Below are 114500 nucleotides of genomic sequence, written 5' to 3'. Positions count from 1 at the left end.
CGTTCGGACAGCGCCGCGAGCCGCTCGTCCTCGGGCGGCTGCGCCGCTTCCGGATCCCGCAGCGAACGCATCAGGCGAGCCGTGGTGGCCGGGTCGAGCATCGACTGCCCCGTCGCCACGGTGCGTACCGCCGAGATGAGGTCGGACCCCTTGATCTGCTTGAGGACGTACCCCGACGCCCCGGCCATGATCGCGTCGAGCAGGGCGTCCTCGTCGTCGAACGAGGTCAGCATCAGGCACGCCAGCTCCGGCATCCGCGACCGCAGCTCCCGGCACACGGCGATCCCGTCGCCGTCGGGGAGCCGTACGTCGAGGACGGCCACGTCCGGGCGCAGCGCGGGCCCCCGGGCCAGGGCCTGGTCGGCCGTGGACGCCTCCCCGACGACCCGCATGTCGGGCTCGTCGTCGATCAGGTCCCGCAGCCCTCGGCGGACGACCTCGTGATCGTCCACGAGGAAGACCCGGGTGGGTCCCTCCGCTACCGGAAGCTCGGTCATGGCGACCCCTGTGCTCGGTGGATGTTCACCCGCCCCCACAAGGATTGTCCGTCACGAAGCGCCTTCATGGGCACCCAGCTCCATCCGGACGTCGACGACCCCCTCCACGGCACGGACGGCTCGCGCCAGCAGCGGCACCAGAGAGCGGTCGGAGAGGACGCCACTCAGCGTGGCGACCCCTTCCGCCACGGTCACGTCCAGCCCGGTGAACCCTGTTCCGTCCAGTACCGAGCGCCGGATCTCCGACGCTATCTCGCCGTCCTCCCGCAGGAACACCTTGAGCAGGTCGCTCCGGCTGACGACCCCCTCCAGCACGCCGATCCCGTTGACGACGGGGAGCCTCTTCACCCTTCGGCGGGCCATGATCCGTGCGGCTTCGGCGAGAGGGACGTCGGCGTGAACGGTCACGGCGGGACTCGACATGAGGTCCCCCGCACGCACCGCGACGGCCCTCGCGGTCTCCTCGTCCCTCCCGGGGCCGGGGTCCGTGTCGCGGAACGCCTCCTTCGGCAGCAGATCCGCCTCCGAGACCACCCCCACCACCCGCCCCTCCCCCTCCAGGACGGGGAGGGCGCTCACCTTCCACTCGTCCATGAGCACCACGATCTCCTTGTAGGGAGCGTCACGGCCGATCGCCACGGCGGTGCGGGTCATCACGTCACTGACCACGAGAGGCGCGGGGCCTGCGGAATCCATGATCCCTCCTCGACGATGCCCCTTCCCAGGTTCGCGCGGACCGAGGCGAGGCGGGAGGGCCGAACGGCCCCTGCCGGGTCTCCTCCCCGTCGCGCCACCCGGGCCCCCGGGGAAGCACGGCCGGCAGAGTCCGGCCGTGCGCCCCCTTTCTCAGTGTCAGAAGAAGCCGAGCTTCTTCGGCGAGTAGCTCACCAGCAGGTTCTTCGAGTGCTGGTGGTACACGCCTTGCATGGACGCTGACCAGCGGAAACGGCCGCGATTCGACCAGGCGGCAGGCGGTTGGTCCGCGTATGGCCCGGATCTTGGTCGGAACGGAGTGGGACCCTGACCGATGGCCCGTGGCGGCGGCGAGTCGGCACACAAATGAGGGGTGGGCAGGCAGGTCTCCACGGGACATGCCTCGATCCAACGCGCCACGAGAGCCGAGAACCCGAAGTTGCTGTCCGCAGTGACCAGCTGGGTTGATCAGTCACCATGCTGCGCCACCAGATCCAGGCGAGCTCACCCGCTCACGATCTCGGCACATACGTCATGAAGGTGTCTAGGGAGTGGCGCTGACCTGCGTTGATGCAGGCGCAGCCACTCCTGACCTGCACGGATGAGTCTTTCAGCTTCTTTCGAGGTCGGTCGGCGTTACGCGTTCGATTCTCCCCACGCGCTCCCCAGGGCCGTCGATACTCCCCAGATTCTCCCCAGGGAGTGCCGTAGCGGCGGCTGTGGTGGCACGCGAGGTCGATCCGCCGGAGGCGCCGCCAAGGGCATGCTGAGTCACCTTCTGTAGTGCGGTGCCGAAGCGCCGGGAGGGTGAGCGCAAGGCGCTAACGGAGTGCGCCCGCTGGACCTCCGGCTTGTCGTCGACGCTTTTCCGATGACCCGGGAAGCCCCGTGATGTTGGTGGTCACGGGCGGTAGACCAGTTCCAGGAGGACGGCTGCGATGAGTTGCCACGCACCGGCGGCGAGCAGCCACATGCTGTCGAGGGCCAGCCCGGTGGCGCTCGTGAGAGACGCGCCGACGAAGAGCGTGAGGGAGATGCGGCGCACGCGGTGGTCGGAGGGCAGGCGTCCGTCATGTGGGCTCATGGGGCGCACTGTAGGGCCGCGGTCGGGCAGGACTGCCGATGCCCGGGAAGTCTTCACACCACCCTGATGCCCTCCGCTCCGTGGAGGCCGGTGTCAAGGAGCTGTCAGGGGAAAGAGGGCTGGCGCCAAGAACGCGCCAGGAAGGGCGGACTAGCCTGCGGGACGGGCGGAAGCTGAGCGGAGCCCGATCCGAAGGAGTCCGTCCGCATGACCACCGTGACCGCCGAGAAGGACGCCGTACCCGGCGCCGAGGAACCGCCCGATACCGGCGCGCGGCACAAGCTGACCGCCGTCACCGGGCTCGCTGCCCTGTCCCTGGACGCGATGGCGTCGGTCGCCTATGGACCCGAGGCCATCGTGCTCGTCCTCGCCGCCGCCGGCGGGTACGGGCTCGGGTTCACACTGCCGGTGACGCTCGCCATCGCGGGGCTTCTCGCGGTGCTGGTCGCCTCGTACCGTCAGGTCATCGCCGCGTTCCCGGACGGCGGCGGTTCCTACGCCGTGGCGAAGGCGCACCTGGGACGTCGTACGAGTCTCGTCGCGGCGGGCTCGCTGGTGCTCGACTACGTGTTGAACGTGGCCGTCGCCGTCACCGCCGGTGTGGCCGCGCTGACGTCCGCCTTCCCCGGCCTGTACGACAACCGGCTGGCGATCTGCCTCGGCGTCCTGGTGCTCATCACGGCCGTGAACCTGCGCGGGATCGTCGACTCGGCCCGCGCCTTTATCGTCCCGACCGCCGTCTTCGTCGGCGCGATCCTCGTCGTGATCGCCGTCGGCCTGTTCCGCGACGCCCCCGTCTCCACCGCGGCCTCCGACGGTCATATCTCGGTACTCGCCGACAACGCCACCACCGTGGGTGCCCTGCTCCTGCTCAAGGCGTTCGCCTCCGGCTGCTCCGCGCTGACCGGTGTGGAGGCGATAGCCAACGCGGTGCCGTCCTTCCGGGCGCCGGCGGCCCGCAGGGCGATGCGCGCGGAGGTGGCGCTGGGCGGGCTGCTGGGCGTGATGCTGATCGGCCTGTCGGTGCTGATCTCCCGTTTCGGGCTCCAGCCGGTGGAGGGCGTCACCGTCCTCGCCCAGCTCACCGACGCCTCCCTCGGCCACAACGGGGCCTTCTACGTCGTCCAGTTCGCGACCATGGTGCTGCTGGCGCTTTCGGCCAACACCTCCTTCGGCGGGCTGCCCGTCCTGCTGAAGCTGCTGGCCCGGGACAACTATGCGCCGCACGTCTTCGGCCTGAAGGCGGACCGGCAGGTGCACCGGCACGGCGTGGTGTGGCTGGCGGTGGTCTCGGCGGCGTTGCTGGTCTTCTCCGGAGGTGACACCAACACCCTGGTGCCGCTCTTCGCGATCGGAGTCTTCGTCGGCTTCACGATCGCCCAGACCGGCATGGTCCTGCACTGGAGGGCCACCCGGCAGTGGGGCAAAGCCCTCCTCAACGGCCTCGGCGCCGTTCTGACCGGCGTCTCCGCGGTCGTCGTCACCGCCACCAAGTTCCACGACGGGGCCTGGCTGATCGTGATCGCCTTGCCGCTGCTGGTCCTCGCCTTCGAGACCGTCCACCGCGCGTACGGGCGGATCGGCGAGCGCCTGGGCGTGGGCAGGATCCCGGAGCCGCCGCACCGCGAGCGCTCTCTGGTCCTGGTGCCCGTCTCCTCGCTCACCCGGCTCACCAGCGAGGCCCTCACCACCGCGGTCTCCCTCGGCGACGAGGTCCGCGCGGTGACCGTCTGCCATCCGGACCCCGAGGATCTGGCAGCCACCGAGGCCCTGGAGCGGGACTGGGACCTGTGGAACCCGGGCGTCCAGCTCGTCCGGCTCCCTTTCGAACGCCGCTCGCTCGGCAAGCCCATCAGCGCCTACGTCCGCGCGCTGCGCGACGACGCCCCCGGAACCCGTGTCACCGTCCTGATTCCCGAGGCCGAACCCGAGAGCCTGTGGCAGAGGCTGCTGCAGAACCAGCGCGGCGCCGTCGTCGCCCACGCCGTCCGCCGGGACACCGACGCCGTGATCTGCCGGCTGAGGTTCCGGCTCGAGGGTCGCTAGCCGGCCGGATCGTCTCCGCCGCGCCGCCGACGCGGCCACGCCGCCGGATACGGACCTCGTCGCCATGGGATTCACGACGGGCGGCACGCCAGGGGCTATGGGGGGACGTTCGATCAGCCGACGTGGACGCGGGGGCGGCGGTCGCGGTCGGACTCCGCCTCGCGGAGGATCTCTCGGGTGACCGGGGCGATCTCGCCCTGGCCGAAGAGGAAGAAGCGGAGGAAGTTGGCGAAGGGGTTGCCCTCGGTCCACTCGAAGTAGACGTGTGGACGCACACCGGTCATGTCCCGGGCGTGGAGCAGGAGGGCCGCGAGGGCGTTGGGGACGGAGGAGGACTCGACGGTGAGGACCCGGTAGCGGTCGTGGAGGACCTCGCCGCGGACTGTGAGCCCGGCCTCGAACTCGGAGGGATCGGTGACGGTGACCTCGATGAAGACGAAGTCCTCGGTACCGGGCAGGTCGTTGTCGGCGCGGATCTGGTCCTTCTTCGCCCGGTACTCCTCGGCGTCGCGGTTGTCCGGCTCGTTGGCGATGAACCGCGGGGTCCGGCTGGCGACGTCACGGATGAAGCGCTCCGCCATGTCGTCGAGCTCGACGTGCGTGACCCGCAGCTCGAAGGCGCGGCCGAGCCGGGAGAGCAGCGAGATCAGGATGATGCCGGCGATGAAGCAGGCACCGATCTTCACGCCGTCCGGGCGCTCGATGACGTTGACGACGGTGGTGTAGAGGAAGACGACCGAGATGGTGCCGAAGCCGATGGTCCAGCCGCGCTGGCCGGCCTTGCGGGCGGCGATGGTGACGGCGATGGCGGCCGAGCAGATCAGGACGAGGACGCCGGTGGCGTAGGCGCCGCCCTGGGCGTCGACGTCGGCGTCGAAGATCCACGTCACGAGGAAGGCGACCAGGGTGAAGACGATCACCATGGGGCGCACGGCGCGCGCCCAGTGCGGGGCCATGCCGTACTTGGGGAGGTAGCGCGGCATCAGGTTGAGCAGGCCGGCCATGGCGGAGGCGCCGGCGAACCACAGGATCGCGATGGTGGAGACGTCGTAGACGGTGCCGAAGGCGTTGCCCAGGTACTCGTGCGCGAGGTAGGCCAGCGCACGGCCGTTGGCCTTGCCGCCGGACTCGAACTCCTCGTGGGGGATCAGCACGGTGGTGATGAAGCTGGTGCAGATGAGGAAGACGCTCATGATGAGCGCGGCCGTGGTCAGCAGCTTCTTGGTGTCGCGGATCCGGCCTGTCGGCCGCGCCTCGGTGTCACCGGCGTCGCCCTTGACGTGTGGCATGACCGCGACGCCGGTCTCGAAGCCGGAGAGGCCGAGGGCGAGCTTGGGGAAGACGATCAGGGCGACGCCGATCATGACGAAGACGTTGCCGTGCTCCTGGGTCAGGGCGGCCGTCCAGTCGGTGACGACGTGTCCCTCGGTCAGCACCTGGTAGAGGCCGGTCACGACGACGACGGCGTTGAGGCCCAGGTAGATGGCGACGAGGGCGACGGCGACGCCGATGGCCTCCAGGAAGCCCTTGAGGAAGACCGCGCCGAGCAGCGCGATCAGGATCATTGTGATGATCACCTGCTTGTCGTGGAGGGCCGACTCCAGGTGCGGGTTCTCCACGAGGTGGGTGGAGGCGTCGGCCGCCGACAGGGTGATGGTGATCAGGAAGTCGGTGGCGGCGAAGCCGAGCAGGGTGAGGACGAAGAGCTTGCCCTTCCAGAAGGACAGCAGCCGCGACAGCATCGCGATCGAGCCCTCGCCGTGCGGGCTCTCCTCGGCCACCCGCCGGTAGACCGGCAGCGCGCCCGCCAGGGTCACGATCACGAGCACGATGGTGGCGATGGGGGAGAGGAGGCCGGCCGCGAGGGCGGCGATGCCGGGCTGGTAGCCGAGGGTGGAGAAGTAGTCGACGCCGGTCAGGCACATCACCCGCCACCAGGGCTGGCCCTTGTGTCCGGCGTCCGGGGCCGTCTCCTTGGGGCGGGACGGCTTTCCCTTGCCCATGTCGGACAGGCCCTCCAGCATCTACGCGCGCAGCTTCCCGCCGCGCGTCTCGTCTGTGGTGGCCATGGGGTGCTCCTGGAGTCTGCTCGATGAGGGGGTTTTCGGCCGCCTGCGATGCGGCCGAGCCAGCGTAAGCAGGGTGCGGGGAGGCGTAGCCGGCGTGCGCGTCAGGGAAGCGTCAAGATCCGCCGGTAGGGCGTCACCTTCCTCACATCGGGTGCAGTCTCAATTGATAGTGAGCGCGTGTGGGCCGCTGAGGAGGCCGATGATGCGTATGCCGATCCGGGACGTGGTCGCCGTGACGGCCGCGGTCCTCGCACCCTTCCTGGTGGCACTGACGTTGCTGCCGCTTCGTAGGAGCGTCACTTCCACCAACCTCGCGCTGGTACTGGTCGTCGTGGTCGTCGCCGTCTCGGCGCTGGGGAACCGGTGGGCCGGTGCGCTTGCCGCGGTCTCGGCGGTGGCCTGGTTCGACTTCTTCCACACCGAGCCATACCAGAGCTTCGACATCCGGGACCGGGCCGATGTCGAGACGGCGCTCCTGCTTCTTGTCGTCGGACTGATCATGTCCCAGCTCGCCGCCCGGGCCCGCGTGATGCGGTCGGCCGCGGGCACGGACGCGGAGCACCTGGAACGCCTCCACCGCACGATCCGCCTGATGCGATCGGGTGGATGTGCGGCGCCGGAGCTGATCGACCGGTTTCGCCGGGATCTTGTGGACGTGCTGGAGCTGCGGGAGTGCCGGTTCACCTTCGCCGTGGAGCCTGCCGGTTCTCCGCCGCCCAGGCTCCAGACGGACGGGTCGGTGCGTGTGGAGGGCTGGATCTGGGACCTGGAGCGGCAGGGGTGGCCGGACGGGGAGATCGAGCTGCCGGCTGTGGCGGCCGGCAAGGTTCGGGGCCGGTTCCTCCTGACGCCCACTCCCGGAACCGTACCGGTCCCGGTGGAGGCGCGGCTCGTCGCCGTCGACCTGGCCGGCCTCGCGGCGGTCGCGCTCGAAGGTTCGGGGCGGCTAGGCCGTGTTTTGAAAGTCGGCTCTCTTCCTCGCCTCGCATCGTGATGATCTCGGTGTGGGGCGAGGGGATCTTTCTGACGAGCAGTGGGCTGTGCTGGAGCCGCTGTTGCCGGTCGCGGTGCTGGGGCGGCCGCCGTTGGGCCGGCGGAAGCTGATCGACGGGATCCGGTGGCGGGTGCGGACCGGTGCTCCGTGGCGGGATCTTCCGTCGGAGTACGGTCCGTGGCAGACGGTCTACGGACTCTTCCGCCGCTGGCAGCGCGACGGCACCTGGCCCGAACTGCTGACCCGGCTGCAGGCCCGGGCGGATGCGGCCGGGCTGATCACGTGGGAGGTCAACGTCGACTCCACGATCTGCCGGGCCCATTAGCACGCCGCGGGTGCCCGCCGAGACGGCCAGGCCCAGAACGAACCGTCGGGCGGAACCTCTACCGAGCCCGACGACCACGGACTGGGCCGGTCCCGGGGAGGCTTCACCACCAAGATTCACCTGGCCTGCGAGCAGGGCCAGCGGCCGCTGTCTTTGCTGGTCACCGCAGGTCAGCGTGGTGATAGCCCTCAGTTCGTCGCCGTTCTGGAAGGCATCCGGGTGCCCCGCACCGGGCCCGGCCGTCCCCGTGTCCGCCCCATCCGAGTGCGGGGCGACAAGGCGTACTCCTCCCGCGCCAACCGGGCCTACCTGCGAAAGCGCGGAATCCGCTGCACGATCCCGGAGCCTGCCGACCAGGCCGCCCACCGCAAGCGACGTGGGAAGGCCGGCGGGCGGCCGCCGGTCTTCGACCGCGAGGACTACAAGGCCCGGCACGCGGTCGAGTGCGGGATCAACCGGCTCAAGCGCAACCGGGCGGTCGCCACCCGGTTCGACAAACTCGCCGTCCGCTTCGAAGCCACCGTCCTGATCGCCGCGATCGGCGAATGGATATGACGAACCTGAGCGGTCGGTTCCTGCACGAGAACGATGCAGCCTGGCTCACTGCAGGCTGGGACCGGCACCGCTGCCCTCACGGTCGCGCAGTAGCTTCCCAGGCGGCAGTGACGCACCCTTCTTCCCAGTGCCACCACTCCTTCGTCTCGCCGTGCTCCAGCAGCTCGCGGATTTTCAGCAGGTCTGCCTGCGGCGGGACATCCAAGGCCACCATCCCGAACCGCTCGATGCCTTCGCCCGTCGTGCCGAGGCGATGGAAGACCTCCAGCACGCTCTGCCGGGCGGCGGCTGAGCCGTCGTCCTTCAGCACGATGAGCCGGATGGTGCAGTTCTGCGAAGGCTGCACCGTTTCTCCGGCCCAGAGAACACCGTCATCATCCGGTTGGACCCTGATGATGTCGCCACTGGCGACTCCGCGGACGAACCAGGGAGTGTTGTCCAGCCGCACCGTGCCATCGCCGAGGTCGACAGCCCACAGGCTCTCGACACTCGCCGGCGGCCATCCGTCCTCGTCTATGTCCATGCGGAAATGGACCTTCACGTGGTCGTCACTGATGTTCGTCACCGAGCCATCATCTACTTCGCATCCACCAGACCAGACTGCGGAGCACGAAGGCGCATGCCTCCGGACCCGGCTGGCAGCCCGCGCCGATCGCCGACCGCCGTCAGGTGCCCGGCTTCTAAAACACGGCCTAGGTGTATTGACCCGCAGGGTTGTTGACGCGGGTGATGGGTGGGTGTCCGCCCAGTGCGGTGTGGCAGCGGTGGTGGTTGTAGGTGTGGAGGAAGTCTGCCAGGGCCGCTGTCCGTTCCTGGTTCGAGGTGTAGGGCCGTAGGTAGGCCCACTCGTCCAGGAGCGTCCGGTTGAAGCGTTCGACCTTGCCGTTGGTCTGCGGCCGGTAGGGCCTGATCTTCTTGTGGGTGATGCCGGCCGCGGCCAGGGCCTGGGTGAAGAGCTTGGACTTGTAGCAGGAGCCGTTGTCGGTCAGGACCCGTTCGACGGTGATGCCGTGGCCGGCGAAGAACGCGTTGGCCCGCTGCCAGAAGGCGATCGCGGTGTGCTGGCGTTCGTCGGGCAGGACCTCGCTGTAGGCCAGGCGGGAGTGGTCGTCGACGTCCGAGTGGATGTAGCTGTAACCGATCACCGGAGTGCAGCTCTTGCGCTCCGTCGTGGTGGCCTGGCGGTTGCGGTCGCCGGCCGCCCTGCCGACGGTCCGCCAACCGCCGCCGTCGGGAATGTTGCCGAGCTTCTTGATGTCGACATGGACCAGCTCGCCGGGCCGGTCGCGTTCGTAGCGGCGAATCGACTGGCCGGTGGGCCGGTCGAGCCAGGCCAGACGGTTCAGGCCGTGCCGGACCAGGATCCGGTGGACCGTCGAGGCCGGCAGCCCCAGGATCGGGCCGATCCTGGCCGGGCCGAGTTTGCGGGCCTGGCGCAGATCGCAGACTCGGGCCTCCAGGGCGGGCGGCGTCCGGTGCGGCGTCCGGTGTGGCCTGCTGGAGCGGTCGTACAGCCCTGCGTCGCCCCCAGTCCGCCAGCGGCGGACCCATTTGTGGGCAGTGGGACGGGATATGCCCATCTCAGCGGCGACGTGCGCGACGGGACGGCCCGCGAGGACGCGTTCGACCAGGATCCGCCTGCCGTGAACGGTCAGCCGGGCATTACGGTGGGACACGAAGACCTCCGTGTGCGGTGAAGCCTAGACACCTCCACCACACCGGAGGTCTTCGCCATGATCAAGACCCAGTCGGCGTTAACAACGCTCGTGATCAATACACCTAGGCGAACGTGGCGCCCCAGGTGGCCGGTCCGACGACGCCGTCCACGGTCAGGCCCCTGTCCGACTGGAATCCGCGACAGGCCGAATCGGATCCCGGTCCGTACTGGCCGTCCACGGCGAGGGAGTAGCCGTGCGCGCTGTTCATCCGGTACTGCCAGGTCGCCACGCTGGCGTGCACTGTGGCCGGGGACTGCCGGAAGCTGACGCCGGGGTAGGGGAGGGGGCCTCCGCCGGGGTTCACCTCTCCACTGAGGACGCGGGTGTACAGGTTCCCCGGGCAGCCGGTCGCGTGGTGGTCGCGGTGGCCGGTGATGGCCTGTGCGGCCCCGCCCGACGTGCGCAGCCGGGCGATCCCGTACCGAAGGGCGTCGATCAGCCCGGCCGTGACGACGTCGTAGTCGTTGCCGGTGCCGCCCGTCAGGGCGCAGACCGCGTACCAGTCGTCATTGCCCTGAGTGGTGCCCTGGGCGGCGGTGCGGACGTTCTCGCCACGCCCCTGGAAGAGGTACCCGTGGACGCAGGCGAGATGGCTGTAGGCGATGTCCGACCAGCCGTTGGAGTCCATGTGGTAGTTCTGGATGCCCCGCACCTGGGCGGCACAGTCGCGGTGATCGGTTTCCGCGACCTTGACGGCGTCGATGTGGTGGACGACCACGCCGCCCTGATCCGGGGTGATGGTGCCGCTGACGCTCGTGGGCGTTCGAGCGCCCCATTGGGCGCGGGTGACGAAGGTGGCCATCAGCGACGACCTCCACGGTTCACGGCACAGCCGACGGCCGCGTTCAACGGTTCCGGGTGGGCGGTGCGGGGTGCGCTGGCGTCGTAGACCGCGCCGGGCTCGCGAGGGTTCGTGACGATCGGCGGTGCGCCGCTTGCCGAGGGGAGAGGGGAGGCGGCGTGTGCGGTTCCGGAGCGGACGACGGGCAGGGCGAGCGCACCGCCGACCGTCGTCAGCAAGACGACACGACGGGAGATCCTTCGGGTCAACAGTCCTCCAGGTGAGGCGAGTCGGTGATGGTCGTCGGAGCGGGACCGCGGTCTCGGCGTGCGGAGGGCGCGGTGCGTGCCGCGGGTGAACATGGGGCCGTTCCGTGCCCCCGGAGCCGGTGTCACCGTCCGCCGAGAGGTACGTTCGGCGGTGGAAGGGCGTGTGGGCTCCGGGGGTGTTGGGTGGAGCGGTCGGTGGTCAGCAGCCGCCGCAGTTGTAGTAGGTCACGTCCCAGTGGTTGCCCTCGTCGGCGTAGACGTTGCCGCTGGCGGACTGCCACTGGGGAGAGCCGTCCCCGCGAACGCCGATGTACGTGAAGTTGGTCTGGACGTAGGTGGAGAGGCACTTGGCCTTGCCGAAGTCGAGCTTGTAGCCGTTCCAGTGCGAGTAGGTGCCGCTCGCGTGGCCGGTCTCGGTGCCGCCGGTGATGTTGAGGGCGCAGCCGCTGGCGCTCTTGAGGGTCTGGGCGCCCTGGGCGGTGGCGAGGTTGAGCTGCTCGAAGGACGTACAGGTGGGGTTGTTCCGATCGGAGCAGTTGCCGGACGAGGACCACGTGATCCCGGACGCGGTGAACATCGAGGTCGCGGTGGCGTGGCTGATCTTGGTGACGGCGTGGGCCTCGCCGGCGGCGGTGAGGGCGCCGAAGCCGGGGGCGAAGAGGGCGCCGAGGACGAGGGCCAGAGCGGTCAGGGCGGAGCGGAATCTCATGCTGGTTCTCCTGTGTGTAGGAAAGGGGGAACGGTCCTCCGGCGCTGGTGCCGCGGGGAGGGGGCAAGTGCCTACCGGATCCGGCAGAGAGGTGTGACCTGGTAGCGGCTGTTCCGTGGGGGCTGACGCCGGGGAGAGGGAGTGCTTGTCCGGTTCGGCCGACGTCGAGGCCCGCTCTTCGGCCGTCGGTCCGAGCGTCCGTACGGCGGCGGTTTGAGGTGGGTGGCGTCAGTTCCCGCTGTCCACGCAGAGGCGCGGAACACGTGCGCCGATGCGGGTGACGATCTCGTACGCGATGGTGCCGGCGGCCGCCGCCCAGTCCTCGGCGGTCGGCTCGCCCCGCTCCCCGGACCCGAACAGCACCGCCTCGGCGCCGGGCTCGGGCGTGTCGCCGCCGAGGTCGACCACGAACTGGTCCATGGCCACCCGCCCCGCGACCGTGCGCACCCGGCCCCCGACCAGGACGGGGCCGCGGCCCGAGGCGTGCCGGGGCACCCCGTCGGCGTAGCCCAGCGGGACCAGGCCCAGGGTGGTCTCGCCCTCGGTGACGTAGTGGTGGCCGTAGCTCACGCCGTGTCCGGCGGGCACCTGCTTGACCAGCGCGACGCTTCCCTTCAGCGACATCACCGGTCGCAGTCCCAGCTCGGCGCCGGTGCCGAGCTTAGGGCCGGGCGACAGGCCGTACAGCGCGATGCCCGGCCGGACCAGGTCGAAGTGGGCCTCGGGAAGCGTGAGGGTGGCCGGCGAGTTGGCGATGTGCCGCACCTCGGGCTCCACCCCCGCCTTCTCGGCGTGGTCCAGCATCGAACGGAAGACGTCCAGCTGAGCGGCGATGGAGGGGTGGTACGGCTCGTCGGCGCAGGCGAAGTGCGACCACAGACCGGTCACCTTCACCAGTCCCCGAGCCTGGGCGTCCAGCGCCTCGGTGACCAGCTCGGGCCAGTCGGCGGGTTGGCACCCGTTGCGTCCCAGCCCGGTGTCGGCCTTGAGCTGGATCCGCGCCCGATTGCCGGTCGCCTCCGCGGCGGCGACGACCTCTCGCAGGGCCCACATGCCGCTCACCGACATGTCGAGACCGGCCTTGATGCCTAGGCCCCAGGGGTCGCCCGGCGTCCACAGCCAGCACATGACGGGCACGTCCGTGATCCCCGCCGCGCGCAGCGCGAGCGCCTCGTGCGGGGTGGCCGTGCCCAGCCAGTCCGCGCCCGCCTTCAGAGCGGCACGGGCGCAGCGCACCGCACCGTGTCCGTAGGCGTCGGCCTTGACCACGGCCATGATCCGGACGTGGGGGGCGACGCGGGCGCGCAGCGTGCGGACGTTCGCACGCAGCGCGCCGAGGTCTATCTCGGCGCGGGCTCTGCGGGGCGGCGGCGTCTCGGGCATGGCCGGCTTTCCCTTCGGGGGACTGCACAGGGGTGCGAGGCACGTGCTGGGGAGCGGTCGGCCCGTCGGGGCGCGGCCGGAGCGCGGACGGGACGCGGGGGATCGTTTCCCGGCGGTCGCCCCCCCCGGTCAGTAAGTGCAGCCTGACTCCGGGAGGGTCCACGGAGAGGGCGGAACGAGGCCGTCGTAGAGGGCGATCAGCATCTGCTGGGGGCAGACGGAAACGCCCTGCCGGAAGATGCCGAAGTGGAGGTGGGGCCCTGTGGAGTTGCCGGTGTTGCCGGTGCGGGCGATCGGCTGGCCCGCCGTCACCCGTGCTCCGTGGCTCACGTCGCGGCTGTCGAGGTGGCAGTACTGGTAGCTGACGCCGTCGTCACCGTCGATCGCCACGCCCAGGCCGCAGGAGTCGTCAAGGCCGCCGTTGAGCCGGGCGGTGCCGCCGGTGACGGCGTAGGCGGGTGTGCCGATCTCCACGGCGATGTCGCTGGCGGGGTAGTCGTGATGGGCCCACAGGAGGCTTTCCCGGCCGTCGAAGACGTCCTCACGCGGGATGATGAAGGCGTACGTGCCCTGGGGGCCGGATCCGGGCGGTGAACCGAGCAGGTGCTGCCAGGTGGTGGCCCCCACGGTCGTGCCCCCGGTGAGCTGGTGCCGTGCCTTGTAGCCCTCCACCGCGGCGGTCGTCGTCGGTCCGAAGACGCCGTCGGTCGCCACGTCGCGGTATCCGTGCTTGCGGAGCTGGAACTGCAGGGCCCGGACGGCGTCGGCCTGCGTGGAGCCGGGAGCGACGCTGATCACGAGCTTGCTCCAGGTGGCGGGTCCGACGATCCCGTCGGCCGCGAGCCCCTGGTTCTGCTGGAACGTGATGACGGCGCTGCGCGTCTGGGCGTCGAACTCGGCGTTGGCGGTGACGACGCCGCCGTGCTGGCGGAGGAGGAACTGCAGGCTGGCGACGTTGTTCCCCGTGGCTCCCTTCTGCAGCAGCGGCCAGGCCGGCAGGGCCGCGTGGGCTGGGGCCGCGGCGAGCAGTCCGAGGAGCAGTGCCGCGACGAGGGCGGTGATCAGTGTTCGCGCCTCTCTGAGACGCGAACTCGTCGTGATGGCCGTGGCGGACGCAGGGGGCATGGACGGTCCTCTCTGTTCCTGTGGCTGCCGGCCCAGGTACCCCCCGCGGGTCGGTGCGTCCGTGAGGGGAGGGATCTCGGCGAGCGTTCGCCGTGAGGTCCGGCCGGCAGGCGTACGGTAGGAACAGGCAGGCCTGTCTTGAAATGGACGTCATGTCGATCCGTCCGGAGGCGGCTTGGACCGTTTAGCCCTTGGAGGGAACGGGGTTCCTGTATTTCTGCTGGTGGGCGAGGGGGCCGCCCACCGCCCGAGCCGTCAGTGCCAGCCAGAGGTCGACCCGGTCCTCCGCCCGGTCCTGTTGCCTCCCCGTCAGTCTGGCCACCTTCTCGATGCGGTTCTGGACGGTGTGCCGGTGCAGGCCCAGCAGGGACGAGGTCTCGGCCCAGGAGCCGTTCGTCTCGAGCCAGACCCGGAGGGTTTCGGTGAGTTCCCCGCCCGGGTCCGCGGCATCGAGCGGTGCCAGTACGGTGTCGGCGAAGGCGGCCAGGGTCGCGGGACTGCCCAGGCTCAGCAGGAGCCTGACCGACCCCGCCTCGGAGGCGCTCACGGGTCGTCCCAGCTCGGTGCTGGAGGACAGCAGGGCGATCGCCTGGCGGAGCGAGAGCGCCGCGTGCTGCGGAGCGACGGCCGGACCTATGCCCGCCGGAAGGCCCGTGGCGAAGCGGCCGAGCACCGCTGAGGTGTCCACTTCTTCCGGAACGACCATCTCGACGGTCTCACCGGTCACGCGCGCGAGCCCTCCGGGCACCGCCAGGGCGAGATCGGCGGCGAGTTCCACCGGTTCGCCGGCCGCCCGCACGGCGACGGCCCGAACCGACGCCGAGGCGACGTCGGCCGTCCGCAGCAAGGACCTCGCCTGATCCGCGGTGACGTCGGGATGGAAGAGCCTGGCGAGGAGGGCCGCGCGGCGGCGGCGCTGCGGCTCGTCGGCCAGGTGACGGCGTTCCAGCTCGACGGAGAGCAGGGACACGAGGACGCTGATCAGCAGGCGGGCCTCCGGGGAGTCCGCGTCGAGCAGGACGAGGAATCCGCGCAGGCGTGTCGTTCCGAGGGGCTGCACCACGAGCCTTCCGCAGGGCAGGTCGGCGCCGCCGCTTCCCCGGAGGCCGTGCAGGGCGACGGTCTCGATCACCGCGGCGGCGTTCGCCAGCAGCTCCTGTCCGTCGGTGCCCGCCGATCCGAGGAGCCTTCCCGAGGAATCGCACACGGCCACGCCCGAGTTGACCGCCTGGTGCCAGGACGACAGCAGACCCGTCAACCCGTCCCCGGAGGCGGCCGCGGAGGACAGCCTGCGCTGTGTGCGGAGGGTGCGTTCCAGCAAGCGCCGTTCTTCGGCCGCCCGGGCGAGGAACACCGCCTTGGTGATGGAGGCGAAGGGGACGTTCGGGGGAGCGGTGAGCAAGGGCAGCCCGGCTTGCTCGGCATGGGTGCTCAGGGCGGCTGGAACCGTCTGCAGGGGCAGGCCCGGGCCTACTCCCACGATGAGAGCGGCGGCCTTGCCGCCGCTGAGCTCTTCCACGTAGGCCGCGCAGCCGGGCTCGTCGGCGGAGAGCAACAGCCCGTTGGTCATGACCACTTCGGCGCCTTCGAGCCAGGCGGCGGGCCGCGTGTTCTCGGTCGCGTGTGCCGCCTCGACCACTCGGCCAAGACCCGTGCCGCCTGCCAGGAGGCTGAGACGAAGGGAAGGGATGGCCAATAGATCACGAACGGTGAGAGGCATGGGACGCATGGTCCATGAAGTGCCTTCGCCTGTCGACCGTTTGTCGAGGACCGCGGTCCCCGCGACCGTTCCGCGGGGAAGGGAAGGTGCGCGGCGACCGCTGCCCGTCGGGATCGGTCGTCGCGCACCACGAGGGTCAGCGCGCGGGGTGGGACAGCCTGCCCTGGCGTTGGACGCGATCGATGGCGGACACTGCGTACCAGCAGTCTCCCGACGCGTCCGCATCGTAGTGGACGGCCTGCTTGCCGCCGGGGATCACCGCCACGAGGGAGGCGTACTCCGCCTCGGGGCGGCGCCCGGGATCGCGCGGGAACCGGTACACCGCGTAACGGAACGGCACGTCCTTCCTGCCGGGCGCCCCCGCGCTGATGTGCAGGGAGGCCGTGCCGGTGTGGGCGTCCCGCCGGACCTCGACGGCCGGCCGTCGAGGAAGCGGACCCTCCTCGAGGCGGGTCGGCAGGGGGCCGAGGACCGGTCGGTGCCAGTGGGAGGTCCGCATGGCGGCGAAGTCGCCCACGCGGTCGGCGCGGACGTCCTTGGCGCTGAAGAAGAGGTCGCCGCCTATGTCGGGAAGCGTGGCGTTGAGCGTCAGGTGGCGCGTCAGCTCCTTGCCGTCCTGCCACGGAGCGGGCTGCCCCGCGGCTCCCGACTTGTAGACCGCCTGTCCGATCCACAGTTCCGTGTCCGTGCCCCGGACCGCCTCGGCCCACCACGGTGCCAGGACGGCGTAGTCGGCCACCGGCAGTCCGATGTGCCAGTACACCTGGGGCGCGACGTAGTCGAGCCACCCCCGCTCGACCCATCCGCGGGTGTCCGCGTGCAGGCCGTCGTACGACTGGAAGGCGGCGGTCCGGGAACCGCGCGGATCCGTGGTGGCGTTGCGCCAGACGCCGAAGGGGCTGATGCCGAAGAGTGCGTCCGGCCGTACGGCACGCACGGCGTCCCGCATCTCACGGACCATGAGGTCCACGTTGTGCCGGCGCCAGGCCGCCTTGTCCGCGTGGCCCGCTCCGTACGTCCGGAACGTCTCCTCGTCGGGGAAGTCGGATCCCGCGACCGGATAGGGGTAGAAGTAGTCGTCGAAGTGCACGCCGTCGATGTCGTACCGCCTGACGGCGTCGAGCATCGCCTCCTGGCAGAAGCGGCGCGCGGCCGGCACGCCGGGGTCGTAGTAGAGCTTCCCGCCGTAGGAGACGCACCATTCCGGATGGACGCGGGCCGGGTGCTCGGGAACCAGTGCGGACGGGTCGGGCTGCATGGAGACGCGGTACGGGTTGAACCAGGCGTGGAACGCGAGGCCGCGCTCGTGCGCCGTCTCGACCATGAAGCCCAGCGGGTCGTACCCGGGGTCCCTCCCCTGCGTACCGGTGAGCCACTGGGACCAGGGTTCGAGGGGCGAGGGCCAGAACGCGTCGGCTGTCGGCCGGATCTGCACGAACAAGGCGTTGAACCCCCACGCGAGGGCTTCGTCCGCCAGCCGTACGAACTCGGCGCGCTGGGTGGCGGCGTCCAGGCCCGTGCGGCTCGGCCAGTCGATGTTGACCACGGAGGCGATCCACAACCCCCGCATCTGCCGCCGGACGGGATCGACGGCGGGCACGGCGGCGTGGACCGGCGACGACGCGAGTGCGGCGGCGCAGCCGGCCGCCGCGACGGCGGTGAGGAGCGTGCGGCGGGGGAGGGCTGGGGAGGCGGGGGAACCGGCGGTGCGTTTCGGTGTCATGGCTGTCTCTCCGCGGGCGACGTGACGGGGACGGGGAACACGGCGGGGGGCCGAGGGCGGGCGGGGGCGGGAGTGGCGTCCCCGGGGGCCCGACGAGCTCGTCCCGCAGGTAACGCACGTAACTCTGGCTGCATTTCATCAAGCTATGTATCTTCTGTTTCGAAGGCGAGAGCGGGTCGTGCCGCCGTGGCCGTCTCTCCGGCATGCGCGCCCGCAGGACCCCCGCCCGTGCCGGAGCGCCTCCCGCGAGCGGGAAAGGACGAGCGACGGTCCAGGCGCCACGGCCCATGCTCGTCTTCCCGCAGTCGGCGCGGCAACGACTCGATGTCCATCACACCTGAAGGGGCCTGGACATTCTGTCGATCGTCTCCCCACCGGCCGGATCCCTACCGTGTCGCCCCAGCCGCACTCCAAGAGCGGTCCGCGCGAACGCCGTTCGACGGCGTTTTCTCCGGACCGCCTTCCCGAAATGAGTACAGCGCACCATGATTCCCATCCGGTCCACCGCCCTCGCGGCGGCCACCGTCCTCACCGTCGTCGCATCCGCGACCGCCTGCGGTCCCTCCAAGTCGGCGAAATCGAACAACTCGTCCAACAAGCCCGGCGGCGCGTACTCGGTCGCGCTGACGGAGCCGGACCACCTCCTGCCGGGTCGGACCACCAGCAGCTACTCCCTCCAGGTCCTGCAGGGGCTCTTCGACCCGCCCGCCGCCCTCGACCCGAAGGACGGCACCGTCAAGCCGCTGGCCGCCGTCTCCTGGCTCACCGAGGACAACGTCGTCTGGACCATCAAGTTCAGGTCCGGAACCACCTTCCACAACGGCGAGAAGGTCACGGCCGCCAGCTTCGCGGACGCGTGGAACGCCGCCGCCTACGGACCCAACGCCTGGGACGCGAACTACTACTTCGCCCAGATCAAGGGGTACGACGCCCTCAACCCGGCGGAAGAGGGCGCCGAGCCGTCCGCGCGAACCCTGTCCGGCCTGAAGGTGCTCGACGAGACGACCCTCCAGGTCACCTTGAAGGCGCCCTTCGGCCAGTTCCCCATGCTGCTGTCCTTCCCCGCCTTCGCCCCCCTCCCCAAGGCGGCCACGGCGAACCCGGACGCCTCCGACATCGCGCCGATCGGCAACGGCCCCTACCAGCTCGACGGCGCCTGGGAGCGCAACCAGAGGATCCGGCTGAAGAAGTTCCCCGGCTACCGCGGCTCCCGCGAGCCCATGGCCGACCGCGTCGACTTCAAGATCTACACGAGCCGGGAGACCGCCTTCACCGAACTCCAGGCCGGCAACGTCGACGTCCTCACGACCGTGCCCGCCGCCAACTCCGCGCAGGCCAAGCGCCTCTTCGGCGAGCGCTTCTCCATCCGCCCCAGCGGCACCATGGACTACCTCGGCCTGCCCGTGAAGGACCCTCGCTTCGCGGACCCCCGGCTCCGCAAGGCCCTCTCCATGGCCATCGACCGCAAGGGCATCACCCAGGCCATCTACAACGGCGTCTACAAGCCCGCCACCTCCCTCGTCGGCGACATGATCCCCGGGCACCGCCCCGACGCCTGCGGCGAGACCTGCGCCTACGACCCGGCCGCCGCCAAGAAGCTGTTCGAGGAGGCCGGAGGGTTCAAGGGCCCCCTGGAGCTGTACTTCTCCAACTCCGATCCCACCTACGAGCAGTGGATGACCTCCGTCGCCAACCAGCTCAAGGACAACCTCGGCATCCAGGACGTGAAGTTCCGCAAGATGGCCCCCGCCGACCTGTCCTCCCTGCTCAACGACGGCAAGAACAAGGGCCCCTTCCGGCAGAACTGGGTCATCGACTACCCCAGCATCCAGAACTACCTCGACGGCCTCTACTACCCCGGCAACCGATCCGGCTGGAGCAACGAGGAGTTCGACGCCCTTGTGGCCGAGGGCAACGCCCTCCAAGGCGCCGACGCCGTCTCGGCGTACCAGAAGGCCGAGGACATCGCCCTGCGCGAACTGCCGTACATACCGCTCTGGAACTGGCAGGACCAGTCCGCGTGGAGCGACAGGATCGGGAACGTCGTCATCGACCCCTACGCCGCCGGCCTGCACCTGGACCGCGTCACCGTCAACGACTGAGACCGCAACCGATCCTCCGTGGAGCACACCCCTCGCGTGCTCCGCACAGACCTTCCTCTGGGGGCCGTCCGTCGTGTGGAGATTCGTCGCCCGCCGCCTGCTGCACGCCCTGCCCGTACTCCTTGGCACCACCTTCCTCATCTACACGCTCGTCTTCGTCCTGCCGGGCGACCCCATCCAGGGGCTCGCCGGCGACAAACCCGTCCCGCCGGCCGTCCTCGCCGAGCTGCGCGCCCGCTACCACCTCGACGACCCCCTGTGGATCCAGTACACGCACTACCTCACCGGCCTGCTCACCGGCGACCTCGGAACCACCTTCACCGGCCGTCGCGTGTCGGACCTGCTGGCCGACCGGTGGGTCGTCACCCTGCAACTCGGCCTCACCGCCTGGGTGCTGGAAGTAATCCTCGGCATGGCACTCGGAGTCTGGGCGGGCCTGCGGAAGGGCAAGTGGGACGACAGCGCGGTGCTCTTCGGCACCACCCTGGTCATCTCCGTACCGGTCTTCGTCGTCGGGTACATGGCCCAGCTGGTCTTCGGCGTACAGCTCGGCTGGCTGCCGGTGGCGGGCACCGAAGAAGGATGGCCCTTCGCCTTCCTGCTGCCCGGTCTCGTCCTCGCCTCGTTCGGTCTCGCCTACGTCGCCAGGCTCACCCGCAGCTCCCTCATCGAGAACCTGCGGGCCGACTACGTCCGCACCGCCCACTCCAAAGGACTGAGCGGCCGCCGCGTCGTGGTCAGACACACCCTGCGCAACTCGCTGATCCCCGTCGTCACCTTCCTCGGCCTGGAGCTGGGGGGACTCATGGCCGGCGCGATCGTCACCGAGTACATCTTCAACCTCCCCGGCGTCGGCCAGCAGCTCTTCCAGTCCATCCAGCTCCGCGAAGGCCCCGTCGTGGTGGGCACCACCACAGCTCTCGTCCTCATCTTCCTGCTCGCGAACCTGCTCGTGGACCTCCTCTACGGGCTGCTCGATCCGAGGATCCGCCATGACTGACACCGCCAGGGCCCTGGAAGCCGCGGGCGAAGCCGCCGAGCCCCCCGCCCCGCCCGACACGGCGCGCCCGCCCTCCCAGGAACGGGCGTCCCTCGGCAAGGACGCATGGCTCGAACTGCGGGCACGGCCCACGGTGTGGGCCGCAGTCGTCACCCTCTTCCTGATGACGGCGATGGCCCTGGCCCCCGGCATCCTCACCTCACTGCTCACCGAAGGCGGAGACCACTGCGACCTGGCCGACTCCAAGCTGGGCCCCTCCGCGGGCCACCCCTTCGGATTCGACCTGCAGGGCTGCGACTACCTGGCCCAGGTCATCCGGGGTACCCGCCCCTCCCTGATCGCGGGCCTCGCCGTGACCGCGGCCTCCCTCCTGATCGCCGTCGTGCTCGGACTGCTGTGCGGCTTCTACGGAGGCTGGCTCGACGCCCTCGTCTCCCGGGTGACCGACGTCTTCTTCGGTCTGCCCTTCGTCCTCGGAGCCACCGTCATCCTGGTCGCCTTCCCCGACCACGGCCTCGGCGCCATGGTCCTGGTCCTGACGGTCCTGGGCTGGACGACCATGACGCGCATCATGCGCTCCCAGGTCATCGCCCTGGCCGACGCCGACTACGTACGTGCCGCCCGCATGCTGGGAGCGCGACCCGCCCGCCTCATGGTGCGCCACATCCTCCCCAACGCGATCACCCCGGTCATCGTGGTCGCCATGCTGAACGTCGGGGCGGTCATCTCGGGCGAAGCGACACTCGACTTCCTGGGGGTCGGACTCCAGTACCCCGAGGTCTCCTGGGGACTCCAGCTGAACGCGGCCCAGGCCTTCGTCCTCGACCACCCCCACCTCCTGTTCTTCCCCGCCCTCTTCCTGTCCGCGACCGTCCTGAGCTTCATCCTCCTCGGCGATGCCGCACGTGACGCCTTCGATCCCCGGCTGAAATGAGCGCTCATGTCCCCTGCCGCACATCCACTCCTGGAGGTCGAGGACCTCTGCGTCGAGTTCCGCACGCGACGCGGCACCATTCGGGCGGTGAACGGACTCTCCTACACCCTCCACGAAGGCGAGACCCTGGCCCTGCTCGGCGAGTCCGGATCGGGCAAGTCCGTCGCGGCACAGGCCGTCATGGGACTGCTCGACACACCGCCGGCGCACATCACCCGCGGCGCCGTCCGCCTGCGTGGCGACGACCTGCTTGCCCTGTCCCCCGAGCGCCACCGGGAGGTGCGGGGAACGCGCCTCTCCATGATCTTCCAGGACGCGCTCACCGCGCTCAACCCCGTACTGTCGGTGGGCGACCAACTGGCCGAGATGTACCGGGTGCACCAGGGCATGGGACGCAAGGCCGCCCTCGCGCGCGCCGTCGCGCTCATGGACCGCGTCCGGATCCCGGCCGCCTCCCGCCGGATCCACGACTACCCGCACCAGTTCTCGGGCGGGATGCGCCAGCGCGTCATGATCGCGATGGCGCTCGCGCTCGACCCGGAAGTCGTCATCGCGGACGAACCCACCACAGCCCTCGACGTTACCGTCCAGGCTCAGATCATGCGGCTGCTCAAACAGCTCCAGAGCGAGACCCGCATGGGCCTGCTGCTGATCACCCATGACCTCGGCGTCGTCGCCGAGGCGGCTGACCGGATCACCGTCATGTACGCCGGCCGCACGGTGGAGTCCGCATCGGCGGACGACCTCTACGCCCGTCCCGGACACCCCTACACCCGTGGCCTGCTCGACTCGGTGCCCCGCCTGGACCGCCTCGGAAAGCCCCTCGTGCCCATCACCGGCGCCCCACCCCTGCCGTCCTCGATCCCCGCGGGATGTGCCTTCCACCCCCGGTGCCCGCGCGCCGAACCGCGCTGCGGCAGCGAAGCACCACCCTTCCGAACGCTCTCGCCCGCAGGACACCGCAGTGCCTGCCACTTCGCCGAGGAGGTCCACCATGCCCCCGTCGGCTGAGACCGATCCGCCCCTCCTGCAGGCCACGGCGCTCACCCGCCACTTCCCGATCACCACGGGCGTGCTCTGGAAACACCGCACCGGGGCGGTCAGAGCGGTCGACGGCGTCGACCTGACCGTCCGCCGCGCGGAAACCCTCGGCATCGTGGGCGAGTCCGGGTGCGGCAAGTCCACCCTCGCCTCCCTCCTGATGGCCCTGGACCAGCCCACCTCGGGCACCGTGACCATCGACGGCCAAGACCCCTTCTCCCTCTCCGGACGCGAACTGCGCACGCTTCGCCGCCGTGTCCAGATGGTCCTGCAGGACCCCTACACCTCACTCGACCCGAGGATGACGGCAGGCCAGATCGTCGGGGAACCCTTCGCCATCCACCCCGACGCGGTTCCCCGGACCGACCGCGGCCGACGCGTGGCCGAGCTCCTCGAGACCGTCGGTCTGGACCCCACCCACCGGGACCGCTACCCCCACCAGTTCTCCGGGGGACAGCGCCAGCGCCTGGGAATCGCGCGGGCCCTGGCACTAGGCCCCCGACTGCTCCTGTGCGACGAACCGGTGTCCGCCCTGGACGTCTCCGTCCAGGCACAGGTCCTCAACCTGCTCCAGGACCTCCGCCGAGACCTCCGTCTCGCCTGCGTCTTCATCTCGCACGACCTCGCGGTCGTCCAGCACCTGTGCGACCGCATCGCGGTGATGTACCTGGGGAAGATCGTAGAGACCGGCACGCGCGAGCAGATCTACACGACGCCCCGCCACCCCTACACCCGTGCCCTCCTCGCCGCGGCCCCCGTACCCGACCCCAGACGGCGCGCACCCGATGACGCGCACCTCCTGGAAGGCGATCTGCCCTCCCCGGCCTCACCGCCGTCCGGGTGCCGCTTCCGGACCCGCTGCCCCCGGGCCCGCGAGCAGTGCCTGACGGAACCCGAACTGCGCACGCGCGACGGGGCCGATCATCCGACCGCCTGTCACTTCCCCATCGACACGACGACATGAAGGACGAACGCGTGACAAGCAGACGCATCCCGCGCAGACGAGCAGCGGGCCCCGTGGCCGTCGTGACGGCCCTGCTGACCGGGGCGCTCGCCATGGCCCCTGCCCAGGCACAGCCACCCTCCGGCCCGGAGGAAGCCGCCTCGGTGGGGGCCCGGCCCCGCGCCGACCTCTTCCGCACGGCCGGCGAACGGCACCACGTCCCCGAGACGGTGCTGCTCGCGGTGTCGTACCTGCAGAGCCGCTGGGACGACCACGGCGGCGCCCCGAGCGTGGACGCCGGCTACGGGCCGATGCACCTGACCGACGCCCGAGCGACGCTCGCCGGGGCATCCCACCACGCCGACGGGGACGAGGACCCCCGGGGCGACATCTCCCGCCCCTCCCTCGCGCACCGGGAGACGCCCGTCGACCCGGATCGCCTCCCCGCCGCGCTGGAGACCCTGGGGCGGGCCGCCGCGCTCACCGGACTGCCCGCGGACCGCCTCCGCACGGACCCCGGCGCGAACATCGAAGGCGGAGCGGCGCTCCTCGCCGCCCACCAGCGCTCCGCGGGCCTGCCCCTGAGCACCGACCCCGCACAGTGGTACGGGGCCGTCGCCGCATACGCGGGCGCCGCCGAAGCCGGGGCGGCGCGACGCTTCGCCGACGACGTCTTCCGCCTGATCAACACGGGGGAGTCGCGGCGCACCGACGACGGAACCGTCGTCACCCTGCCCCCGGCGCCCGTCGTGCCGGACACCCGGCAGCTGGACGGACTCGGGCTGAGACCCACGACCCCGGGCGCCGAATGCCCCCGTGAGCTGGGCTGCGACTGGACCCCCGCGCCCTACCGGATGCTCTCGGACGAGCCGGGCGACTTCGGCAACCACGACCTCTCCGACCGTCCCCACAACCAGACCATCGACTACATCGTCGTCCACGACACCGAGGCCACCTGGGACACCACCCTCAAGCTGGTCCAGGACCCCACCTACGTGTCCTGGCACTACAGCCTCCGCTCCGCGGACGGCCACGTCGCCAACCACCTGCGCGCCAAGGACGTCGGCTGGCACGCCGGCAACTGGTACGTCAACTCCAAGGCCGTCGGGCTGGAGCACGAGGGCTTCCTCGCCCAGGGCGGCCAGTGGTACACCGAGGCGATGTACCGGACGTCGGCCCGCCTGGTGCGGCACCTGGCCAGGACGTACGACATCCCCCTCGACCGGGCCCACGTCATCGGTCACGACAACGTGCCCGGCACCGTGCCCGGCACCGTCGCCGGCATGCACCAGGACCCCGGCCCCTACTGGGACTGGGACCACTACTTCGACCTCCTGGGCAAGCCGTTCAAGCCGGAGGGCGGACCCACCTCGCCGCTGGTGACCATCCACCCGGACTACGACTCGAACACGGAGCCCTACTACTGCGGTGCGACCCCGGCCGACCTCTGCCCCGTGCACGGATCGGCCTCGATCACCCTGCGCACCGAGCCCCGTGACGACGCTCCCCTGGTCATCGACGCGGGCATCCGTCCCTCACCCGGCACGTGGTCCGTCTACAACCACGCCGCCCGGGTGAGCACGGGTCAGAAGTACGTGGTGGCGGAGCGCCGCGGCGACTGGACGGCGTTGTGGTACCTCGGACAGAAGGGCTGGTTCAAGGAAGACCTCCGGCACCCCAAGACCCTGCCCGCCAGGGGCCTGGTGGCGCGGTTGCGCCCCGGACTCGACAGCGCCCCGCTCTACGGACGCGCCTACCCCGAGACCGAGGCGTACCCGGCCGAGATCCCCGTCCAGCCCCTCGTGCCGCTGCAGTACACCCTGCGCCCCGGCCAGACCTACAGCGTCGGACAGACGGTGACTGGCGAGTACTACCACTCCAAGACCTTCGAACTCACCGGCCACACCGTGGTCCGCGGCGAGCTCAGGTACCACCAGGTGCAGTTCGGCCACCGCATCATGTTCGTCAAGGCGGACGACGTGATCCTCACGGCGGCCTCCAGGATGCCGCGCGTGCCCCGCTGAGCGCGGGACCGTCCGAGGCGGCCCGGGGCTCCTGATCGGGAACCCCGGGCCGCTACCATGTGGGCCCTGTCCCGGCATCGGCGTCAGGCGGGGCCGTACCGGAGCTACAAGAGAGCGGCAGGACGACCGTGACAGGCGAGAACCGTGGGCGAAGCGACGACCCCCTCGTGCCGAGGGCGGTGCTGCACCGCTGGTCGGAGGCCCACGACTTCACCCGTGCCGTCTTCAGGGGCACCGCCTGGACCGACGGGGCCTTGCGCCTGGAGAGCGCCGAGGCCGACGAGACCTTCGTGGATCACCACGGCCACGCCACCCTGGAATGGGAGTACGCGACCTGCTCCACCGGCTGGCGGGACCTGCCGTTTCCCGCCGAGGAGCTCATCCCCTCCTGGACGGCCCTCACGCCGGCCGGCACCCGGCTGATGGTGCGGCTGCGCGTCCGTGACGCCGCGGGAGACGCCTCTCCCTGGTACGTGATGGCGCACTGGGCCTCGGACGACGCGGTGGTGCACCGCACCACCGTGCCCGGCCAGACCGGCCCGTTCGGAACGGCGGACGTCGACGTGTTCGTCGCCGCCCCCGGCAGGCCCGCCTCGGCGTACGAACTGGAGGTCCGCCTCGCACGCGCCCGGGGCGCCGTCGAGGGCCCCACCGTCCACGCCCTCCACCTCGCCGCCTCCTCCACGCCCCCCGACCACCATCAGGCGGTCAGCGGACCCGCCGGCGCCTGGGGCAAGGTCCTCGACGTCCCCCGCCGTTCCCAGGAGCTGCACACCGGTCACAGTCCCCAATGGGACGGGGGAGGCGAGGCATGGTCGGCCCCCGCCTGCACCGCGATGCTCGTCGAGTACTTCGGCCACGGCCCGCAGACCGCGGAGATGGCGTGGATCGATCCCGCCGACACCGCGCCGCAGGTCGACTTCACCGCTCGCGCGGTCTACGACTACGCCTACAAGGGATGCGGCAACTGGGCCTTCAACGCCGCCTACCCGGCCCGGTACGGACTCGGCGGAATGGTCACCAGACTGCGCTCGCTGAGCGAACTCGAACGCTTCATCTGCGCAGGCATACCGGTCGCCACGGCCCAGAGCTTCCGCATCGGCGAGCTCGCCGGCGCGGGCTACTCACCGGCCGGAAGCATCAAGATCGTCTGCGGTTTCACGCCCGACGGCGACGTGATGGTCAACGACCCCCTCTCGGCCACCGACGAAGAGGTGCGACGGGTCTACCGGCGCGGCGAGTTCGAGCGGGTGTGGCTGTCGGCTTCGGGCGGCGGGGGAGTGGTCTACCTCGTCCACCCCCACGACCTGCCCCTGCCGGCCAACGTGGCCGGCCTCGACCCCAACTGGTAAGCCGGGACACAGGACGGCCCCACCTCCACCGACAACGACGAAACGTCGTACCCCGCCCTCCGGGGCGGGACCTTTTGTTGATCGCCCGCGACCCCGGTGCCTCACTAGCGTGTACGGCATGAGAACGGCTCCGCCGCATCCGTGCGGTCCACCGGACGGGAACGCGCACACCCGGCGACCGCGGCCGGCCGGCCCGGCCCCGCGGCCCTGAGGCTCCCGCCCCGCCCCGGCCGTCGGCGCCGACCAGACACTCCCCGGACCCACCGCACCGCGGCGCGAAGCGACCGCACACCGCCGGCCCGCAGGCGCGCTCCCTCGCGCGCCGCAGTCGAACCGGCGGTGCGGCGCCAGGCCCACCTCCCGCTCCCCACCTCGCAGCACGGCCGCACCGCGTCTCGCTCCGGCCGTGCCTCTCCTCTCCTGACCCCACGGACGCCATTCGCATGGCCACAAGGCGGTGACCCCGATGCACCACCCCTCCTCCACCCAGGACACGCCCCCCGCATTCCGGGCCTGGGACTCCGATATCAGCGCTGCGGCCGTCGCCCGCCAGGACGGCACGCCGGGCTGGGTCTCGATCGTCGGCGACGAAGTGTGGTGGGACGAACCCCGCCCCCACGAGTCCGGCCGCCGATGCGTCGTGCGCGCGAAATCGGACGGCACCGTCGAGGACGTCCTCCCCCCGGGCTTCGACGCCCGCAACAGCCTCCACGAATACGGCGGCCGGTCCTGGCGACCCACCGACGCCGGCCTGGTCTTCACCCACTGGCACGACCGGCGCGTCTACCTCCACCACCCGGACGCCCAGGACGCGCCCAGGCCCCTCACCCCCGCGCGCGAAGACGTCACCTACGGCGATCTCTACGTGCCGCCGTCGCGCGACGAGGTGTGGGCCGTGCGCGAGACGCGCATCGGTGGTGCGCGCGACATCGAGCGCGCCCTCGTCTCAGTCTCGCTCAGCACCGGCACCGAGCGGACGATCTCCGCGACGCACCACTTCGTGACCTGCCCCCGGCTGTCCCCGGACGGCCGACACGTGTCCTGGATCGGATGGGACCATCCGAACATGCCGTGGGACGGCACCGAACTGTGTGTCGCACCCATGAAGGAGGACGGCACCGCCGGCGTCCATGGCGTCAGGGCGGGCGGCCCCCGGGAATCCGTCGTCCAGGCCGAGTGGAGGGACGGCGACAGCCTCTGGGCGGTCACCGATCCCGACGGCTGGTGGACCCTGCACGTCGTGCCCGCCCACGGAGGCCCCGCCCAGGCCGTCGCCGCCGTCGAGGAGGAGTTCGGCGGCGCCCTGTGGAAGCCCGGCTCCACCTGGTTCGCCCCTCTTCCCGACGGCCGGGCCGTCGCCGTCCACGGAACGGGCGCCGGACGACGGATCTCCCTCGTAGACCCCGAGGCCGGTCCCGAACGATCCGTACTCACCGATCTCGGCCTGCCCTTCACCGATTTCATCCAGAGCGTCGACGCCGACGCGGGCCGTCTGGCCACCGCCGGGGCCAGCCCGACCCTTCCCTACAGCGTCTTCACCACGGCCCTCCCCGACCCCGGCGCCACCCACGACCGCGACACGCGGATCCTCTCCTCCCGCGCGGCGCCGCCGGTCGACCCCGCCTGGCTGCCGCTTCCCACCGCCAGGTCCTTCCACCGCGACGCCGCGGCGCCGCCGGTTGACGACCCCTCGGGCGCCGGTTCGCCGGTGCACGCCCACCTCTACCCGCCCACTCATCCCTGTCACGCCGCACCGGACGGACGGCGCCCGCCGTGGGTGGTCTTCGTGCACGGCGGCCCCACCGGCGACTACCCGATGGTGCAGGACCTCGAGATCGCCTACTTCACCAGCCGCGGCATCGGCGTCGCGACGGTCGACTACGGAGGGTCGGTCGGATACGGCCGTGCCTACCGGGAGCGTCTGAACGGCGCCTGGGGACTCGTCGACGTCCAGGACTGCGTCACCGTCGCGCGGGCCCTGGTCTCCGAAGGGCTTGCCGATCCCGGCCGGCTGGCGATCCGCGGAGGAAGCGCGGGGGGATGGACCGCCCTCGCCGCCCTCACCCACACGAACGCTTTCGCCGGCGCGGTCTCCTTCTACGGCATCACCGATCCGCTCACCTGGGCGGCCACCACCCACGACTTCGAGTCCCGCTACCTGGACGGCCTGATCGGCCCCCTGCCGCAGAGCGCCACGCTCTACGAACAGCGCTCCCCGGTCCTCGCGGCGGACAGGGCCAGCGGTCCCGCCCTGCTCCTCCACGGCCTCGACGACACCATCGTGGACCCCGCCCAGTCCTCCGCCATGGCAGAGGCGCTTCGTGCCGCGGGCATCGCTTGCGAACACGTCGAGTTCCCGGGGGAACGGCACGGCTGGCGGCGTGCCGAGACGATCCGGGCGGCCCTGGAGGCCGAGATTTGCTTCTACGAGCGGATCTTCGCCCCTCCCGCTGGCCTCCCGGCGGACACAGCCGGTTCCACGGACGCGGCACCGGCCCCCGCGGAACGGTCATGACGGCCGACGGCGTGCCGCCCGGCGCGGGGAGGGCCACGCACCAGGCCCGCGCGTACCCTCCGTTGCTCCGGCGGGGCGACACCGTCGCCCTCGTCGCCCCCGCCGGACCGGTGACCGAACGCGAGACGACCCCGGCCCGGGACCTGCTGGAGGACTGGGGCCTCCGGGTACGCACCACTCCGCGGCTCCACGCCACCCACCAGGGCTACCTGGCCGGCTCCGACGACGAGCGCCTCGACGACTTCACCGAGGCCTGGCTCGATCCCGACGTACGGGCGGTCGTGTGCGTGCGGGGCGGATACGGGAGCCAGCGCATCGCGGACCGCCTCGACCACCGATGCCTCGCCGCCGCGGGACCCAAGTTCCTCGTCGGTTCCAGTGACATCACCTGCCTTCACCAGGCACTGGGGGAGAGCCTCCGCCTGGTGACCCTCCACGGTCCGATGCCCGGCTGCAGACCCCTCCACGAAGACGACGTCAGTGCCGGAAGCCTTCACGCGGCCCTCTTCGGACCGCCTCCGCGCTCGTTCGCCCTCCACGGCCCCGTCCTCGTTCCCGGACGCGCCGAGGGGATCCTCACCGGCGGGAACCTCACCATGCTGGCGTCCTCGCTGGGAACCGCCACCGCGCCCGACGCCGAAGGCCGCATCCTCCTGCTCGAGGACGTCGGCGAGGACCCCTACCGCCTGGACCGGTCGCTGACCCAGCTCGGACGCGCCGGCGTCCTGCGACGGACGGCCGGCGTCGTCCTCGGCGACTTCACCGACTGCGGCCCCCGGCACCAGGTGGAGGCCGTGATGCGGGACCGCTTGTCGGACCTCGGGGTCCCGGTGGCGGCGGGCCTGCCCGCCGGCCACGGACCGCGTCAGCTCACCGTCCCCCTGGGAGCACGCGCGGTCCTCCGGACGGACCCGCCCGTCCTCACCCTCCACCCGCACGAAAGGAACACGAAATGACGCGGGTGCTCGTCTCCGCCGACATGGAAGGCGCCACCGGCGTCACGTGCCCCGACGACGTCGAACCGGGAACCGACTCCTGGGAACGCATGCGCCCGCTCTTCACCGGCGACGTCAACGCCGCCGTCGACGGCCTCCTCGCCGGCGGCGCGACCGAAGTGCTGGTCAACGACGCCCACTACATGCAGCGCAACCTGCTCCTTGAGGCCCTGGACCCCCGCGCGCGCCTGCTCACCGGCCGACACAAGCCGCTGGGCATGATGGCGGGGATCGACCGGGCCGACGCGGTGGTCTTCCTCGGCTACCACACGGGCGCCGGAGAGCAGGGGGTGCTGTCCCACACCTACCTCGGAACCGGACTGGTTGCGTTCCGCATCGACGGCGAGCCGGCCGACGAGGGCCGCATGAACGCGCTGATCGCCGAGGAGCACGGCGTCCCCGTCGTCCTGGTGACCGGCGACGACCTCACCTGCGAGGCGGCCCGGCTCTGGGCGCCCGAGGCTCTCGTCGTGGCGGTCAAGGAATGCGTCAGCCGGTACGCCGCCATCTGCCTTCCTCCCGGCCGGAGCGCCGAGCTGCTGCGCGCACAGGCGGCCGAAGCCATCCGCCTCCTCCGCGCCCGAAGCGATCACGCGGCCACCCCGGAAGGACGCGGCACCCCCGGCCGGCCGCACCGCTTCGAGCTCGACTTCCACGCACCCCATCTGGCGGCCGCGGTCCTCGCCGTCCCCACCGTCGAGCCCCACGGCCCCCGGGGCGTCGCCTTCACAGCACCGGACGCGACCACCGCCGCCCGGACCTTCAAGGTGTGCACCTCCATCGCCGGCGCGGCGATGGAGGACCACTTCGACTGACCGCCGCCCCTCCCTCCCCGCCCGACCGATCCTCGTGGAGCAGCTTGTGACCGCCATCGGACAACCCGGTCTGCACGACGGCTACGCCACCGACGTCGCCGAACTGTGCTCGGACCTCCTGCGCATCGACACCACCAACCCCGGAGACGGATCTGGGCCCGGCGAGCGGCAAGCCGCGGAGTACGTGGCCGAAGCCCTGGAGGCGGCCGGTGTCCGTGCCACCCTGACCGAACCGCGGCCCCGCCGCACCAGCGTCCTGGCCCGGATCGACGGCGAGAACCGCGACCTGCCCCCGCTGCTCGTCCACGGACACCTCGACACCGTGCACGCCGAGCCCCGCGACTGGACGCTGCACCCCCTTTCCGGAGACCTCCACCACGGCTGCCTGTGGGGACGCGGCGCGGTCGACATGAAGGGAACCCTCGCCATGACCCTCGCCCTGGTGCGCGCCTGGGCGCGCACAGGGCAGAAACCGCGACGTGACCTGGTCCTCGCCTTCCTCGCGGACGAGGAGTCGACCGGCGAGTACGGATCCCGTCACGTCACGACCGCGCACCGGGACCACTTCGCCGGCGTCGAGGAGGCGATCAGCGAGTCCGGCGGCTTCTCGATCACGACCAGGACCACCCGCACCGGACCGGACGCACGCGTGTACCCCATCGCCGTCGGGGAGCGCGGCACCGCGTGGATGCGGCTCACTGCCCACGGCACCGCAGGACACGGCTCGGGGCCCGGACAGGACAACGCGGTGGCGGAGCTGGTCCACGCCCTCTCCCGGCTCGCCGCCCATCGCTGGCCCACCCGCCTCGTCCCCGCCGTCCACACCCTGCTCGACGCCCTTGACCAGACCCTCGGGATCCGGATCGACCGCGACCGACTTGAGGAGGAGGCGATCCGCCTCGGCGGGCTCGGCGAACTCTTCGACTGCACCATCCGCAACACCCTCAACCCTACCGTGCTGACGGCCGGCCAGAAGGTCAACGTCATCCCCTCACGCGCCCACGCCGAGGTGGACGGCAGGTTCCTGCCCGGCGAACAGAACGCCTTCGTGGAAACCGTCGACCGGCTCCTGGGCCCGAAGGTGGCACGGGAGTTCATCAACTGCGAGGAGGCCGTCGCCGCCGATCACGAAGGGCCGGCCTTCGGCGCGATGGCCGAAGCGATCCGCAGCCAAGACCCCCACGCCCACCCCGTGCCGTTCATCCAGTCCGGGGGGACCGACGCCAAGGCCTTCGCGAGGATCGGCATCAGCACCTACGGCTTCGCCCCCCTCCTGCTCGACCCCCACCTGCACTACTACGCCATGTTCCACGGAGTGGACGAGCGGGTGCCCCTGTCCGGCCTCGAATTCGGCGTCCGCGTCCTCCACCGGTTCCTCACCGCCCACTGAGCGCCATTCCGAAGGGCAGACCCCACCATGCACATCCCTCCGCACCTGTGGCCCGCCACGACCACGAGCGGCACCGACGGCCTGGAGATCGGCGGCGTTCTCCTGAGCGACATCGCCGAGGAGTTCGGCACCCCGGCCTTCGTCCTCGACGAGGACGACTTCCGCGCCCGCTGCCGATCCTGGCGCGCGGCCTTCACCGGCCACGACGTCTTCTACGCCGCCAAGGCGTTCCTCTGCCACCAGGTCGCCACCTGGCTGAAGGACGAAGGCCTGGGAATCGACGTCTGCTCCGCGGGCGAGCTGCGCACGGCGCGGCGCGCGGGGATCCCGGGATCCTCCGTGATCTTCCACGGCAACAACAAGTCGGTGGCCGAACTGGCGGAAGCCGTCGACCACGGCGTCTCCCTCGTCGTCGTCGACTCCCACGACGAGATAGCCCGGCTGTCGGACATCGCCACCCACCGGGGCACGCGCCAGCAGGTCCTCGTCCGCGTCACACCCGGCGTGGAGGCGCACACCCACGCCCACATCACCACGGGCACCGACGACCAGAAGTTCGGTTTCTCCCTGGCCACCGGAAGCGCCCACCGCGCCATCTCCCACGCCCTGGGCGCGCCCGGCCTGGAGCTCGTGGGCCTGCACAGCCACCTCGGCTCCCAAATCCTGCGTCCCGACGTCTTCGAGACGGCCGCCGACCGGCTCGTCGGCCTGATGGCCGACACCGCACGCACCCACGGCACGCTCCTACGGCGACTCGACCTGGGCGGAGGCCTGGGCATCGCCTACCTTCCCGACGACGAACCCCTCGACGTGCGGGACCTCGCCCCCACCGTCATCGATCGGGTGCGGAAAGCCTGTGCCTGGGCGGGCGTGCCGATGCCGAGACTCGCCGTGGAGCCCGGCCGGGCCATCGCGGGGCCCACGACGGTGACCCTGTACACGGTGGGCACGATCAAGCGCCAGCCCGGACTGCGGACCTGGGTCTCCGTCGACGGCGGCCTGAGCGACAACATGCGGCCCGCCCTGTACGACGCCTCCTACACGGCCGCTCTGGCGGGCCGGGCCACGGCCAGGAGCACGGACGAGCCGGTCACCGTCTGCGGACGGCACTGCGAGTCCGGCGATATCGTCGTGGACTCCGCCCGCCTGCCCTCTGATCTCGCCGTCGGCGACCTCCTCGCGGTCCCCGCCTCCGGCGCGTACCACCGCTCCATGGCGAACAACTACAACTCCCAGCCCCGCCCGCCCGTCGTCGCCGTCCGTGACGGTGCCGCACGCGTCATCGTCCGGCGGGAGACCATCGACGACGTGCTGCGCCTGGACGTTCGGTGACCCACCACCCGGAGACCCCGGAGCCGGAACCGACCCGACGCCCCGGGCCCGCGTGGCCCGGGCCCCCGGAAGAGGCCGTCGGAGGCAGGCACTTCTGTTCCACCCCTCCGGGACTGCAGGGAGCCACATCGCCGAAAGCGAGGAAGGAAGGCATGACGCACCAGAAGAAGATCGCGTCTGTACTGCGGCAGGCGACGGCCGACGGCGTGCTGGGGCCAGAGCACCCCGTCGCCGGCTTCATCGACGTCCAGGGCATCCGCGACAGCGTCACCGCGCTCCACAAGGCCTTCGCCCACGTGCCGGACGCCCTGCACGCCTTCGCGGTCAAGGCGTGTCCGCTCGTCCCGGTCCTGCGGCTGCTCGCGGACGCCGGAATGGGCTGTGAGACGGCGAGCCCGGGAGAGACCCGGCTGGCACTCGCCGCCGGGTTCGCACCCGAACGCATCGTCCTGGACTCCCCGGCCAAGACCCGCGCCGAGATCAGCGAGGCGCTCACTCTGGGGATCGCGCTGAACGCGGACAACCTCGCCGAACTCGATCGCATCGACGCCCTGCGTCCCGCCCGCTCCCGGTCCGTCGTCGGCCTCCGCGTCAACCCCCAGGTCGGCGGCGGCAGTATCGCGGCGATGAGCACGGCGACGCCGCACTCGAAGTTCGGGGTGGCCCTCGACGACCCCGGAGCCCGCGCACGGGTCCTCGACGCCTTCCTGCAGCACCCCTGGCTGACCCGCCTGCACGCCCACATCGGCTCGCAGGGGTGCTCGCTGCAGCTGATCGCCCGGGGACTCGCCACGCTGCACCAGCTCGCCGAGGAGATCGACGCGCACGTCGGCAGGCGCCAGGTCACCAGTCTGGACCTGGGCGGAGGGCTGCCGGTCAACTTCTCCGACGACACGGTCACGCCGACGTTCCAGGAGTACGTGCGGGCGCTCACCGACGCCGAACCGGCCCTGCTCGACGGCCGCTACCAGGTGGTCACGGAGTTCGGCCGGTCGCTGCTCGCGAAGAACGGCTTCACCGCGGCGGTGGTCGAGTACGTCAAACAGTCGGGCGGCCGACGGATCGCGCTTACCCACGCCGGAGCGCAGGTGGCCACCCGCACCGTGTTCATGCCCGACGCGTGGCCGGTCAGGATCACCGCGCACGGGCCGGACGGCCGGCCGAAGACGACCGCGTCCGTACCGCAGGACGTCGCCGGTCCCCTCTGCTTCGCCGGGGACATGGTGGCGCACGAGCGTCTGCTGCCGGAGCTCGCGGAGGGGGACCTGGTGGTGCTGCACGACACGGGCGCCTACTACTTCTCCGCCCCCTGGGCGTACAACAGCATCCCGAGGCCGGGGGTCCACGGGTTCCTGCACCGTGACGGAGCGGTCGAGCTGGCCACGGTGCGGACGCCGCAGACGCTGGCAGAAGTGGTGGAGGAGAGCGGCTCGTCCCACGGGCCGGCGCTCCTGACAGGGCTTGCCCCGGCCCCGCATGACGAGCACTCCGATTGCTCATGAGGGCCTGCCGGCCGGCCCGTTGGGTCAGTCCGGCCGGTAGGTCCCCACGCTCCGCTCGTGTCCCTCGGGGTCGAGGACCCGGCCGCGTCGCCCCGGTCGCCTCCGGCTCGCACACCGGGGCCTCGCCCGCGCACACCGCGTGGAAGTACCACCGTCCACCGCCCCCGGGGAAGGGAGGACGGATACGGACCGCGCCCCCATGCAGGATTGAGGGGTGGGCCGGTGGACCGTCCTCGTCGTCCTGGCGCCGTACGTGCTCGCATCCGACCGCCGAGAGCCGGGTCAGCGCGGCTGCGGTGCCCCGACGGCAGAGTTGGGAGGGAGATCCGCGGCCACGTCAGCGGGGCGGCCCGGAACCACCACGCTGTCACCGCCGACGAAGTCCCCGTGCGACGCCTCACCCTCACACTCGTAGTGGCTCCGGCCTCGCCCGGGCGTGGAAACGAGGCGTGCACGTCGTCCGGAGCCCGCGGTTCTCATTCGGGCTTCCGGGAGTCCCTCGCGGGTGAGCTCGCCCGTGTTTCCTGCAGGCTCACCAGCGGTCGCGGTGCACGACTTCAGAGACAGGCCGGCGGCGCACCGGTCCGAAGTTGCCCATCGGCCAGCCCACGGGTATGGCAGCAAAGGTGCGCATGTCCTCGGGGATGCCGAGGGCCTGCTTCCATTCTTCCTCCAGCATCAGGTGCCAGATGGTGATGTTCGCGGCGAGGCCGAGCCCTCGGGCGGCGAGCAGCAGGTTCTGGACGCCCGGGTAGACGCAGGACCCTTCCGCGAGCGCCATGAAGCGCTCCTGCGTGTCCATCATGCGCTGGGTCGCCACCGGGCCCAGGGCCTGCGCGGAAGCGAGGTAGCCCTCCTCCGTCACCCGCGGTGCGGGGAACTGGTAACAGGGGATGACCAGCACGGGAGTGTCCGCGAAGTGGTCGCGTTGGTACTCGATCGCGGCGACCATGCGACCGTAGGCGGCCGTGTCCATCCCTTCGGGAGCCAGCGCGCCCGTCGTGGCGAGATAGGCGTCCACGCAACGCTTCCACAAAGGAGCGAGACGGGCCATGACGTCCCGGTCGGTGACGACGACGTACTCGAAGCGCTGCATATTGCCACCGCTCGGTCCCCAGGTCGCGGCCTCGACCAGCCGCTCGACAAGACCCTCGGGGACCGGATCGGGCTTGATGCGGCGCATGGCACGCATGGTGGACATGATGTCGAAGAGACGGGGATCGGATTCCGCACCAGTGAGATCGATCATGATCGCGGAGTGTAGATCCCGCCCCGGCCTGGGTCGAGGGGTCTGATGCTCGGGACTCCGCCTTCTTCGTCTCGGCCGACAGAGGGCGGAGCAGCGTTCAGAGCCCATGGCCGGCCTCGTAGCTCAACGAAACAGACATGCCCTCCTTGGGCGGGTACGCCTCCCGGCCCGCTCAAACGAGTGCGAGCCTGGCTCGACACTCCGCCTCGCGAACCGTCGAGGAGGCTGGGTACGGGCTCTCGTGCCCGACGGCAGGGCTCCGGCGTCATAGGCGTGTGCGGCGTTGCGACAAGAGAACCCGCCGAAACCACGCGGGTGCGGGCGCGACGCCGGCGGCTGAGGGCAACCACAGCGGCCGAGGTCGACAGGAACACGACCGCGGCGAGGCCTGGACCGCCGTAGGTGATGAGCCGTCGGAGCGAGTCGGCTGCCGCGTATCCGGTGATGGCCTCGACGCCGGCCCACAGCAGGGCGGCAATCAAGCTGTACGGCGCGATGCGGCGGTAGGGCAGGCGGGCGGCCCCTGCAAGGTGGGGCATCAGGGTGCGTATCACAGGGACGAAACGGGCCAGGAAGACGGCTTGCCCTCCACACCGGGCCATGAGCGCATCGGTGCGATCCCATGCGGCAGCCGGGACGCGCCGTCCGAGGCGCCCGATGCGCAGGCGGCTGCCGAGGAGCCGTCCGGTGCGGTGCCCCAGGGCGTCTCCTGCCACGACCGCGCTCGCGGCGGTGACGATGACCAGGGCGAGATTCAGATCGCCGGCACGGGCCAGGGCGCCGGAGGCCAGCAGTAGGCTCAGCGTCGGGATGAACGCGCCGACGAGCAGCACGGACTCGGCCAGCACCGCTGCGGCCAGGATCACATAAGCGACCGGGCCGGGGACGTGGCCAAGGAAACCGGTCAGCGCGTTCACCGTGCTGCCGTGACCATGCTGTCCGGCGCTGCCGCGGTGTCCAGCGCTCGCGGGCAGGGCACGGCGGCGGGACGGCGGAGCTGCCAGACCTCAGCCGGGGGCAGGTTGCCCCACACGGTCCGACAGCCGACGGCATACCGGCGCTGGTAGCCGGCGAGGACCTCTTCGACCTCGCGGTGGCGATGTACCGAGGCACGCGAGGACGTCAAGGCGCGGGCGTACCGGCTGCCGCGATAAGCGAAGTAGGTGAGCGTTCCGCCGGGCTGGAGCAGTCCCATGTACCGGTCCATGATCGTCTCGACCTGGACGGGCGTGAAGTTGGTGAACGGCAGGCCGGAAACGATGACGTCGTAGGAACGGTCGGTGTCGAGCCGTTCGACGAGGGTGTGATGTACGGTGACCGGCTCGCTCCCGCCGACCAGGCGGGGATGGACCCGGACGAGGTGGTGCAGTCGGGCGGCGAAGCGGGCGTTGGCCTCGACGATGTCCAGGCGGCTACCCGCGGAAAGGCGGGGGACCAGGGTGCGGGTGACCGATCCGGTGCCCGCACCCGCCTCCAGGACGTTCAAGGGTCTTGATCCGTGCTTTTGGACGGGGTCGGTCAGCAGCCGGGCCAGGGCCTTTCCGCTGGGGGCGATGGCGCCGGTGGTGCGCAGGTCTCGGGCGGCTTCGATGAGGAACATCCAGCCCTCGGCGTTGCGCTGCGCGAGGACACGTTCGTGTGAAGTGGTCCAGTCGTCCATGTCTTCGACGCTATGGACACACACGACCTGGAGGATCCTCCCTTGTGCGACCGCCTTGCCCTACGAAAGTAGGGGGCCGGAAGAGTAGATCGTCGGTCGTGAGGAGACGGGCCGGCTGCCTACGCTTGGAGCGTGATATCAGAACAAATCCACCGATGGGTGGCGTATGGGCGCTCCGCCCTGGTGGTGCTGCTGACGCTGACGGCTGTCCAGAACGGAGCGTTGAGCGCGGGCGGAGACTACGTGGCCCTCCACAGCGCGGCGGCGCTCGCGTGCGGGCTGGCCCTGCTCCTGCCTCGGGGACCCTGGTGGCTCGCTCCGGCCCTGACGACGGCGGCCGCGAGCGTCTGGGGATGGCCCGTCCTCCCGCTGCTCCTGATCGCCCTGTTCGACCTCGCCGCCCGACGGCGCGTCCTGGCAGCCGGGGTCTGCTCGGCCGTGGCGCTCGCGGCCAATGCCGTCGTGCAGCCGACGGCATCATTGTGGACCCCACAGCAGTACGGATCGACGCTCTTTCTGGTGCTGGCCGTGCTCGGCGGCCTGTGGATGGGAAATCGACGCCGCCTGGTCCAGGCACTGCACGCCCAGGTGGAGCACCTGCGGACCGAGCGAGAACTGAGAGAACAGGCCGCGCGGATGGCGGAGCGCTCCGCCATCGCCGCGGAGATGCACGACGTGCTCGCCCACCGGCTCAGCCTGATCGCCCTGCACACCGGTGTACTGGCTACCCGGAAGGACACTCTTCCCGGCCCCGTCGTAGAACGACTCGGCCTGCTGCGCACCGCCTCCACCGAGGCTCTGACCGACCTACGCGACGTCCTGGGGGCACTCCGCACGACCGATGCCATCCTTGCCGCGGACCCGCCGGCCCCTGTCCTGCGCGACGTCGAGGAAATGATCGAGCAGGCTCGGGCGGCCGGGCAGGACATCAACACGACCGTGGAAGGGGGCCCGGAGCAGGCGCCCGCAGCGCACCGACTGGCTGTCTACCGACTGGTGCAGGAGGCACTGACTAACGCCCGCAAGCACGCCCCCGACGCACCGGTCCGCATCCGCATCACCTACAAGCCGCCGGCCACCCTGATCGAAGTGACCAACCCGCCCGGCCGCGGCCCCGGTATCCAGCAGGTTCCCTCCGGATTCGGCCTGATCGGCCTTCGTGAGAGGGTCGAAGCGCTGGGCGGGAGCCTGAGCGCCGGGCCCGGCGGCGCCGGATCCTGGCGTCTTGCCGCCCGCATCCCCCACCCTGTCCCCGACCAGAACGGCCCCCGCACGTGATTCGCGCCATGGTCGTCGACGACGACGCCCTCGTACGCCTCGGACTGACCGACCTCCTCGACAGTGACGACGGTATCGAGGTCGTCGCCCAGGCCACCGACGGGCTCCATGCCATCGAACAGGCGACTGCCCACTGCGTCGACGTCGCCCTGGTCGACGTCCGGATGCCCCGCATGGACGGCATCACCGCAACCGGACGGCTGCGCTCTCTGCCCCACCCGCCGAAAATCATCACCCTGACCACCTTCGACCTCGACGAGTACGTCTACAACGCCCTCGCTGCCGGCGCCGACGGCTTCCTCCTCAAAGACACGGACCCCGCCGAAATCCTGCGCGCTGTCCACCTCGTCGCAGCCGGCTCCGCCATGCTCCACCCCGCCGCCGCCCGACGCCTCATCGACCGCTACCACCACGCCGGTCAGCCCCAGGCAACAGCTGCTCGCGCCCGCCTCGAACGCCTCACTCCCCGCGAAGGTGATGTCCTGGTCCTCCTGGCCCGCGGCGACACGAACGCTGACATCGCCACCCGGCTCAACATGCGGGAAAGCACGGTGAAAGCACACGTCAGCCGCATCCTCTCCGCTCTGGAGGTCACCAATCGAGTCCAGGCAGCGCTTCTTGCCCGCGATGCCGACCTCACCTGATCCACACTCCTGACCGATACGCACCGCTGCGCGAGGAGGGACTGTAAATCGTTCGGGTCTGTTCCGTAGTCGGTGGTGACGGTGAGTGCTCACCTGTGATCATCGAGCGTGCATGATGCGAACGCGTTTGTGGGGACGGTGTTCTCGGGGTTGTCGGCGTTGGCCATCGAGGATGTGGTGGACGGTGGCGAGACAGTCCAGGTTTCGGCTCGGACCGGCATGTTCCCGTTCCCTGTCCGCTGTGCGGGGTGCTGATGGGAAGGGTTCACGGGTATCACGGCCGGACGGTGCGGGATGTGCCGGTCGACGGCCGGCAGGTCGTGGTCCGGGTGAGGATACGACGGCTGGTCTGTCCGGTCCGGGACTGCGGACGGCAGACCTTCCGAGAGCAGGTCCCCGGGCTCCTGGAGCGCCATCAGCGCGGTACCACACGTCTGACCGGCCAGCTCTCCGAGCTGGTCAAGGAGTTGTGCGGCCGGGCGTCCGCCCGGCTCACCCGGTCACTGGCCATGCCCGTGCCGTACGCCTCCGCCCTGCAGCTGCCGCGGCGGGTGCCCATGCCGGTGGTACGGATCCCGCGGGTGATCGGGGTCGACGACTTCGCCCTGCGACGCCGGCACAGCTACGCCACGATCATCATCAATGCCGAGACCAGCCAGCGGATCGAGGTACTGAGCCGTTTTCGTCCTGAATAGCTGCAGGTCAGCAGGGTGTGGACGGCTTGGGCGATGGTGCTGATGCGTCGGGTTGAGCATCTGGCTCGGCGGAGGATGCGCCAGGACTTCAGCTGTGCGAAGGCGCGTTCGCCGGGGGCTCTGAGCCGTGCGTGGTCGCGGTTGAACTGCTGATAGTGGGCGGGCTGTTCGCGATGGTGGTAGTAGGGGGTGCGGAAGGTGGCGCCGGCGCCCTGGTAGGCGCGGTCGGCGAGGACGAGGATCTGCCGGGTGAGGCAGGCCTGGACGATGCCGTGTGCGCGGGCCGCGGTCAGGTCGTGGGTGCGGCCGGGTGTCGCGCGCGAGAACCACAGCGGTGTGCCGTCGGGACGAGCGATGACCTGCACGTTCATCCCGTGCCGACGGTGCTTCATCGAGTAGTATGGCTCGTCCGCGCCGATCCGGTCGATCGGGATCAGCGTGCCGTCAACGATGACGTGATCGCCCTCACCGAGACCGGTGAGCGCTTCTTGGAGGCCCGGCGCCCAGCCCGCCAGCACGTCCAAGGTCTCGTCGACGTAGCGCCAAGCGGTGGCCTGGGATATCCCGAAACCTGATCCGAGCTGCGAGAACGTCTCGTTCTTCCGCAGGTGCACCAGCGTGAGCAACGCCTGCTGGAAGCAGCCGAGCTTGCGCCAGCGGGTGTTACGGGCCCGGCGCTGCTCGTGCAGCAGCCAAGCAACATGCTCGACGAGCTCATGGGGGACGTCGAGCGTGTCAGGATACGGAAACCTTCAGGGCTCCTTCGGTCGCCGGTGTGATGAGTGGAATCACCACGCCAACGACAAGGGGCCCTGCCTCGTCACCACACCCGCTGACCAGCCCATTTCACCCTCCAGCACAGGATGAAAGAGGCTCACTAAGGATCTTCAGCGTCGTCTCTCGAGGGTGAGGACGGCCTTGGTGATTGACGTGAGTCGGTTGGGGCTGATCCGGGCTTTGCGGAAGATCCGCCAGGCCTTGAGGCGGGCGAAGGCTCGCTCGACGGGGAAGCGGAGTCGGGCGTGTGCCCGGTTGACGGCTGCTTGTCTGGTGGTGAGGGGTCTTCCGAGGTGGCGTTTGAACGGCACCTGGAACGTGCCGCCGGCCCCGGCATAGGCCTTGTCGGCAAGCACGGGGATCCGCAAGCGTTCACAGACGGTGACGATACGGTGGGTGCGGGCCGCGGCGATGTCGACCGTGCGGCCGGGCAGCGCCGGCGAGTACCAGATGAGCTCGCCGGCAGGGTCAGTGACGGCCTGGATGTTCACGCCGTGCTGTCGAGTCTTGCCCGAGTAGTCCCGTTCGTGGTCGCCGACCCGGTCGCACTCGGCGATGGTGCCGTCCAGCAGAACGTACTCGGGACGCGCCCGGCGAAGGGCCCGGGTCAGGGACGGCGCCTTCGAGGCGAGGAGTTTGATCACGCTCTGTACGTAGGCGTGGGCGGTGCCCTCGCTGATCCGGAAACCCGCGGCGAGTTTCGCGTAGGTGGTGTGCTCGCGCAGGTAGACCAGGGCGATGATGACGCGCTGCGAGGGCCGCAGTTTGCGCCGGCGGTCACCCTCACGGGTGACGATCAGCATCGTGACCCACTCCACGAGCGCGTGCGGCAGGTCGAGTGCAGCAGGATAGATGACCAACGAGGCCTCCGGTCAAAGCGGTTGAGACGTCAGACCTCTCGAACCACTGCCCGAAGGCCTCGTCTGCTATCCGCCCTTGGCCGTCACCCGATCGGTGACCACTCTGAAGATCCTTAGTGAGCCGTTTTCATCCTGAATAGCTGCAGGTCAGCAGGGTGTGGACGGCTTGGACGAGGGTGCCGATGCGGCGGGTGGAGCATCGGGCCCGGCGGAGGATCCGCCAGGACTTCAGCTGTGCGAAGGCCCGTTCCCCGGGAGCTCTGAGCCGGGCGTGGTCGCGGTTGAACTGCTGGTAGTGCTCGGGCTGTTCGCGGTGGTGGTAGTACGGGGTGCGGAAGGTGGCGCCGGCGCCTTGGTAGGCACGGTCTGCGAGAACGAGGACCTGCCGGGTGAGACAGGCCTGGACGATGCCGTGAGCCCGGGCCGCGGTCAGATCGTGAGTGCGGCCCGGTGTCGCGCGGGAGAACCAGAGCGGTGTGCCGTCGGAACGGGCGATGACCTGCACGTTCATCCCATGCTTGCGATGTTTCATGGAGTAGTACGGCTCGTCGGCGGCGATGCGGTCGATGGGGATCAGGGTGCCGTCGACGATCACGTGGTCACCCTCGCCCAGGCCGGTAAGGGCCTCGTGCAAGCCCGGGGCCCACGCCGCGAGGACGTCGAGAGTCTCGCTGACGTAGCGCCAGGCTGTGGCTGTCGAGACGCCGAAGCCGGCTGCCAGGGCGGGCAGCGGCTCGTTCTTCCGCAGATGGACCAGCACGAGCAGGGCCTGCCGAAAGCAGCCCAGCTTCCGCCACCGCGAACCACGTTCACACCTTCGTGCGTAGATGAGCCAGGAAACATGCTCAACCAGCTCATGCGGGACATCGATCGTGGCACGATACGGGACCAAGCGAGGCTCCTCGGACGATGCGTGGTGCGTAGAGAACACCACCGCAACGACCAGGAGCCTCGTCTCGGCACACACCCATGCTTACCTGCCATTTCACCCCACAGAGACAGGATGAAAACGGCTCACTGACTCGTCACTCCGGCCTGAGATATGGGGTCTTGGGCCTGAAGGGCGACGGCGATGCGGGTCACGGTCATTTCGGCGGTGGCGTGGTGACGGGCCGGACGGTTGCGCGGCCGACGCTCATGTAGGTGAAGCCGTGCTTCTGGAGGAGCGGCGGGGCGAGGAGGTTGCGGCCGTCGAAGAGGAAGGGGGTCTTCATGGCCGATGCCGCTGATGCCCAGTCAACCTCCTTCAGCATGGGCCACTCCGTCACGATCATCGCGGCGTCGCAGCCGGTGACCGCTTCGATCACGGTCTCGGCGCGCTCCAGCCGGTTCCACGGGGCTTCGTCGCGCAGCCGGGCCATGGGGTCCCAGCCGGTGAGGGTGGCTCCTTCGGACACGAGCCGGGAGGCGATGATCGCGCTCGGGGCTTCCCGCATGTCGTCGGTGCCGGCCTTGAAGGTGAGGCCCAGCAGAGCGATCCGGCGTCCACGGAGACCGCCGAGTTCTTCCTTGAGCCGGGCGATGGCCCGCCTGGGCTGGAGGTCGTTGACGTCGATGACGGTGGTGAGGAGCTGGAACGGCAGGCCGCTGTTGGACGCCATCGCGCGCAGGGCGCGGGAGTCCTTGGGGAAGCAGCTTCCGCCGTAGCCGAGGCCGGCCTTGAGGAAGTGCGGGCCGAGACGGTGGTCCATCCCGATGGCGGCGGCGACCTCCTCGACGTCGGCGCCGGTCGCTTCGCACACGGCCGCGATCTCGTTGATGAACGTGATCTTCGTGGCGAGAAGGGCGTTCGACGCGAGCTTGACCATCTCGGCGGAGGCGACGCTCATAGTCTCGACCGGACCGGCGATGCCCTTGTGCAGGTCGGCGATCAGGTGGGCGGTGGTGGGGTCGGAGGCGCCGATCACGATGCGATCGGGGTTCATGAAGTCTCCGATGGCCCGTCCTTCGGCGGTGAACTCCGGGTTCGAGGCGTAGCCGACGTGATCGAGTCCTGCCGCGTCGAGCGCGGCGCGTACCTGGTCGCCGGTGCCCACGGGGACGGTCGATTTCATGACGACGGCCGTCAGGCGCGGAGCGTTCTTCAGGTCCTCGATGACGGACCAGACGCGCGAGAGGTCGGCGTCGCCGGAGGGCGTGGGCGGGGTGTCCACGCACACGAAGGCGACTTCGGCGTGCTCCAGTGCTTCCCTCGCGTCCAGGGCGAAGCTCAGCCGGCCGGCGTTGGCCTCCATCAGCTCTGCGAGGCCCGGTTCGTAGATCGGCACCTCACCCCGGCGGAGGGCGGCGACGCGTGCCGCCTGGATGTCCCGGACGACGACGGTGTGCCCCAGCTCGGCGAGGCACGCGCCGGTCACGAGGCCGATGTACCCGGCGCCGAAGACCGTGATGTTCCGCATGTTCACTTCCCGTGTCCGTGTGTCGGCTGGGGAAGAGGGCCCCAGGCGGCAGGCTGCCGAATTCCGGCAGGTTACCGACCAGGGCCCTCGCCCCTCGAACTGTGCAGGTAGACAGCCGACTTACGGGGATTCGTTTCGGTTATTCGGTTTCCTGAGGCGCTTCGGCAGGGGCGCCGGAGCGTTCGTGCACCGTACGGATGTGCTGCTGGAGGAGGCCGAGAAGGTCGGGCGTCCCGCCACAGGGGCTGCGGAGATGAGCGACTGCGCACAGCGCGGTCATCGTGACGTCGAGCAGTTCGTACTCGACGTGCTCCATGGTGTCGTGCACGCCCTTGCGCGGGTTGTGGCCGAGGGCCCCGACGAGTGCGGCGATCACCTCGCCGGCCTCTTCACCCACCTTGGCGACGCGGCCCCACAGGAGTGCTTCGGGAGCGCGGCCCTGGTTGGCCGGGGCGCTGTCGATCCACCGCGAGACGGCGATGAGCATCGCGTTGGTCTCGGCGTGCTCCGGGCTCATGAGGTCTCCGCTCGCTGGGCGACGACGATGATGTGCTGCGACATGCCCAGGATGCTGCGCTCCTCCTCGATCTGCCGCTGGACATCGAGAACGTGCTGACGACGCGCAGGGTCGGCCATGCGGTCCGCGACGTCACCCAGGAGTTTGGCCGGGCCCTCCACTGCGATGAGGGACCGCACGGTGAGCCTGGCGGCGCTGGCCTCGGCGGCGAGCTCGTCGGGGGTGTGGAAGTAGGCCGTGGTCCACAGCCGGGCTTCGCCGCTCGGGTTGCGGTACTCCCCGGTGACCATCAGGTCCGCCAGTCCCTCGGCGACTCCGGGCAGCGGCATGTTGTCCGCCGCGAGAGCCTGCCAGCCGGCGTAGAAGCGGGACACCGCGACCGCGACGGCCACGCCTCCGGGACGCAGGCAGCGGTGAGCCTCCCGCCAGGCGCGCGCCCGGTCCTCTTCGCTGGTGAGGTGGTAGAGCGGCCCGAGCAAGAGCACCGCATCGTGCTGCTCGTCCACAGGGACGTTCCGCGCATCGCCCAGGAGGACGCGGTGCAGTCCCCGGTCCTGCTGCCCGGAAGCGCGCTGGGCCTGCTCGACGTGCAGGGGCACCGGGTCGACCAGAGTCACGCGGTAACCCTCCTCGGCCAGGGGCAGGGCGTAGGCCCCGGGGCCGCCGCCGATGTCCAGGACCGTGGCCGGCGGCGGGGGCAGGTGGCGGGCGAGGATGTCGAGGGTGCGCCGGAGCTCCACCGAGCGGCGGGGGTCCTGGAGGCGTTCCTGCTCAAGGCCGAGGTTGTAGAAGCTGAGGACTTCGGGGTCGATCACCGGGACACCTCCGGAGTGGCGGGCAGGGTGGGCAGGACGGTGCCCAGACGGGCGAGGTAGGCGTCCTGGAAGGCACGGCGGCGGGCGAGGAGGGCGTCGTCCATCACGGGGCCGTGGTGCCGGTCGATGACGGAGGCGACGGCCCCGCCGACGGCGGGGGCGTGCCCCACGTAGCTGAACAGCTTGAACTGCATCACGAGGATGACCGAGCGGGACTGGGGCAGACCGGGCCCGACCAGGGTGGGGGTGAACAGCGTGATGTTGTAGCTGAGGTCGGCCAGGGTCAGGCACCGGTTGGCGAACGACCGGCGCTCCTGGAGCAGGTGGAGTTCCCGGTCGGTGACGTCGCGCAGCACGCTCCGCAGCCGCATCAGCGCGTTGCGGGAGACCGGCGAGAGCCACGTCAGGCGATCGAGCTGTTCACCGACCTGATCGGGAGGAAGGAGCGCCGGCCGGGTCCACGGAGGCGTGGGCTCCGGAGAGCCGGTGAAGGCGTGCCGCACCTGCCGGTAGGCGTGCTCGGTCGCCTGGTGCAGGGCCCGCAGGAGGTGTCGGCACTCCGGGGTGGACAGGAAGGGCCACCCGGGCAGGAGCAGCTTGAAGCCGACCGGGAGCCGGCGGGTGGCGTCACGGTGCGAGCTGATCGGAAGGAGTCGGCACCCCGCGGGCAGCGTGAAGCTCCTGAGAGCGTCGCGCACCACGTGCTGCGAGAGGTAGGCGACGGGATCGACCAGCGACCGGCGGAGCTCCACGTCGGCGATCTCCCCCAGCGGAACCGTCCGCACGGCCGCCCGGACCTCCCGGGGGTACAGGTTGAGGTGCCAGTGCATCGCCTTGTCCCACCACTGGCCGTTGTCCCGGTCGAGCGTCCGGTCATGGTTCCAGCCGATGGTGAGCTGTCCGCCGTCGAGCCCGAAAGCCCGCGCCGTCTCCGGGTCGGAGACGTGGTCGGTGTACGCCACGGCGCCCGCGAGCAGAGCGGCCAGCACCGCGTCGGGGGCGTCTTCGACGCTGGTCCGCCGGCCCTGATCGCTGGCGACCAGGAGCATGACGTCGGAGAGGGTGTGCGGCCACGCCTTGTCGATGACGGCGACCCGGTCGGCGCAGCCTTTCACGATGTACTCCGCCCGGACGTTGGGGCCGTAGTAGGCCCGGTAGTGCCCCTCGTTGGTCCGCTCGGCCGGTGCTGCTGCCAGACGCGGCGCCGGAAGGGCGGGATTCACGGGCAAGGCGAGTGCACCCGGCGGATACAGGCTGTCCGGCGTCCCGGCGACCGCGCGCTTCACCGGTCCGCTCCGGCAGGGGCGGCCAGCTCTTCGGCGGCGATCGTCCGCGCGGCTGCCGTGCCCATCATCGCGCCCTGCACGATGCCCTGGGCGATCCCCGCCGCGTCCCCGACGACGTACACCGGGAGGTCCGGCACCTGGCACCCGGCGTCGAGCGCGGGCTGTTCCCAGACGAACTCGATCTCCGGGGCGACGACGAGGACTTGTTCGGCCAGTTCGCGGACGGAGACCGCCTGGTCCGCGTGCTTGAGGATGGACCCCAGGACGCGGTCGAGTCCCGCGGTCAGGCTCGCGTGCTCTTCCGGGGTGAACAACTCGTGGACGGGGCCGGTGACCAGGTCGAGGACGGACGGCTGGTAGGGGAGGCTCGCTTCCAGCTCGGGCCAGGGCCGTGTCTGCGAGGACCGGTCCAAGAAGCTGCCCAGGGTCTGGGTGAACGGCCGACCGTCCGCGAGTTTGCGGTAAGTGCTGAGGAACGACTCCTGCGCCTGCGTGGCGTTGCCCCGGCCCTGGACCTGGCACAAGAGGCCGAAGTTCGCCGCGAGCGGTCGGCTGGAGGGGAGGCGGTCGGTCGTCTCGTGGCCGTCCAGCGTGATCACCGCCGGGCCGAAGGCGTCGTGGTAGTGCGTGAACTTCAGCCGGCCGCCGTTCGGGCCGCCGCAGAAGCAGAACGTCTTCACCTTGTGGGTGACGGCCGTGTCCCGCTGGCTGATCTTCAGGTCGGGGTGCTCGGTGCCGATCTCGGCGAGCAGACGCGCGTCCATCTCGAACCGGACCCCCACGGACAGGTCCGGCGGCGTCATCGGCACACCGAGCCGCCGCAGCAACGCCGTGGTGGCCGTCACCCCCCGGCGGCCGGTGGCGAGCACGACATGCCCGGCGTGCACCTCCTTCACCCCGTGGTGGGTCCTCACCGTGACCGTCATCCCGCCGTCGCGGTGCGGCTGGGCGTCCGTGAGCTCGCTCATGTGCAGGCACTCGGCACGCAGCCCGTCGTGACAGGTCTCGATGATCCGTTCGAGGTCCCGCTCGCCGACGACGGCGACCGGGTACTCGCGGATCGAGAGACCGAAGTCGCTGAACGAGGACACGGCCCGCTCGGACAGGCCCTCTCCGGCCAGGGCCGGCGGCTGCGGGAGACCCGAGGTGAGCCAGGCGTACGCCTCCGCGCACAGGCTCTGCGCAGTCTCCTCCCCGAAGTGGGTGATCAGCCTGCGTCCCGAGGGCAGGAGGCTGAGCTTCGCGCCGTCGCCGTAGTGGATGCTCCCGCCGAAGCCAGAGATCACGTTGCACACTCCGCCGCACCCCGTGCACCGCAGCCCGCGGTCCACCGGGCAGGGGCGTCTGCGGAAGGTCCGCCCCGCTTCGAGGAGGAGCACCCGCAGGTGGGGCGCACGCGTCTGGAGCGTCTGAGCGCAGGCGAGGCCCGCGGGCCCGGCGCCGGCTATCACGACGTCGTAGTGGAATTCCACGATGAACTCCTTCAACTCAGGGGCGTCCGCCGGTCATTTCGGCGTCGCCGTGGCAGGCTCGGTACGACAGGTGGTGGACCAGACGGGAGAGTGGAGCGAGATGGCGGCGCAACAGCCCACCTACGAGGAGTGGCTGGGCTCGATGGCGCGCAGCACGTCAGCCGCGGCGGTCGTTTTCTACGACGCCGAGTTCCGGTTGCTGCTGCTGCACGCCACCTACGAGGACTCGTGGCAGCTTCCCGGGGGGACCGTCGAGCACGGTCAGGACCCGTGGCAGGCCGCAGTCCGTGAGGTGGTCGAGGAGACCGGGCACCAGCTCGACGGCTCCCCCGGGCTTCTGGGGGTGGACTGGTACCGGCCGGACGGACTCGATCCGTACGCCCAGTTTCTCTTCCGGGGGCCGTGCATCGAACGCGAGGGCTTCAAGGTCACGCTGTCCGATGAGCACGACGCCTGGGAGCTTCGCAGCGTGGAGGAGTGGGAGCCGCTGATCGGTACGGCCCAGGCCGCTCGCCTCCGACTCGTCCGCGAAGCCCTGATCACCGGCACTGCCTTGTACCTACAGGACGGACGTCCGCCCCGTTCCTGACGAACTCGCTTCGCTCGATGTGCCGCGCTCACCCGCTCCCTCCCTTCTCCTGCTGGCGACGCTGCGTGTGAGGGGGCTCAACCTCCCCTCACGCAGAGGGCTGTGGGTAGTCAGCGCCTCCCCTGGGCCAGGCGGAACTTCGGTCCGGCCTCGGTGAGGAGCCGGTGGACGGTGCTGTACGACCAGTCCGTCACTGCGGCGATGCTGCGGATCGTGATGCCCTCCTCGTACAGCTCGCGCAGCTCGGCGGCGACCCGTGTCCGTTCGGGCCCCTTGGGCAGCGGTTCTTTGCGGGGCTTCCTCCGGCTGCCCCGGTCAGGCATCCGCGGGCGTCTTCTCGGAGGTCTGGGCGGAGATCGTGACGTGGGCGTAGTCGAGGACCTCCACGAACTCGCGGCTCTCTGGACCCTGGGACTCCTGGGAGCGGAAGTCCCGGGTGGCGGTCCAGAAGGGGCGGACGGCCGGACGCTCCATGAGGGCGCGGGCCCGCACGCCCAGCTCGTCCAGGTCGCACAGCCCCAGCTCGTAGACGGTCTGGGTGAGACTGATCTGCCGGTTGACCCGTACGTACTCGGCCATCTGCTCGGCAGACCTGTCGTCCTTGGCCCAGATCTCCTGGTGCTGGGGGTCGGTCGCGATGTCGGCGAGCAGCCGCTGGTGCAGAGCCGCGACGCCGAGCTGGAGCCGCTGCTGGTGCTGGAGCCTGGAAAGCGCGGCTTCCTCGCCGTGCCGCTCGGCGGCGCGCTGGATCGCCTCCCTGTGGTGCTTGTCGGCGAGGTCCTGGCGCTCCTGGTGCCGGCGCTCGGCACCCAGAGAGGCGAAGACGGTCGCTCCGGCGGCGAAGGCGATGGCGTGGCTGAGCTTCATGATTCGGCCTTCCGTGGGTCGGGTTGCTGGGGGGGGATCTGGTACTGGGAGAGAGCGCGGGACGGTGCCGTGGCATCGGTCGCGGGCGGGCGGCACGCGACTGCTCTTCGGCAGGCCGCGGAGATCTAGAGGGAGGCGCGGACCTGGTCCAGGACGGCTTCCTGCGGGTCGCGGACGTAGAAGGCGCGGCCGGCAGGGCCATCTCGGTCGGTCACAAGGTCGTCCCGGATGACGCCGCGCAGCGCCCGGGGGACCGCCTCGATGTCCAGGCCGTGCCGCTGGGCGAGGATGCCGGTGGGAAGCGCGTCGCCCGGCCGGTGTTTGCCCTCCCGGATGCCGTCGCGGACGGACCGGTCGAGGGCGACGTCGAACGGGTGCTGCTCTCCAGGGCCCAGGCGGTAGCGGTGGCCCCGGTAGCTGTAGGCGATCTCGCCTTCGAGGTCCAGCCGCCTCAGAGCGGACGTGAGGGACGTCTCGGTGATGCCGAGGACCGCCGAGAGATCCGCCAGCGTCGGCAGCTTCGTCCCGGCGGGAAGCGCCGTCACGTGCGCGCGGACCATAGCGAGGTGGAGCGCGTGCAGCTGGGCTTCAGGGGCCTGGTGCTCGGCCGCCGCCCGTAAGAACTCGATGGGCAGAGTCTCAGGCGGCACGAAGGGCCTCCTCGGGCCGGTGCGGCGGGACGATCGTCCCGTCCGGCAGCAGCTCGCCGGTGTCCTCGAAGAGCAGGACGCCGTTGCACAGCAGGCTCCAGCCCTGCTCCGGGTGGGGGGCCACCGGCAGGGCCGCCTCACGGTCGCTGGAGTCGGCGGCGGGACAGCGGGGGACGTGGCTACACACGACGGGGTTCCTCCAGGAGGGTCCTCGTACGCCGGACCGGCACCCGGGAGGCGGCGCGTCAATCCCATGCCGATGTACCAGGAGATCGGGGCGCGGCACGGCGCCGCGGATGGTCGGGAAGGCGGGGCAGATCAGCCGCCGGGCCCACGCAGGACGACGGCGATGACCTGCTGATGGGGGTCGACGGTGTACTGGTGGTGCTCGCGCCATCCCTGGGCGAGGGCGCGGACTTGGGCGTCGGGGAAGCCGGCCGCGCGGACGTCCGAGACGGACGTGGTCACGTGGAGGACGCCGTCCGGGCGCAGCCACCGGCGGATGTCGGTCATCAGGCGCGGGACGTCCATGAGGTGGAGGGAGTGTCGGCAGGACACGATGTCGGCGCTCCCGGGGCGGAGACTGGCCGGGATCGCGCCGGCGGTGAAGTCGTGCCGGGCGAAGTGGAGGCGGGCGGTGTGCTCCGTGTGAACCTCCCGGGCCCACTCGATCACGGCGCCGTCGCTGTCGTAGCCGGCGACGGCCAGCCCCAGGCGGGCGATCTCGCACGCCCACTCCCCGGTGCCTGTGCCGATGTCCACGACGGTCTGGCCCGGCGCGGCTCCGGAATGGCTCTGGAAGAGGCGGACTTCTTCTTCTGAGATCGGGGTGAACCCTGTGTCGGTGAGCGAGCACATGCTGGCCCAGAGGTCCTGGGGACGGCGCGGGGCGGGTGCTTTCACGCCTGGACCTCCTGCTGCGGCTCGGTGCCGTCCGAGAGGGGCGCGGGCCTGAGGTGCCGGGCGAGTTTGTCGTGGACGGGACCGTCCTTCGGACGGAACAGGTCCACCTGCAACGGGGCGGACGCGCGGGGCGTGATCGCCGCCAGGACTTGGCCAGGGAGGCGATGGACGAGCGGGGACACGAGCGTTCCTCTCAAGGGGAGGTAGTGCTGAGCAGGAGACAGAGGACGAGAGTTCCGACAGTGATTACGAAGGCAATCTGAGCGGCAATCTGCCGCCAGCCGATCCCCTTCTGATCAAGCCATCGCAGCGGACTCCTTCAGGGTTCGGACTCGGAGGCCAGCAGCCAGGTGAAGCCATTGCGGTACCCGACGAATTCGAGTTCCCGGATGTACGCGGCAACGTCGGTGCTGATGTGGTGCCGGTTCGGCACGAGGACACCATCGGCGAAGCCACCCTTGATCTGGTTCTTCGCAGCTACCCAGCCAGGCCACTCGTCCGGGGGCACGTTGGGGTTGCCGCCGAAGGGGAGTTGGTCGTGATGCAGGTAGGCCACAGCCCAGCCCTTCCGGGCGGCTATGTCCTGAAGCTGGGAGAACACCGGGCCGGGATCTTCCCCGTGAAAGGTGCGGACGTACAGGACAACGCGAGCCGCACGTGTGCCTTCAGCAGCTCGGGTCAAGCCGTTGTGGTTGAGGCGTCGACGTAACTGGTGCAGGGGCCGGCCGACCGGAGGCGCGTCGGCCTTGGAGCGGTGCACCCCCCGCGTGCGGGCGCTTCTGAGGATGCGGCCGAGAGCACCGCGAGTGTCTGTGTGCTCGCGGTCGACTCTCATCGCAGCCGGTACGTGCGTCATGGACGCGGAGTCTCTGTCTCCGCCGGGTGGTGGTGCCTCCTGGAGCCTGGTCATGCCCCCCATCGCACCGCTGGACAGGATCCGGGAACAGGGGAACCTGACGGGGGAAAAATCTGTCAAGGGGGGAAATTGCAGGGGGAGATGACGCCATGATGGGCTTCCGCCCACGGACAGAGGTCACACTCATGGAAGATCCGTTCGCCTTACTTCTCCTGCAACTTCGGAAGAAGTCCGGTAGGACACAGGAACAGCAGGCCGATGCGGTCAACGCTGTCTCCGGCCGGGTCACGGTCACGCGCCGTGAGATCAGCCGGTACGAACACGGCGAGACCATCCCGACAAACCACACCCTCGGGTACATTGCCGTTGCCTGTGGGGTGCCCTACGAGGAGTTGCTGAGAGAGGCGAAAGGAGCCCGCACCAGACGAGCTCAGGCTCGTCGCCGTAGAGAACACGAGGAGGACATGAAGCGTCGCATGCTACTGGAGGGCGCAGTCGCCGGAGTCACTGCGGCTGCCGCTGAACCCTGGGGCCGACTTGCTACTGCCCTCCGGCGAGGAACACGAGTCGATGAGATCTCCGCGAACGCATTGATCGAGCGTGCTGCCGACCTACACGTCCAAGAGCTCGACCTGAGCGCCCGGCTCCTGCAACACAAGGTCGAGTCACACCTCGACGCAATCACGGCGGCGTTACCGCACGCCGGCGAGCACGAACGCGCGCTCACCATCGCGGCCGGAGAGACAGCGGCGCTCGCCGGTTGGGTTGCCTGGGATCTCGGAGAACACACGAGAGCCAATTCCTATTACAAGGTGACTGCGGAGTGCGCCGCGTCGGCCGGTCACCCACCATTGCGCGCGCTCGCGCTCACGTACGCCAGCTACGGAGACCGCCCCTCTCAGCGCAAGCTCGGCCTCCTACGCCAGGCCGCGCAGGACGTACGGGGGCGCGGAAACGCGACGGCCACGGCGTGGGTGCACGGACGGTACGCGGAGGAAGCTGCTCTCCTGGGGGATTCCAGCGAAGCCCTCAAGGCCCTGGAGCGCGCCCGGTTCGCGTATGACTTCGCCGACCACACCCGTGAGCAGCCGTGGGTCCGCTTCGTGACCCCCTACCGGATGGATTCGCTGACGCTGTCCGTCTACGGGCAGCTACGGCGATCGGAGCTGTCGACCACTGCAGACGACGCAGTCGCTCGCCTCGGCAGCAGTCTGCCGGACGGCGGTGTCGTCGTCCTCGGGGATCTCGCTGTTGCGCTGCTCAGAGGAGGAAGCCTGGACCAGGGGCTCGACGTCTCGCGGAAGTTTGTGGCCGCTGCCCTCGCGAAGCCGAACACGATGGGCAAGGAACGAGCCCGGGTGGTGGCGTCGCTGCTCCCCATGGGCGAGCGTGATCTGGCCTACCACCTCTGTCAGCTCACGGCCTGAACCTCCGTCCACCCACTGCAGGGCGGACGGAGGCCCCAGCCCGCGTCAGGCCGTCGTGGTTTCGTCGGCCACCCAGGACAGGTAAGCGGCAGAGCCGCCGGTAACCGGCAGGGTGATCCACTCAGGCACCTCGTACGGATGCTGATCCGATACCCACGCCTCCAGCTCTGGCAGGCGCTCCGTCGTCGTCTTGAAGGAGATGCGCCACTCTGTGGCCGTCTCGATCTTGCCCTTCCAGCGGTAGACCGCGGTGAAGGGGGCGTCGATGTGTGCGCAGGCCGCCAGACGAGCCTCGACCGGCCCCAGCGCGAGGGCCTTCGCCTTCTCCTCGTCATCGATAGTCGTCTGCGCGATCACGATCTCAGTCGCCATTCGGCTGCTCCTCCTTGGGCTGTATGACTCGACCCTACCCACGCAGCAAGCACGACGGCCGGCGTCCGGCCGTGGGCCGCGGCTTACGAGCTGGTGCGTGATAGCGATGGAGTCGTGTTTGCCTGATCGGGGTCGTGGTCAGGCGTGGGCGGTGCGGTCGGAGACGAGGCCGACGATGGCCCGGTAGGTGGCGGGCAGAGCTTCGCGGCGGTGGGTCCAGCGGGTCAGCTGCTTCCAGCGTTTGTGGTCGGCAAGCGCGTGCTCGACGGTGATGCGCTTCGATGAGTGGCGGTGCCGGACTTCCTCTCTGGCTGCGTGCACCTGCGGAAGGGCGATCTTGTTCGGCTTCCTGGGTGGTGTGATCGCCTTGCCGGGGTGGTCGCGGCGGAGGCCGAGGCATCCGTCGTCCAGGAGAACCTCCATGTCGGGGAAGTGCTGGAAGCAGACGCCGATGCCCTCGGTGCGTGCGGCGGTCGCATCGTGCATCCGGCCAGGTCGCAGGGCATCGGTCCAGAGCGTGCGGCTCTGAGAGTCGGCGACGACGGTGGTCTTCATCGTGTTCTGCTTCTTCTTGCCCGAGACGAACGCGCGTCGTCCGCCGTGGCCTGCCACAGGCCTGCGGACCTGGACCTCGGTCGCATCCAGCCTCAGCTCGACGCCCTCGGCCTGGGCATAGGCGAACACATCGGCCAGGGCCCGCAGCCGCAGGCCAGGGCGGTCGGGGACCGCGCATCCCCTCTCGGCCAGAAGCGCTCGTATCTCCCCGACGGCCCGGGTGACGGTGGAGCGGTCGACACCGAACAGCAAGGCGAGAACAGAGTGCGGCAGATCGTGCCGCAGATGAATCAGGGTGGCGACCAGGCGGTCAACGAAGACCAGTTGATGTCGGGCGCCGGCCCCCGCGGCCCGTCTCCTGGCCCCGCCGCGTGCTTCATGACGGCGCCCTTCGACACCTGCCTGCCACGGCCCGGCCAACTCCTGAGCCAGGCAGGCGAGATGATGCCGAGAGATGCCCGTGAAGAACTGATGCGCGAGAACCGTCCGGTCGACCATGATCGTCACACCTGGATCATGCCAGCCACCAGCAACGACGCATCAGCCGCTATCACGCACCAGCTCGTTAGGGGGAGGTGAGCTCGGCGATCGCCAAGGATCTGAGGGTCAGCGTCCGCTCGGTGCAGCGATGTCGGCAGACCTTGGGGGCTGCGCCGTAGTTATGGCCGTTGCTCTCGCCGCATGGGTCCGCGGCCGTCGGGGTGCCCGGTGCGGCATCGCGCCGGGTGGATGCGCGGAAGCGGCGCGATCGGCTCGCACATACACCCTGATTGGTGAACGGGCTCCGGACGGCCACGCGGTCCTGCTCGCCAGCAGCTGGCCTGCCGGCACCGTCATCACCTGGCAGGAACCGGCCAGCGACCGTCGACAGCGGTTCCAACTGACGGACGCGGCCCTTTCCGACGGTACGTCCGCAGCGGAACCCCTCGACTGGTACCGCTGAGCTGTCTGGGGCCACCTACCTTCTTCCAGGAGTAGCTGGAGGGCATCGTGCCGACGTCGGCACGGGCAGCGGCGACCGCGCACGGCCGGCGAGTAGTGCTCTACGCGCTCTCGTTGCCCGGAGGCTGTCCTTGGCGTCCAGCTTCAAGGCGAGATCGAGGGGATGCCTGAGGGACGGTGCTGCCGTAACTGGCTGTCCGTGTTGCTGGCTGCCTTCCAGATGCTGCTGGGGGTTTCGGAGTCGTCCTGTTGATCTCCGTGAGCGTCGGCTTCTTTGGATATCGCCCGGTGAAATGAGGTCGGTCCCTATATCGCTCACGGCAGACGAATCTTCGGGATGAGGGGTGGAAATTGCTGCGGACGGATGTCAACCTATAGATCCGGCCCACTTATCTGTGATTCTCGCGTGGATGACTCTTGGGGGAATTTTGACAAATGTTTCGTTGCTCATCCGAGCTGCTTGTCCTCTCCTGTTCGCCCTCGGTGCGCTGCAGGCCGTGATATCTCAAGCGCGACATGATTTCTCGGGCGTAGCGAACGGCCTATTTCTGTGTGTGAGCGTTGCCGGGCTGATCGGAGAGGATTTTATACAATGCGACTACCGTCGGGATCGGTTTGTTCTTGCCTACGTCGCTAGGCACCCCGGAGTCGATTTTGAGCAGGTGGCTCGCTCCCTTGAAAGCCCGGAGCGGATCGTCGCGCGTAGCCTCGCGCGACTTGAGACGGACGGCCTTCTTGTTTGTGTTGTGGAGTGCGAATCGTCAGGTGGACGGGTCTACCACATCGCAGGATGACAGCGCCCGAGCGTCACGAGGGGGGCGCCGCAGTGGCCCGGAGTGCAGCGCAACATAGCCCATGATTGCCGGTTAGCCTAACCGGTGATCCTCGCGACAATTGATGTTCGTCCGCATCGGCCGTGCGTGGTGGTGCAGCCGGCGGACGCTCTATCCCAGGACTGCGCAGTGCTCTCTTGTGACCTGCACCTGTGCAGCCCTTCCTGTCCCCGGCTGAAAGGAAGAAATGTCTCGTCCCCCTGCGCTGAAACTCGCTGAGGTCCTGGCGGAGATTCGTATGAGTCCGTCGGCGTTCTACCGTCTGCGTGCGCGCAACCAGGCTCCTCGAATGATCAAGCTGCCGAACGGCGAGCTCCGTTGCCGTCGTGCCGACCTGGACGCCTGGTGGCAGGCGTGCGAAAGGGACACGCCTGAATGGCGATGAGTTACAAGGTCCGTTTCTGGGACATCCGAGAGCGGTCGAAGCGTCGCAAGCCGTTCGAGGTTCGATGGACGGTCAACGGCCGGGAGCGGTCGGAGTCCTTCATTACCAAGGGGTTGGCCGAGAGCCGGCGCGCGAAGCTCATGACAGCGGCGCGCGACGGCGAGGCGTTCGACGAGCAGACTGGTCTGCCGGCTTCTGAGATCCGTGCTATCAGGCAGCGGACCACCTGGTACAACCTGGCTCATGCCTACATCGACGAGCGGTGGGGCCGAACGCCTGGCAACACTCGTCGTACCCTCGCTGATGCACTTGCTACCATCACGCCCGCGCTGGTTGGGCCCAACGTCCGCTACTCGGAGCCGAGGGTTTTGAGACGAGCGCTGTACTCGTGGGCGTTCAATAAGCGTGCTTGGGGGAGTGAGCCATCTGCAGAATGGCAGCATGCCCTCGACTGGATGCAGAGGCATTCCTTGCCCGTCAGCGAGCTGACGGAACCAGACGTCCTGCGAAGGGCGTTGGACGCGCTCGGTCGTAAGATCGATGGTGAGGCTGCTGCGGCCAAGACCGCCTTGCGGAAGCGGTCCGCCTTCAGTGAGGTCCTCGGAGCCGCAGTTGACAAGGGATACTTCGTGGAGAATCCCCTCGCCAGGGTGAAGTGGCAGGCTCCTGGGGTGAGTGAGGAAGTAGACCCAGCTTGCGTGCCGAACCCGACCCAGGTCGCCCGCCTGTTGACTGCTGTGGGCAAGCAGCAAGGACGCGGCCCGCACCTTGAGGCGTTCTTCGGCTGCATGTACTACGCGGCCATGCGTCCAGCAGAGGTCATCCACCTGCAGATCTCACAGTGTCATCTGCCGAAGACGGGCTGGGGCATGCTCAACCTGAGCGGAGGCGTCGTTACAGCTGGCAAGGAGTGGACGGACGATGGCGCGGTCCACGAAGTGCACTCTTTGAAGAGGCGACCCGTCAAGGCCACGCGTCCCGTGCCGATACCGCCGTCGTTCGTGCACACGCTGCGAAATCACATCGACAGATTCGGCGTTGCGCCCGATGGCCGAGTGTTTCGCAATGCGGCCGACGGCTACGTTGACGCAGCGGCCTATGGTAAGACGTGGGAGCGGGCGCGTAAGAAGGCCCTGGCTCCCAATGAGCAGCCGACGCTCCTCGCCAAGAGGCCTTATGACCTCAGACACGCCGGAATCTCGTTCTGGCTGCACTCCGGCGTGGATCCTGCCGAATGCGCACGCAGGGATGGCCAGAGCATCCAAGTGCTCTTCCAGTACTACGCCAAGTTCCTGGACGGTCTTCAGGAGCATTCCAACCGGCTCATCGAGGAGTCGATGCAGGAGTGGAATCGGCGCAGCGAGGACAGCAGCCTCAAGGGCTGAGCCGCAATCTGGCCCGTGTATGGCCCGGAACCGCTGGTCAGGACTGGGATGCGGGTGGGATGAAATGGGAGAAGAGAGATATTTCGACGCTTCCCCTAAGAGAAGAGTCGGGCGCTTCCAGCAGGCGCCTGACCCGGAGAAACTCCCAGGTCAGGCGCCTGCTTTCGTGCCGTTAGAAGAAGCCGAGTTTCTTCGGCGAGTAGCTCACCAGCAGATTCTTCGTCTGCTGGTAGTGCTCCAGCATCATCTTGTGGTTCTCCCGGCCCACGCCCGACTGCTTGTAGCCGCCGAAGGCGGCGTGGGCGGGGTAGGCGTGGTAGCAGTTCGTCCAGACGCGGCCCGCCTGGATGGCGCGGCCCGCGCGGTAGGCGGTGTTGGCGTCGCGGGTCCAGACGCCGGCGCCGAGGCCGTACAGGGTGTCGTTCGCCGTGCGGATCGCGTCGTCGAAGTCGGTGAAGGAGGTCACCGCGACGACCGGGCCGAAGATCTCCTCCTGGAAGATCCGCATGCGGTTGTCGCCCTCGAAGATCGTCGGCTGGATGTAGTAGCCGCCCTCCAGATCGCCGCCGTGGCCCACCTGCTGACCACCCGTCAGGATCTTCGCGCCCTCCCGCTGGCCGATCTCCAGGTAGGAGAGGATCTTCTTCAGCTGCTCCGCCGACGCCTGCGCGCCGATCATCGTCGCCGGGTCCAGCGGGTGGCCCGCGACGATCGCCTCCGTGCGGGCGATCGCCGCCTCCAGGAACTCGCCGTAGTGGCCGCGCTGGACGAGGGCCCGCGAGGGGCAGGTGCAGACCTCGCCCTGGTTGAGGGCGAACATGGTGAAGCCCTCCAGGGCCTTGTCGCGGAAGTCGTCGTCCGCCGCCCACACGTCGTCGAAGAAGATGTTCGGCGACTTGCCGCCCAGCTCCAGCGTCACCGGCTTCAGGTTCTCCGAGGCGTACCGCATGATCAGCCGGCCCGTCGACGTCTCGCCGGTGAAGGCGATCTTCGCGACCCGCGCCGAGGAGGCGAGCGGCTTGCCGGCCTCCTCCCCGAAGCCGTTGACGACGTTCACCACGCCCGGCGGCAGCAGGTCCGCGACCAGGCTCAGCCAGTGGTGCACCGACGCCGGGGTCTGCTCCGCCGGCTTCAGCACGACCGCGTTGCCCGCCGCGAGCGCGGGCGCCAGCTTCCACACCGCCATCAGGATCGGGAAGTTCCACGGGATGATCTGCCCCACGACCCCCAGCGGCTCGTGGAAGTGGTAGGCCACGGTGTCCTCGTCGAGCTGGCTGAGCGCGCCCTCCTGCGCCCGCAGCGCCCCCGCGAAGTAGCGGAAGTGGTCGATGGCGAGGGGGATGTCGGCGGCCAGGGTCTCCCGGACCGGCTTGCCGTTGTCCCAGGTCTCCGCGACCGCCAGCGCCTCCAGGTTCGCCTCCATCCGGTCGGCGATCCGCAGCAGCACCCCCGCCCGCTCGGCCGGCGACGTGCGCCCCCACGCAGGGGCGGCGGCGTGCGCCGCGTCCAGGGCCCGCTCGACGTCCTCGGCGGTGCCCCGGGCGATCTCGGTGAACGGCCTGCCGTCGACGGGGCTCGGGTTCTCGAAGTACCGGCCGCCGGCCGGGGCGACGTACGCGCCGCCGATCCAGTGGTCGTAGCGCGGCTGGTACGCCATGAGCGCGCCCTCGGTGCCGGGTGCGGCGTAACGGGTCATCGGCAGACCTCCCTGCGGGTCGGACGGGTCGGGCTGGACGGGTCGGCGGGCGCGTCCGGCGTCCCGGCCGGCGCGCCCTCACCGCCGAGTGTGCGGAAGCGGACGTTGCAAGCCCGTTGCGGGGGAGCGGAGCGGGCGCGACGGGGCTCCCGGGGCGAGGGGCGGACGCCCCGGGAGCCCCGCGCCCGCGGGAAGGAGCGGGCGCCGCAACTCCGCCGTGCCCGCGGACAGTTCCGCCTCCAGGGCGTCCAGCCGGGCGCGTACGGGCGCCGCCTGCGCCGCCGGCACCGCCGCGCACAGCGCCCGCCACACCTCCACGTCCTCCTCGCCCCACGCGCTGTGCGCCCAGTCGGCGAGGAGCAGCGGATCCGCCCGTGCCACCAGTGCCGCCCGCAGCCGGTCCGCCAGCCGGTCCCGCAGCCGTACGACCCCGGGCGCGGCCGATCCCGGCAGCAGCGGGCCCGCGTAGTCCCCGGCGGCGGCCGCCACCGCCCCCGAGGCGAGCCGGCGGTCGACCGCCGCGAAGTCCGCGTCCACCGGACCGGCGAGGCGGTACGGGCGGGAGCACAGCAGTCCCGGGCCGAGCAGGGCCCGCAGCCGGGACAGCTCCGCGCGCAGCGTCACCGGGGTGACCGAACCGTCCTCGTAGAGGTGGGTCAGCAGTTCCTCGCCGGTCACGCCCTCCGGGCGGTGCGCGAGGACCACCAGGATCTCGCTGTGCCGCCGGCTCAGCCGCAGCCGCCGCCCGTCCACCACGAGCACCGCCTCGTCGCGGCCCAGCGCGGTCAGCCGGGGCCGCCCCGGCGCCGGGGTGAGCAGCGCCAGCCGGCCCTCCGCGGCCCGCGCCACCGCCCGCACCAGGCCGAGGCTGTGCGGGTGGGCGAGGTCCTCGCCGCCGGTGAGGTCGACCGCGCCGAGCAGCCGCCCGCTGTGCGGATCGTGCAGCGGCGCCGCCGCGCACGTCCAGGCCCGCACCGGCCGCCGGAAGTGCTCGGCCGACATCACCTGCACCGGCCGGCCGACGGCGAGCGCCGTCCCCGGCGCGTTCGTCCCCGCCGCGGCCTCGGCCCATCCGGCGCCGGCCGTGAAGTTCATCCGCCGGGCCCGCCGCAGCGCCGCCGGGTCGCCCTCCACCCACAGCAGCCGTCCGCCCGCGTCGCACACCGCGAGCAGGTGCCCGCCGTCCCGGGCGTCCGCGCCCAGCAGTTCCCGGATCACCGGCATCGCCGCCGCCAGCGGATGCCCCGCCCGGTACGCGGCCAGCTCCTCCTCGTCCAGTTCCGTGGGCGCCGTCCCGTCCCGGCTGACCCGGGCCCGCTCGGATCGCCGCCACGACTCCGCGACCAGCGCGCGCACCGCCGCCCGCGTTCCCGTCCGTCCCTCCGGCCGGGCCCCGGGACCCGGCCCGTACCGTCCGCTCCTCCGCGTCGTCACCTCGTCCAACTCGGCCTCCCCATCGAGGACGTACGGCTTCCCGGCGCACATCGTCGTGGCCCCGCCCGCCCCCGGCAAGGACCCCGGAGGGACCGCACGCGCGTTCTGACCGGGATCCGTCCCCGCCGCTTCCCGGCCCGGTCCGGTGCCGTCACGTCATCCGGGGGCCTTGACGCCCGGACCGTTCCCAGGACAGCTTGATCACTGTCCTGGGAACTGCTCCGGCGAACGGGTGAGGGGAATCTCGATGGCGGACCTGCAGGCACAGGTCGAGAGCGTCCTCCGATCGCTGGTCGACTCCGGCCGGGAGACGGGCGCGCAGGTCGCCGCGTACCTGCACGGCGAACTGATCGTCGACGCCCGGGCGGGCGACGGCGTCGGCCCCGACTCCCTCTTCCACAGCTTCTCCACCGGCAAGGGGGTGACGGCGACCCTCGTCCACGTCCTCGCCGAGCGCGGCCTGCTCGACCCCGACGCCCCCATCAGCGCGTACTGGCCCGAGTTCGGCGCCCACGGCAAGGACCGCGCCACCGTCCGCGACGCGCTGGTCCACCGCACGGGAGTGCCGCAGCTGCCGCCGGCCGTCACCGCCGAGGAGCTGTTCGACTTCGACGGCATGGCCGCCCTCGTCGCCGCCCAGGAACCCCTGTGGGAGCCGGGCACCGCGACCGGCTACCACGGCTGGACCTTCGGCTGGATCCTCGGCGAGCTCGTGCGCCGGGTCACCGGCCTCTCCGTCGCGGAGGCGCTGCGGACCCACGTCGCCGAACCGCTGGGCATCGCCGACTCGCTCCTCTACGGCGTGCCCGAGGAGCAGGCGCACCGCGTGGTGCCCCTGGTGGCGGGCTCCTGGGAGGAGCGGCTCGCGGAGATCCCGCCCGGGGCGCCCTTCTTCCTCGCCCTGCCGCACCGCGGGGTGTGGCCCGCCGCAGCCCTCGCCAACCGCCCGGACTACCTCCGCGCCGACCTCCCCGCCGCCGCGACCCTGTCCGCCCGCGCGGCGGCCCGGATGTACGCGGCCCTGCTCGGCGAGGTCGACGGCGTCCGCCTGCTCCCCGCCGAGGCCCTGCCCCGGCTGTACGCGCTCCAGACGGCGGAGCCGGACCGCATCCTCGGCGCGCCGGTCGCCAAGGGCATGGGCTACTTCCTCGACCTGCCCGCGATGGGCGGCGAACCGGCCTTTGGCCACAACGGCAGCGGCGGCAGCGTCGCCTTCGCCGACCACCGCCGCGGCCTGTCCTTCGCCTTCACCCACAGCCGCCTGACCGGCGGCCCCGAGTCCACCACCGCCGTCGAACTGGCCGCGGTGGTCCGCGCGGCGGTCGACCGGACCGAAAGGAACGCGCGGGGGACCGTCCCGCGGTGACAGGATGCCCGGCGGGGGACCGACGGGCGAGTGCACACGGGGGTGCGGATGACGGGCGTGACAGATGTGACGGGCGTGACGGGAGTGACGTTCGAGGAGCTGGACGCGGTCCGGTGGGAACTGCTGGAGCCCGCCACCGAGTTCCACCCGCCCGGGGAGACGAAGCGCGCCCTGCGCCGCCTGGTGCGCAGGGGCGACGCGGCGACCGAGGAGGACTGCCACCCCCTGTTCGAGTGCTTCGGGCTGGGCAGGGGACGGGTGCCCTCCGTCGCGACCGCCGCGCTGCCGTTCGTCGTCCGCCTCGCCCTCGCCCGCCATCCGGACCGGGGCGCCCGGGCCGCGCTCGTCGAACTGCTGGCGGGCGCGCAGAAGGAGGCGGCCGGGGCCGATCCGGCGCTGGTCGACGCCGGCTGGCACGCGGCGTGGCGGCTCCAGCGCCCCCGGTTCCCGGCGCTGCTCGCCGACCCCGCGCCCGAGGTGCGGAGGGAGGCCCTGGCCCTCGCCGAGGACGCCGACGCGCTCCTGGAGCGGTGGCGCGCCGAGACGGACCCGACGGTGCGCTTGCCCCTGCTGCTCGCGCTGGGGGGCGCCGCGGCCGCCTCCGGAGAAGCCGGGGCGGTCGACCGGGTGCGGGAAACGGTCACCGGGGTGCTGCGGACGGGGGACCCCGTCATGCGGGTCGCGGCCGTGTACGCCTGGGCCGCGTTCGACCCCGACGCGCCGGTCCGCGAGCAGGACCTGCTGGTGGACGTCCTGTCCGACCCGGCCGTCCGGCCCCGGTTCGAGACGGTCTGGTACCTGCCGGCCGTCGAGGACGCCTTCGGCCGCGAGAGCGTCGTCTCCTGGGCGGTCTCCCTCCTCGGACACGCCCCCGAGACCGCACTCTCCTTCTGCGTCCGGCTCATCGGCGCGGCCCGCGAGCACGGCGACCCCCTGCTGTGCCGGACCGCGCTGGACGAGGCCTGGCGGCTGCTCGTGGTCCGCCCGTCCGTGGCCGCCGCGCTGCTGCCGCTCGCGGGCGCGCTGCTCGCCGACCCGGACGACGGCGTACGGTACCGGGCCGCGCACCTCCTGGCCGTCCTCGGCCCGGAGGCCGCGCCGTACGCCGACGGACTGGCCGCGCTCCTCGACGACCCGGGCGAGGAGGAGTACCTGGAGGGCACCGTCGGCGACCACGCCCGCTGGGCGCTGAACCGCATCGGGGACCCCCGCGGCCTGCCGGACCTCGTCGAGCGGCTGTACGCCCCCTACCGGGACCGGTACTCCCGCGCCTACGTCCTCGGAGACCCGCGCCTGCCGGAGATCGAGGAGGTCCTGATCCCCCTGCGGGAGCACGCGCAGACCCTGCTGCCCGCGGTGCGGGAACTCCTCCGCGACCCCGGCGCGGACGGCCCGCTGACCCGCTGCTTCCTGGAGGTCCTCCAGGCATGGGGACCCGCCGCGGCGCCCGCGCTCCCGGAGGTCGTACCCCTGCTGGAAGACTCCTGCCTCTCCCTGAGCGCGATCGACGCCCTCGTGGCGATGGGACCGGCGGCGGCCCCGGCCGCTCCCGCCGTGCGCGGGGCCGTGGTCCTCGACCATCCCGCCAACCACCTCAAGGTGGCGTGGGCGCTCTGGCGCCTGGGCGGCGACCACGGCGAGGCGCTGCGTCTCGTCGGAGAGGCGGTGCCGAGGGTGGACGGACCCGGGTACGGGCCCGTCCACCTCCTCGGCACGTTCGGCCCCGCCGCCGCGCCCTACGCCGACGGGGTGCGGCACGTCATGGAGCACGGCGGCCCCTGGCTGCGCCCGCGCGCGGCGGTCGCCCTGTGGCGGATCACCGGCGACCCGGAGCCGAGCGCCTCCGTCCTGGAGGCGGACCTCTTCCCCGTGGCCGAGGGCGGCGACTCCTACGGCCCCTTCCTCGACGCCCTGCACGCCCTGGCCGACATCGGCACGCTCTCCCCGGCCGCGCGCGCCGCCCTGCACGCCGTACGGGAGTCCGACCGCCGCCTGGCCGGGTACCGGGACCACCGGGCCTTCCTCCAGGACGAGCGGATCCGCTCCGCGATCGACGCCGTCCTCGCCCGCTCGGAAGGCCCCCGGGACGCTTCCCGTACAGTGCGGTGACGGGGGAGCGCACCCATGCGCGCCCCCGCCGACGACGCGCGGGGTTCGGGGGGCGGACGATGGACGTGGCACGCTGGTGGGCCGAGGGCTGGGCCGTGTCCCGGCGGGCGCCCGCTCCGGTGGACGAGCCGTGGGGGCTGCGGATCGACGTCGGGCAGCCGGCCCAGAAGGTCCGGCACGTCCTGCTCGGCTCCGACGGCGGCACCGACGCCGACCCCGGCACCGCCCGCGCGCTCGTCGCCTCCCTCGGCGAACCCACCACGTGCGTCAAGGGATTCCTGCCGCAGGACGTCATGGCGGACTGGTTCCCCGCCGGATGGGAACCGGTCGAAGCCTGCTTCCTCATGGCCGTCGACCTGCGCCCGGCGTACGCCCGCGTCCCGGAGGGGTACACCGTCGCCGTCGAGACCGAGGGCGGCGTCACCCGCGCGCACGTCCTGACCGCGGACGGACGGCCCGCCGCGGTCGGACAGACCGGCCGGTCCGGTCCCGCCTGCGTCTACGACCAGATCGTCACCGAACCCGCCCACCGCCGCCGCGGCCTCGGCACCGTGGTGATGGGCGCGCTCACGGACGCGGCCGTCGAGGACGGGCTGTCCGTGGGCGTCCTGGGCGCGACCGTCCAGGGCCGGGCCCTCTACGAGACGCTCGGCTGGAAGACCCTCGCCCCGCTGTCGGGGTTCGTGCTCCGGCCCGCCGCCCCCTGATCCGGGGGCGGCAGGCGGTCTGCTGGTCCGTGCATGATGCCGGGACGGGCGGGCACTCGCCCGGGCAGGAGTCGAGGGCGGCGGGGCCGGGGCCGTCGACTCGGCGGCGTGCCACCGGCCGGGAGGCGATCATGGGTTTTCCGCTGCCCGACACCGTCGAAGAGCTCAAGGCCCTCATCGGGGAAGAGGTCTCCAGCCTGCGGTCCGCCGTCCGCCGCACCGCGGACCGGCCCGCCGGCCCCACCCCGGGGGACGAGGTCACCGCCTCCGTGCAGACGCTCGCCCCGATGCCCACGCTGCCCGTGCGCGGCGACTCCGGGACGTCCTGTCTCTGCAGCACCCACGACCCCGGGGCCACCGGCACCTGCTCCGTCCTCGACGCGATCCCCGCCTCCGCCGTCCTCCTCGAACCGCTCCACGACGAGACCGGGGCGGTACGCGACTTCCGCATCGTCGCCGGCAACAGGATCCGCTCGGCCGACTGGCTGGAGGCCCCCGACCGGCAGGTGGGGCAGAGGTTCCTGGAGGCCCGTCCGGGAGCCGCGGCGAGCGGCCTCCTCGCCGGGCTCGCGGACGTCATCGCGGGCGGCGGCCCCCTGGAGGGCCGGGTCGTCGACTACACCGAGCAGCGCCTGGGCCGGCTGCACCGCGCGCCGCTCCTCTACTCCGCCGCCCGCTGCGGCGAGCAGGTCCTCGCCACCTGGCGGCCGGTGCAGAGCCAGACCGAACTCCTGACGATCGACGCCCAGTACCTCGCCTCCCTCGGCTGGGGCAACTGGGACCTGCTGTCCGGGAAGGTGACCTGGTCGGAGGGGCTGAGCCGGATCTTCCACGCCGAGATCCGGATGCCCTGGACGCTGGACCAGCTCTGCGACGCCCTGCTCCCCGGCGACCTCACCGCCTTCTCCGAGTTCCTCACCTCCGTCCTGGCCGGGGAGGAACCGGCCTGGACCCGCATCCGCTTCCTCGTCCTCGGAGAGGTCCGGACGCTGGACCTCCTCGGACGGCCGGTCGCCGGGACCGACGGACGGCCCTGGGCCGTGAACCTGGTGGCCCGCGACCTCACCCCGCAGATCCGCAGCCGCCGCAGACTCGCCGAGACGGGGCGCGAGTCCGACCGGCTCCGGCGCCAGGCGCAGGCCGAGCGGCGGGTGGCCGACGCGCTGCGCGAGGCACTGCTGCCCACCCACTCCGAGGCCCTGGCCGCGGTCGGGCTGACCGTCGCGGCCTCGTACGGCCCGGCCGAACCGGACGCGGCCGTCGGCGGCGACTGGTACAAGTGCCGGCTCCTGCCCGACGGCCGCGTCCTCGTCGCCATCGGCGACGCCGCCGGCCACGGCCTGGACGCGGTGGCCCGCATGTCCCAGCAGCGGCACGCCCTCGCCGGGCTCGCCCAGACCGGCGCCTCCGCGGGCGAGATCACGACCTGGCTCAACGAACTGGTCTGCAGCGACCCCTCGGAACAGACCGCCACCGTCGTGGCCGGCCACATCGACGACGCCCGGGAGTTCCGCTGGGCCGACGCCGGCCACCCCGCGCCGCTCCTGCTGCGCGACGGGCGGGCCCGGCCCCTCCACACCGGCAGGCGCGGCCCCCTGCTCGGCGCCCTGCCCGGCTACGCGTACGAGACGGCCACGACGCCCCTGCACGCCGGCGACCTCCTGCTCCTCTACACCGACGGCATGGTGGAGCGCAGGGGCGAGGACGTCACCAAGGGCGTCGACCGCCTCGCCGACCTCGTCTCCCGCCACGCGGACGCCGCACCCCAGGACCTCATCGACCTGATCCTCGCCGACCCGGAGCACGCCGGTCACGAGGACGACGCCTGCATGCTGGCCGTCCGCCTCGACTGACCCCCGCCCCCGGAATCCGGCCGGCTCAGAAGTTGCCGTAGTTGACCTGCCAGGTCGGCAGCCCCATCCGGCGCCACACCGCGACCACCCGGTCCCGGTCGTCGAGCGACACCCGCACCGCGTAGCGGTTCCGGACGTGCGCGTCGAACAGCTCGGCCTTGACGATGTCGTCGGAGCGGCCGTCGCCGGAGGCGCGCATCCACAGCTCGTCGTACGGGACCTCGTACCGCTCCAGCCACGCCTCGGTCAGGGCCCGGTGGTCCTCGCTGCGCCCGGAGAGCAGCACGAGCCGGTCGCCGTGGGAGCCGCGGAAGGCGCGCAGGGCCTCGCGGACCGGGACGTTGAGCAGGTCGAGGTCGCACCGGCCGAAGTCGTACGGCCCGCGGTCGCCGCGCAGCGCGAGGGTGCCGTCGATGTCGCACAGGACGGCCGGGGGCAGCGCGGCGTCCGGGACGTACGGGGTGGCGGCGGGCCGGTCGTTCAGCCACTCGGCGGTGAGCCGCCAGCCGCCCCGGGTGGCCTTCGCGTGCTTCTCGGCGAGGACGCGGATGATCTCCTCGCCCACGGACCGCTCGCGGGCCGCGTCGCGGCGCACGCACTCGTCGACGGGCACGCCGGTGAAGTCGTGCACGGCGAAGGTGGCCTCGCGGCCGGTCAGGGCCGCCTTCAGCCGCCGCGGGACGTGCGGGGTGAGGTGGGTGTTGTCGACGACGACGTCGAAGCCGTCGTCGACGGCGGCGCGCACGGCGGCGTCCTGGATGCCGAGCACCGTCTGCTCGTGGGCGCGCGAGCGGCGGTCGCCGCCCGGCAGGTCGAGCATGGCGCGCAGGTCGTCGAGGTTGACGCGGCGCATGCCGCCCCCGGACCGCTCCTGGAGGGCGCGGGCGGCGGTCGTCTTGCCGGACGCCGGCAGTCCGGTCATCACGTGGACCACGGGCACGGTCAGTTCTCCTCGTCGGTGGTGAAGGGGTCGCTGGTTCCGGGGCGCAGGGAGCGCCACACGAAGAGCGCGGTGGGGCGGCCGTCGAGGCGCAGGAACATGGCCGACCGCAGGGTCGGGTCGGCCAGCTCCCGGACGGCGCGGGCGAAGGCGGCCCGGTCGCCGGCGAGCGGGGCGAGCCGCCCGTACGCCTCGTCGATGGCGCGCTCGCGGGCGGCGAACGCCTCCTCCAGGTCCGCCACGACGGACCGCACCCAGGTGTCGAACTCGTCCGGCACCTGCTCCAGGAGGGCGTCCAGGGGGCGCCCGCCCTGCGAGCGGATCCCGCCCAGCTCCGCCACGGACAGGCCGAGGCCCTGGGCGAGCTGCTTGGCTGCGGTGCCGGCGAAGCGCTGGACGCCGTGCCCGCGCCAGATGTCGCGCGCGGTGACCCCCGTGAGGACCTTGTGGAGCCGCACGTACTCGGTGAGCTTGGCCTTGGCCCGCACCCCGGACGCGAAGCGCAGCACGAAGCCCTCGGCGTCCGTGCCGGTGGCGGCGGAGCCGTCGGGCAGCGTGTTCGTCTCGGTCAGCTTGACGAGCGCTTCGAGCGGCATGGGCGGGTGCACGGTGACGACCGACCCGATGCCGTCCCACGCGGCCCCCGCCTCCGCGAGCCCGGTCTCGGTGCCGTCGGGGCCGAACGCGGCGAGCAGGACGAGGTCCCGCCGGTCGCCGTAGTCCACCACGATGCGGTTCCGCGGGTAGACGATCTCCGCCACGTACGTCACCCCGGGCACCAGCCGGGAGGTGTCGGCGGCGTCGAGCCGGCGCTGCGCCCAGGTCGCCTGGGCGCTGGTGAAGGAGCCCTTCGAGGCGACCCGCCAGCGTCCCTCGTAGTGGAAGACGATGCCGAGGCTGCCGTCGACCTTCTCGTACACCTCGAACGGCTCGTCCGGCAGTGCGGGCGCGTAGGGCCGGCCGGACTCGTGCTCGGAGACGTTGAAGAACTTCGGCAGCGGATGGGCGACGATGCGCCCGGTGCGGTCGTCGGCGACGAGCCCCCGGCAGCGGACGGTGACCCGGTTCCAGACGCCCTCGTACTGACAGCCGCGGGTGTACGTGTAGAGGGACAGCGGCAGCTCGGGGTGCGACTTGCGCGTCACGTGCCCCGCCTCCACCGCCGCCGCCAACTCCTCGGGCGGCAGCAGCGCGTCGAGAGTCAGGTACGCCTGGCTCATGGGTTTCCCTCCCGTTTCGTGGATCCCCATTCTTTCCCGCCGTCGATGGTCCCACCAGCGATTTAGGGCAGGGCCGCGGTCTGCGGCACGATGAGGGGGAGACCGGCGGAGAGCGGGGGCGGGCCATGGGTACGCGACTTCATCTGAACAGCGCTCCGTGGCCCCGGATGCCGGTCGGGGCCGCGGGGGAGTGGGCCGGTTTCTTCGACGGCGGCGCGGAGCTGGAGGCCGCGAACTGGCCGCCGCTGCTGTGGTGGGCGCTGTTCGGCGCCGGGGACCTCGCGGAGGCGAGGATCGCCGACACCGAGGACGCCGGCACCGAGGAGCACACGGAGCTGCTGGACGCGTGGGGCGACGCCACCTACCCGTACCTGGTGGTCGACGGGGAGACCGCGCTGGCGCGGCTGCGCGCCCGGCGGGAGGGGCTGACCGGGCGGATCGGCGAGCGCTTCTCGCCGCTGTACGAGGAGTTCACCGAGCTCGTCGGCACCCGTCTCGGCCCCTACGTCCTGCTGCGGACCGAGGCGCTGGCCGGCGACGGGGACGGCATCCGGACGCTGTTCGAGGAGACACTGGCCGACCTGGAACGCCTCGACGCCGGGGAACTCCCTTCGCCCGGAGGCCGGTTGGAGTCGCTGGTCGCGGATTTCCGGCGGTGGCGGCACCTCGATCCGGTCCTGCTGCTGACGGGCACCGGCCGGGGATGGCCGCCGGCCGGGCTGCGGGAGCGGCTCGCCGCCGCGGACCGGCGGCCGTCCGGAGGGGGCGCGGGCTGGTCCGCCGCGGTGGGCCGGGCGTGGGGTGCTCTCGTCCGGCGGCGGGCCGGGTGACGTCCGCCGGGACCCGGTGGGGCCCCGGCGGAGCGGTGTCACGCGGACCGGGCGGAGCGGTTCACCTGGCCTGGACCGTGAGGCTCACGCCGCTGAAGTCCTGGGCGGCGGCGAGGCTGAAGTAGACCCATCCGGACGGGGGGTTGTCGATCGTCAGGGTCTCGCCGTTCCCGGCGCCGGCCGACTTCGCCCGGTAGCCGGTGGTGGTGGCCCAGCTGCCGCCGCCGTAGTACAGGTCGGCGTTGCCGGTGCCGCCGCTGCTGGTGATCGTCAGCCGCCCGACGCCGGCCGGCAGGTACACGAAGTGGTGGCTGTAGTTGCCCGTGGTGGCGGCGAGACCGTCCCGGCGGCAGTTCTGGTCGAACTGGCGCGTGTCGGGGAGGGTGCAGAGCGGTGCGGGCGCGGTGGTGGGGGCGTCCGGCAGCGGGCCGCAGCCGTCGGTCGCGCAGGCGGTCGTCAGCCAGGCCGCGAAGTCCGCGTCGTAACGGGTGCCGATGGTCTGCTTCAGGAAGGCGCGGGCCCCGGCCCAGTCGCCCGTGCGGTACTCGCCGAGCACGGTCCGGACGTCGGCGGGGTGCTTCTGGAGCATGTAGCGGACCGCGAGCCAGCCCCAGCGGTAGACCCGGTTCGAGTTGACCTCGGGGTCCTCGTCCTGGCCGTAGACGGTGTCGAAGAGCTCGCTGAGCCGGTACGTCTTCTTCGCGGCCTCGGCGATGGCGTCGGCGTTCCGCTCGTTCCGGTAGCCGTACGAGATGTTCTCGGCGATGCCCTCGACCCACCAGATGGTCGGCGTGGTCATGCCCGCCTCGAAGTCGCCGTACATGTTGGAGCGGCCGTCGAGGTAGTGGGTGTACTCGTGGTTGAGGTTCCAGATCTCGAAGGCCGGGCGCAGCCAGCTCGCCTCGTGGGCGATGAAACGGGCCTGGTTGCCGGGGGCGGCCGGGTCGCCCTCCTCGTACATGCCGCCGTTGTCGACGTCGATGTCGTAGATCGCCCAGGCGTACAGCGCGTACTGGGTGTAGTCGTCGAAGGCGACGACCTCCAGGTTCGTGTTCACGTCACCGGGGATCGGGCCCTCGTCGCCGATGATCCGGTGGAAGTACGCGTCCTGCTCGACCAGGCTCGTACAGGTGCTCGCCAGCTGGCCGGGCGACATGTCCTGGGCGCGGATCTTCAGGCCGGGGGTGCAGGTGTGCTGGATCGGCAGGATCGCGGGGAGCACCCGCTGCCCCAGGTCGCAGATGCCGTAGACGGCGCAGTTGCCCCGGTCGTACTGGCGGGTCGCCCAGCCCAGGTTCATGGTGAGCGGTGCGGTCGGGCCGACGTTCGGGTACCGGTTGATGAGGTCCTTCAGCAGCGGACGGACCCGCTCCTTGAGTTCGGGGACGTCGAGGGCGTGGCCGAGGAAGCGCCCGACGTTGCTGACGACGTCCAGGCGGTTCAGCTGCGCGCCGTTGCGGGTGACGAAGCCGGCCCAGGTGTCGAGGATCGAGGGGTCGGCCTTGAGGGCGGCCCGCCAGCCGCGCTCGTCGTTCCGGGCCTTGAAGCCGTTGTCGACGACCCACTCGACGTGCTGCATCGCGAGGTTCATCCGGCCGGGCCAGGTGCCGTCGTAGGCGCCGAGCATCCACTTGACGACTCCGGCGTACCGGCCGGCCTCGTGGGTGCTGTCGATCAGCGTGACGACCTCGTTGAGGATCTCGCCGTTGGCGTCGGTGACGTCCTTGCTGCGGGGGGAGGCGAAGAAGGCGTCGAGCGCGCCGCGCGCCGCGCCCTCCAGCGCCGGGCCGTAGGCGCCGACGGCGTCCGCGTGGTTGTCCTGCACGTAGTAGCCGGCGCGCAGGAACATCACCAACTGGCCGGTGGAGGCACGGTTGTCGCCCGCGTACGCGGCTGCGTCGCCGCGCAGCGCGTCGGCGACGGTCACCATCTGCGCCTCGCGGAACGCCTTCCGCGCGTTCTCCCCGGTGAGGTCGAACAGCGGGTAGGTGCAGGTGATCTGGGGGAGCGCCCTGAGCCGCTGGACCAGCGTGCTGCCCGTGGCGTCGATGACGCCGGAGAGGTCGTCGCAGGCGTTCGCGGCGGCGGCCGACAACCGCTGCTCGCCCGTCCTGCCCGCGGCGGGCGCGGCCTTCGGGCCGGACTCCTCGGTGCCGTCCTGCGAGGAGAGCCGGAAGCGGGGGCTCTCGGCGATCGCGCGGGGCGACCTGGGGACCGGGATCGCCCGCGGCGCCGCCGACGCCGGGGCGCCCGCGGAGACGTCGGCGGGCGCGGCGGGGACCGCCTGGCTCTGCGGCGCGAACAGGCCGAGCGCCATGAGGACGGCCACGCCGAGCACGGGAAGTCTTCGCGCGCGGGTCCTCGATATCCGGGAGGGGTGCATCTGTGGGGGCCTCCGGGGCCGTTGGGGCCACGTGCGGGGAGCACGGGCAGTTGCCATGTGACGTGTAAAATTTCACATGTCGCATTGTTCGGGAAGGCTTCGGGCCGGATTTATTTGCCGGGGGAGGGGGTGGGGCCCTCGGCTCCCGTCAGGGGGAGGCGGAGCACGTCATGGGGCCACCGGGTGATCCCGGATGTGTAATATCCAGAACATGCAGATGAGCGAAGGCGTCGAATGGGCGCTGCACAGCTGCCTCAACCTGGCCTGGGCCGAGGAGGGGACGGCGGTCAAGGCGACCCAGCTCGCGGCGTTCTACGACCTGCCCGCGGCCTACCTCAACAAGCAGCTCCAGGCCCTGGTCCGGGCCGGGATCCTCACCTCGGCCACCGGTCCGCGCGGCGGCTTCCGGCTCGCGCGCGACCCGCGGGACATCACGCTGCTCGACGTGGTCGACGCGATCGAGGGGGGGCAGGACGCCTTCCGCTGTCAGGAGATCCTCCGCAAGGGGCCCGGAGGCCGCGCGGACGTCGACTACCGCAAGGTGTGCGCCGTCTCCCAGGCCATGCGCCGGGCCGAGGCGGCCTGGCGCCGGGAGCTCGCGGGCCAGACGCTCGCCGCGCTCAAGGAGCAGGTCGAGAGCCGGCAGCCCCGCACCCCGGAGATGACCCGGCGCCGGATCGCCAACCTCTGACCCCCGGACCGCCGAAGGAGCGGGGGGCGAGGCGTATTTCTATTCTGGATGTTTCCTATCTTAAATATGGAGGATCAGATGCAGGCGCGGATGGCGGACGTCTACCGGCTCGCGGCCGGCGGCTACCGGGCGATGGCGCAGATGGAACAGTTCCTCCAGGACAGCGGCGTCCCCCACCGCGTCCTGGAACTCGTCCGGCTGCGCACCGGACAGATCAACGGCTGCGCGGCCTGCGTGGACCTGCACGCCCACCGGGCGCACGGGGCGGGCGAGACCGACGAGCGGCTCTGGGCGGTGGCCGCCTGGCGCGACGCCCCCTTCTTCACCGGGGAGGAGCGCGCCGCCCTCGCACTGGCCGAGGCCGTCACCCGGATCGCCGACAACCCCGGCGGCGTGCCCGACGAGATCTGGGACGGGGCCGCCGAGCACTTCGACGAACGGAGCCTCGCGGCCCTGGTGATGGCCATCGCCTCGGCCAACGCGTGGAACCGCGTCAACGTCGCCACCCGCCGGACCGCGGGCACCCACCGCTGACCCCGGCGTCCGCCGCCGGGCCCCCGGCGTCCGAGGTCCGCCGGGGGCCCGGTCCGCCGGAGGGGGAGTGGTCAGTCCGTCAGGGGGAGTCCCAGGACGGCGTGCATGCCGCGCAGGGCCCACTCCTCCGTGCGGGTGTCGCCGTGGAAGAGGCGCGCCGGAGTGATGCCGGCGGCCAGTGACTCCAGCCCGTAGACGACCTGGGGGGTGTCCGTCCCGGCCGGGAGGTCCCCGGCGGCGACGGCGGTGTCGACGTCGTGGCCGAGGGTGTCCCGCCAGCGGGAGCGGCCCTCGGCGATCCGGTCGTGCACGGGGCCGGTGCGGCCGTCGTAGTCGTAGGTGACCTGGGTGAGCAGGCACCCGCCGGGGTAGCCGGGGTCGGCGGCGTAGCGCACCCAGGCCGCGCAGACGGCCGACAGGCGGGGGAGTCCCGCTCCGAGGTGGCGCACCGGCTGCCAGACCCGGGTGCGGAAGTCGTCCAGGACCAGCTCCACCGTCTCCAGCTGGAGCTTCTCCTTGCTGCGGAACTGGCCGATCACGCCCGCCTTGCTCATCCCCAGCCGGTCGGCGAGCCGGCCGATGGTGACGCTGTCGAGACCCTCCAGGGAGGCGATCTCGGCGGCGGCACGCAGCACCGACCGCCGGGTTTCCAGGGCTGCCTGAGCCGATGCACGTCCTGCCATGGCGCCACTTTACCAAACGACCGTACGCCGTTGACATACGAACGATCGTCTTCTTAAATCCTCGCCATGACGACCGCCGCTTCCCCCGGCAGGGCCTCCCGTGCCCTGCTGCTCGCCTGTGCGGGCACCTTCCTGAGCTTCCTCGACGCCACCGTGACCAACCTGGCGGTGCCGCCGATCGCCGCCGACTTCGACGTCTCGCTGACCACCGTTTCCTGGGTCGCCACCGCCTACGTCATCCCCTTCGCGGCCCTGCTCGCCCCGGCCGGACCGCTGGCCGACGCGGTCGGCCGCGCCCGGCTCTTCCTCGTCGGCGTCGCCCTCTTCACCGCCTCGTCGCTGCTGATCGCCGTCGCCCCCGCCCTGCCCGTCCTGCTCGGCGCCCGCGCCCTCCAGGGCCTGGCGGCGGCCCTGCTGGTCCCCGCCTCGCTCGGCCTGGTGCTCGCGGAGGTCCCCGCCGAGAGGCGGCGCGCCGCGATCGGCGTGTGGAGCGCGGCGGGCGCGCTGGCCGCCGCCGCGGGACCCGCCCTCGGCGGCCTCATGGTCGAAGTCCTCGACTGGCGGGCGCTGTTCTGCCTCAACCTGCCGGTGGGCGCCTGGGTGCTGATCGCCGGCCGGAAGCTGCCCGCCGGCGAGTCCCGGACCGGCCGGGGCCCCGACCTGGCGGGCGGCCTGCTGCTCGCCCTCGGCGTCGGCTCCGCGGTGTACGGGCTGACGCAGGGCCCCGACCGGGGCTGGTCCTCGGCGCACGTGCTGACCGCCGCCGCCGTCACCGTGCTCGCGGGCGCGGCGACCGTGCTCCGGGCGCTCCGGCACCCGCGCCCCGCGCTGCGGCTGGACCTCTTCCGCAGCCGCCCCTTCGCCGTCGCGAGCGGCGTCTCCCTCGCGTACGGCGCCGCGCTGTTCACCACGATGCTGCTCGGCGTGCTCTTCATGACCGGCGCCTGGCACTACTCCGCCCTCCAGGCCGGACTCGCGATGAGCCCGGCGGCGCTCGTCACCGCCGTGGTCGGCATCGGCGTCGGACGGCTCCCCTTCGCCCTCTCCCCGCGCACGATGGTGACCGCGGGCTCGCTCCTCGTCGCCGCCGCGACGGGCACCCTGGCCCTGCTGATCGACACCGAGCCGCGCTTCTGGACGCTCTGGCTCCCGACCGGGACGGTGATCGGGGCCGGCGTCGGCCTGGCCACCGTCGGCATCTCCAGTGCCGCCGCCCTCTCCGCCGCGCCCCGGCACTTCGCCGCCGCGACGGGCATGGTCATGGCGGCCCGTCAGGTCGGCGGCGGCCTCGGCATCGCCGCCACGACCGTGATCATCGCGGAGACGCCGGGCGCGGGCGCCGCACCGTACGCCGCCGTGTACGGGTTCGCCACCGCCGTCAGCCTGGCCGCCGCCCTCGGCGGCCTCGCCCTGCGCCTCGCCCCCCAGGCCCCGCCGAGCCCCGAGCCCCCGGCCGGGCGGACCCCGGCCGCCGCCGCCCCGACCCCCGGAGGAGACCGTCGATGAGCTCCCGACCGGACCGGCCCCCCGTCCACACCCCGCCCACGGCCACCGCCGAAGCCGGACCCGCCGCCCCCGCGGTCCCCGCCGATCCCGCCGTCGAGTCGTCCGACCCGTACTGCGTGTCCCCCGACACCGCCGCCGAACTGCTCCGCGGCCTCCCGTGGAACCGGCTCGCCGTGCTGGGCGACAGCGTCACCGCCGGCGTGATGGGCCCCCTGCCGGGCTACCGCCACCGCTCCTTCGCCGACCGCTTCGCCGACGCGCTCGCCGCCACCCGCCCCGGCTTCGCCGCGGTCAACCTGGCCGCGCCCCACCTGCTCGTCGACGAGATCCGGGACCGGCAGGTCGTCCCCGCCCTGGAGTTCGAGCCCGACGTGGTGATGGTGAGCGCGGGCGGCAACGACGCCTTCCGCGACTTCGACCCGGAGACGCTGCGGGCCCGGCTCGCCGCGCTCCTCACGCCCCTGGCCGAGAGCGGCGCCCTCCTCGTCACCATCGGCCTGTTCGACCTCGCCCGCTCCGGGCTCGTCCCGCCGGAACACGCCGACGGCATGGCCCGCCGCTTCGACGAACTCGACCGGATCACCGCCGGCCTGACGCACGCGCTCGGCGGCGTCCACGTCGACACCCACCACCACCCGCTCGCCGCCGATCCCGGCATCTACGCCGACGACCGCGTCCACGGCAACGCCCGCGGCCACGCGGTCGCCTTCGCCGCCCTCGCGACCGCCCTGGCCCGGCACGCCGGGCGGCATCCGGCCGACTGACCGGGTCGGCACCGGGGGAAGGAGCCGGCCGGCCCGCCGTCGATCAGACCTCGCGGACACCGGGGCGTCCCGCGCGTCCGGAGAGCTCGGCCAGCGACTCCGCCCACAGGCCGGGCAGTTCGGCCGCCGCCGCGTGAGCCCGGTCGTGGACGACCGCGAGGCGGGCGGTGCCGGCCGCCCGGGTGAGGGAGAAGTAGCCGAGCATGCCGGGGCTGTTCAGGCCGAAGACGCTCGTGGCGAGCGGGGGAGCGCCCAGGACGCGGTAGTCGCCCCGGATGTGGATGTGGCTGGCGGCCAGCCGGAAGGGCGTGCGCGTCGTCGTCCGGTCGAGGAGACGGGGCGGGAAGCGCAGCAGGGCCCGCCAGCCGCCCTCCCGCAGCCCGGACCCCTTGTGCGCGAGGGTCTGCCCGGTCACCGCCGCCAGCCGCTCGCCCGGGTCCGCCGTCCGGCACGGCAGCCGCAGCATCGCCGGCAGGGCGGCGTTCCCCGCCGCGAGCCGCGCCTCCCGGGTGCGGACCGACATCGGCATCACCACCCGCAGGTCGTGCACCCGCTCCGCCCGCCGCCGCTGGAAGGCGGCGAGCGCGCCGGTCACCGCCGTGAGGTACACGTCGTTGACGCCCGCGCCCCACCGGGACGCCACCGCCCGCAGCTCCGCGTCCGGGACGTCCGCGTACGCGAAGGCCGCCCGCCCGCTCGGTGCCGCCCCGCACCCCGGCGGAACCGTCTCGTGCGCGGGGAACCTCCCGAACGGCGAGGCGCCCAGCCAGGCGAGCGAGGACCGCCCGGACGCGGGCGGGCGGTACGGATGCGGGCCGGGGACGGGCTCGTCGGCCAGCAGCGCGGCCACCAGGTGGGCGGCGCCGACGCCGTCCGTGACGGCGTGGTCGATGCGGAAGCACACCCGCTGCACGCCCTCGTCCCGGCACGTCAGCAGCCGCAGGTCCCACCCCGGCGCGGGCCGGGCGGGCAGCGGCCCGCCCCACACCGCGTCGGTCGCCTCGGCCAGCCGGCCGTCGACCCGCTCCCCGGTGACGTGCGGTTCGGCGCCGGACGGCGCGGTCCGCGTCCAGGAGCGCGCTCCGGGGACCGCCACGACCCCCAGGGCCTCCAGCCCGGCCGCCCGCCCGGCCACGCGGGCGCGCAGCGCGTCGAGAGTGAACGACCCGGCGGGGAAGTCCAGGACGTGACCCACCAGCATCGGCGCGGCCCCCCGGGCGGGGAGCAGCGCGAACGCCCGGTCCAGCGCGTTCGTCCTCCCCGGCAGGTCAGCCGCCCGGGCCCCGGCACCGGCCCCGGCGTCAGCCCCTGTCCTTGTTCCTGCCCCTGCCCCTGTCCCGGCGCCGTTCCCGGCCCCGGCCCCGTCCACGTGTCCCGACATCCTGCGGACCCGCATGACCACCTCGTCCTCGATCGACCGAAAGTCGTCTGTACGAACGAGGCACCCCCACGGGGGACACGGTCTCAAGGCCGCCGAGGGGCCGTCAGCGGTCGTCCTCCGGGTGCGGGCCGGTCGCGTACGGGTTCGGTTCGTCGTCGCCGAGGACGCCCACGAAGGGCTCACCCTCCCCGGCGAAGGAGTACGCGCCGCCCTCGATCCGCTCGACCAGGCCGCGGGTCCACTCGGCGGCGCTGTCGGCCGAGTGCACCCACATGTTCATGATCTCGCCGATGTGGCCGAGCTGTTCGGGGCCGCCCTCCGGCACGTAGTAGTCGGTGACCGAGGACCGCCAGCGCGCGAGCCCGTCGATCCGCCGCCGGAGGAGGGCGACGGCCTCGGCCCGCGGCAGGTCGACCATGAAGCCGATGCCGGCGGAGAGCGCGTCGGACTTCTGCTCGTGCGAGCTCAGGGCCTCGCGCAGCAGCGCGAAGTACTCCTCGGTTCCCCTGTCGTTGATCTCGTACTCGACGCGGGGCGGGCCGCCGGCGGTGCTCGGGGCGACCTCGTGGGCCACGAGGAGCCCTTGCTTCGCCATCTGCTTGAGCGCGTGGTACACCGAGCCCGGCTTGGCGTTGGACCACTCGTGGGCGCCCCAGAACTCCAGGTCGTTGCGCACCTGGTAGCCGTGGGCCCGGCCGTGCTGCCGGACCGCGCCGAGGATCAGCAGGCGGATCGCTGACATGGGGTCTCCTCGGTGGGCGGCTTCTACCGAGGTCACTGTACAAGTTTGACTAGCGCGAGGTCCCCCCGGCGCCCTCCCCTCCCGGCCCTTCCGCATCCCCTCATGTAATCAAGTTTGACTAGCTGTGCCCGGTGCTCTACCTTGCAGCACTAGTCAAGTTTGACCAATGAGAGTGCGGGAGGGGCTTGTGACGGACCGCGATCCGGCGATCGTCATCGAGGGACTGTGCAAGAGATACGGGGAGAAGCGGGCCCTCGACGGCTTCGACCTGACGGTCGGGGCCGGCACCGTCCAGGGGCTCCTCGGCCCGAACGGCGCCGGCAAGACCACCGCCGTGCGCATCATGTCCACGCTGCTGCGCCCGGACGGGGGGCGCGTCGAGGTGGCGGGCGCCGACGTGCGGACCCGGGCCGCCGAGGTGCGCGCGCGGATCGGGCTGCTCGGCCAGAACGCCGCCGTCGACGAAGAGCTCGGCGGACGCCAGAACCTGGAGATGTTCGGCCGCCTCCACCACCTCGGCGCGCGCCGCGCCGGCGCGAGGGCCGACGAACTCCTGGCCCGGTTCGGCCTCGCGGACGCCGGGAGCAAGGCCGTCGCCAAGTACAGCGGAGGCATGCGGCGACGGCTCGACCTGGCGGCCTCCCTCATCCGCCGGCCGCGGGTGCTCTTCCTGGACGAGCCCACCACCGGCCTCGACCCCCGCGGCCGCGCGGAGGTGTGGGACGCGGTGCGCTCGCTGGTGGACGGCGGCACGACCGTCCTGCTGACCACGCAGTACCTGGAGGAGGCCGACCAGCTGGCCGACCGGATCGCGGTGATCGACCGCGGGAGGGTCGTCGCGGAGGGCACGGCGGACGAGCTGAAGTCCAGGACCGGCGGCGACCGCATCGACGTCGTCCTGCGCGACGCGGCCCAACTGGCGCGCGTCGCCGCGCTCCTGCCGGGCGAGGTGCGGATGGACGAGGACCGGCGGATGGTCAGCGCCGCCGTCGCCGACCGGACGGCCGCGCTGACCGGGACCGTACGGGCGCTGGCGGCGGCCGGCATCGAGGCGGAGGACATCGCCCTGCGCCGCCCCACCCTCGACGAGGCATTCCTGCACCTGACGAAAGGGGCCGCCGCGTGAGCGCGATCCACGACACGGACACGGCGCCCGCCGCCGGATCCCGGCTGGGCTGGGCGGTGGCCGACTCCTGGACGATGACCCGGCGCGAGCTGGCCCACTGGGCCCGGCGGCCCGCGCAGGTGGTCGTCGGCCTGCTCTTCCCGGTGATGATGCTGCTGATGTTCGGCTTCCTGATCGGCGGCGGCCGGGGGGTCGACGGGGACTTCAGGGCCTATCTGGTGCCCGGCATGCTCACCATGACCATGGCCTTCGGTCTGGAGGCGACGATGCTCGCGGTCACCCAGGACCTCGGGAAGGGGGTCGTCGACCGCTTCCGCTCGATGCCCATGAACTCCGGCGCGGTCCTGGTCGGACGGAGCGTCGCCGACATGCTCCAGTCGGCGGTCGGCCTGCTCGTGATGACCGCGGTCGGCTACGCGGTCGGCTGGCGTTGGCACGAGGGGTACGCCTCCTTCCTGGGCGCGCTGGGGCTGCTGCTGCTCCTGCGGTTCGCGATGCTGTGGATCGGCATCCACCTCGCGATGGTCGCGGGCACGCCGGACATGGTGCAGGCGGTGCAGATCCTGGTCTGGCCGGTCGGCTTCCTCTCCAACGCCATCGCCTCGCCCGCGTCGATGCCCCCGTGGCTCGGCGCGGTCGTGGAGTGGAACCCGCTGTCGGCGACGGCCACCGCCGTGCGCGGCCTGTTCGGCAACCCCGGCGCGGGCGGCGACTCCTGGGCCGCCGCCCACGCCGGACTCCTCGCCGTGGCCTGGCCGGTGGCCCTCGTCGCCGTGTTCTTCCCGCTCGCGGTGAAGCGGTTCCGCGACCTGGGCCGCTGACGGGCCGCACGCCCCCGGTGCGGGGCTCCGGCGGGAGCCATGGTCACGCCGCGGCTGCCGATTCGTGCGAGGGCTGTAACAAACGCGGGACGGCGGTGACCGGATCTCCCGGGGTGGCAAGAATGACCCCGTCGCTTGTACACACGGACCGGCTCCGGCGCGGTCACGGGGGAAGAGAGAACGGCATGAACTCGAAGACGGCCAGAGCCGGTTCACCACGTCGCGGCCTGCGCGGCGCCGTCCTGGGCGCGACCGTCGTCGCGGCCCTGCTGACGGCCACCGCCTGCCAGTCCTCCGACGGTGACGGCAAGGCGGCGCCCACCGCCGCCTCCCCGACCGCGGCCCCGCCGTCGGCCGCCGCTCCCTCGGCCTCCGCGTCGACGGGCGGGGGAGCGACCCCGGAGGCCACCGCGTCCACCGGCGACTCCGGGACCGGCACCGGCGGCAGCCCGACCGCCGAGGGGGCCGGAGACAGCGGCGAGACCGGCGGCGGCAACGGCACGAAGTACGCCGACTGCGAGGCCGCCGGACTGGGCACCGAGGTCGAACTCCAGGACGCGCCGGGGGAGACCCCCCGCCACTTCCTGCTGACCGTCACCAACAACGCGAAGACGCCGTGCGTCCTCAACGAGGCGCCGCTGGTGCGGCTCAAGGCGGGCAACGACGCCCCGACCGTCCAGACCCTCGGCGAGCCGGACACCGAGCCCGTCGTCGTGGAGGGCGGCGGCAAGGCGTACGCGGGGCTGTACGTCTTCGGCAACGACGAGGGCGGCGAGGCGGAGTACGACCAGTCCGACCGCTTCACCGCCACCCTGGTCGCCGGCGAGGGCACCGAGCTGAGCGGCACGCTCGTCTTCGACCTGCCCGACGGCCTCGACACCGTCTCCGTCGACGACGCCGCGCGGGTCAACGGCTGGGCGGGCACCGAAGGTCTGGCGATGCGTCCGATCACCCAGCTCTGACGGCCGGCACGAGGACCGTCGCCCCGGCACCGGGGCCCGGGGGGCAGGCACCGCTCACGGCGGCGCCTGCCCCCCGGGCGTTCACCCCTCGCCCGGGGCGGCCACGGCCCGGCGGCCCTCCCGGTCTTCTGCCCTATGCTTCTACATGCATGTAGAAGAATGGGCGTGCGCCGGTCGAAGTGCCGTGCCGCACCGGGGACATGAAGGAGTGAACGCCCGATGGTGTTCAAGCGTCTGCTCGGCTCGCTCGGCGTAGGGGGCCCGTCGGTGGACACCGTGCTCGATCCGGGCGCCGTGGCCCCGGGCGGCACCGTCGCCGGACAGGTCCATCTCCAGGGCGGCGGTGCCGACTTCGCGATCGAGCACATCACCCTGGAGCTGGTCGCCCGCGTCGAGGCCGAGCACGCCGAGGGCGAGTCGGAGGGCCTGGTCGTCTTCCACCAGCACGTCGTCGCGGGCGGCTTCCGCCTCGCCGGGGACGAGCGCCGCAGCGTGCCGTTCTCCTTCGTCCTGCCCTGGGAGACCCCGGTCACCGAGCTCTACGGACAGGACCTCGGCGTCGTCCTCGGCGTCCGGACCGAACTCGGCGTGGCCGGAGCCAGGGACAAGGGCGACCTCGACCCGCTCGCCGTCCGCCCCCTGCCCGTCCAGGAAGCCGTCCTGGAGGCGTTGGGACAGCTCGGCTTCGGCTTCAAGTCGGCCGATCTGGAGCTCGGCCGCATCGGGGGGACGGGGCAGCAACTTCCCTTCTACCAGGAGATCGAGCTGATCCCGGCGCCCCGGTACGCCCACCGGGTCGACGAGATCGAGGTGACCTTCCTCGCCGACCCCGCCGGCCTGGAGGTGGTCCTGGAGGCCGACAAGCGGAGCGGCTTCCACTCCGAGGGCCACGACGCCCTGGCCTGCTTCACGGTCGGCCACCAGGAGGTCGAGAGGACCGACTGGAACGCCGAGGTGGAGGGCTGGCTCCGGCAGCTCGTCGAGCACCGCGCCCCGTACGCCCACGACGGGCATCACGGCCATCACGGAGAGGGCCACCACTCCGGCCCCGGCATGGGCACGGCGGTCGCGGCCGGTGCCGCGGGGCTGGCCGTCGGCGTGGTCGGCGGCATGGTCGCCGCCGAAGTCGTGGACGAGGTGGGCGACTTCTTCGAGGGTGACGACGAGGGCGACGAGGAGGAGTACGGGGACGAGGACGGCGAGGACTGACCGACGAGGAGGCCCGGCTGCCCGGGGGCGGGGGACCAGAGGCCCGGGGGCCCGTCGGGTTCCTCCCGGGCCTCCTCCTCACCCCTCCGCGGGGTGCTCCGGAGGCTCGGAGGGCTCCGCGGCCTCCAGCAAGGCGCGCAGAAGACGCTCGTCACCGGGGGACAGGGTGGTCACGAAGCTCGTCAGGACGGCCTCGCGGTCGGTCTCCGAGTCCAGCACCCGGCGCATCCTCAGCGCCGCGAGCCCCGCCTCGTCGGCTACCGCCGTCCACCGGAAGGAGCGCCCCGAGCGCTCCCGCGCGACCGCCCCCTTGGCGTGCAGCCGGGTCAGGATGGTCACCACCGTGGTGTAGGCGAGGTCCCCGCCGAGCCGGTCTTGCACCCAGGCCGCCGCCACCGGCTCCGGCGCCGTGCGGAGCAGGGCCAGTACCTGCGTCTCCAGCTCGCCCTGCCCCCGCCTGCGCGGAGTCCGGCCGGCACCACCACGGTCCGTCATGCCTTCGGCCTCCTCCGGTCCCGCGCCCACCGCGGGCGCGGTTCATCGTACTGACCCCCTCCGTGCCCCCGCCGTCCACCCGGCGCCCTGCCGGGGCCCGGCGGACAGCCGGCCGCCGGACGGCGCCGCCCGGACGAGGAGGCCGCCGCCCCGGCCGGGCTCGTCGCGCCGGCCGCTCCCGCGGCGACCCGGGCGGCGACGCGGTGTCGCGCCGCCGCCCGGGCCACCGCGGGTTCACGCGCTCCGCTACGGTCTGCGGCGGGCGAGCGTGCCGCCCAGGGCGGTGGCCGCGGCGCGCACCGCGTTCGCGTGGGACTCGGGCCGGAAGCGGCCCACCGGGCCGGTCACGCTGACGGCGGCGACCGCCGTCTCCCCGTCCGGCGCGAGGACCGGCGCGGCCACGCACAGCAGGCCCGGCGTCGACTCCTCCCGCTCGTAGGCGACGCCCGTCTCGACCGCCTTCACCAGCTGGCGGCGCAGCAGGCCGGGGGCGATCACGGTGTGCGGGGTGCGCCGTTCGAGCGGGGCCGTCAGGACGGCCGTCCGCTCCTCCTCCCCGGCGTGGGCGAGCAGCACCTTCCCGATCGCCGTGCAGTGCAGCGGCATCCGCCCGCCGGGCCGGGACGGCGTCCTGGCCTGCCGATGCCCGCCGATCTTCGCGACGTACACGACCTCGTGCCCCTCCCGGACCCCCAGGTGCACCGTCTCGTGGGTGCGCTCGTAGAGGTCCTGGAGGAACGGCATCGCCACCTCCAGGAGCGTCCGCTCGGCCGCCGCCCGCATGCCCAGCTCGAAGAGCCCGCCGGAGAGGCGGTAGCCGTGCTCGGTCTTGTCCAGGAGGCGGTGGTGCACCAGGTCCCCGGCGACCCGGTGGACGCTGCCCTTCGCCAGACCGGTGCGCCGCACCAGCTCGGCGAGCGGCAGCACGGAGTCCGCCGGGCCGAACGCCCGCAGGATTCCCAGGGCCTTGCCCAGGACGGTGTCGCTGTCCTCCACGGACAAGAGCGTACCGCTGAGTGGAACGCCTTCGTGGAGTCCGCCGCCCTCCATGCAGCAGATTGAACGCCATGCCCCAGAACCCCCCTGTCGGCCCCGACAGCATCGCCGCCGCCGCGGACCGCCTCCACCGGGCCGCCGCCACCGGCACCCCCGCCGCCCCCGTGCGCGACCTGATCGGCCGCGACGACGTCACGGCCGCGTACGCCGTCCAGCAGCGGCTCACCGCCGAGCGGATCCGGGCGGGCGCCAGGGTCGTCGGCCGGAAGATCGGCCTGACCTCCGAGGCCGTGCAGCGCCAGCTCGGCGTCGACCGGCCCGACTTCGGCGTCCTCTTCGACGACATGGCGTACGCCGACGGCTCGACCCTGCCGGCCGACGCGGTCCTCCAGCCCCGCGTCGAGGCCGAGATCGCCTTCGTCCTCGGGGCCGACCTCGCCGAGGGCCCTCTCGACGACGCCCAGGTGCGGGCGGCCGTCGACCACGCCGTCGCCGCCATCGAGATCTGCGGCAGCCGGGTCGCCGACTGGGACATCAGCTTCGGCGACACGGTCGCCGACAACGCCTCGGCCGGCGCCTACGTCCTCGGCACCCGGCGCGTCCCCCTCGCCGGCTTCGACCCCGTCGCGGCCGAGATGACCATGACCGTCGACGGCGAGACCGTCTCCACCGGTACCGGCGCCGCCTGCCTCGGCGACCCCGTCAACGCCGTCGTCTGGCTCGCGCGTCAGGCCCGTGACCTGGGAGAACCGCTCCGCGCCGGTCAGGTGGTCCTCTCCGGCGCCCTCGGCCCGATGCGTCCCGTGACGCCGGGCGCCACCGTCCACGCCACCGTCACGGGCCTCGGCCCGGTGTCGGTCGCCTTCTCCGCGTAAGGAGCGACGATGAACAGGACCAAGGTCGCCGTCATCGGCTCGGGCAACATCGGCACCGACCTGATGATCAAGATCATGCGCACCGCGCACCACCTGGAGATGGGCGTCATGGTCGGCATCGACCCGGCCTCCGACGGCCTCGCCCGCGCCGCCCGCCTCGGCTTCGAGACCACCGCCGAGGGCGTCGACGGCCTGCTGAGGTCGCCGCTGATCGACGAGATCGGCATCGTCTTCGACGCCACCTCCGCCCGCGCCCACCAGGACAACGACGCGAAGCTGCGCCCGCTCGGCATCCGCGTGGTCGACCTGACGCCGGCCGCGATCGGCCCGTACGTCGTCCCGGCGGTCAACCTCGACGAGCACCTGGACGCGCCGAACGTCAACATGGTCACCTGCGGCGGCCAGGCCACCATCCCGATCGTCGCCGCCATCAGCCGGGTCGCCCCCGTGGCGTACGCCGAGATCGTCGCCTCCATCGCCTCCCGGTCGGCCGGCCCCGGCACCCGGGCCAACATCGACGAGTTCACCGAGACGACCTCCGAGGCGATCGTCCGGGTCGGCGGCGCCCGCCGCGGCAAGGCGATCATCATCCTCAACCCCGCCGAACCGCCGCTGATGATGCGCGACACCGTCTTCGCCCTGGTCGCCCTCCCCGCGGGTGAGGCCGCCGAGGAGGCGAAGGAGCGGATCACGGACTCCGTCCGCGCGATGGTCGCCGAGGTCTCCGCGTACGTCCCCGGCTACCGGATGGTCCAGGACGTCCAGATCACCGGGATCCCGGACGACCAGCCCGTCGGCACGCTCCTCACGGAGGACACCGCCGCCCGGCCGACCCACCAGGTGTCGGTCTTCCTGGAGGTCGAGGGCGCGGGCATGTACCTCCCGGCGTACGCCGGGAACCTCGACATCATGACCTCGGCCGCCGTCCGGATGGCCGAGAAGATCGCCGAGAAGGGCGCGGTGAGGGGTGCCGCGAAGGACGCCGTGACCACTACCCCCGCGAAGGAGGCCGTGAAGTGAGCATCCCGATCTTCGTGCAGGACGTCACCCTCCGGGACGGCATGCACGCCGTCCGGCACCGCATCACGCCCGACGACGTCAAGCGCGTCGTCCTCGCCCTGGACGACGCGGGCGTCGACGCGATCGAGGTCGCCCACGGCGACGGCCTCGCCGGCGGCTCGCTCAACTACGGGCCCGGCTCCCACACCGACTGGGAGTGGATCGAGGCCGCCGCCTCGGTCCTGAGGAACGCCCGGCTCACCACCCTGCTCCTGCCGGGCGTGGGCACCGTCCACGAACTGAAGCACGCCCACTCCCTCGGCGTGCGCTCGGTGCGCGTGGCCACCCACTGCACCGAGGCCGACGTCTCCGCCCAGCACATCGCCGCCGCCCGCGACCTGGGCATGGACGTCTCCGGCTTCCTGATGCTCTCCCACATGGCCGAGCCCGGGGAACTCGCCCGGCAGGCCAAGCTGATGGAGTCGTACGGCGCGCAGTGCGTCTACGTCACCGACTCCGGCGGCCGGCTGACGATGAACGACGTCGCCGCCCGGGTCCGCGCGTACCGCGACGTCCTCGACCCGGCCACCGAGATCGGCATCCACGCCCACGAGAACCTCTCGCTCTCCGTGGCCAACTCGGTGGTCGCCGTCGAGAACGGCGTCCGCCGCGTCGACGCCTCCCTCGCCGGGCACGGCGCGGGCGCCGGCAACTGCCCCATCGAGGCGTTCGTCGCCGTCGCGAACCTCTCCGGCTTCCGGCACGGCTGCGACCTGGCCAAGCTCCAGGACGCCGCCGACGACATCGTCCGCCCCCTCCAGGACCGCCCGGTCCGGGTCGACCGGGAGACGCTGACCCTCGGGTACGCGGGCGTCTACTCCAGCTTCCTGCGCCACGCCGAGACCGCCGCCCGGCGGTACGAGGTCGACGTCCGCGACATCCTCCTGGAGTGCGGCCGGCGGCGCCTGGTCGGCGGCCAGGAGGACATGATCGTCGACATCGCCCTCGGCCTGCGCGGAGCGGCCGGACCGGCACGGGCGGCCGGGTGACCGACCCGTGGTGAAGGGCGGGGGAGGGGAGAACACCGCCGGAAGACGGGGCCCAGGGGCGGGACCGGCCGCAGGGTAGGTTGCGGAGCGGACGAGCACATGACCGAGGGGGAGACCGTGACGCAGTACCTGGGGCCGCTGGAACGGGTCGGTGACCGGTGGGTCGTCGGCGACCCGAACCGGGCGGAAGGATCGTGCCTGGTCCTCGCCGCCGGGGGCATGGAGCACCGGGTGCGGGGAGCGGCGGAGCCCCGGGCCTTCGTCGAATGGAACAGGATCGGCCACCTGGAGCTGAGGGCCACCATGCGGCCGTGGATGGCCACCCGCACCGGAGGGACCGTCCTCCAACTCGGCGGCGGCTACATGGACGGCGGACGCGACGGCTGCTCCGTGTCGGGCCTCCTCCGTCCGCACGAGCCCTGGTCGGTGAACTACACCCACCACGAGCGCACCTACACGACCATGCACATGGCCCTGGCGTGCGATCTGTTCGCCAAGGCGTCCGAGGCGAAGGCGCTGCACCGCCTCGGCGACCCGGAATGGCTGGACGCGGTGATCGCCCGGCTGGCCCCCACACCACGCTGGACCCCCTTTCCGGGCCGCCGCGTGAACGAGGTCATCGAACTCCTCGGCACCTGACTCCCGAAACCCCGGCCGTACGCGAGGCCCCACCGGAACGCGCGGCGTCAGATGCGGGGCCGGGCCGGAACGGGCGGGGTTCATCCGCGCAGGACGGTCACGCGCGCACAGCGTGAAAGGCGTGCACCCGGACGACGGCCCGGGTGCACGCCTCTCCGCGGCGTCGGCCGTCAGGAGGAGCGGACCTGGATCTCGCCGATCCCCGACCCCAGGCTCGAACAGTGCGCGGTCGACTGGCTGGAGTCGCCCGGTGCGAGGCGGATGTGTTCACCGTCCACGTCGGGCGACCAGCCGCAGACCAGGTGGACCCAGAAGGTGATCGGCTCGCTGCCGACGTTGGTGCACAGCGCCCAGCCGGTGTAGTCGTCGATGTTGTGCTTGCCCTTCTCGCACGAGAGTCCGTGGGGGTCCGCGGCGGGGGCGGCCACCGCGGCGGGCGCCGCGGCGGACAGGGCGAGGGCTGCGGACGCGGCGAGGGCGGCACGCACGGCGACGCTCGCCTTCCTGTTGTTCTTCAAAGTGTTTCTCTCCGTGAGGTCGGACGGTTTCTCCGCGCACTCTGCCGCTGCCGAACCGGACCAAAACTACGCCCGGCTTCACCGTCCGTCAGCGAAAGGATTCAGCACCCCGAAGGAGGCGCGCTCCGTCCCGCATGACCCGAAGGCACGCTGTCCGCCGTCCCGGGCATCGGTGACGGATCCCATGACCCGGTGCGCCCGCGGCCCGTACGCACGGCCGGTCGGCGCGGGATCCGCCGCCCCCCGTGGACGGGCGAGGGAAGAGAGGGGCGCCCGGACCGCCGCGACCTCCGGGCGGGGCGTCCCTCAGGCGGTGAGTCCAGGAGGCGCGGGGGTGGCCGCGTCCGGGTTGGGCCGCCACGTGCCGGTGAAGGGGAGACGGTTGTCCACCCAGAGCACACCGGCCAGTTCGGCGGGCATGGTCCAGCGCGGCGGGTCGAACGGGTCGATGTCCACGGGGTGGTGGATGAAGGAGTCGCCGAAGCCGAACTGGGCGCTGACCGTCGCGATGCCCTGGAGCAGGTCGTCGAGGTCCTGGAGATCGAGGCCCGTGAACCGGTCGGCCCCGGCCGCCACGATCAGCGGGAGCCCGGCCTCCTGGGCGAGCGCGCGGTACTTGGCCGCCTTCTGCTCGATCCGGGCGGCGACCGGTCGCGCGGAGACGACCCCGGCCATGTTGCTCGGCGGGACGAGGACCGTGCCCATCCCGGGCGGCCTCATGGCCCGCCCCGTACGCGGGTCTGCCCGCAGCAGGAAGGTGTAGCCCTCGCTGCGGAAGACCACCTGGTGCAGAGGGGAGAGCAGCGCCCGGCGCAGGTCCTGGGCGATTTTCTTCGAGGTCCGCGCGTCGGGGGCGGGCGGAGGACCGGACCGGTCGGCGTCCACGGTCAGGACGACGGGGACCGGTATCTGCTTGAGGCGCTCCACCAGGCCGTGCCAGGCCCGGATCCGCGCGGTCGTCCCCTTCTGCGGGCTGTGGGTGCAGACCTCGACCAGGGCGACCGGCGTGCCCTTCTCGTCCACGACCGTCCAGTCCGGCGTCAGCGTGCCCCACTGCCGCTCGAACTCCACCCCGAATCCGCGTTGCCGCAGTGCCGCGCCGGCGGCGAGCTCGATGACGTCGGGCCAGAAGTTCTGGTCCCGCCAGAGGTTCGCGGCGAAGGTGGCCGCGGTCGGCTCGGGCAGCAGATCCAGCTGCTCGTCCAGCCAGACCCGCCACGGCTCGTACTCCTCCAGCACCGCCAGGTCGTAGGAGAGCATCCGGTTCTCCGGCGGACGCCTGCCGTAACGGTCACGCTGCTCGGCGACGAACTCCGGACCGAAGCGCCCGGAAGATGCAGTGTTCATGGCCCCGGATTCTCCGGCCTTCTGGCCCACCGCACACCCGACACGAACAATTCCGCACGGGTACCGCCTTCCCCGGCACACCGTTCCGCAGCGCCGGACCACTGGGGGCGGGCCCGTCACGCGCGGCGCCCACGCGCTCCGGACGCCCGGCGGAGCGTCCCCGCGGTCCCCAGGGGGCCGCCTTACCGGATCGTTTCGGAATGCCGCCCCGCGGAGACGCGTGAAGCCCGTGGAACAATCCCCCTTCAGCCATGGGCTTCAGGGGGAGGACGTCGTATGGAACGGGTTGGGGCTGCACGGGAGCTCGTGCTGGGTTACGTCGACGCTCTGAGTGCGGCTGATGAGGCCATGAGGGCGGCGATCCCCTCGCTCGAGCGTCTCGCGGATGTCCTCGACTTGGTCCGTTCGCGCCGGACCATCAGCCGGAGGGGGCAGGCCGGCACCTACTCCTACACGGTTCATGGGGCGGGATGCCGCTTCGTCGGCGACAACGGCACCGAGGTCGACGTCGACTTCGCGCCCGACGGGAGCGAGATCTTCGACCTCTGGCGGCTGCGCTGGTACGGGCTGAGCCTGCCCGAGCCCCTTGACGTCACGGATCAGGACCTGCGGACCGCCGTGCGGTCTCTGGAACCGCTTTTGACCGAGGTGCGACCGGGGTGGTTCAGCGTCGCCGGCTGATCGCTTCAGGACCAGGTTCGCAGGCGGTGGAGACGTATGAGGCTGCGGGCCGGTTCGAGCAGACCCTGGATCGACGGAGCGGCGTCGATCCAGGGGTGGGAGCGGGGTGACGTCGTGCCGGTTGCCGCCGGTGGGCGTGACGGCGACCGGGGTTCCGTGCCGGTCGACGATCAGGTGATCCTCCGAGCCGGAGCGTGCCCGGTCGACGGGCCAGGGTCCGATTGAGCGCCCGGACGTGTGATCCGTCCAGGGAGCAGACGTCCAGGCTCCGCAGGCCGCCGCGACGAAGCTCGGTCAACAGGGCCGCGTGCAGGTGCGGCTGGACACCGGCCTCGGTCCAGTCCCGCAGACGGCGCCAGGCCGTCACCCCGGACCGGCCCACCGCCTCCGCGGGGACGTCACGCCACATGACACCGGTCCGCAGCCCGCACATGACGCCGGCGAGAGCCGCTCGGTCGGGAACAGGCAGCCGCCCCGGGTGGCGATGGCACCGTTCGGGGCGGGCTGCAGCAGCGGGGCCACCCTGCCGACCAGGACGGCCGAGTGCAAGATCCACGGCTCGGCTCATTCCGAAACGACAGGACGCGGCGAAGTCCCGGACGAAGCTCCACGCGTCACCGCGGCCGTCGACGCCCCTGGCGAGCGATGCGGCAAGATCGAACCTTTGTGTCGTGTGGGGACGGTAACCGTTCCGCCCATCGACCCCCGCGCGGCCCGTCCGGGCGTTCCCCCCACCCGCTCGTCCGTCGTCGTGGCGGCCCTCGGGAGCTGCTCCTTCGGCTTTTCGGGCACCGCCTAGGATGGGGAACATGAACAGGACCGCGTCAGCACCCACAGGCCCACGCCGATGACGGCGAGGCGGACCCGCTGGCAGGAGGCGGGCAACAGCGGGAACTACGGCAAGCGGTTCGCCGAACTCGTCTCCGCGGGCGAGGACGTCGACGGAGAGGCGCGGCTCGCGGACACGCTCCTGCCGCGTGGCGCCCGCGTGCTCGACGCCGGTGCCGGCATGGGACGGGTCACCGCGGCGCTCCTGCGCCGGGGGCACGACGTGGTCGCGATCGAGCCCGACGAGGCTCTGGTCCGGCAGGCCCGGGAGACCTACCCCGGGCTGCCGATCGAGGGGCGCGACATCCTCGACCTCGGCCCCGACGACGGCCCGTTCGACCTGGTCGTCTGCGTCGGCAACGTCATGCTCTACCTGGCCGAGGGCACCGAACGCGAGGCCCTGCGCGCGATGCGCGCCGTCCTCGGCGAGAACGGCCGGATCCTGGTCGGCTTCCACCTCCAGGACCGGCCGCCGCACGCCCACGCCTACACCGCGGCCGAGTTCGAGGCGGACCTCACGGCCGCCGGACTCCGCGTCGCCCTGCGGGCGGGCACCTACCAGCTGCACCCCGCGAACGAGGTCTACGGGGTCTGGGTCCTGGACTGCGCCCAGGACGAGGCCGGCAGGCAGCCCCCGGCTCGGCGCCCCTGAACGGATCGGCCCGGCGCTCCTGAACGGACCCGCCCGGCTCCGCCTCGCGCGGAGCCGGGCGGCGATCGCGAGGGCCGTGACCCTGCTGGGAACTCGCCCAAGGGGCGGCCGGGGGTGGTCGCGGCTCCGGTCTCCAGCCGGTCGTCTCAGGCGGTGTCGCAGGGGCTGCCGTCCCGGGGGCCAGGGGCCGGGTCCCCCGCCCGGGCGGCCCAGGGGGGCGGTGCCGTCGACGCGGTCCAGGCCTCCAGTTCCGCACCGTCGACGCAGACGATCCCGCAGGAGGCCGCGTACTCCAGGGCGGGCTCGGTGAAGGAGCTGGTGGTGACGAGGACGGCCACGTCGGCGTCGTGCACGGCGTAGCAGGTGCCCCCGAACCGCTGGAGGTCCGGGGACCCCACCCGGTGGCCCTCCCCGTACTGCTTGCACTGCAGGACCACTCGCAGTCCGGCGGGGGTCGTCGCTATCACGTCCGCGCCGAGGTCACCGGCGCCGCCGACGACCTCGACGGGGGAACAGCCGTCACGGGCGCACAGGGCGGCGACCGTGTGCTCGAAGCCGTCCGGATCGACGGCCCGGTGGTCCAGTGCCTCGGAGTCGACGGCGGGCGGCGGCGCGGGCGGGGCGTTGAGGATTTCCGTCCCGTGGTCGCCGGCGTCGGGCAGGGGGATCGTGTACGCGACTTCGCCGACGCCGTTCTCCGCCGGGGCGTCCCACTCCCTCCGGTCCCGACCCCGGACGCGCGTCGCCGCGACCCTGCGCCGCCGGCTCATCGCCGCTCCGACGCCCAGCAGCAGCGCGAGGGCCGCGAGGACGACGGGGAGGTACGAGCCGGTCGACCGAGCCGTCCTGAGCATCAGGGCCGCGCCTCCGGCGACCACCCCCACGAGCCCCACCACGAGCACCAGGTCCCGCCCGGACCGTGCCGAGCCCTCCCGGTGCCCCGTGCCCCCGCCCACGTTTCTGTCGTCGGCCACTGTCATACGGCCCCCCTCCTCCTGCGGGCCCGTCTTCCTCCGACCGGCCCTCCCTGGCACTGGCCCACCTCACCCCGACCGCACCGCCGAAACTCGTTCGGGGCCATGACGGCCGGACGCCAGGGGGAACACGGGAGGACGCGGGGTGGGGGAGGTGCCCCCGTTGCCCGCCGCCGGCCCCACGCCCCTGCCGCTCCGGACGGGAGCCGGCGAGGGATCAGGCGGGGATGCGCAGTCCCTCCAGGAGGCGGTCGAGTGCCTGCTCCGCGGCCTGTGGGGTCCCGCCTCGCGCGATCCAGAGCGCGGCCTCGTTCATCGCTCCCGAGAGCAGCCGGGAGAGGGGTTCCACGGGCTGATCGGGGACGACCCCGGCCGCGACGAGTGCCGTCAGGGCTTCTCCGAGGTGTCGGGCGGAGGACTCCTCGTCCGTGGCCCGCCACTCGTCCCAGCCCAGGACGGCCGGCGCGTCGACCAGCAGGATCTGCCGTACCGCCGGGTCGGTTCCCGCGGCGAGGAAGGCCCGGCAGCCTGCCCGGAGCTGCTCCCAGAGATCCTCGTGCCGCTCGGCCGCGGTCGCGACCCGCTCGCCCAGTTCCTGCTGCACCTCCCGGACGACGGCCCGGAAGAGCCCGGCCTTGCTGTCGAAGTGGTGGTAGGCGGCTCCCTTGGTGACCCCGACGGCCCGCGCCACCTCGGCCAGCACCACGTGGTGGTACCCGTCGGCGGCGAACCGCCGCCGCCCTTCGGCCAGCAGCACGCGCCGCGTGGCCGCCCGCTGTTCCGCCCGGCTGACCGTCATCGTGCGCACCGCCCTTTCCTCTTCACATACCGAGGGTATGCTAGCGCCACGATTCGCATACTTCGGGTATGTGAAATGGAGCGGAAGGATTTCTGCCATGGCGAACGAGCCCACGACCACGATTTCGCCCACGACCACGACCCCGACCGCGGCCCTGTCCAGGACCACGACCACGGCCCCGCCCAGGACCAGGCTCAGCGGCTTCTATCCGGTGCTCGCCACCCGGGACGTGGCCGCCTCCCGCGACTTCTACACCCGCCACCTCGGCTTCGACGTCACCTTCGAGGCCGACTGGTACGTCAGCCTGCGCCGCCCCGACGCCCCGCAGTACGAACTGGCCCTCCTCGACCACGCCCACCCGTCCGTCCCGGCGGGCCACCGGGCCGCGCTCCAGGGCGGCCTGCTGCTGAACTTCGAGGTGGACGACGTCGACGCCGAGCACCAGTGCCTCGTGACCGAAGCCGGCCTGACCGAAGTACTGCCCCTGCGCACGGAGGAGTTCGGCCAGCGCCACTTCATCCTCGCCGCCCCCGACGGTGTGCTGATCGACGTCATCACCGTCGTCCCGCCCGGCGAGGAGTACGCCGCCCGGTACACCGGCGCCTGACCCTTGGTCTTGTCGACGGCCGAAGGGGCCGGGGACCTGAGGGCGAGTCAGGTTCGGTAAGAGGGGGAGGAGGACGACGGTCGCCGGACCGACGCCGATCTCCGCCCGGGACTCGTCCATGACCGTGCCGGACGGGGAGCCGATCCCTGCGGGGGACGGTACGGGGGCCGTACGGATCGCAGGCTGCGGCGACTTCGAGCCTGAGGAGCGGCACGGCGAGTGCGTGGGGAGCTGTCGGTGCAGGGCTCTGACGGCAATTCGGCCGGTGCCCCGGGAGGATTCGGGTCGACGCAGATGTCGTGCGGGTGCCGGCCCGCCCGTTGATGAACTGAGGGGACATGGACACCATGACTGCTCTTCCCGACGCGACCGATCGGGCTGTCGCCCTGTTGCGTGAGTTCGGCGCCGAAAACGTCGGTCATCCCGGCGGTACTCTCCTCACCCACCTCCGACGCGTACAGGCGCGGCTCGCGGGGTGGGGGGCCCGTCCGGCTCTCCGGGCTGTGCCACGCGTTCTACGGAACCGACGGGTTTCCGGCGGCGCTGCTGACGCCGGACCGCCGGGACGACCTCGTGGCGGTGATCGGTGCCGAGGCCGAGGCGATCGTCTACCTGTACGCGTCGTGCGACCGGAAGGCCACGTACCCGGCACTCGACCGGGCCGATGCCGTCTTTCACGACAGGTTCACCGGCCGCTCCCATGTGCCGGGGGAGCGGATGCGCCGGGATTTCGCCGAACTGTCGGCCGCCAACGAGATCGATCTCGCCGTCATCGACTCCGGCTTCCGCGAGGAGTGGGGGCCGGAGCTGCTCGCCCTGTTCGGCAGGGTTCAGGACCTGCTGAGCGCCGACGCCTGGCGCGAGTGCCGCACGGTGCTCGCCGCCCCTGTCCCCCCGTCTACGGACCGGCGGACCGGTCCGGGCCTGTAGGCGCGGGGGAAACCCGGGGGAAAGCGGAGGGGAGCGGGAAAAGGGGAGGGCTGTCGCGAAAGTTCAAGACGGGGTGGGTGGGGGGTTCCTACCGTGGGCGTCATGAACGAGACCCACCACCACCTCTCCGTCTGTACCGCCGAAGCCGCCCGGGTCACCCGCGGCGTCACGCCCGAGCAGCTCGCCGAGCCGTCCGGCTGCACCGGCTGGACCGTCCGTGAACTCGCCGACCACCTCGTCCTCTATACCGCGCACGGCCTCGAACACCGGGCCCTGCGCACCCCGCTCCCCGACGAACTCGTCGCACGCGCGTTCACCGCCGAGACCGACTGGTCCGAGCGGTACGCCGCCCAGCTCGACCGGGCGCTGGCCGCCTGGGCGAAGCCCGAGGCGTGGGAGGGCGACATCGACTTCGGCGGCGGCAGCGCGATGCCCGCCCGGGAGGTCGTCGACATGCTCGTCGCCGAAGCCGCGCTGCACGGCTGGGACCTGGCCCGCGCCACGGACCAGGACTTCACGCTGCCCGAGGACACCGCCGCGTACCTCCTCGGCGTCGTCGAGCGCTACGCCGAGATGTACCGCGAGTACGAGGGCTTCGCCGCCCCGATCCCTGCCGAGGACGGCGCGACCACCCTCGACCGCGCCCTCGCGGCGAGCGGCCGCAAGCCCTGAGCGACCTGAGCGACCCGGACGCTTCAGACGGCCCTGAGCGACCCGGACGCTTCAGACGGCCCTGAGTGACCCGGACGACCCAGACGACCCGGACTGTCTGAGCGACCCGAATGATCTGAGCGGGTTCCGGCGGCCGAAGGGTGCGGGGGAGTGAGGAGCCGGCCGGGCTGCGTACGGCTGGAGGGCGGCCCGGCCGCGCGGGTGCCGGAGCGGGCCGTCCCCCCGCCCCGGTGACCCCCTGCCCCGGTGGCTCCCCCCCGGCGGCCCCCGGCACCATCCGGACCCGCGTTAACGATCTTGGGGCGGAGCGGTCACGGACCCGGGGGGTCGGAGGGGGCCCGATGCGCGGTCTTTCGCCGTCGCGGATGAATCGTTCCCCCAATTCCCCCGCACCCCGCAGCCCAAGATCTTCCCGGCGCGTTAGGACGGGCAGGAAGCCCACTTCCGCAGTCCTGCACCCCACGCCCCGCACCCGCACCACAGCCGGTGTCCGGCGCACGTCCCCCGGAGACCTCCATGACCACCGCCCCGGCGCCCGCCCGGGTCCGGATCGCGGCGACCTGCCGCGCCCTGACCGATTCCCCCGCCTTCTCCCTCACCGTCCTCGCGGCGATCCTGCTCAACGCCGTCCTGCTGGGCGCGGAGACCTACCGCGGCTTCGCCACGGAGCACGCTGTCCGGCTCCACTGGGCCGAACACGGCTGCCTCGCCTTCTTCACCCTGGAGATGCTGCTGCGCCTGGCCGCCCACGCCGACCGGCCGAGGGAGTTCTGGCGCGACGGATGGAACGTCTTCGACCTGATCGTCGTGGCCTGCGCCTACATTCCCTTCGTACGGGAGAACGCCACCGTCCTGCGGCTCCTCCGCATGGTCCGGGTCCTGCGCACCGCCCGCTTCCTGCCCCAGCTGCGCATCCTGTTCATCGCCGTCTCCCGCAGCCTGCCCGGCACCGTCAGCTTCCTCTTCGTCGGCGCCGTCGTCCTCTACGTCTACGCCATGGTCGGCTGGGTCTGCTTCGGTTCCCACGACCCGGCCCACTTCGGCTCCCTGGGCCGGGCCCTGCTCACCCTCTTCCTCCTGATGACCCTGGAGGGCCTCCAGGACGCCATCTACAACGGGCTGGCCATCTCCCGCCTGAGCCTCTTCTACTACGGCTCGTACGTCCTGCTGGCCTCGTTCGTCCTGGTCAACGTCCTCATCGGCGTCGTCCTCAACAGCCTGGACGAGGCCCGCGAACTCGACAACGCCGCCCTCGACAACGCCACCCTCGACACCGGCAAGACCGGCGCCGGCGCCGCGCCCGCGACGCGGCCGGGGGAGGGGCACCCCGGGGAGCTCGCCGCGCGCATCGCCGACATGCGACAGGCCCTCGACACCCTCGAACGGTCCCTGAGCACCGGGCCGTCCGCCACCCGCGACCAGGAGCGCATGACGACCATCGCCTGATCGGCGGACGCCGACTCCCTCTTTCCGGCTCCTGTTTCCGTACGGGAGGGTTCGTCCGCGTCCCGCGGGTAGCCGGGGAGTATGGCTTCCTACGATCACCCGCCCCACCAGGACCCCACGCCCGACGACCGTACGGCTCCGCTCCGTGCCGTCGCCCTCGTCTGCACGCTCTCGCCCTCCCCCGCTCCGTCCAGTTCCCAGCTGCTCGCACAGCAGGTCCTGGACGAGCTCGCCGGCCACGGGGTCACGGGGACCCTCGTCCGGATCGCCGACCACGACGTGCGGTCCGGCGTGGCGACCGACATGGGCGACGGCGACGCCTGGCCGGACATCCGCGCGGCGGTCCTCGCCGCCGACATCCTGGTCCTGTCCACCCCGATCTGGCTCGGGCACCCCTCCAGCATCGCCCAGCGCGTGCTCGAACGGCTGAACGCCGAACAGTCGGAGACCGACGAGCAGGGCCGCATGACCACCTACGGCAAGGTGGCCGCCGTCTGCGTCGTCGGCAACGAGGACGGAGCCCACAAGGTCAGCGCCGACCTCTTCCAGGGCCTGAACGACGTCGGCTTCTCCCTCGCGCCCAACGCCGTCACCTACTGGGTCGGCGAGGCCATGCAGAGCACCGACTACCAGGACCTCGACGGCACCCCCGAGAAGACCAAGGCCACGACCGCCGCCCTCGCCACCCACACCGCGCACCTCGCCCGGCTCCTCCGGGACGCCCCCTACGCATCCTGAGGAACCGGGCGGAACGGGCCCCGGGCCGACGCCGGCCCGGGGCCCGTTCAGTCGACCATCAGCATGATCCCGTACACCGCGAAGAACAGGACGAAGACGAGCACGACGAGCGCCAGGACCAGCATGGGGCCCGCGGCCCAGCCGGACTTCAGCGGCCGGTACGGGCCGGTCCCGGTGCCGGTCCCCGACTCGGCGGGCGGGGTCTCCCCGGGCGGCACCCCTCTCCGCGCGCCGCTGCGCGACCCGAAGCCCGGTTCGGGCGCGGGTCCGAGTACCGGTTCCGGCCCCGGAGCGGCACGGGGGTCCGGGTCGGGGTTGCTGGGGACGGTCATGCTCCTCACCTCCACGCGGCGGACCGGCCGGCCGCCGGCTCCCTCACCCGCGACTACCCGGCGCCCCGGCCCGCAACCGGCCCGCCGCGGCGGCTCCGCTCACCCCGCCAGGTCGTCGCCCGGGGACGGGGCCGCCCGCCTCCTGCGGACGACCACCGCCCCGCACGCCGCGAGGACGAGGACCGCCACGGCGGACACCCCGAGCGCGGTCCGCTCGGCGAAGAGCCTGGTGAGCACCTCGAAAATGCCGAGTCCCACGGTCGCGTAGAGCAGGGCCCAGGCCGCTCCGCCCACGAAGAGGGCGGGGAGGTAGCGCGGCAGCGGCATCCGCATGCTGCCCGCGAGGAAGTTGGCGGCCGTCTGGAAGCCCACGGTCAGGAAGGAGACGGCCACCACGGGCGCGCCCCACCGCTGGATCGCCCGCTCGGCCCGCTGGAACTTCGCCGAGGAGATCCGCGCGGCGAATCGGCTGCGGCGGGCACCGGCGGCGGCGAGGCGGCCGACCGCGAAGGTCCCTCCGGCGCGGAGCAGCACGATGACGTACAGGGACACTGCGGTGAGCGCGACCTTACCCACGGCGCCCCGTTCCGCACCCGGACAAGGACCCGCACCCGCGGCCGGACCCGTACCCGTGCTCGGGGCCGCGCCCCAGGTCCCGCCCCGTCCGCGCGGCCGTCCCGTCGCGGTGGGCGCGCGGTGCGCGAGCCCGGTCACCGTTCCTCACCTGCGCCCCGCCTCCGCCCGCTTCCGTCGCCTGGAACCCCGGCCCCGCACGCCACCCACACCGTGCACGTCACGCGAAGCAAGGAAGGCAAGCCTAACCGAACCCGTGGGCGGTGGATACGCCCCCTCTCTCTTGCCGCCCCCCTGCCCTCTCCCTCCCGCCCCTGCCCCCGCGCGAAGGGGCGTGACTATGATCATCCGCAGCAAGGCCGTAGCGCAGAGGTCGTCGCGCCCACGCTGCGAGCGGGAGGACGTCGGTTCGAATCCGACCGGTCTTGCGCCTGCTTGATGTCGACGCGTACGCCGGGCCCCGGCGGAGGACCGGTGGAGTGGTGATGGACCAGCCGACAACGCCCGTGCGCTGCCCCGCGATCGGACGCACCGACCCGCCGGACCCCGGCCCCGCGTCGCTCGCGCCGCTGCTGGAACGGCTCGCCGACCCGCGGCCCGTCACCGGGGACGAGACGTTCCCGCTCGGCACCCTGCGCGCCGACGGCCGGGTGGACCTGTGCAAGCAGGGCCTCGGCCCCGTCGGCACGGCCCGCCTGCTGCCCCTCGCCGTCCGCTCCCCGCGCGCCGCGCACCTGCTGCTCGGCACCGACTCCCTCGGCGACGAGGGCGCCCGGTCCGTCGCCGACGCCCTCACCGCCGCGCGGGACGCCGGCGCCGCGCACGGCATCCGGACCCTCTACCTCGGCTGCGACCGCATCGGCCCGGACGGCGTGGCCGCTCTCGCCGACGCGCTCGCCGGGGACACCACGGTGCGCGCCCTCTGGCTCAAGCGGAACCCGGTCACGACGACCGGCGCCCGCGCCCTCGCCGCGCTGCTCCGCCGCAACCACGCCCTGCGCACCCTGGACCTGGTCAACTCGGGGATCGGTTCCGAGGGCGTACGGATCCTCCTCGACGCCCTCCTCGACCGTGAGGCCCCGCTCGAACGGCTCTTCCTCGGCGGCAACGGCCTGACCGCCGACGACGCCCCGCTGCTCGCCGCCCTCGTCCGCGACGCCGGCGTCCGCGAACTCCGCCTGCCGGCCAACCACCTCGGCGACCGGGGCGCCGCCGTCCTGGCGGCCGCCGCCGACCCCGCCCGGCCCGTACGCCTCGGCCTGGGCGGCAACGGCATCGGCCCCGAGGGCGCCCGCCGCCTCGCCGACGCCCTCCACGGCATCGAGGCCCTCGACCTAGGCCGGGCCCCGTCCGAGCGCGGCCTCGGCGCCCCGGGCAACACCACCGGCGACGACGGTGCCCGGGCCCTGGCCGCCGCCCTGCCCGGCAGCCCGCTGCGCCGCCTCGAACTGAGCCACACCGGCCTCACCGGCCGCGGCGCCAGGACCCTGCTCGACGCGCTCCCCGCACGGCACCGCCTCGAACACGTGGGTCTCGGCCCCGGCACGCCCCGCCGCGTCAAGCGTTCCCTCGCCGAGCGGCTGCGGCCCGCCGCACCGGCCCACCCCGACCTGCGGGCGATCGGCAGCGTGTACCGATGACCACGCGTCCCGCCCTGCCCGGTGGCCTCTCCGCCGAGGACCTCTCCTCCTGGGCGCGGGTGCGCCGCCACGCCGTGCCCCGCCGGATGATCGAGCGCGCCACGGAGGCCCGGGAGGCCGGCGACTGGCGGGCGGCCTGCGCCGCGGCCGCCGTGGACGTGCCCGACGACCTCGACCCCGGGCGGGCCGCCGACCGGTACGGTGCCGAGGTCGCCGCCCGCCTCGCCGACGACCTGCGGCACCTGGCCCCCGACCTGCTGCGCTGGCACCTGCCGCGCGCGCTCGGCGGCCACACCACGCTCGCCCCCTACCGCCGCGTCGTCCTCGCCGTGTACGGCGACCCCGGCCCCGTCCTTTCGCTGACGAACACCCCGATGCTGGGCGGACCGCAGCGCCTCCTCCTGCACTTCGGCCCGCCCGCCGAGCCCGCCCGGGACATGCGTCACGGCCTGTTCCACACCACCGAGGACTGGACCGCCGCCCGTCGCTTCTGGGACGCCCGCCGCGCCGGCGAGCTGCGCTGGAGCGCGGGCCCCGTCGACCCCGAAGGACCGGACGGCCCCGCGGCCGGCGGCCGGCTGCCGTTCCTGCGCCCCGACGGCACCCCCCTCGCCGCCGGGGAACTGCCGGACGAGGACCCGGGCCGCGCCGACCCGGCCGCCCACGCGGAGTGGATCGCGGTCCTCCAGGCCCGCGGCGAGCACACCGAGGCGTACGCCGCCGCCGGACTCGGCCTCGACCTCACCCCGCCGCCCCAGGGACCGGACTCCTACCGGCTCCTCGACGTCGGCGGGCTCACCTCCTTCATCGCCCCCGACCTCACCCGCCTGGCCCCCGAGATCCGCCGCCTCGCCCGCGCCGGCCGCGGCCCGCGCTTCCGCATCGACCTGCAATGGCGGGGCCACCTGCGGGCCGCACTCGATCCGGACGACCCCGAAGGGGCCCCGCCGCGCGTCACCGGCCACGAGCGCGGCCAGGAGGGCGGAATCCCGCGCCTGCCCTCGTACGTCTGGCAGCGGCTTCCCGACATCGGCCTGCTGCGGGCCGGCCGGATCCGGCCCGAGGAGCTCCACCCGCTGGTCGCCGCCGCGCTGTTCCCGCACGCGGGACCCGTGGCCGGCCCGCCCGAGCCGCGGCTGCCCGAGCCCGTCAGGATCCGCTGCGGCGGCGCCTGGCACGAGATCGCGTCGCGCGACGGAGCGCTGAAGGGCCCGCACACCGAACAGGAGCGACGGCGCGAACTGGCGCTGCGCGCCTTCGGCGGCACCATCGGCGGCTGCTTCGCCGCCCACGCCGCGTGGACCAGCGGCGAAGGGTGGCTCCCGCGCGCTCTGCGGGAGCAGCGGCAGGAGCTGTTCCTGCACGTCCAGCACGGCGACACGGAAACCCTGCTGGCGCTGCTCGACGCCGGCACGGACCCGTACGTCCGCGACCGCAAGGGACGCGGCCTGCTGCACGTCCTCCCTCTCGTCGACCACCGGCCCCTGCTGCCCCGGCTGCTGGCCGCCGGACTGGACCTGGAGGCGAAGGACAAGACGGGCCGCACCCCGCTCCAGAGCGCCGTCCACGACTGCGGCTCCGTCGCCCTGGTCCGGGACCTGCTCGCCGCCGGTGCCAGGATCGACGTCACCGACGAGACGGAGACGTCCCTCGCCCAGGCGATCCGCCGCTACCAGCGGGCCGACCTGATGTTCCTGCGCCGCCGCGTCCTGCGGGAACACCCGGGCCTGGGCGCCCGCTGGGTCGACGCCCTCCTGCAACGACATGCGCGGTACGACACCTCCGGCATCGACTGGGACGCGGACGAGGAGCCGCCCGCAGGAGGCGCCCCCGCCACGGACGACGAGGACACCCGCCCATGACCGCTCCCGCACCCGCCGCCGTACCGGGGCCCACGCCCGTACCCGTACCCGTACCGGCGCCCCTCGCCGCCGCCGACGCCCTCAACGCCCGCCTGGACGGCACGCGGACCGAACCGGCCGACAACCCCCAACTGGAGGCCCTCGCCCTGGCGGTGACGGCGAATCAGCCCGTGTTGCTGTGGGGCGAGCCCGGCATCGGCAAGTCCGCCGGCATGCAGCAGCTGGCCGCCGCCCTCGGCGTGCGCCTGGAGACCGTCGTCGCCAGCGTCCACGAACCGTCCGACTTCGCGGGCCTTCCCGTCGTCGGCGACGACCCGGCCGCCTCGGGCGTGCCGATGGCGCCGCCGGACTGGGCCGTGCGCCTCGCCCGCACCGGACACGGCCTGCTGTTCTTCGACGAGCTCTCCTCGGCGCCGCCGGCCGTGCAGGCCGCCCTGCTGCGCGTCGTCCTCGAACGCCGGGTCGGCAGCCTCGCGCTGCCCGCGTCGGTCCGCATCGTCGCCGCCGCCAACCCGCCCGCCAGCGCCGCCGACGGCTGGCACCTCAGCCCGCCGCTCGCCAACCGCTTCGTGCACCTCGACTGGACGCACGACCCGCGGACCGTGGCCCGCGGCATGGCCGGCACCTGGCCCGAGACGGCCCTGCCGACGGTGGACCCGGGCCGCGTGCCCGGCGCGGTCGCCCGCGCCCGGGGCGTCGTCAGCGGCTTCCTGACCGCCCGCCCCGGCCTCGCCCACCACATGCCGAAGGACGCCGAGGGCCGCGGCCGCGCCTGGCCCTCGCCCCGCACCTGGGAGATGGCGCTGCGGCTGCTGGCCGCCGGATACGCCTCCGGCGCCGGGCGCGAGGCGCGGGCCGCCGCCCTGACGGGCGCCGTCGGCGAGGCGGTCGGCATCGAACTCCTCGCGTACCTGGAGAACCTCGACCTGCCCGACCCCGACCGGGTGCTCGCCGACCCGGACGCCTTCGCGCTGCCCGACCGCGGCGACCGCCAGCTGGCGTTCCTCGTCGCCGTCGTCGCCGCCGTGCAGAGCGAGCCGACCCGCCCGCGCTGGGAGGCCGGCTGGGCGGTCCTCGCCAAGGCCGTGGACGCCGGAGTGCCCGACGTGGCGGCGCGGGCGGCCCGCGACCTCGCCGCGATGCGCGAACCGGACTGGCCCGTCCCGCCCGGCATCGAGGCATTCCTCGAACTGCTCCAGCTCGCCGGCGCGCTGCCGGGCGCCCGCTGACCGGCGGCCCGCCCGTGCCCCCCGCCCCCGTCCCCGCCTCCGGCGACGGGCTCGACCGCGCCAAACTGCTGGCCGCCCGCTACAAGGCGGCGGAGGCCCGCCCGTACCTCGCCTCCGCCCTCTACGCCCTGACCGTCGTCCCGTCCCGGCGGGTCGGCACCATGGCGGTGGACCGCAGGTGGCGCTGCTACGTCGCGCCCGCCTTCGTCGACGCGACCGGAGTCGGGGAACTGGCCGGGACGTGGATCCACGAGGCGGCCCACCTGCTGCGCGACCACCACGGCCGCGCCGACCTGCTGCCGGCCGCCGACCGGCACGACCGGCTGCGGGTCAACATCGCCCAGGACTGCGAGATCAACGACGACCTCCTCGCCGACGGACTGCGGCTGCCCCCGGGGATCGTGGAGCCGCGCCTGTTCGGACTGCCCGCGGGCCGGCTCTTCGAGGAGTACCTGAAGGACGTCCCGGCCTCCTGCCCCCACCCCCCGGACTGCGGGTCCGGCGCCCACGGCCTCCCCGCGCCGTGGGACCTGGGGGAGTCCGGCGCCACGGACGGCGTCGGCCCCGTCGAGGCCGAGGCCCTGCGCCGCAGCACCGCCCAGGCCGTCCGCGCCCACGCCCGGACCCGAGGGACGGTGCCGGCGGGCTGGAAGCGCTGGGCGGACGAGGTCCTGGAACCCGCCGTCGACTGGCGCAGGGCCCTCGCCGGCGCGGTCCGCGAGGCCGCGGCCTGGGCGGGCGGCGCGGTCGACTACACCTACCGCCGCCCCTCGCGCCGCACCGCGGCCCTCGGCGGGCGGGTGGTGCTGCCCAGCCTCCGCCGGCCCCTGCCCCGGGTGGCCGTCGTCGTCGACACCTCCGGCTCGATGGGCGACGACGACCTCGCGGCCGCCCTCGCCGAGGTCACGGGCGTGCTGCGCGAAGTGGGCGCGGGCGGCAACCGGGTCACCGTCCTCGCCTGCGACGCCGCCGTGCGGGCCGTGGCCCGGGTGAGCGCCGTCGAGCAGGTCGAGCTCGCGGGCGGCGGAGGCACGGACATGGCCGCCGGGGTCCGCGCGGCGCTCGCCGTCCCCGACCCGCCGAACATCGTCGTCGTCCTCACCGACGGTCACACCCCCTGGCCGCCGGAGCCCGTCTCCGCCCGCCTGATCGCCGCCCTCATCGGCCCCGACGCCCCGGAGCCCCCGCCGTGGGCGGAGACCGTACGCGTCCCCGCACCCCGCTGACGCACCCCCGCCCCCGGACGGGGAGGACGCTCCCGAGTGGTGGCTTCGGCCGGGAGCGCCCAGGCTGGGGGGTGCGCGCCGGCGGACGCCGTTCCGTCCGGGCCTCGGAGGCATGTCCGCGCGCCGTCCGGGCACGCGCTCCGCAGGGCCCCGCGAGAGCGGGGCCGCCGCACCGCACGACGAAGGGCAGAGGTGACCGATGACCGAGAGCCGTCCCGCCACCACGACCGACTCCGGCGCCCCGGTGGAGAGCGATGAACACTCGCTCACCGTGGGCCCCGGCGGGCCGATCCTCCTCCAGGACGCCTACCTCATCGAGCAGATGGCGCAGTTCAACCGCGAACGGATCCCGGAACGCCAGCCGCACGCGAAGGGCAGCGGCGCGTTCGGGCACTTCGAGGTCACCCACGACGTCAGCCGCTACACGAAGGCGGCGCTGTTCCAGCCGGGCGCGCGCACCGAGTTGGTCGCCCGGTTCTCGACCGTGGCCGGCGAGCGCGGCAGCCCGGACACCTGGCGCGACCCGCGCGGCTTCGCGCTGAAGTTCTACACGTCCGAGGGCAACTACGACATGGTCGGCAACAACACGCCGGTCTTCTTCGTCAAGGACCCGATGAAGTTCCAGCACTTCATCCGGTCCCAGAAGCGCCGCGCGGACAACAACCTGCGCGACCACGACATGCAGTGGGACTTCTGGACCCTCTCCCCGGAATCCGCCCACCAGGTCACCTGGCTGATGGGCGACCGGGGCATCCCGCGCAGCTGGCGCCACATGAACGGCTACACCTCCCACACGTACATGTGGATCAACGCCTCCGGCGAGCGGTTCTGGGTGAAGTACCACTTCAAGACCGACCAGGGCATCGAGTTCTTCACGCAGGACGAGGGCGACCAGATGGCGGCCGCCGACACGGATTACCACACGCGGGACCTCTTCGAGCACATCCGCGACGGCGACTTCCCCTCCTGGACGTTGCACGTCCAGGTCATGCCGTACGAGGAAGCGGCGACGTACCGCTTCAACCCGTTCGACCTCACCAAGGTGTGGCCGCACGGCGACTACCCGCTGATCCCGGTCGGCCGGATGACGCTCGACCGCAACCCCACCGACAACCACGCCGAGATCGAGCAGGCCGCCTTCCAGCCCAACAACTTCGTCCCCGGCATCGGCCCCAGCCCCGACCGGATGCTGCTGGCCCGCCTCTTCTCGTACGCGGACGCCCACCGGCACCGCATCGGCGGCAACTACCAGCAGCTCCCCGTGAACGCGCCCGTCACCGAGGTCCACACGTACTCGAAGGACGGCGCGATGGCCTACCGGAAGACCACCGATCCGGTCTACGCCCCCAACTCGAAGGGAGGCCCGGCCGCCGACACCGAGCGGTACGGCAGCCCGCCGAGCTGGACGGCGGACGGCGAGATCACCCGGTCGGCCTACGTCGACCATCCCGAGGACGACGACTGGGGCCAGCCCGGCACCCTCGTGCGCGAGGTGATGGACGACGCCGCCCGCGACCGCCTCGTCGACAACGTCGTCGGCCACCTCCTCAACGGCGTCACCGAACCCGTCCTGGAGCGTGCCTTCGCCTACTGGAAGAACATCGACAAGGCGACCGGAGAACGCATCGAGCAGGGCGTCCGCGCCAAGGCCGACGAGAAGGACCCCAAGGCGGCGGAACAGGGCAACCCGGCCCGCACGTCCATGCAGCACAAGGCCTGACCCGGAGGCGGAGCCGGGCCCCGTCCTGGGGCCCGGCTCCGCCGCGTCGCCGCGCGCCCTCCCGGGGCAGCCGCTCCGCCCGGCGCGGGGGCGACGAGCGCGGCGGCACCCGCCTCCGGCCCGGCGGGAAGGGACGCCCGGAGTGGTGCCGGGACCCACCGGAGGGCCACGGACGGTGGGCCGTGCGGCCATGGGCGGCGGCCGGACGGCGGCATAGCCTCCGCGGGTTCCCTTCCCCGAGCCCGGAGGCACCGATGCGTCGTCCCGTCCCCTCTTCCCCGCCGCGTCCCTGGCGGCGCGGCGCACCGGCGGCCCTCGCCCTGGCCGCGCTCACCCTGTCCACCGCCCCGGCGACGGCGCTCCCCGCGGGCGGTACGGGTGCCGCCGGCACCGCCGGTCACTGCGCCCGGCAGGCGCAGCTCCGGGTGCCCGGCGCCGAGGTCCAGCGGACGGCGTGCCTGGCCGAGCTGACGACCGCGGGCACCGTCGCGTCCGGGCACACCGATCCGGCCGACTGGGCCGGACTCACCTCCAAGGACCTGTCCGTCCCCGCCGGAGTGCCCGGCATCCAGATCGACGGCTACTTCCCCGACACCTCCACCACCAACACCAACCACGGCTGGAACCACGACGCCCAGTTCGTCCTCCGCCTGCCCGACCGGTGGAACGGCGGCCTCGTCGTGGCCGGCACCCCCGGCAACCGCGAGCAGTACGCCAACGACCGGGCGATCGCCGACCGGGTGCTCGCCCAGGGCTACGCGTACGCCGCCACCGACAAGGGCAACACCGGCCTCGCCTTCCACCGCGACGGGAAGGCCCCGGGCGACGCGATCGCCGAGTGGAACGACCGGGTCACCCAGCTCGCGCGGGCCGCCCGGACGGTGGTCGCCCAGCGCTACCACCGGCCCCCGTCCCGCACCCTCGCCACCGGCATGTCCAACGGCGGCTACCTGGTGCGCTGGCAGCTGGAGAACCACCCCGAGCTGTACGACGGCGGCGTCGACTGGGAGGGCACCCTCTGGCGCACCGACGGACCCAACCTGCTCGACTTCCTGCCGAGGGCCCTGCGGGCCTACCCCGTGTACGCGGCGGGCGGCGAGGGTGCCGACGCCGCCCGGGAGGAGCTGCACGCGGCCGGCTTCCCCGCCGGGTCGGAGTTCCTGTGGCCGTACCACCACAAGGTCTACTGGGACCTCACCCAGCGCATCTACCGCGAGGAGCTCGACCCCGGCTTCGACGGCGCGACCGAGGCCGGCACCCCGTACTGCACCACCGGCGCCCCCGCCTGCGACACCGACTACGACTACGCGACCCGGCCCGAGGAGGTCCGGCGGGCCGTGGCGAAGATCGCCCTCACCGGCCGCATCGGCAAACCCCTGATCACCCTGCACGGCACCCTCGACAACCTCCTCCCCATCGGCCAGGACTCCGACGTCTACGCGCGGATGGTGCGCGAGGCGGGCCGCGGCGCGCTGCACCGCTACTACCGCGTCGAGGGCGGCACCCACACCGACTCCCTCGCCGACGCCTTCCCGGACCGCCTCCGGCCGCTCGCACCGTGCCACCGCAGTGCCTTCACGGCCCTGGAGGGCTGGCTCGCGACCGGTCACCGGCCGCCCGCCTCGGGCACCGTCGCCCTGCCCGCGGACCAGGACCCCGTCACCCTGGCGAACACCTGCTCCCTCCACACGGAGAAGACCGCCGGCACCCCGTCCTGACCGCCCCGGCCCTCCGGCGGGGGACACCTCGGCGGAGGCCGTCGCCGAGGCCCCCGCCGCCGTGGGCGCGGCGGGGTCCGCGACCGGCCCGGACCGGCACGCGGTCCTGCGCGCCGAGGTCCGGCCTTCCACGTCGAGGCCGGGCCTCCGAGCCGAGGTCCGGTCCGCCACGTCGAGATCCGGCCCGCCGTCGACTCGCCGCCGCCGGGCGGGGCGTGATGCCGCGCACACGGCGCCGGGCCGCCGCCTCCCGCGTGTTAGCTTCCGGCGGTGATCCTTTCGGCGGCGGATGCCCGCGAACCCCTGCCGGGGCCGCTCGACCTGTTCGACGCCCCCTTCGTCCAGGACCCCCACCCCTGGCTGGACCGGCTGCGGTCCGACGCGCCCGTGCACCACGACCCCGCCACCGGGCTGTGGCTGGTCAGCCGCCACCGGGACATCCGGACGGTACTGCTCGACACGGACCGCTTCCTCCCGGACAACGCGCAGAACGCGGTCACCCCGCTCCCCGTCGCCGTGATGCGGGTCCTCGTCCGCGCCGGCTTCACGCTGCCGCCCGCGCTCGCCAACAACGGCACGCCGAGCCATCCGGGACTGCGCCGCGTGGTGACCCGGTTCTTCGACGCGCGGAGCGTCGCCGCCGCCGTCCCGATGATCGAGCGCGTCGCCGGGGAACTGCTCGACGAGGTGACGAAGTACGGGACGGACGAAGGGAGTCTCGACCTCTTCGGCTCCTTCGCGCAGATCCTGCCCTGCCGGGTCCTGATGGAGCTCCTCGGCATCCACGACGTCGACCCCGCCACCCTGATCGCCTGGAGCGACGCCGCGCTGGAACTGTTCTGGGGCAGGCCCCCGCTCGCCCGACAGCTCGAACTGGCGGAGCCCGTGGCGGAGTTCCACCAGTGGCTCACCGCCACCGTCCGCGCCGACACCGCCCCGCCCGGCTCGTTCGTCCGGGAACTCGCCGCCCACCGCCTGCCCGACGGCACCCCCCTCGACGTCCCCACCGCGGTCGCCGCCTGCTTCTTCGTCTTCGTCGCCGGACAGTCCACCACCGGCCAGCTCATCGCGACCGTGCTCCACCGCGCGCTCGGGGAACCCGGCCTCTGGCGGCGCGCCGCCGAGGAGGAGGGCTTCGCCGAGGCGTGGGTGGAGGAGGTCCTGCGCCGCGAACCGCCCGTGACCACCTGGCGCAGGACGACCGCGGCCCCCACCCGCCTGGGCGGTACGGAACTCCCCGCTGGAGCCCAGCTGTTGCTGATGCTCATGGGCAGCGGCTCCGACCCGGAGGTCTTCCCCGAACCGGACCGCATGTGCCCGGGGCGGGCGAACGCCCGCCGGCACCTGGCGTTCGGCACCGGCCGCCACCTCTGCCCCGGCGCCACGCTCGCCCGCACCGAGGCCGCGGTGGCCCTGCGGGCGGCGGCCCGCCGCCTGCCCGGCCTCCGCCCCACGGCCGCGGCGGCACGGCCCCCCATGCTCGGACTGCTGTCCTTCAGGGCGCCCCTGCGCGTCGAGGCGGAGCGGGCCCCGGCACCGCGCTGACGGCCGGAACGCCCCCCTCCTATGGCAACGCGGGCCACATTCCGGCCCGGCGATGTGGGGGGACGACATGTGGGCCGCGCTCGCGGTCGTTCACCAGGATGTCGGCATCCCCCATCTGGAGATGCGAATGAAGACCAGAGACCTCCTCGTCGCCGTCCTGGCGGCCGTCGGCATCGCCGCGTCGACGGCCGGCGGTGCGACGGCCGCGGTCCCGGCACCCACCTCGGGCCCGCTCCAGCGGTACGACATCGGCGCGACGTACGTCAGCGGGCTCTCGTCCGGCGGGTTCATGGCCAACCAGCTGCACGTCGCCCACTCCGACCTGTTCGACGGCGCGGGCATCTTCTCCGCCGGCCCCTACGACTGCGCGCAGAACAGCCTCAACACGGCCCTGTACGGCTGCATGGACACCTTCATGGCCCGCAAGACCCCCGCCCAGCTGGAGCAGTTGACCCGGGACCGGGCCGCCGCCGGCAAGGTCGACCCCATCTCCGGCCTCTCCGGCGACAAGGTCTGGCTCTTCCACGGCACCAACGACACCACCGTCAAGGCGCCCGTGAACGACGACCTCGCCACCTACTACCGCGACCTCGGCGCCGACGTCGTCTACGACAATGCGTCCGCGTCCGGCCACGCCTGGGTCAGCCCCCTCGGCCCCAACTCCTGCTCCTCCACCAGCTCGCCGTACATCAACAACTGCGGCGGCGACCCGGTCAAGGCCATGCTGACCCACCTGATGGGCCCCGTGCACCCGGCGAGCTCCGCGGCCCCGACCGGCAGACTGGTCCAGTTCGACCAGGGCGCGTACGTCCCCGGCGGCGACCCCGCCGCGATCAGCATGGGCGCCGAGGGCTTCGCCTACGTCCCCCGGTCCTGCCAGGACGGCGCCCCCTGCCGGCTGATGGTCACCCTCCACGGCTGCTACCAGTACTTCGGCCTGGTCGGCAACGCCCTCATGGACAAGGCGTACCTCAACGAGTACGCCGACACGAACGACCTGATCGTTCTCTACCCGCAGGCCACCACCATGACCGGCAACCCCCGCGGCTGCTGGGACTGGTGGGGGTACGAGTCGGCCGACTACGCGCAGAAGACCGGCCCGCAGATCACCGCCGTCCTGAACATGGCCCGGGCCCTCGGCGCAGGCGCCGCGACCACCACCCCGGCCCTCCCCGCCCCGACCGGTCTGGCCGTCACCGCCACCACCGCCACCAGCGCCTCCCTCGCCTGGAACGCGGTCCAGGGCGCCGCCTCGTACGACGTCTACCGCGACGGCGCGAAGGTGAACGCCGCCCCCGTCACCACCACCGCGTACACGGACCCCGGCCTCACCGCCGGCACGGCGTACGCCTACGCCGTCGCGGCCGTCGACCCCACCGGCACGACCGGCACCAGAACCGCGCCCGTCACCGCCACCACCACGGGAGCCGCCGCCACGTGCGTGACGGCGAGCAACTACGCCCACACCCTCGCGGGCCGCGCCCACCAGACCGGCGGCTACACCTACGCCAACGGCTCGGAGCAGAACCTCGGCCTGTGGAACGTCCTGGTCACCAGCACCCTCAAACAGACCTCCCCGGGCTACTGGGTGAAGTGCTGACCCCGCCCCGACCGTGATCACGACGCCCCGCCCGCGGCTCCCCGCGGGCGGGGCGTCCTTCCCGCTGCCCGGAAGGACGTGACAGGGGCTCCCGCCGTCGGGAAGGGTGGAGCCCATGGCCCCCGACACCCCCGGCGGATTCACCGGACCCGAGATGCGCCGGATCCTGGAGCGGGCGGCCCGCGCCGCCGGGATCGACCACTCCGGCGCACGCCTGCTGCGCGGGCAGACCAACGCGGTCGTCCTCCTCGAAGCAGCCGGTGTCGTCGCCAAGGTCGCCCGGAAGGGGTCCCGCACCGACGACGCCGTGCGGACGGTCGTGTTCGTCCGGTGGCTCACCTCCGTCGGCTTCCCCACCGTCCCGCTGCACCCCGGTGACCAGCCGGTCGTCGTCGACGGCCACCCCGTCACCTTCTGGCAGCACCTGCCCCAGCCGCCGCACCCGGTCGCCGCCCACCAGCTGGCCGGACCGCTGCGCACGCTCCACACCCTGCCGGCCCCGCCCGTCGCCCTGCCCGCCCGTGACGACCTCGCGGCGATCCGGCGCTCCCTCTCCGCGACCACCTGCCTGCCCCCGCGGACCCTGGCCCGCCTGGGCGAGCACGCCGACCGGCTCGAAGCCGACCTCGCCGCCGTCCGGGAGCTCCGCATGATCACCACGAACGCCCGCAAGGTCCACCACGCCCCGGCCACCCTGGAGGAGGTCGAACGCCGGGTGGACGGACTGCTCCGCGGGGACCCCTCCCTCCGCTGGAACATCCTCTGACGGAGGCGAGCACGGCGGTGGCTACGGGGCCCGGCCCGGCCCGCCCGGACGGCGACCCGCGTACCGGTACGCGGCCGGCCCCGTGCTCCTCGGTAGCGTGGCTGCCTGCGGCATGGAACGTCCATGCGGCCGGCAGGACCGTGCGAGGGCCTGCGGAGGAGAGCGGTGAGGCCGTGATGAGCGAACTGACGAAGCCCGAGGTCGAGGTCCCCGAGGGGGAGGCCCCCACCGAGCTGACCGTCCGCGACCTGGTCGTGGGGGACGGGGCCGAGGCCAAGCCGGGCATGGTGGTCCGGGTCCACTACGTCGGGGTCACCTTCGCGTCAGGGAAGGAGTTCGACGCCTCCTGGGACCGGGACCAGCCGTTCAAGTTCGCCGTGGGCGGCGGCCGGGTCATCAAGGGCTGGGACCGGGGAGTGCGGGGCATGCGGGTGGGCGGCCGCCGGGAGATCGTCGTCCCCCCGCGCCTCGGCTACGGCAAGCAGTCGCCCACCCCGCTCATCCCGCCGGGTTCGACGCTGGTCTTCGTGGTGGACCTCCTCTCGGCGGTCTGACCCGGCCCGCCGCCCGCCGCGCCCGACGTGCCGAGGGGAAGGACGTTTCCTCGGGGCCGTTTCCTCGTTGCCCCGCGTGGCAGGCCGATTTCCCGTGTCCTGCCGCCGACACGACGACCCACGAGGAGCGGTGATGGACGGTCAGGAGTTCCTGACGGCGAAGATCGAGCGGGGTTTCGACCAGCTCGACGTGGACGGCAGCGGCGTGCTGACGGAGGAGGACCACGTGGAGATGGGCCGCCGGGTGGCGTCCTCACTCGGCCATGCCGAGGGCTCCCCCGAGGAGGAGCGGATCATCGGCGCCTACACGGCGATCTGGCGGGAGGTGCACCTGCCGTTCCTCCCGGCCGGCAGCCGGGGCATCCCCAAGGACCGGTTCGTCGCCTCGACCCGCACGCTGGCCGACGACCCCGAGGCCGCCAGGGCCGCACTCGGCGGGATCGCCGCGACCTACCTCCGGATCGCCGACCTCGACGAGGAC

At 72.2% G+C, this 114500-nt stretch carries 101 protein-coding genes, 1 tRNA gene and 6 pseudogenes (2 of these 108 cut by a window edge); 59 read left to right on the top strand and 49 right to left on the bottom strand.

Going from position 1 to position 114500, the window contains the following annotated elements; all coding sequences use genetic code 11:
• From IE326_RS21115 to IE326_RS21105, 3 genes are all read right to left on the bottom strand, one after another.
• On the bottom strand, window positions 1–497 hold the 5' portion of the coding sequence (locus IE326_RS21115) for a response regulator (protein ID WP_190042614.1). Its footprint begins 190 nt before the window's first position; the window shows 497 of its 687 coding nt (coding positions 1–497); it begins with the start codon at window positions 495–497; its stop codon lies beyond the left edge, outside the window.
• A gap of 51 nt (window positions 498–548) precedes the next feature.
• Window positions 549–1193: a CBS domain-containing protein gene (locus IE326_RS21110; protein WP_190042613.1), complete on the bottom strand. Its 645-nt coding sequence runs from the start codon at window positions 1191–1193 to the stop codon at window positions 549–551.
• A gap of 898 nt (window positions 1194–2091) precedes the next feature.
• Window positions 2092–2274 carry a hypothetical protein gene (locus IE326_RS21105; protein WP_190042612.1) on the bottom strand — a complete coding sequence of 61 codons (183 nt, stop codon included), beginning with the start codon at window positions 2272–2274 and terminating at the stop codon, window positions 2092–2094.
• Window positions 2275–2481: 207 nt separating this feature from the next.
• On the opposite strand from IE326_RS21105, the gene IE326_RS21100 reads away from it, so the two are divergent.
• Window positions 2482–4320 carry an APC family permease gene (locus IE326_RS21100; RefSeq protein WP_190042611.1) on the top strand — a complete coding sequence of 613 codons (1839 nt, stop codon included), beginning with the start codon at window positions 2482–2484 and terminating at the stop codon, window positions 4318–4320.
• A gap of 113 nt (window positions 4321–4433) precedes the next feature.
• On the opposite strand, the gene IE326_RS21095 is transcribed toward IE326_RS21100, so the two are convergent.
• A complete protein-coding gene (locus IE326_RS21095) occupies window positions 4434–6344 on the bottom strand; it encodes an APC family permease (protein WP_229915544.1) in 1911 nt (636 codons plus the stop codon).
• Between the two features lie 247 nt (window positions 6345–6591).
• Here IE326_RS21095 and IE326_RS21090 point away from each other — a divergent pair, with 247 nt between their 5' ends.
• Complete coding sequence (locus IE326_RS21090) at window positions 6592–7383, top strand: DUF4118 domain-containing protein (RefSeq protein ID WP_190043448.1); 792 nt, start codon at window positions 6592–6594, stop codon at window positions 7381–7383.
• A 10-nt stretch (window positions 7384–7393) separates the two neighbouring features.
• Window positions 7394–8263, top strand: a pseudogene (locus tag IE326_RS21085) (IS5 family transposase).
• Between the two features lie 76 nt (window positions 8264–8339).
• Here IE326_RS21085 and IE326_RS21080 read toward each other — a convergent pair.
• From IE326_RS21080 to IE326_RS21045, 8 genes and pseudogenes are all read right to left on the bottom strand, one after another.
• Complete coding sequence (locus IE326_RS21080) at window positions 8340–8828, bottom strand: DUF4265 domain-containing protein (RefSeq protein WP_190042610.1); 489 nt, start codon at window positions 8826–8828, stop codon at window positions 8340–8342.
• Window positions 8829–8955: 127 nt separating this feature from the next.
• Window positions 8956–9939, bottom strand: a complete 984-nt coding sequence (locus IE326_RS21075) for an IS481 family transposase (protein WP_190042609.1) — start codon at window positions 9937–9939, stop codon at window positions 8956–8958.
• Between the two features lie 103 nt (window positions 9940–10042).
• Window positions 10043–10783 (bottom strand): peptidoglycan recognition protein family protein, encoded by a 741-nt coding sequence (locus tag IE326_RS21070; RefSeq protein ID WP_190042608.1) that lies wholly within the window; start codon window positions 10781–10783, stop codon window positions 10043–10045.
• Between the two features lie 447 nt (window positions 10784–11230).
• Window positions 11231–11740, bottom strand: coding sequence for a hypothetical protein (locus IE326_RS21065; RefSeq protein ID WP_190042607.1), 510 nt, complete (start codon window positions 11738–11740; stop codon window positions 11231–11233).
• A 228-nt stretch (window positions 11741–11968) separates the two neighbouring features.
• Window positions 11969–13123: an alanine racemase gene (gene alr, locus IE326_RS21060; protein ID WP_190042606.1), complete on the bottom strand. Its 1155-nt coding sequence runs from the start codon at window positions 13121–13123 to the stop codon at window positions 11969–11971.
• Between the two features lie 129 nt (window positions 13124–13252).
• On the bottom strand, window positions 13253–14248 hold the full coding sequence (locus IE326_RS21055; RefSeq protein ID WP_051842623.1) for a peptidoglycan-binding protein: 996 nt from the start codon (window positions 14246–14248) through the stop codon (window positions 13253–13255).
• 184 nt (window positions 14249–14432) lie between these two features.
• Complete coding sequence (locus IE326_RS21050) at window positions 14433–15968, bottom strand: PucR family transcriptional regulator (RefSeq protein WP_190042605.1); 1536 nt, start codon at window positions 15966–15968, stop codon at window positions 14433–14435.
• Window positions 15969–16449: 481 nt separating this feature from the next.
• Window positions 16450–17691, bottom strand: a pseudogene (locus IE326_RS21045) (glycoside hydrolase family 10-like protein); the annotation flags it as partial.
• 485 nt (window positions 17692–18176) lie between these two features.
• Here IE326_RS21045 and IE326_RS21040 point away from each other — a divergent pair.
• The 13 genes from IE326_RS21040 to IE326_RS20985 all read left to right on the top strand — a co-directional run bounded on the left by IE326_RS21040 (window position 18177) and on the right by IE326_RS20985 (window position 35636).
• Window positions 18177–19793, top strand: coding sequence for a peptide ABC transporter substrate-binding protein (locus IE326_RS21040; RefSeq protein ID WP_190042603.1), 1617 nt, complete (start codon window positions 18177–18179; stop codon window positions 19791–19793).
• A gap of 73 nt (window positions 19794–19866) precedes the next feature.
• A complete protein-coding gene (locus IE326_RS21035) occupies window positions 19867–20793 on the top strand; it encodes an ABC transporter permease (protein ID WP_190042602.1) in 927 nt (308 codons plus the stop codon).
• Window positions 20786–21727 (top strand): ABC transporter permease, encoded by a 942-nt coding sequence (locus IE326_RS21030; protein WP_190042601.1) that lies wholly within the window; start codon window positions 20786–20788, stop codon window positions 21725–21727. The genes IE326_RS21035 and IE326_RS21030 overlap by 8 nt, the downstream gene beginning before the upstream one ends.
• 6 nt (window positions 21728–21733) lie before the next feature.
• Window positions 21734–22738: an ABC transporter ATP-binding protein gene (locus tag IE326_RS21025; RefSeq protein ID WP_043229174.1), complete on the top strand. Its 1005-nt coding sequence runs from the start codon at window positions 21734–21736 to the stop codon at window positions 22736–22738.
• The gene (locus IE326_RS21020; RefSeq protein WP_043229175.1) at window positions 22722–23732 is read left to right on the top strand and encodes an ABC transporter ATP-binding protein; all 1011 of its coding nucleotides are present in this window, start codon (window positions 22722–22724) and stop codon (window positions 23730–23732) included. Before IE326_RS21025 ends, IE326_RS21020 begins: the two co-directional genes overlap by 17 nt.
• 62 nt (window positions 23733–23794) lie before the next feature.
• Window positions 23795–25735 carry an N-acetylmuramoyl-L-alanine amidase gene (locus IE326_RS21015; protein WP_373310281.1) on the top strand — a complete coding sequence of 647 codons (1941 nt, stop codon included), beginning with the start codon at window positions 23795–23797 and terminating at the stop codon, window positions 25733–25735.
• A gap of 128 nt (window positions 25736–25863) precedes the next feature.
• The gene (locus tag IE326_RS21010; protein ID WP_190042600.1) at window positions 25864–27087 is read left to right on the top strand and encodes a C39 family peptidase; all 1224 of its coding nucleotides are present in this window, start codon (window positions 25864–25866) and stop codon (window positions 27085–27087) included.
• A gap of 466 nt (window positions 27088–27553) precedes the next feature.
• The gene (locus IE326_RS21005) at window positions 27554–29602 is read left to right on the top strand and encodes a S9 family peptidase (RefSeq protein WP_229915542.1); all 2049 of its coding nucleotides are present in this window, start codon (window positions 27554–27556) and stop codon (window positions 29600–29602) included.
• Window positions 29599–30558 carry a S66 peptidase family protein gene (locus IE326_RS40795; protein ID WP_229915541.1) on the top strand — a complete coding sequence of 320 codons (960 nt, stop codon included), beginning with the start codon at window positions 29599–29601 and terminating at the stop codon, window positions 30556–30558. Before IE326_RS21005 ends, IE326_RS40795 begins: the two co-directional genes overlap by 4 nt.
• A complete protein-coding gene (locus IE326_RS21000; RefSeq protein WP_190042599.1) occupies window positions 30555–31412 on the top strand; it encodes a M55 family metallopeptidase in 858 nt (285 codons plus the stop codon). The genes IE326_RS40795 and IE326_RS21000 overlap by 4 nt, the downstream gene beginning before the upstream one ends.
• 46 nt (window positions 31413–31458) lie before the next feature.
• A complete protein-coding gene (locus tag IE326_RS20995; RefSeq protein WP_229915540.1) occupies window positions 31459–32802 on the top strand; it encodes a M20/M25/M40 family metallo-hydrolase in 1344 nt (447 codons plus the stop codon).
• A gap of 27 nt (window positions 32803–32829) precedes the next feature.
• The gene (gene lysA / locus IE326_RS20990) at window positions 32830–34134 is read left to right on the top strand and encodes a diaminopimelate decarboxylase (protein ID WP_190042598.1); all 1305 of its coding nucleotides are present in this window, start codon (window positions 32830–32832) and stop codon (window positions 34132–34134) included.
• 152 nt (window positions 34135–34286) lie between these two features.
• Window positions 34287–35636 (top strand): type III PLP-dependent enzyme domain-containing protein, encoded by a 1350-nt coding sequence (locus IE326_RS20985; RefSeq protein WP_190042597.1) that lies wholly within the window; start codon window positions 34287–34289, stop codon window positions 35634–35636.
• A 532-nt stretch (window positions 35637–36168) separates the two neighbouring features.
• On the opposite strand, the gene IE326_RS20980 is transcribed toward IE326_RS20985, so the two are convergent.
• Genes IE326_RS20980 through IE326_RS20970 form a run of 3 tightly spaced genes read right to left on the bottom strand, consistent with a single transcriptional unit; the run spans window position 36169 to window position 38545 of the window.
• The gene (locus tag IE326_RS20980) at window positions 36169–36885 is read right to left on the bottom strand and encodes a nitroreductase family protein (protein ID WP_190042596.1); all 717 of its coding nucleotides are present in this window, start codon (window positions 36883–36885) and stop codon (window positions 36169–36171) included.
• Window positions 36882–37802, bottom strand: coding sequence for a DedA family protein (locus IE326_RS20975; RefSeq protein ID WP_190042595.1), 921 nt, complete (start codon window positions 37800–37802; stop codon window positions 36882–36884). The genes IE326_RS20980 and IE326_RS20975 overlap by 4 nt, the downstream gene beginning before the upstream one ends.
• Window positions 37799–38545: a class I SAM-dependent methyltransferase gene (locus IE326_RS20970; RefSeq protein ID WP_190042594.1), complete on the bottom strand. Its 747-nt coding sequence runs from the start codon at window positions 38543–38545 to the stop codon at window positions 37799–37801. The genes IE326_RS20975 and IE326_RS20970 overlap by 4 nt, the downstream gene beginning before the upstream one ends.
• Before the next feature lie 132 nt (window positions 38546–38677).
• Between IE326_RS20970 and IE326_RS20965 the strand changes: the two genes are divergently transcribed.
• The 3 genes and pseudogenes from IE326_RS20965 to IE326_RS20955 form a co-directional block, all read left to right on the top strand.
• Window positions 38678–39823 carry a sensor histidine kinase gene (locus tag IE326_RS20965; protein ID WP_229915539.1) on the top strand — a complete coding sequence of 382 codons (1146 nt, stop codon included), beginning with the start codon at window positions 38678–38680 and terminating at the stop codon, window positions 39821–39823.
• A complete protein-coding gene (locus IE326_RS20960) occupies window positions 39820–40467 on the top strand; it encodes a response regulator (RefSeq protein WP_190042593.1) in 648 nt (215 codons plus the stop codon). The genes IE326_RS20965 and IE326_RS20960 overlap by 4 nt, the downstream gene beginning before the upstream one ends.
• A 108-nt stretch (window positions 40468–40575) precedes the next feature.
• Window positions 40576–41141: pseudogene (locus IE326_RS20955) on the top strand (transposase family protein); the annotation flags it as partial.
• A gap of 11 nt (window positions 41142–41152) precedes the next feature.
• On the opposite strand, the pseudogene IE326_RS20950 reads toward IE326_RS20955, so the two are convergent.
• From IE326_RS20950 to IE326_RS20915, 8 genes and pseudogenes are all read right to left on the bottom strand, one after another.
• Window positions 41153–41957, bottom strand: a pseudogene (locus tag IE326_RS20950) (transposase family protein); the annotation flags it as partial.
• 92 nt (window positions 41958–42049) lie between these two features.
• A complete protein-coding gene (locus IE326_RS20945) occupies window positions 42050–42799 on the bottom strand; it encodes a transposase family protein (RefSeq protein ID WP_190042592.1) in 750 nt (249 codons plus the stop codon).
• Between the two features lie 127 nt (window positions 42800–42926).
• Complete coding sequence (locus tag IE326_RS20940) at window positions 42927–43691, bottom strand: IS5 family transposase (RefSeq protein WP_190042591.1); 765 nt, start codon at window positions 43689–43691, stop codon at window positions 42927–42929.
• Window positions 43692–43884: 193 nt separating this feature from the next.
• Entirely contained in the window at window positions 43885–45198 is a 1314-nt protein-coding gene (locus tag IE326_RS20935) for a UDP-glucose dehydrogenase family protein (RefSeq protein ID WP_190042590.1), read from the bottom strand.
• Window positions 45199–45337: 139 nt separating this feature from the next.
• The gene (locus tag IE326_RS20930) at window positions 45338–45715 is read right to left on the bottom strand and encodes a MazG-like family protein (protein WP_190042589.1); all 378 of its coding nucleotides are present in this window, start codon (window positions 45713–45715) and stop codon (window positions 45338–45340) included.
• Complete coding sequence (locus IE326_RS20925) at window positions 45712–46530, bottom strand: class I SAM-dependent methyltransferase (RefSeq protein WP_190042588.1); 819 nt, start codon at window positions 46528–46530, stop codon at window positions 45712–45714. The genes IE326_RS20930 and IE326_RS20925 overlap by 4 nt, the downstream gene beginning before the upstream one ends.
• On the bottom strand, window positions 46527–47753 hold the full coding sequence (locus tag IE326_RS20920; RefSeq protein ID WP_229915538.1) for a hypothetical protein: 1227 nt from the start codon (window positions 47751–47753) through the stop codon (window positions 46527–46529). Before IE326_RS20920 ends, IE326_RS20925 begins: the two co-directional genes overlap by 4 nt.
• A 59-nt stretch (window positions 47754–47812) precedes the next feature.
• The gene (locus IE326_RS20915; RefSeq protein WP_229915537.1) at window positions 47813–49288 is read right to left on the bottom strand and encodes a DNA polymerase subunit beta; all 1476 of its coding nucleotides are present in this window, start codon (window positions 49286–49288) and stop codon (window positions 47813–47815) included.
• Window position 49289: 1 nt separating this feature from the next.
• On the opposite strand from IE326_RS20915, the gene IE326_RS20910 reads away from it, so the two are divergent.
• Entirely contained in the window at window positions 49290–49877 is a 588-nt protein-coding gene (locus IE326_RS20910; protein ID WP_229915536.1) for an NUDIX domain-containing protein, read from the top strand.
• Window positions 49878–49987: 110 nt separating this feature from the next.
• Here IE326_RS20910 and IE326_RS20905 read toward each other — a convergent pair whose 3' ends face one another.
• From IE326_RS20905 to IE326_RS20875, 7 genes are all read right to left on the bottom strand, one after another.
• A complete protein-coding gene (locus IE326_RS20905; protein ID WP_190042586.1) occupies window positions 49988–50200 on the bottom strand; it encodes a helix-turn-helix domain-containing protein in 213 nt (70 codons plus the stop codon).
• On the bottom strand, window positions 50193–50744 hold the full coding sequence (locus tag IE326_RS20900) for a DUF6082 family protein (protein ID WP_190042585.1): 552 nt from the start codon (window positions 50742–50744) through the stop codon (window positions 50193–50195). Before IE326_RS20900 ends, IE326_RS20905 begins: the two co-directional genes overlap by 8 nt.
• A 125-nt stretch (window positions 50745–50869) precedes the next feature.
• On the bottom strand, window positions 50870–51394 hold the full coding sequence (locus tag IE326_RS20895) for a helix-turn-helix domain-containing protein (protein ID WP_190042584.1): 525 nt from the start codon (window positions 51392–51394) through the stop codon (window positions 50870–50872).
• Entirely contained in the window at window positions 51384–51581 is a 198-nt protein-coding gene (locus IE326_RS20890) for a DUF5999 family protein (RefSeq protein WP_190042486.1), read from the bottom strand. The genes IE326_RS20895 and IE326_RS20890 overlap by 11 nt, the downstream gene beginning before the upstream one ends.
• Window positions 51582–51712: 131 nt before the next feature.
• A complete protein-coding gene (locus tag IE326_RS20885) occupies window positions 51713–52297 on the bottom strand; it encodes a class I SAM-dependent methyltransferase (protein WP_190042583.1) in 585 nt (194 codons plus the stop codon).
• On the bottom strand, window positions 52294–52479 hold the full coding sequence (locus IE326_RS20880; protein WP_190042582.1) for a hypothetical protein: 186 nt from the start codon (window positions 52477–52479) through the stop codon (window positions 52294–52296). Before IE326_RS20880 ends, IE326_RS20885 begins: the two co-directional genes overlap by 4 nt.
• 137 nt (window positions 52480–52616) lie before the next feature.
• Complete coding sequence (locus tag IE326_RS20875; protein WP_190042581.1) at window positions 52617–53153, bottom strand: hypothetical protein; 537 nt, start codon at window positions 53151–53153, stop codon at window positions 52617–52619.
• A 149-nt stretch (window positions 53154–53302) separates the two neighbouring features.
• Here IE326_RS20875 and IE326_RS20870 point away from each other — a divergent pair, with 149 nt between their 5' ends.
• Window positions 53303–54580 (top strand): helix-turn-helix transcriptional regulator, encoded by a 1278-nt coding sequence (locus IE326_RS20870; RefSeq protein ID WP_308440332.1) that lies wholly within the window; start codon window positions 53303–53305, stop codon window positions 54578–54580.
• 45 nt (window positions 54581–54625) lie between these two features.
• Here IE326_RS20870 and cutA read toward each other — a convergent pair whose 3' ends face one another.
• Both cutA and IE326_RS20860 read right to left on the bottom strand, forming a co-directional pair.
• Window positions 54626–54952: a divalent-cation tolerance protein CutA gene (cutA, locus tag IE326_RS20865; RefSeq protein ID WP_190042580.1), complete on the bottom strand. Its 327-nt coding sequence runs from the start codon at window positions 54950–54952 to the stop codon at window positions 54626–54628.
• Window positions 54953–55090: 138 nt separating this feature from the next.
• Window positions 55091–56005, bottom strand: a complete 915-nt coding sequence (locus IE326_RS20860; protein WP_190043441.1) for a transposase family protein — start codon at window positions 56003–56005, stop codon at window positions 55091–55093.
• A gap of 1464 nt (window positions 56006–57469) precedes the next feature.
• Between IE326_RS20860 and IE326_RS40790 the strand changes: the two genes are divergently transcribed.
• Window positions 57470–57667 (top strand): helix-turn-helix transcriptional regulator, encoded by a 198-nt coding sequence (locus IE326_RS40790; RefSeq protein ID WP_229915535.1) that lies wholly within the window; start codon window positions 57470–57472, stop codon window positions 57665–57667.
• Window positions 57658–59052: a tyrosine-type recombinase/integrase gene (locus IE326_RS20855; protein ID WP_190042579.1), complete on the top strand. Its 1395-nt coding sequence runs from the start codon at window positions 57658–57660 to the stop codon at window positions 59050–59052. Before IE326_RS40790 ends, IE326_RS20855 begins: the two co-directional genes overlap by 10 nt.
• A 172-nt stretch (window positions 59053–59224) precedes the next feature.
• Here IE326_RS20855 and exaC read toward each other — a convergent pair whose 3' ends face one another.
• Together exaC and IE326_RS20845 are read right to left on the bottom strand one after the other, a co-directional pair.
• Window positions 59225–60748 (bottom strand): acetaldehyde dehydrogenase ExaC, encoded by a 1524-nt coding sequence (gene exaC / locus IE326_RS20850; protein ID WP_190042578.1) that lies wholly within the window; start codon window positions 60746–60748, stop codon window positions 59225–59227.
• Window positions 60749–60826: 78 nt separating this feature from the next.
• A complete protein-coding gene (locus IE326_RS20845) occupies window positions 60827–62104 on the bottom strand; it encodes a GAF domain-containing protein (protein ID WP_229915534.1) in 1278 nt (425 codons plus the stop codon).
• Between the two features lie 325 nt (window positions 62105–62429).
• Between IE326_RS20845 and IE326_RS20840 the strand changes: the two genes are divergently transcribed.
• The 4 genes from IE326_RS20840 to IE326_RS20825 all read left to right on the top strand — a co-directional run bounded on the left by IE326_RS20840 (window position 62430) and on the right by IE326_RS20825 (window position 68217).
• Window positions 62430–63548 (top strand): serine hydrolase domain-containing protein, encoded by a 1119-nt coding sequence (locus tag IE326_RS20840; protein ID WP_190042576.1) that lies wholly within the window; start codon window positions 62430–62432, stop codon window positions 63546–63548.
• Between the two features lie 57 nt (window positions 63549–63605).
• On the top strand, window positions 63606–65657 hold the full coding sequence (locus IE326_RS20835) for a HEAT repeat domain-containing protein (protein ID WP_190042575.1): 2052 nt from the start codon (window positions 63606–63608) through the stop codon (window positions 65655–65657).
• A 59-nt stretch (window positions 65658–65716) separates the two neighbouring features.
• Complete coding sequence (locus tag IE326_RS20830; protein WP_150226309.1) at window positions 65717–66364, top strand: GNAT family N-acetyltransferase; 648 nt, start codon at window positions 65717–65719, stop codon at window positions 66362–66364.
• Between the two features lie 131 nt (window positions 66365–66495).
• Complete coding sequence (locus IE326_RS20825; protein WP_190042574.1) at window positions 66496–68217, top strand: PP2C family protein-serine/threonine phosphatase; 1722 nt, start codon at window positions 66496–66498, stop codon at window positions 68215–68217.
• A gap of 25 nt (window positions 68218–68242) precedes the next feature.
• On the opposite strand, the gene IE326_RS20820 is transcribed toward IE326_RS20825, so the two are convergent.
• The gene (locus IE326_RS20820) at window positions 68243–69157 is read right to left on the bottom strand and encodes a phosphatase domain-containing protein (protein WP_229915533.1); all 915 of its coding nucleotides are present in this window, start codon (window positions 69155–69157) and stop codon (window positions 68243–68245) included.
• A gap of 2 nt (window positions 69158–69159) precedes the next feature.
• Window positions 69160–70377, bottom strand: coding sequence for a T4 RnlA family RNA ligase (locus tag IE326_RS20815; protein ID WP_190042573.1), 1218 nt, complete (start codon window positions 70375–70377; stop codon window positions 69160–69162).
• 125 nt (window positions 70378–70502) lie between these two features.
• Between IE326_RS20815 and IE326_RS20810 the strand changes: the two genes are divergently transcribed.
• Complete coding sequence (locus tag IE326_RS20810; RefSeq protein WP_190042572.1) at window positions 70503–71207, top strand: hypothetical protein; 705 nt, start codon at window positions 70503–70505, stop codon at window positions 71205–71207.
• A 61-nt stretch (window positions 71208–71268) separates the two neighbouring features.
• Here the strand turns inward: IE326_RS20810 and IE326_RS20805 are convergent, their stop codons facing one another.
• Window positions 71269–73536: a M9 family metallopeptidase gene (locus IE326_RS20805; protein ID WP_308440331.1), complete on the bottom strand. Its 2268-nt coding sequence runs from the start codon at window positions 73534–73536 to the stop codon at window positions 71269–71271.
• Window positions 73537–73801: 265 nt separating this feature from the next.
• Here IE326_RS20805 and IE326_RS20800 point away from each other — a divergent pair, with 265 nt between their 5' ends.
• Window positions 73802–74281, top strand: coding sequence for an RrF2 family transcriptional regulator (locus tag IE326_RS20800; protein WP_190042571.1), 480 nt, complete (start codon window positions 73802–73804; stop codon window positions 74279–74281).
• A gap of 78 nt (window positions 74282–74359) precedes the next feature.
• Window positions 74360–74815, top strand: a complete 456-nt coding sequence (locus tag IE326_RS20795) for a carboxymuconolactone decarboxylase family protein (RefSeq protein ID WP_190043438.1) — start codon at window positions 74360–74362, stop codon at window positions 74813–74815.
• A gap of 71 nt (window positions 74816–74886) precedes the next feature.
• Here the strand turns inward: IE326_RS20795 and IE326_RS20790 are convergent, their stop codons facing one another.
• Window positions 74887–75498: a TetR/AcrR family transcriptional regulator gene (locus tag IE326_RS20790; protein WP_150226303.1), complete on the bottom strand. Its 612-nt coding sequence runs from the start codon at window positions 75496–75498 to the stop codon at window positions 74887–74889.
• Between the two features lie 66 nt (window positions 75499–75564).
• On the opposite strand from IE326_RS20790, the gene IE326_RS20785 reads away from it, so the two are divergent.
• A complete protein-coding gene (locus IE326_RS20785; protein WP_150226302.1) occupies window positions 75565–77004 on the top strand; it encodes a DHA2 family efflux MFS transporter permease subunit in 1440 nt (479 codons plus the stop codon).
• Window positions 77001–77768 carry an SGNH/GDSL hydrolase family protein gene (locus IE326_RS20780; RefSeq protein WP_190042570.1) on the top strand — a complete coding sequence of 256 codons (768 nt, stop codon included), beginning with the start codon at window positions 77001–77003 and terminating at the stop codon, window positions 77766–77768. The genes IE326_RS20785 and IE326_RS20780 overlap by 4 nt, the downstream gene beginning before the upstream one ends.
• 43 nt (window positions 77769–77811) lie before the next feature.
• On the opposite strand, the gene IE326_RS41540 is transcribed toward IE326_RS20780, so the two are convergent.
• Complete coding sequence (locus tag IE326_RS41540; protein WP_190042569.1) at window positions 77812–78969, bottom strand: hypothetical protein; 1158 nt, start codon at window positions 78967–78969, stop codon at window positions 77812–77814.
• 283 nt (window positions 78970–79252) lie between these two features.
• On the bottom strand, window positions 79253–79891 hold the full coding sequence (locus tag IE326_RS20770; RefSeq protein ID WP_190042568.1) for a PadR family transcriptional regulator: 639 nt from the start codon (window positions 79889–79891) through the stop codon (window positions 79253–79255).
• Window positions 79892–80057: 166 nt separating this feature from the next.
• Between IE326_RS20770 and IE326_RS20765 the strand changes: the two genes are divergently transcribed.
• The 4 genes from IE326_RS20765 to IE326_RS20750 all read left to right on the top strand — a co-directional run bounded on the left by IE326_RS20765 (window position 80058) and on the right by IE326_RS20750 (window position 84009).
• Window positions 80058–81017, top strand: a complete 960-nt coding sequence (locus IE326_RS20765) for an ATP-binding cassette domain-containing protein (RefSeq protein WP_373310243.1) — start codon at window positions 80058–80060, stop codon at window positions 81015–81017.
• 74 nt (window positions 81018–81091) lie between these two features.
• On the top strand, window positions 81092–81838 hold the full coding sequence (locus tag IE326_RS20760) for an ABC transporter permease (RefSeq protein ID WP_150232320.1): 747 nt from the start codon (window positions 81092–81094) through the stop codon (window positions 81836–81838).
• 185 nt (window positions 81839–82023) lie between these two features.
• A complete protein-coding gene (locus IE326_RS20755; protein ID WP_190042567.1) occupies window positions 82024–82800 on the top strand; it encodes a DUF4232 domain-containing protein in 777 nt (258 codons plus the stop codon).
• 219 nt (window positions 82801–83019) lie between these two features.
• Window positions 83020–84009: a sporulation protein gene (locus IE326_RS20750; RefSeq protein ID WP_190042566.1), complete on the top strand. Its 990-nt coding sequence runs from the start codon at window positions 83020–83022 to the stop codon at window positions 84007–84009.
• 78 nt (window positions 84010–84087) lie between these two features.
• Here IE326_RS20750 and IE326_RS20745 read toward each other — a convergent pair whose 3' ends face one another.
• Complete coding sequence (locus IE326_RS20745) at window positions 84088–84504, bottom strand: BlaI/MecI/CopY family transcriptional regulator (protein WP_150226295.1); 417 nt, start codon at window positions 84502–84504, stop codon at window positions 84088–84090.
• Window positions 84505–84750: 246 nt separating this feature from the next.
• Complete coding sequence (locus IE326_RS20740) at window positions 84751–85500, bottom strand: IclR family transcriptional regulator (protein WP_150226294.1); 750 nt, start codon at window positions 85498–85500, stop codon at window positions 84751–84753.
• A gap of 71 nt (window positions 85501–85571) precedes the next feature.
• On the opposite strand from IE326_RS20740, the gene IE326_RS20735 reads away from it, so the two are divergent.
• The 4 genes from IE326_RS20735 to IE326_RS20720 all read left to right on the top strand — a co-directional run bounded on the left by IE326_RS20735 (window position 85572) and on the right by IE326_RS20720 (window position 89062).
• Complete coding sequence (locus IE326_RS20735; RefSeq protein ID WP_150226293.1) at window positions 85572–86375, top strand: 2-keto-4-pentenoate hydratase; 804 nt, start codon at window positions 85572–85574, stop codon at window positions 86373–86375.
• 9 nt (window positions 86376–86384) lie between these two features.
• Complete coding sequence (locus IE326_RS20730; RefSeq protein ID WP_190042564.1) at window positions 86385–87395, top strand: acetaldehyde dehydrogenase (acetylating); 1011 nt, start codon at window positions 86385–86387, stop codon at window positions 87393–87395.
• Entirely contained in the window at window positions 87392–88423 is a 1032-nt protein-coding gene (dmpG, locus tag IE326_RS20725; RefSeq protein ID WP_150226291.1) for a 4-hydroxy-2-oxovalerate aldolase, read from the top strand. The genes IE326_RS20730 and dmpG overlap by 4 nt, the downstream gene beginning before the upstream one ends.
• Before the next feature lie 99 nt (window positions 88424–88522).
• Window positions 88523–89062, top strand: a complete 540-nt coding sequence (locus IE326_RS20720) for a hypothetical protein (protein ID WP_190042563.1) — start codon at window positions 88523–88525, stop codon at window positions 89060–89062.
• 170 nt (window positions 89063–89232) lie between these two features.
• On the opposite strand, the gene IE326_RS20715 is transcribed toward IE326_RS20720, so the two are convergent.
• Window positions 89233–89580, bottom strand: a complete 348-nt coding sequence (locus IE326_RS20715; protein WP_190042562.1) for a hypothetical protein — start codon at window positions 89578–89580, stop codon at window positions 89233–89235.
• Between the two features lie 306 nt (window positions 89581–89886).
• Window positions 89887–90927, bottom strand: coding sequence for a hypothetical protein (locus tag IE326_RS20710; protein WP_190042561.1), 1041 nt, complete (start codon window positions 90925–90927; stop codon window positions 89887–89889).
• A 306-nt stretch (window positions 90928–91233) separates the two neighbouring features.
• Here IE326_RS20710 and IE326_RS20705 point away from each other — a divergent pair, with 306 nt between their 5' ends.
• Window positions 91234–91608, top strand: coding sequence for a DUF6896 domain-containing protein (locus IE326_RS20705; RefSeq protein ID WP_229915531.1), 375 nt, complete (start codon window positions 91234–91236; stop codon window positions 91606–91608).
• 62 nt (window positions 91609–91670) lie between these two features.
• Here IE326_RS20705 and IE326_RS20700 read toward each other — a convergent pair.
• Window positions 91671–92101: pseudogene (locus IE326_RS20700) on the bottom strand (transposase); the annotation flags it as partial.
• A gap of 354 nt (window positions 92102–92455) precedes the next feature.
• On the opposite strand from IE326_RS20700, the gene IE326_RS20695 reads away from it, so the two are divergent.
• Window positions 92456–93088 carry a class I SAM-dependent methyltransferase gene (locus IE326_RS20695; protein WP_190042559.1) on the top strand — a complete coding sequence of 211 codons (633 nt, stop codon included), beginning with the start codon at window positions 92456–92458 and terminating at the stop codon, window positions 93086–93088.
• A 146-nt stretch (window positions 93089–93234) separates the two neighbouring features.
• Here the strand turns inward: IE326_RS20695 and IE326_RS20690 are convergent, their stop codons facing one another.
• Window positions 93235–94068, bottom strand: a complete 834-nt coding sequence (locus tag IE326_RS20690) for a restriction endonuclease (protein WP_229915530.1) — start codon at window positions 94066–94068, stop codon at window positions 93235–93237.
• 211 nt (window positions 94069–94279) lie between these two features.
• Window positions 94280–94861, bottom strand: a complete 582-nt coding sequence (locus tag IE326_RS20685; protein ID WP_150232316.1) for a TetR/AcrR family transcriptional regulator — start codon at window positions 94859–94861, stop codon at window positions 94280–94282.
• 97 nt (window positions 94862–94958) lie between these two features.
• Between IE326_RS20685 and IE326_RS20680 the strand changes: the two genes are divergently transcribed.
• The 5 genes and pseudogenes from IE326_RS20680 (at window position 94959) to IE326_RS20660 (ending at window position 99254) form a co-directional block, all read left to right on the top strand.
• On the top strand, window positions 94959–95468 hold the full coding sequence (locus tag IE326_RS20680; protein WP_190042558.1) for a VOC family protein: 510 nt from the start codon (window positions 94959–94961) through the stop codon (window positions 95466–95468).
• Window positions 95469–95815: 347 nt separating this feature from the next.
• A pseudogene (locus tag IE326_RS20675) lies at window positions 95816–96398 on the top strand (DUF6817 domain-containing protein).
• 102 nt (window positions 96399–96500) lie between these two features.
• A complete protein-coding gene (locus IE326_RS20670; protein ID WP_190042557.1) occupies window positions 96501–97070 on the top strand; it encodes a TIGR03086 family metal-binding protein in 570 nt (189 codons plus the stop codon).
• Window positions 97071–97586: 516 nt separating this feature from the next.
• A complete protein-coding gene (locus IE326_RS20665; protein WP_190042556.1) occupies window positions 97587–98516 on the top strand; it encodes an ion transporter in 930 nt (309 codons plus the stop codon).
• 81 nt (window positions 98517–98597) lie between these two features.
• Window positions 98598–99254 (top strand): flavodoxin family protein, encoded by a 657-nt coding sequence (locus IE326_RS20660; RefSeq protein WP_190042555.1) that lies wholly within the window; start codon window positions 98598–98600, stop codon window positions 99252–99254.
• A 47-nt stretch (window positions 99255–99301) separates the two neighbouring features.
• Here IE326_RS20660 and IE326_RS20655 read toward each other — a convergent pair whose 3' ends face one another.
• Complete coding sequence (locus tag IE326_RS20655) at window positions 99302–99586, bottom strand: DUF6480 family protein (protein WP_190042554.1); 285 nt, start codon at window positions 99584–99586, stop codon at window positions 99302–99304.
• Between the two features lie 99 nt (window positions 99587–99685).
• On the bottom strand, window positions 99686–100162 hold the full coding sequence (locus tag IE326_RS20650) for a DedA family protein (protein ID WP_150226280.1): 477 nt from the start codon (window positions 100160–100162) through the stop codon (window positions 99686–99688).
• A 352-nt stretch (window positions 100163–100514) separates the two neighbouring features.
• Between IE326_RS20650 and IE326_RS20645 the strand changes: the two genes are divergently transcribed.
• The 12 genes from IE326_RS20645 to IE326_RS20590 form a co-directional block, all read left to right on the top strand.
• Window positions 100515–100587 (top strand) — tRNA-Arg (locus IE326_RS20645).
• A 57-nt stretch (window positions 100588–100644) separates the two neighbouring features.
• A complete protein-coding gene (locus IE326_RS20640) occupies window positions 100645–101799 on the top strand; it encodes a leucine-rich repeat domain-containing protein (protein ID WP_190042553.1) in 1155 nt (384 codons plus the stop codon).
• Window positions 101796–103661 carry an ankyrin repeat domain-containing protein gene (locus IE326_RS20635; RefSeq protein ID WP_190042552.1) on the top strand — a complete coding sequence of 622 codons (1866 nt, stop codon included), beginning with the start codon at window positions 101796–101798 and terminating at the stop codon, window positions 103659–103661. The genes IE326_RS20640 and IE326_RS20635 overlap by 4 nt, the downstream gene beginning before the upstream one ends.
• Complete coding sequence (locus tag IE326_RS20630) at window positions 103658–104890, top strand: AAA family ATPase (RefSeq protein ID WP_190042551.1); 1233 nt, start codon at window positions 103658–103660, stop codon at window positions 104888–104890. Before IE326_RS20635 ends, IE326_RS20630 begins: the two co-directional genes overlap by 4 nt.
• Window positions 104891–104904: 14 nt before the next feature.
• Complete coding sequence (locus IE326_RS20625) at window positions 104905–106116, top strand: vWA domain-containing protein (protein WP_190042550.1); 1212 nt, start codon at window positions 104905–104907, stop codon at window positions 106114–106116.
• Window positions 106117–106315: 199 nt separating this feature from the next.
• Window positions 106316–107836 carry a catalase gene (locus IE326_RS20620; RefSeq protein WP_190042549.1) on the top strand — a complete coding sequence of 507 codons (1521 nt, stop codon included), beginning with the start codon at window positions 106316–106318 and terminating at the stop codon, window positions 107834–107836.
• Window positions 107837–108090: 254 nt separating this feature from the next.
• Window positions 108091–109554 carry a tannase/feruloyl esterase family alpha/beta hydrolase gene (locus IE326_RS20615; RefSeq protein ID WP_190042548.1) on the top strand — a complete coding sequence of 488 codons (1464 nt, stop codon included), beginning with the start codon at window positions 108091–108093 and terminating at the stop codon, window positions 109552–109554.
• Window positions 109555–109824: 270 nt separating this feature from the next.
• Entirely contained in the window at window positions 109825–111099 is a 1275-nt protein-coding gene (locus tag IE326_RS20610) for a cytochrome P450 (RefSeq protein ID WP_190042547.1), read from the top strand.
• A gap of 127 nt (window positions 111100–111226) precedes the next feature.
• On the top strand, window positions 111227–112699 hold the full coding sequence (locus tag IE326_RS20605; RefSeq protein WP_190042546.1) for an extracellular catalytic domain type 2 short-chain-length polyhydroxyalkanoate depolymerase: 1473 nt from the start codon (window positions 111227–111229) through the stop codon (window positions 112697–112699).
• 115 nt (window positions 112700–112814) lie between these two features.
• Window positions 112815–113465, top strand: coding sequence for a zinc-binding metallopeptidase family protein (locus tag IE326_RS20600; RefSeq protein WP_190042545.1), 651 nt, complete (start codon window positions 112815–112817; stop codon window positions 113463–113465).
• A 176-nt stretch (window positions 113466–113641) separates the two neighbouring features.
• Complete coding sequence (locus tag IE326_RS20595; protein WP_150226271.1) at window positions 113642–114019, top strand: FKBP-type peptidyl-prolyl cis-trans isomerase; 378 nt, start codon at window positions 113642–113644, stop codon at window positions 114017–114019.
• Between the two features lie 133 nt (window positions 114020–114152).
• Window positions 114153–114500: the 5' portion of an EF-hand domain-containing protein gene (locus tag IE326_RS20590; protein WP_190042544.1), read on the top strand. It continues 237 nt past the right edge of the window; 348 of the gene's 585 nt are visible here — the first part of the coding sequence; the start codon lies at window positions 114153–114155; its stop codon lies beyond the right edge, outside the window.

The organism is Streptomyces filamentosus, from assembly GCF_014654895.1.
Lineage (GTDB): Bacteria > Actinomycetota > Actinomycetes > Streptomycetales > Streptomycetaceae > Streptomyces > Streptomyces filamentosus.
Note: the sequence above shows the minus strand (reverse complement) of the source record. Positions and strands in the feature narration are given on the sequence as shown.

Excerpts from the sequence above, each read along its gene's own strand:
- IE326_RS21110 (WP_190042613.1), bottom strand. The coding sequence starts at position 1,193 with ATGGATTCCGCAGGCCCCGCGCCTCTCGTGGTCAGTGACGTGATGACC.
- IE326_RS21105 (WP_190042612.1), bottom strand. The coding sequence starts at position 2,274 with ATGAGCCCACATGACGGACGCCTGCCCTCCGACCACCGCGTGCGCCGC.
- IE326_RS21100 (WP_190042611.1), top strand. The coding sequence starts at position 2,482 with ATGACCACCGTGACCGCCGAGAAGGACGCCGTACCCGGCGCCGAGGAA.
- IE326_RS21095 (WP_229915544.1), bottom strand. The coding sequence starts at position 6,344 with ATGCTGGAGGGCCTGTCCGACATGGGCAAGGGAAAGCCGTCCCGCCCC.
- IE326_RS21090 (WP_190043448.1), top strand. The coding sequence starts at position 6,592 with ATGCGTATGCCGATCCGGGACGTGGTCGCCGTGACGGCCGCGGTCCTC.
- IE326_RS21070 (WP_190042608.1), bottom strand. The coding sequence starts at position 10,783 with ATGGCCACCTTCGTCACCCGCGCCCAATGGGGCGCTCGAACGCCCACG.
- IE326_RS21065 (WP_190042607.1), bottom strand. The coding sequence starts at position 11,740 with ATGAGATTCCGCTCCGCCCTGACCGCTCTGGCCCTCGTCCTCGGCGCC.
- alr (WP_190042606.1), bottom strand. The coding sequence starts at position 13,123 with ATGCCCGAGACGCCGCCGCCCCGCAGAGCCCGCGCCGAGATAGACCTC.
- IE326_RS21055 (WP_051842623.1), bottom strand. The coding sequence starts at position 14,248 with ATGCCCCCTGCGTCCGCCACGGCCATCACGACGAGTTCGCGTCTCAGA.
- IE326_RS21050 (WP_190042605.1), bottom strand. The coding sequence starts at position 15,968 with ATGCCTCTCACCGTTCGTGATCTATTGGCCATCCCTTCCCTTCGTCTC.
- IE326_RS21040 (WP_190042603.1), top strand. The coding sequence starts at position 18,177 with ATGATTCCCATCCGGTCCACCGCCCTCGCGGCGGCCACCGTCCTCACC.
- IE326_RS21030 (WP_190042601.1), top strand. The coding sequence starts at position 20,786 with ATGACTGACACCGCCAGGGCCCTGGAAGCCGCGGGCGAAGCCGCCGAG.
- IE326_RS21025 (WP_043229174.1), top strand. The coding sequence starts at position 21,734 with ATGTCCCCTGCCGCACATCCACTCCTGGAGGTCGAGGACCTCTGCGTC.
- IE326_RS21020 (WP_043229175.1), top strand. The coding sequence starts at position 22,722 with ATGCCCCCGTCGGCTGAGACCGATCCGCCCCTCCTGCAGGCCACGGCG.
- IE326_RS21005 (WP_229915542.1), top strand. The coding sequence starts at position 27,554 with ATGCACCACCCCTCCTCCACCCAGGACACGCCCCCCGCATTCCGGGCC.
- IE326_RS40795 (WP_229915541.1), top strand. The coding sequence starts at position 29,599 with ATGACGGCCGACGGCGTGCCGCCCGGCGCGGGGAGGGCCACGCACCAG.
- IE326_RS21000 (WP_190042599.1), top strand. The coding sequence starts at position 30,555 with ATGACGCGGGTGCTCGTCTCCGCCGACATGGAAGGCGCCACCGGCGTC.
- lysA (WP_190042598.1), top strand. The coding sequence starts at position 32,830 with ATGCACATCCCTCCGCACCTGTGGCCCGCCACGACCACGAGCGGCACC.
- IE326_RS20985 (WP_190042597.1), top strand. The coding sequence starts at position 34,287 with ATGACGCACCAGAAGAAGATCGCGTCTGTACTGCGGCAGGCGACGGCC.
- IE326_RS20980 (WP_190042596.1), bottom strand. The coding sequence starts at position 36,885 with ATGATCGATCTCACTGGTGCGGAATCCGATCCCCGTCTCTTCGACATC.
- IE326_RS20970 (WP_190042594.1), bottom strand. The coding sequence starts at position 38,545 with ATGGACGACTGGACCACTTCACACGAACGTGTCCTCGCGCAGCGCAAC.
- IE326_RS20935 (WP_190042590.1), bottom strand. The coding sequence starts at position 45,198 with ATGCGGAACATCACGGTCTTCGGCGCCGGGTACATCGGCCTCGTGACC.
- IE326_RS20930 (WP_190042589.1), bottom strand. The coding sequence starts at position 45,715 with ATGAGCCCGGAGCACGCCGAGACCAACGCGATGCTCATCGCCGTCTCG.
- IE326_RS20910 (WP_229915536.1), top strand. The coding sequence starts at position 49,290 with ATGAACTCCTTCAACTCAGGGGCGTCCGCCGGTCATTTCGGCGTCGCC.
- IE326_RS20905 (WP_190042586.1), bottom strand. The coding sequence starts at position 50,200 with ATGCCTGACCGGGGCAGCCGGAGGAAGCCCCGCAAAGAACCGCTGCCC.
- IE326_RS20900 (WP_190042585.1), bottom strand. The coding sequence starts at position 50,744 with ATGAAGCTCAGCCACGCCATCGCCTTCGCCGCCGGAGCGACCGTCTTC.
- IE326_RS20875 (WP_190042581.1), bottom strand. The coding sequence starts at position 53,153 with ATGACGCACGTACCGGCTGCGATGAGAGTCGACCGCGAGCACACAGAC.
- IE326_RS20870 (WP_308440332.1), top strand. The coding sequence starts at position 53,303 with ATGATGGGCTTCCGCCCACGGACAGAGGTCACACTCATGGAAGATCCG.
- cutA (WP_190042580.1), bottom strand. The coding sequence starts at position 54,952 with ATGGCGACTGAGATCGTGATCGCGCAGACGACTATCGATGACGAGGAG.
- IE326_RS20860 (WP_190043441.1), bottom strand. The coding sequence starts at position 56,005 with ATGGTCGACCGGACGGTTCTCGCGCATCAGTTCTTCACGGGCATCTCT.
- IE326_RS40790 (WP_229915535.1), top strand. The coding sequence starts at position 57,470 with ATGTCTCGTCCCCCTGCGCTGAAACTCGCTGAGGTCCTGGCGGAGATT.
- IE326_RS20855 (WP_190042579.1), top strand. The coding sequence starts at position 57,658 with ATGGCGATGAGTTACAAGGTCCGTTTCTGGGACATCCGAGAGCGGTCG.
- exaC (WP_190042578.1), bottom strand. The coding sequence starts at position 60,748 with ATGACCCGTTACGCCGCACCCGGCACCGAGGGCGCGCTCATGGCGTAC.
- IE326_RS20840 (WP_190042576.1), top strand. The coding sequence starts at position 62,430 with ATGGCGGACCTGCAGGCACAGGTCGAGAGCGTCCTCCGATCGCTGGTC.
- IE326_RS20830 (WP_150226309.1), top strand. The coding sequence starts at position 65,717 with ATGGACGTGGCACGCTGGTGGGCCGAGGGCTGGGCCGTGTCCCGGCGG.
- IE326_RS20825 (WP_190042574.1), top strand. The coding sequence starts at position 66,496 with ATGGGTTTTCCGCTGCCCGACACCGTCGAAGAGCTCAAGGCCCTCATC.
- IE326_RS20815 (WP_190042573.1), bottom strand. The coding sequence starts at position 70,377 with ATGAGCCAGGCGTACCTGACTCTCGACGCGCTGCTGCCGCCCGAGGAG.
- IE326_RS20810 (WP_190042572.1), top strand. The coding sequence starts at position 70,503 with ATGGGTACGCGACTTCATCTGAACAGCGCTCCGTGGCCCCGGATGCCG.
- IE326_RS20800 (WP_190042571.1), top strand. The coding sequence starts at position 73,802 with ATGCAGATGAGCGAAGGCGTCGAATGGGCGCTGCACAGCTGCCTCAAC.
- IE326_RS20795 (WP_190043438.1), top strand. The coding sequence starts at position 74,360 with ATGCAGGCGCGGATGGCGGACGTCTACCGGCTCGCGGCCGGCGGCTAC.
- IE326_RS20790 (WP_150226303.1), bottom strand. The coding sequence starts at position 75,498 with ATGGCAGGACGTGCATCGGCTCAGGCAGCCCTGGAAACCCGGCGGTCG.
- IE326_RS20785 (WP_150226302.1), top strand. The coding sequence starts at position 75,565 with ATGACGACCGCCGCTTCCCCCGGCAGGGCCTCCCGTGCCCTGCTGCTC.
- IE326_RS20780 (WP_190042570.1), top strand. The coding sequence starts at position 77,001 with ATGAGCTCCCGACCGGACCGGCCCCCCGTCCACACCCCGCCCACGGCC.
- IE326_RS41540 (WP_190042569.1), bottom strand. The coding sequence starts at position 78,969 with ATGCTGGTGGGTCACGTCCTGGACTTCCCCGCCGGGTCGTTCACTCTC.
- IE326_RS20770 (WP_190042568.1), bottom strand. The coding sequence starts at position 79,891 with ATGTCAGCGATCCGCCTGCTGATCCTCGGCGCGGTCCGGCAGCACGGC.
- IE326_RS20765 (WP_373310243.1), top strand. The coding sequence starts at position 80,058 with ATGAGAGTGCGGGAGGGGCTTGTGACGGACCGCGATCCGGCGATCGTC.
- IE326_RS20760 (WP_150232320.1), top strand. The coding sequence starts at position 81,092 with ATGACCCGGCGCGAGCTGGCCCACTGGGCCCGGCGGCCCGCGCAGGTG.
- IE326_RS20755 (WP_190042567.1), top strand. The coding sequence starts at position 82,024 with ATGAACTCGAAGACGGCCAGAGCCGGTTCACCACGTCGCGGCCTGCGC.
- IE326_RS20750 (WP_190042566.1), top strand. The coding sequence starts at position 83,020 with ATGGTGTTCAAGCGTCTGCTCGGCTCGCTCGGCGTAGGGGGCCCGTCG.
- IE326_RS20745 (WP_150226295.1), bottom strand. The coding sequence starts at position 84,504 with ATGACGGACCGTGGTGGTGCCGGCCGGACTCCGCGCAGGCGGGGGCAG.
- IE326_RS20735 (WP_150226293.1), top strand. The coding sequence starts at position 85,572 with ATGCCCCAGAACCCCCCTGTCGGCCCCGACAGCATCGCCGCCGCCGCG.
- IE326_RS20730 (WP_190042564.1), top strand. The coding sequence starts at position 86,385 with ATGAACAGGACCAAGGTCGCCGTCATCGGCTCGGGCAACATCGGCACC.
- IE326_RS20720 (WP_190042563.1), top strand. The coding sequence starts at position 88,523 with ATGACCGAGGGGGAGACCGTGACGCAGTACCTGGGGCCGCTGGAACGG.
- IE326_RS20710 (WP_190042561.1), bottom strand. The coding sequence starts at position 90,927 with ATGAACACTGCATCTTCCGGGCGCTTCGGTCCGGAGTTCGTCGCCGAG.
- IE326_RS20695 (WP_190042559.1), top strand. The coding sequence starts at position 92,456 with ATGACGGCGAGGCGGACCCGCTGGCAGGAGGCGGGCAACAGCGGGAAC.
- IE326_RS20690 (WP_229915530.1), bottom strand. The coding sequence starts at position 94,068 with ATGACAGTGGCCGACGACAGAAACGTGGGCGGGGGCACGGGGCACCGG.
- IE326_RS20685 (WP_150232316.1), bottom strand. The coding sequence starts at position 94,861 with ATGACGGTCAGCCGGGCGGAACAGCGGGCGGCCACGCGGCGCGTGCTG.
- IE326_RS20680 (WP_190042558.1), top strand. The coding sequence starts at position 94,959 with ATGGCGAACGAGCCCACGACCACGATTTCGCCCACGACCACGACCCCG.
- IE326_RS20670 (WP_190042557.1), top strand. The coding sequence starts at position 96,501 with ATGAACGAGACCCACCACCACCTCTCCGTCTGTACCGCCGAAGCCGCC.
- IE326_RS20665 (WP_190042556.1), top strand. The coding sequence starts at position 97,587 with ATGACCACCGCCCCGGCGCCCGCCCGGGTCCGGATCGCGGCGACCTGC.
- IE326_RS20660 (WP_190042555.1), top strand. The coding sequence starts at position 98,598 with ATGGCTTCCTACGATCACCCGCCCCACCAGGACCCCACGCCCGACGAC.
- IE326_RS20655 (WP_190042554.1), bottom strand. The coding sequence starts at position 99,586 with ATGACCGTCCCCAGCAACCCCGACCCGGACCCCCGTGCCGCTCCGGGG.
- IE326_RS20640 (WP_190042553.1), top strand. The coding sequence starts at position 100,645 with ATGGACCAGCCGACAACGCCCGTGCGCTGCCCCGCGATCGGACGCACC.
- IE326_RS20635 (WP_190042552.1), top strand. The coding sequence starts at position 101,796 with ATGACCACGCGTCCCGCCCTGCCCGGTGGCCTCTCCGCCGAGGACCTC.
- IE326_RS20630 (WP_190042551.1), top strand. The coding sequence starts at position 103,658 with ATGACCGCTCCCGCACCCGCCGCCGTACCGGGGCCCACGCCCGTACCC.
- IE326_RS20620 (WP_190042549.1), top strand. The coding sequence starts at position 106,316 with ATGACCGAGAGCCGTCCCGCCACCACGACCGACTCCGGCGCCCCGGTG.
- IE326_RS20615 (WP_190042548.1), top strand. The coding sequence starts at position 108,091 with ATGCGTCGTCCCGTCCCCTCTTCCCCGCCGCGTCCCTGGCGGCGCGGC.
- IE326_RS20605 (WP_190042546.1), top strand. The coding sequence starts at position 111,227 with ATGAAGACCAGAGACCTCCTCGTCGCCGTCCTGGCGGCCGTCGGCATC.
- IE326_RS20600 (WP_190042545.1), top strand. The coding sequence starts at position 112,815 with ATGGCCCCCGACACCCCCGGCGGATTCACCGGACCCGAGATGCGCCGG.
- IE326_RS20595 (WP_150226271.1), top strand. The coding sequence starts at position 113,642 with ATGAGCGAACTGACGAAGCCCGAGGTCGAGGTCCCCGAGGGGGAGGCC.